Genomic DNA, 112,559 nt, shown 5'->3' with positions numbered 1-112,559 from the left:
TCTGGTCGTCGGTGTAGCCGACGGAGACGACCCTCTCGGGAGCCTCGGTGACCTTCGTGGTGCCGAACGCGTGCTCCACGGTGACCGGGAAGTTGCCGCCGGCGGACGGGGCGTCGCCAGCCGCGTTGTCCGCCGGGTCGTCGGATTCGGAACCGCAGCCTGCGAGGAGGCCGGCACCGAGGGCGGCGGCGGACAGTGCCGCCGCCAGTCGTCGCCAGGGCCTGATACGCGTCGTTCTGAGGAAGAGCATCCGGGGATCCCTTGCTGTCGCGCTGTCCGTACGCCCCGTCTGAGGGCAGCAAACCTTACCGCGATCGAGTGAGGTTAGCCTACCCTCACTACCGCAACTCCGTTATCGGTCAGTGGAGTTCGACGTGGGTCCGGCCTATCGGCACGATGAGCGGCCGGTCGCCCACCGGGTCCTCGATCACCTTGGCCCGCAGCCCGAAGGCCTCGTGCAGCAGTTCGGCGGTGATCACGTCGCGGGGGTGTCCCTGCGCCAGGATCGCGCCCTCCCGCATCACGACCAGGTTGTCGCTGTAGCGCGTGGCCAGGTTGAGGTCGTGCAGCACCATGACCACCGTGCACCCGGACTCGTGCAGGTCGTCCACCAGGTCCAGGACGTCGATCGCGTGCGCCAGGTCCAGGTAGGTGGTCGGTTCGTCCAGCAGGAGCAGGTCGGTGCCCTGGGCGAGGGTCATCGAGATCCAGACGCGCTGGCGCTGGCCGCCGGAGAGGGAGTCGACCGGGCGGTCGGCGAGATCGGACACGCCGGTCATGGCCAGCGCGCGTGCCACCACGTCGGCATCGTCCGACGACCACTGCCGCAGCCAGCTCTGGTGCGGATGGCGGCCCCTGGCGACCAGGTCGGACACCGTCAGCCCCTCCGGCGCGACCGGCGCCTGCGGCAGCAGGCCGAGCTTCTTCGCCACGTCCCGGGTCCGGAGCTTCGCGATGTCGTCGCCGTCCAGCACCACCTTTCCGCCGGCCGGCTTCAGCAGCCGCGACAGGGTGCGCAACAGGGTGGACTTCCCGCACCCGTTGGGGCCGATGATGGTGGTGACGACCCCGGGCGGGACGGTCACGTCCAGGTCGTCGATGACGGTCCGGGCGCCGTACCCGACCGTGACGCCCCTGGCCGCCAGCCGTGCGGCGCCGTCGGTTCCGTCGGTTCCGGGCTTCACTCCGGTGATGGACTGAACGACCACAGGGCCCCCTTGTTTAGGCTCGCCTTACTTTGTACCAGCTACCGGCGGTTCGCCCGTACCAGCAGATAGACCAGGAACGGGCCGCCGATCGCGGCGGTGACGACACCGACGGGCAGGGAGACCGGCAGCACCGCGCGGGCGACCAGGTCGGAGCCGGTCAGCAGCAGCGCCCCCACCATGCCGGAGGCCACCATGGGCGGTGTGGGATGTCTGCCGAGCCGCATCGCCACCTGCGGCGCCACCAGCGCGACGAACGGAACCGGTCCCGCCGCGCTCACGGCCGCGCCGGCCAGCAGCACCGCGCACAGCAGCAGCACGGCCCGCACCGTCGCGTACCGGACGCCGAGGCCGGCCGCGATCTCGTCGCCGAAGTGCAGGGGCTTGAACTGGAAGGCGACGCACGACACGGCGGCCAGCAGGGCGAGCGTGCACCACAGGGCGAGCGACACCTCGTCCCAGGACCGGTCGTCCAGCGACCCGACCAGCCACGCCTGGGCCCTGGCCACGTCCCTGATGTCGGCGGTGACGAGCAGCCAGGTGGTGATCGCCTGCGTCATCGCGGTCACCGAGATGCCGATGAGGATCAGCCGGAAACCGTCGACGCCCCGCCGCCAGGCCAGGAAGTACACCAGCAGACCGGTGCCGAGCCCGCCCGCGAGCGCCGCCGCCGACAGGCCCACGGAGTCGGTGATCGCCGCGGCGGTGCCACCGGACACGGTCACCAGGAACACCGCGACCGCGCTCGCGCCACTGGTGATGCCGAGTACGTCGGGACTGGCCAGCGGGTTGCGTGCGATGGACTGGGTGATCGCCCCCGACACCCCGAGCGCGACGCCGACGACGAGCCCGGCCAGGGCACGCGGCATCCGCAGGTCCATGATGACGAACTCGTCGACCTGTTCGCCGCTGCCGAAGATCGTCGCGACCACCCGGGGCAGGGCGATGGGAAAGTCCCCGACGCCGATGGACAGGCAGAAGAGCAGGAAAGCCCCCGCCGCCAGCAGCAGGGTGACGCCGGCCAGCCAGGGCCGCCAGACGAACGACACACCGCCGAGCCGTACGCCCGGCACCAGGGACGGCTTCACGTCCGTCTGATCGGCCTTCACGTCCGCCCCGTTCACGCGCTCTTGAACTTTCCACGCCACACCAGCACCGCGAAGAACGGGGCGCCGAGGAGGGAGACGACGATCCCCGCGTCCAGTTCACCCGGCCGTACCACCAGGCGTCCCACGATGTCGCAGACCAGCAGGACGACCGCCCCGAGCAGCCCCGCGTACGGCACCAGCCAGCGGTAGTCCGGGCCGGTCAGGTACCGGGCCACGTGGGCCACCATCAGCCCGAGGAACGCGATGGGCCCGCAGGCGGCGGTCGCCGCACCCGCCAGCAGGGTGACGGCGACGATGCCGACGATCCGGCTCCGTGCGATGTTCAGCCCCAGCCCCCGCGCCACGTCGTCACCCAGGTTCAGCAGGTTGATCGCGGGCAGCGTGGACAGGGCCAGCAGCAGGCCGAGCGCGATGAACGCCGCCACGGGCCAGATGACGTCGAACCGGACGCCGGCCACCGAGCCCGCGTTCCAGAACCGCAGCGCGTTGAGCGACTCCTTGTCGGACAGGGCGACGGCGGTGGTCATCGCCGCGAGGAACACGGTGACCCCCTGCCCGGCCAGGGCGAGCGTCAGCGGGTTGCCGGCGCCCCTGCCGATGCTCGCCAGCCCGAAGACCACGACACCGGCGGCCGCGGCGCCCAGGAAGCCCAACCAGACGTACTGGAACGGGCTGGTGAACCCGAACAGGGCGATCCCCGTCACCACGGCGAACGAGGCACCTGAGTTCACACCCAGCAGGCCGGTGTCGGCGATGGGGTTGCGCGTGTAGCCCTGGATGAGCGCGCCGCCGACGCCCAGGGCGACGCCCGCCACGACCGCGAGCACCGTGCGGGGGACCCGCACGGTCTGCACGATGAGCCTGATCTCGGTGAGCCGTTGATCGGGCCCGGGTTCCGCGAGCAACCCGTGCCACACGTCGGCGGGGCTCAAGGCGCGCGCGCCGACCGCCAGGGACGCCGCCGACGCCACCACCAGGAGCGCCACGAGCACACCGAGGCCCACAACGCGCTTTCGGCGGGCCCGTGTTGTGCCCGGGGGCGCCGCGCTCCGGGCCGCAGTCGTGGTCATGGCGACGTACACTAACGCGCCGCGCTGCCGGTCCCGTCGGTGACCGTGCGGGCCGCGCCGGAAGCGGACCCGACGCCCCGGCCGAGGAGCGACCGCAGGATCTCGCCGACCCGGATGGCGGTGTTGGACAGCAGGGACGACGTGATGCCGTGGGTGTGCTCCGTGCCGCCCTGGAGGTAGATGCCGCAGCGCAGGCCGGGGTCGGTGGCGACGCGGTAGTCGCGCTCGACCCGGACCAGGCCCTCGTCGTCGCGCAGACAGCGGTCCGCGACCTCGCCGAGCAGACCGAGGGGGTCGGCCGGGCGGTAGCCGGTGGCGAAGACCACGACGTCCGCGTCCAGCAGGGTCTCCTCGCCGGTGACCAGGGAGGTCACGGTGGCCCGGACCTTCTCCGGGGTCTCCTTGACCTCGGTGAGCCGGGAGACGTTGAGGAAGCGCAGCCGTTCGGTGCCGAGGACCTTCTCCCGGTACGTCTGCCGGTACAGGTCGTCGATCAGGTCGATGTCCACCACGGAGTAGTTGGTGTTGCCGTGGTAGTCCATCAGCCGGCGTTTGACTCCGGCGGGCGCGGCGAAGTACTCGTCCACCGCCGTCGGGTCGAAGATCCGGTTGGCGAAGCCGCTGTCGTCGGCGGGGCTGTAGCCGTAGCGGGCGAAGACCGCGCAGACCTCGGCACGCGGGAAGCGGCGGTGCAGGTAGGCGACGTTCTCGGCGGCGCTCTGCCCGGCGCCGACGACGACGAACCGGGACGGCGAGGTGCCCTCCAACGCGTCCACCTTGGCCAGGAGTTCGGAGTTGTGCCAGACGCGGTCGCCGCGCTCGACGCCCTCGGGCAGGAGGGGGCGCAGTCCGGTGCCGATGACGAGGTTGCGGGTGCGGTGCACCTCCAGCCCCTCCCCCGAGCGGACCGTCACCTCCAGGTGCCGCACGGATCCGCCCCGCTCGACGGGTGCGACGCCGACGACCTCGTGGCCGTAGGAGACCATGTCGTCGACCTTGGCGGCGGCCCACTCGAAGTAGTCGTGGAACTCGACCCGCAGCGGGAACAGGTTCTTGTGGTTGATGAAGTCGATCAGCCGTCCCTTGCTCTGGAGGTAGCACAGGAAGCTGAACTCGCTCGCCGGGTTCCGGAGCGTCACCAGGTCCTTGAGGAAGGACACCTGCATGGTGGCGTCGTCGATCAGCATGCCCCGGTGCCAGCCGAAGCGCGGCTGCTGCTCGAAGAAGCGTGCGGTGACCGGCTCCTGTCCGTCGGGGTGTGCGTTGTGCTCGCTCAGTGCGATCGCCATGGCGACATTGGACGGCCCGAAGCCGATGCCAATGAGGTCGTGGACCAGTGTTGCGTCATCAGGAGGAACCTGTGACATGTCACTCCCATCCTGCGGCCGCCGAAACTTAGGTGAGCCTAAGCTAATGCGACGCGGACTGTCGATAGGGCGAACCCTTACCCTTCGCCGCCAACTGGGGTGCCGCGCAAGGATGTTCTCCACTAAGGTAAGCCTTGCTTTACTGCCCGGGCCGTCCCCTGTGCCGAGGAGGAACCCCATGCGCGTCGTCATGTTCGGTTACCAGACCTGGGGGCACCGCACCCTGCAAGCGCTCCTGGACTCCGAACACGACGTGGTGCTGGTCGTGACGCACCCCCGGAGCGAGCACGCGTACGAAAAGATCTGGAGCGACTCCGTCGCCGACCTCGCCGAGGAACACGGCGTCCCGGTGCTGATCCGCAACCGTCCCGACGACGACGAGCTGTTCGAACGCCTCAAGGAGGCCGACCCCGACATCATCGTGGCGAACAACTGGCGGACCTGGATCCCGCCGCACATCTTCGGTCTGCCGCGCCACGGGACGCTGAACGTGCACGACTCGCTGCTGCCCAAGTACGCCGGCTTCTCCCCGCTGATCTGGGCACTGATCAACGGCGAGTCCGAAGTGGGCGTCACCGCGCACATGATGAACGACGAGCTCGACGCCGGGGACATCGTCCGGCAGGAGGCGGTGCCTGTCGGTCCGACGGACACCGCGACCGACCTCTTCCACAAGACCGTCGACCTGATCGCCCCGGTCACCATCGGCGCACTGGGTCTCATCGCCGCCGGCCGGACCGGGTTCACCAAGCAGGACCGGTCCCGGGCCAGCTTCTTCCACAAGCGGTCCGCCGAGGACATCCGGATCGACTGGAGCTGGCCGGCCCAGGATCTGGAGCGCCTGGTCCGCGCCCAGTCCGAGCCCTACCCCAGCGCCTTCACCTACCACCGGGGCAGGCGGCTGGAAGTGCTCGCCGCAGTGGTGTCCCAGGGACGCTACGGCGGCACTCCCGGCCGCGTCTTCTACCGCGAGGGCGACGGCGTGGTGATCGTCGCCGGAGCCGACGCCCGGACCGGCCGCAACCACGGCCTGGCCATCACCCGGGTACGGACCGACGACGGCCGGGAGCTGCCCGCGACGGAGTACTTCACCTCCATGGGCGGATACCTGACCGGCCGTCCCTGACCAGCGTGAACGTGCCCGGACCGGCGGGCAGTTCCACGGTGTACCGGCTCAGGTACGTGTCGAGGAACGGCGAGCGGTCGCCGGGGGTGGCGACGTCGTCGGCGGGGTCGTCCAGGGCCAGCCGGAGCCTGGCACCCCGCACCTCGACGGTCTCGCCGGAGGGCGTGTCGCGCCATGAGCCGGTCTGGATCGAACCGATCTCCACGGCCAGGACGTGTCCCGCCGCCAGCGTCCAGTCGGTGGCCTTCAGGTCGACGGTCAGCCGGCCCGAATCCACCAGGGACACCTGCTCGTCGAACATGACGGCGGTGCCGTCCGGGGCGACGTCGTACAGCTTGAGCATGACGTTGCCCTCGCCCTTGGCGGTCAGGGAGACCTGCGGGGTGCCGGTGACGCGCACCGCCTTCTTCAGCGGCGTCGACCACACGAAGAAGCTGGAGCCGACCTCACCGCCCCGCTGCCGCTTCGCCGTCTCCCCGGCGAGTCCCTCAGGGGCGGCGTGCTCGGTTGCGGGCGCGTTCTCCATGTCCCACCGGCCGGCCGGCGGCGCGGGCGGCCGCGGTGCCGGGGTACCGGACGCGGCCAGCGCCGCGCGGGCGGACGCGCCACCGTCGTCCACGTACGAGCCGCCGCCGAGCGGCAGGGTGACCGACCGCTCGGTGACCGGCCAGGTGCGCTGGGCGCGCCAGGCGCCCGTGGAGTCCTCGACGGCGTAGGCCGGGTAGCGGACGGACGGCCTGACGCCCTTGAGGTACTGGTCGTAGAAGGACAGGGTCTCCTCGTACCAGCCCTCGCGGCCCATGGCGAGGCGCCCGTCGGGGGTGCGGTCGCCGCCGCGCACGTGGTCCCACTGGCCGAGCCAGCCGCGCTCGGGGCCCTCGTGGTTGTCGAGGTACTCCTGCATCTCCTCGGGTTTGGTGTTCGGCTCGATGAAGCCCTGGGTGACGAAGAGCGGTGTGTCGCTGCCCCTGGCCATCCGGGCCAGGTCGCGAGAGGTCCAGTGCTCGTCCCGCTGGTCGGCTATTCGGTACCCGGCGGAGTTCTCCGTCAGGCACTCCGGACGCGCCTGCTCGTAGCGGGCGTTCGCCCGGTAACGCGGGTCGTCGTCCGGCATCGGGGGCATCGTGGCGATGGAGTTGTACGCGCCGGCGGTGCCGGTCACGTTCGGGCGGGGCACGCCGTTGGAGTAGATGTACTGGTACATGTCCCACAGGGGTTCCTGGGCGACGACGGCCTTGAGCGCGCGCTGGTCCAGGTTGTTGCCGATGAGGCCGGTGACGGCGTCGTAGGACTTGCCGTACATGCCCACCGCGCCGGTGGACCACGGCTGCTTCGCGGACCAGTCGATCGCGGCCTTGACGTCGGCTTGTTCGCCGGGTCCGCCCCAGTCGAGGCAGCCGGTGGAGCCGCCGAAGCCGCGCAGGTCGACCATGACGAAGGCGTACCCCTCGTCGAACAGGTCGGTGCCCTCGACGAAGTCCTGGAAGCGGGACGAGGGCCCGGTGTGGCTCCAGCCCTCCGGGCCGGTCTGCCCGGCGTGGGCGAAGTACGGGCCGACCGAGAGGATGACGGGCACCTTCTCGCCGCGGGACAGCCCCTCGGGCAGCAGGACGTCGGCGTGCAACTCGGTGCCGGAGTCGTCGGAGGACGGGAAGTAGTGCTGCGTCCAGACCGATCCCTCGGGGACCCGGTCGTTCTCCTCGTGCGTGACGGGGTCGGTCGCGGTGGCGACCGGCGGGGCCTGCCTCTCCCCCGCCGCTGCGGCGGGCCCGGCCAGGCCGGCGGTCAGGGCGAGGGTGGCGATGAGCGCGGAGGTGCTTCGGGCGGCCGCGCGACGTGCTCTCACATGCTCCTCCTTGGACGGTGGGTGCAGGTGGTGCATGTGACGCAGGTGTAGCAGTGATGCGGTCGTACGTCGATGGGGCGTACAAGTTCCCTGCCCCGGCCCCGCGTTGGGGAGCGGATGCGGTGACCGGGCGTCAGTCACGCAGCTCGGCGAGGCGTACGAGGTCCTCGCGGACCGACTCCCGTTCCCCGGCGGTGAGTCGGACGGCGGCCGCCCGGGCGAGCACCGACGCCTTGGCTTCCTCATCGCCCAGCCGCCCGGCGACGTCGGCCCGCAGCACGAGGAGCCGGAGCAGTTGCGCCGGCGTGGGCCGCTCGTCTTCGAGGCGCAGCACCCGGTCGACGACCTTCGCGGCGCCCGCCGGGTCCTCCTTCGAGTCCGCGAGGAGCAGGGCGTGGTGCAGGGCACGGGCGAAGGTCTCCTCGGGGGCGCTCCGGTGGCGCGGGCCGCCGGAGGGCTGTCCGACACGGACGCAGTTGCCGCCCGGGTCGGTCATGAGGAACTGCCGCACCCCGTACGACATGTCCCTGAGCGGTCCGATGCGGGGCAGCCCACGCGTGGGGATCCTGCCGTACGCCGCCTTGAGCCCCGCCCGGAAGGAGGCGTGCAGCCCGTCCACGTCGTCGGTGAGGACGTAGCAGGTGCCGAGTGACGCGGCGGGCTCGTGCGCCTTGAGCGCGAAGAACTGCAACTCGATGCCGCCGCGCTCGACGACCGCGTACGGATTGGGACTGTTCTGCCGGTACGTCACCTCGAAGCCGAGGGCGGTGTAGAAGTCGAGAACGGGCTGGAGGGTCCGGCACGGCAGGATCGGGATCGTCTTCTCGGTCATGCGGCCCACTCTAGTCAATTTTGAGTAGCTGGTGTCATCCGCTCGCCGTCCACCCCGTCACGCCCACCACCTCCCGGGCGATGTCCACGACCCGGCGCCCGTCGGTTCCCACCCGGACGGTGTCCGCCGGCGCCCCCGCGTCCAGCAGCCGCGCCTCGCGGGCGCTGCCGGCCAGCTCCTGCTCCAGTTCCGAGCCGAGCTCCCGCCCCGTCAGACGCGCGCCGGCGGTGCCGTCGGACGCCGTGAGCAGGACCTGGACGAGCCGCACGTCCGCCCCCATCGCGCGCCGGAACATGCCTTCCGCCTCGGGCAGTACGCTCACGGTGTTCGTGTAGACCATGCGACGGTGGCCGAGCCGGGCGTAGTTCGCCCACACCGCCGTCAGATTGCTCTCGGTGATGCGCGACCTGCGGGGGTCACCTTCCGGAGCGGGGTGCACCTGGCCCAGGAAATCGCCCTCGACTTCATGGGAGCAGCCTGCCAGCCACGCGGAATCGCCCGTACCCCGTGGCGTGCCTAAGGTTGGGCACACTGAGGCAAACGGGAACGCGGACCGACTCCGGGGAGGTGCGGCGGCATGGCGCGCAGCGTCGAGGCGGTCCGGCGAGCGGTCCTGGGCTCCCTGGGGGGCGTACTGGTCGCGGTCGGCCTCGCGCTGCTGGTGCTGCCCGGACCGGGCCTGCTGCTCGTGTTCGCCGGAATGGTGCTGCTGTCGCGTGCCGTCCCCGCCCTGGACCGGTTCGTCGGCCCCGTCCGGCGGCAGGCCATGCGCGCGGCCGAGGAAAGCGTGTCCTCACCGTGGCGGATCGCCGGCTCGGTCGCGGCCGGGCTGTGCCTCGTCGGCGCGGGCGTGGCCTGGGGCCTGCTCCCCCGGCTGCCGTACTCCGGATGGGCCACCGGAGCGAGCCTGATCATCTCCGGCGTCGTCCTGTTCTCCCTGCTCGCCTGGAGCCACCGGCGCGTCCGCACGGGCCGGCGCGTCTGAGCGGGTCCCGTCCTCCGCGGGGCCTTGCGCCAGGCCACTTTGAACACATCGATGACAAAGTATGGACATGTCAAGCGGAAGTCTCCTACCTTTGCGGCGGAACCACAGTCGTACCGCACGAAGACCGGAGCGACATCCGGCACGGTCCGGTCCCACGTCCCGGAGGACCAATGCGCCCACGCCTGTTCCCGCGTGCCCGAAGACACCTCATCCTCCTGCTGGCCTCGGCCGTCTCGGCCGGCGGCTTCCTCGCCGCCCCCGTGTCCGCCGCGGACCGCGCGGACATCCCGCCGCAGGAACCCGGAGTCACCCTGCGCGTCTTCGACGTGCAGACGCCCCTGAGCGAGATCTGCACCCTCAAGCCCGGCCAGACCCCCAACCACGACAAACTGATGCCGACCGTGGACTGGTCGACCACCGCCGACTTCGGGGGCATCGCCGACAACTTCGTCTCGGAGGCCACCGGTTACCTGGTCGCTCCGCGCGACGGCACCTACGCCTTCCGGCTCACCAGCGACGACGGCTCGCGGCTGACCCTCGACGGCACCACGGTGATCGACCACGACGGACTGCACGGAGCCGAGCCGAAGGACGGCGCGCTCGACCTCACCGCGGGATCGCACCCGCTGCGCATCGAGCACTTCGACCGCGGCGGCGGGCAGCAGCTCACGCTCTCCTGGCGCCCGCCGGGCGAGACCGGGTTCACCGTCGTGCCCAACGAGGCGCTGACCACCGACGCCGGCGTCGTGCGCGTGACGGCGCCCGGGCGCAAGGAGTGCGAGGCCGGCACGGACACCCCCGGCGACGGGCTGCCGCTGACCTCGGTGCGCCCCGACCTCACCCTCACCGACCTGCGCCCCGAAGGGTTCGAACCGCAGGTCACCGGCATGGACTGGCTGCCCGACGGACGCCTCGCGATCAGCACCTGGGGCGGCACCGACAACGTTGCCGGTGAGGTGTACCTGCTCGACAACGTCACCGGCGCGACCAGCCGGGACAAGGTCACCGTGAAGAAGGTGGCCGACGGGTTGCGCGAACCCATGGGCATCAAGTACGTCGACGGTTCGCTCTACGTCTCCCAGAAGCACGAGCTGACCCGGCTGGTGGACGAGAACGACGACGACGTGACCGACGCGTACCGCACGGTCGCCACCTGGCCGTACGGCGGCAACTTCCACGAGTTCGCCTTCGGCCTGCTCTACCGCGACGGCTACTTCTACGTGAACCTCTCCGTCGCCATCGACCTGGGCGGCGCGACCACCGACCCGCAGCCCGCGCCGGACCGCGGGACCACTTACAAGATCAGCAAGAAGACGGGGAAGATCACCCCGATCGCGGGCGGACTGCGCACGCCCAACGGCATCGGCTGGGGTCCCGGCGGCGGTCTCTTCGTCACCGACAACCAGGGCGGATGGCTGCCCGCCTCGAAGCTCGTCCAGATCAAGCAGGACCGCTTCTTCAACCACTACACCGAGCCCGCGGGGCCCTTCGAGGACTCCCCCGTCACCGAGCCGGTGCTGTGGCTGCCCCAGAACGAGATCGGCAACTCGCCGTCCACCCCGCTGCACCTGAAGAAGGGGGTGTTCGCCGGCCAGATGCTGATCGGCGACGTCACCTACGGCGGTCTGCAGCGCGCCTACCTGGAGAAGGTGAGGGGCCAGTACCAGGGCGCCGTGTTCCGCTACACCCAGGGCCTGGAGGCCGGCGTCAACCGCGTCACCATGGGACCGGACGGGGCCATCTACGCGGGCGGCCTGGGAGCGGACGGCAACTGGGGCCAGGCGGGCAAGCTGAAGTTCGGCCTGCAGAAGCTCACGCCCAACGGCGGCAACACCTTCGACATCCAGAAGATGCGGGCCGTGCCCGGCGGCTTCGACCTGACGTACACCCAGCCGGTGTCCGACGAGACCGCCGCACAGCTGGCCGAGCGCTACGACGTCCAGCAGTGGCACTACACGCCGACCGCCGACTACGGCGGCCCGAAGATCGCCGAGGAGGAGCTGTCCGTACGCTCGGCGACGCTCTCCGAGGACGGCCGGACCGTCCGGCTGCGGCTGGACGGGCTCAAGCCGGACCGCGTGGTGCACGTGCGCTCGCCGCGGCCTTTCACCTCCGCCTCCGGTGAGACGCTGTGGAGCACGGAGGCCTGGTACACGCTCAACGAGATGCCCGGCAAGCAGCCGCCGCCCGCCACCCTCTACGAGGCCGAGGAGGCCCGGCTCACCGGCGAGGCCGGCATCGACACCGACCACGTCGGCTACTCCGGCAGCGGATTCGTCGACCGCTACTCCACCGAGGGCGAGGCCGCCACGACCTTCGACGTGACCGTTCCCAGGGCGGGCACCTACGACGTGGGGCTGCGCTACTCCAACGGCCCGCACCCCTTCGAGGGCACCAAGTCCCTGTCCCTGTACGCCAACGGGAAGAAGGTGCGGCAGACGGAACTGCCCTCCACCGGGGACTGGGACACCTGGTCCACGCGGACCGAACGCCTGCGCCTGCGGGCCGGACACAACACCGTGTCCTACCGCTACGACCCCGGGGACACCGGTCATGTCAACCTCGACCTGATCACCGTGCACCGGCGGGGCACGCCCGTCGACCTGTTCGACGGTACGGCCGCCTCGCAGGCCCAGTGGCAGCACACGGACGGCAGGGACGTGTCCTGGCCGCTGGCCGAGGAGCGGTCGATGGAGGTGTGCTGCGGCGACATCCGCACCAAGGACGCCTACCAGGATTTCAAGCTGCACGTGGAGTTCCGCGTCCCGCAGCTGCCGCCGGACGTGACCGGCCAGGACCGCGGCAACAGCGGCATCTACCTCCAGGACCGCTACGAACTCCAGATCCTCGACTCCTACCAGGACACCACCCTCGCGGACAACGAGGCCGGGGCGCTCTACCTGAAGAAGGCACCCGACATCAACGCGGCGACCGCGCCCGGGACGTGGCAGACGTACGACATCGTCTTCCGCGCGGCCCGCTACGACGACAACGGCCGCAAGACCGCCGACGCGCGGGTGACCGTGGTGTGGAACGGGGAGAAGGTCCACGACGACGTGGTCCTCGACGGTCCGACCGCGGGCGGCCGGGCGGAGACACCGGCGGCCGGGGCGATCCGGTTGCAGGACCACGGGAACAAGGTCCGGTTCCGTGACATCCGGATTCAGCCGCTGAGCTGATCCCGGCCGGAGCGGAAAGGTGTGCGGGGTGGCCGTCGGCGGCCGCCCCGCACGTCGTGCGCCGTCCGTCACTCGTCCCGTATCGGCCGGGGACCACTGGGTACGCTGAGTGAGGAGTCACCGCACATCGAACAAGGAGCGGAATTGAGCGAGCCGGCGTCCATCGCCCTGCAACTGGAGATCGCCCGGGAACTGGAGGTCGCCGAGACCTTCGACGCCGAGCGGGAGATCGAGCGCCGGGTGGCCTTCCTGACCGAGCGGCTGACCTCCACCGGCCTGCGCTGCCTGGTCCTCGGCATCAGCGGCGGTGTCGACTCGACCACCGCGGGGCGGCTGTGCCAGCTCGCCGCGGAGCGGGCCCGGGCCGAGGGGCACGAGGCGAGCTTCTACGCGATGCGGCTGCCGCACGGCGTCCAGGCCGACGAGCACGACGCCCAGCGCGCGCTCTCCTTCATCGAGGCCGACCACGTGCTGACCGTCGACATCAAGCCCGCGAGCGACGCCATGCTCGACGCGCTGCTCGCCGCCGACGTGGCCTTCCGCGACGCCCACCACCAGGACTTCGTGCACGGCAACATCAAGGCCAGGCAGCGCATGATCGCCCAGTACGCCGTGGCCGGCGCGCACAACGGGCTGGTCGTCGGCACCGACCACGCCGCCGAGGCCGTCTCCGGCTTCTTCACCAAGTTCGGCGACGGCGCCGCCGACCTGGTCCCGCTGACCGGCCTCACCAAGCGCCGGGTGCGTGCCGTCGCCGAGGCGCTGGGTGCGCCCGCCGAGCTGGTGGGGAAGGTCCCGACGGCCGACCTGGAGTCCCTCGCCCCCGGCAAGGCCGACGAGGACGCCCTCGGGGTCACCTACGACGACATCGACGACTTCCTGGAGGGCAAGCCGGTCAAGGAGGACGCCTTCGAGAAGATCGTCTCCCGCTACCGGGCGACGGACCACAAGCGCCGGATGCCCATCGGCCCCTGAGGCCCCGCCCGCTCCCGTCAAGCCGCACTCTATGTGCGGCTTGTCGCATATCACCTTAATGTGTCGACTGAGAGACGCGGTCGGTCGACGCCGGTCCAGCCGGCGGAAGGTGAGCTTCCATGGCTGCACGGCTCAAGAAGTCAGGTCTGCTCGGTGAATTGTCGGCGGAGTTCGCCGGCACGATGATCCTCATCCTCTTCGGGTGCGGTGTCGTGGCACAGGTGGCCGCGGGCGGCGCCCTCACCGATCCCGAGGGCGGCCTCGGGGACCACGACAGCATCTCGTGGGCGTGGGGCCTCGGCGTCACGCTGGGCGTCTACGTGGCCGCGCGGCTGAGCGGCGCCCACATCAATCCCGCGGTGACGCTCGCCCTCGCGGTGTTCAAGGACTTCCCGTGGCGGAAGGTGGCTCCCTACGCGCTGGCCCAGACGGCCGGCGCCTTCGTGGCCGCGCTCCTCGTCCGCTGGAACTACACCGAGGCGCTGGCGAAGGCCGACCCCGGACACACCATCAAGACGCAGACCGTGTTCTCCACGCTCCCCGCGAACGGGAACACCGCGCTGCCGGTCCACGAGTGGGGCGCCTTCCGCGACCAGGTCATCGGCACCGCAATCCTGCTGTTGCTGATCATGGCCATCACGGACATGCTCAACACACCGCCGGGCGCCAACCTGGCCCCCTTCGTCATCGGCCTGGTGGTGGTCGCCATCGGCATGGCCTTCGGCACCAACGCGGGCTACGCCATCAACCCGGCGCGTGACTTCGGCCCCCGGCTGGCCAGCTTCCTGACCGGGTACGGCGGGGCGTGGCGGGACCAGTACGGGAATCTCTACTTCTGGGTGCCGATCATCGCGCCGCTGATCGGCGGCGTGCTCGGCGCGGGGCTGTACAAGGTGTTCATCGGCCGGTTCCTGCCGACCGCTGAGCCCGAGCCGACAGGGCGCGTACCGGCGCCGGAGGACTGACACACCGGCCGGAGAGGCGGCACATCATGGCGGACTTCATCGGCGCGGTGGACCAGGGCACCACCAGCACCCGATTCATGATTTTCGACCACGGCGGCAACGAGGTGGCGAAGCACCAGCTGGAGCACGAACAGATCCTCCCCCGCTCGGGCTGGGTGGAGCACGACCCCGTGGAGATCTGGGAGCGGACCAACTCGGTGATGCAGAACGCCCTGCGCCACGGTGGTCTGTCGGGGACCGACCTCGCGGCCATCGGCATCACCAACCAGCGCGAGACCACGGTGGTCTGGGACCCGCGCAACGGCCGCCCGTACTACAACGCCATCGTCTGGCAGGACACCCGCACCGACACCATCGCGGCGAACCTGGAGCGGTCGGGCCGGGGCGACGTCATCCGGCGCAAGGCGGGACTGCCGCCGGCGACCTACTTCTCGGCCGGCAAGATCCAGTGGATCCTCGAGAACGTGGACGGCGTACGGGAGGCGGCTGAGGCGGGCCACGCCGTGTTCGGCAACACGGACACCTGGGTGCTGTGGAACCTGACCGGCGGTCCCGACGGCGGCATCCACGCCACCGACGTGACCAACGCGAGCCGCACCATGCTGATGGACCTGGAGACGCTCGACTGGGACGACGAACTGCTGGGCTTCTTCGGCATCCCCCGCGCGATGCTGCCCACCATCAACCCCTCCTCCCATCCGGAGGCGTACGGCGCGACCCGCACCTCCCGGCCGCTGCGCGCCGCCGTCCCCATCGGCGGGGTCCTGGGCGACCAGCAGGCGGCCACCGTCGGACAGGTCTGCTTCGCACCCGGCGAGGCCAAGAACACGTACGGCACCGGGAACTTCCTGGTCCTCAACACCGGTACGGAACTGGTCCGTTCGCGCAGCGGGCTGCTCACCACCGTGGCCTACCAGTTCGGCGACAGCCCGGTGGTCTACGCGCTGGAGGGCTCCATCGCGGTGACGGGGTCCGCCGTGCAGTGGCTGCGCGACCAGATGAAGATCATCAAGACGGCCGCCGAGAGCGAGGAACTCGCGCGCGGTGTCGAGGACAACGGCGGCATGTACTTCGTGCCCGCGTTCTCGGGCCTGTTCGCGCCGTACTGGCGTTCCGACGCCCGCGGCGCGATCGTGGGCCTCGCCCGCTACAACGACAACGCGCATCTGGCCCGGGCGACGCTGGAGGCCATCTGCTACCAGAGCCGGGATGTCGTCGAGGCCATGGAACAGGACTCCGGCGTCCACCTCGACGTGCTCAAGGTCGACGGCGGTGTGACGGCCAACGACCTGTGCATGCAGATCCAGGCCGACGTCCTCGGCGTCCCCGTCAGCCGGCCCGTGGTCGCGGAGACCACCGCGCTCGGCGCGGCCTACGCGGCGGGGCTGGCCACGGGGTTCTGGCGGGACACCGACGAACTGCGCACCCACTGGCACGAGTCGAGGCGCTGGGAGCCCCAGTGGTCCGAGGACCGGCGCGCGCAGGGGTACGCCGGCTGGAAGATGGCGGTCCAGCGCACGCTCGACTGGGTCAAGGTCGAGTGACCCCGGCCTGAGGACCACGTCAGGCGGGCGACGGGCGTCACCATAAGGTGATCCCCATGTCTCCCAGATTGAGTTCCGCGAGGACGCGCGCCGCGATGCGCAACACCGCGCGTGTTTCTGCCGAGTTGCTGCTGATACTCGCCATGCTCGCGGTGGCCCTGTGGCTCCTCGGCCGCATGTGGCCGGTCGTGTGGCCGTTGATAGTCGGTCTGCTCCTGACCACGCTGACCTGGCCCGCCGCCCGCTTCCTGCGGCGGCACAGCTGGCCTCCGGCGCTCGCCGCCTCCGTGGTGACCGTGGGGTTCCTGCTGGTCGTGACGGGTGTCGTGGCGCTGATCGCGGTGCCGATGTCCTCCCAGACCGACGAGTTGACCGAGGGCGTCGTGGAGGGCATCGAGCGGTTGCGGGAGTGGGCCGCGGGTCCGCCGCTGAACATCGACGACGCCCAGATCACGGGGGCGCTCGACACGGCGATGGCCCGCATCCAGGACAGCGTCGACAGCGTGGTGACCGCGGTGGCCACCGGGGTGGGCACGGTGGTCAACGGTCTCATCACCGCCGTCCTGGGCGTCTTCCTGATGTTCTTCTTCCTCAAGGACGGGCCGCGTTTCCTGCCGTGGCTCGGCCGCCAGCTGCCCGGCCGCCTCGCCACGGACGTCCCGGCCGTCGCCCTGCGCAGCTGGGAGACCCTGGGCTCGTTCGTCCGCTCGCAGGCGCTCGTGGGCCTGCTCGACGCGGTCTTCATCGGCCTCGGGCTGTGGATCCTGGACGTGCCCCTGGTACTGCCGCTCGCGGTGCTGACGTTCGTGTCCGCGTTCGTGCCCATCGTGGGCGCGCTGTTCGCCGGCTTCGTGGCCGTCCTCATCGCCCTGGTGTCGAACGGCCTGACCGACGCGCTGATCGTGCTGGCGATCATCGCCGTGGTGCAGCAGCTGGAGGGCAACGTGTTCCAGCCCATCATCCAGAGCCGCGGCCTCGGGCTGCACGCCGCGGTGATCCTGCTGGCGGTGACGCTGGGCGGCAGTCTGGCCGGGATCGTGGGCAGCCTGCTCGCCGTACCGGTCGCCGCCCTGATCGCGGTGGTGTGGAACTACGTCCGCGAGCAGCTCGTCGACCCGCCTGAGCAACCGGCGCCGGCGGACGCCTGAGGGCGGACGGCGCGGGCTGCGGGGGGGGGAGGAGAGTCGGGCCGGTCCCGTGGCGCGGTTCCTGGGACGCGTACATGGCCCCGGGTGTCTGGACCGGCCCCTTGGCCCGGGTCCCCGGGCCGGCCCCGTGGCTCCAATCCCTGAAGCGACCCCGTGGCCCGGGTACGCGGCTGAAGGCCGTGGCCCCTCCCTCGGGCCCGGGTCCGTGGCCCGGGACCCTGCTGGTTCTCCGGGCCGGTCCGTGCCTGCTCTCCGGACGAGTCCGCCTTCCCGCTCTCCGGGCGGGTCCGTGAACCGTCCCCCTCGCACGGCCGCTTGCTGCTAGCTTGCGGCCGTGGATCTGTTCTCGCGCTCCTGGTCGGCGTTGCGCACCGCGGTCGCCGGGCTGCGTGACGAGGACTTCGCGCGGCCGTCCGGCTGCGCCGGCTGGCTCGTCCGGGACCTGGTGTGCCACCTGGTCATCGACGCCCAGGACGTCCTGATCACGCTGGCCACCCCCGCCACCGCGGAACCGACCCGGGACGCGGTGACGTACTGGGACGTCGTCGCCGCCCCGGCCGGCGACGACCCGCTCGACGCGCTGATCGTCCGCCTGGCCGCCGCGTACCGGGAGCCCTGGCTCCTCAAGTTCCATCTGGACGACGTCGGTTCCGCCGCCGGCCGGGCCGCCGGCCTCGCGGACCCCGCAGGGCGGGTCGGTACGCGCGACGAGGTGCTCACCGCGGGCGACTACCTCGGCGCGTACGTCCTGGAGTGGACACTGCACCACCTCGACCTGGTCGCGCACCTGCCGGACGTGCCGGGGCCGTCCGCCGAGGGGCTCGCCCGGTCGCGGGAGATGCTGGAGCGGATCGCCGGGGCGGCGTTCCCGCCGTCGTTCGGCGACCGGGACGCGCTTCTGGTCGGCACCGGACGGCGGGCACCGACCGGGGCGGAGCGGGCCGCACTGGGCCGGACGGCCGCGCGGCTCCCCTTCCCGGTCGGCTGACCAGCACCCGGCGCCCCGGCGGGTCATCCGATCGGATGACATGCCCGTCATCCGTCCCGCGAACCGGAAGGGACCGGTGTGCCGACCGGCTCCGCCGCCCGTGGGGTGGAGGCTGGAGCGACCAGCACCCGAGACTCCGGAGTTCCCGCCCCATGACGAACTCATCAGCCACTCCAGCCGGCCTCGCCCTGCTCGCCGCCGCGCACCGCGGGGACACCGATGCCGTCCGGGCGGCGCTCCTGGCGGGCGCCGACGTGGAAGCACGCGACGAGGAGGGCCGTACGGCACTGCTGCGGGCCGCCCTGGCCGACCGGGTGCCGGTCGCGGAACTGCTGGTCGCCCAAGGCGCCGACGTCAACGCGCAGGACGCCCGCGAGGACAGCGCGTGGCTGGTCACCGGGGTCACGGGCAGCGTCGCGATGATGCGGGCGCTGCTGCCCGGTGGTCCGGACGTGACGCTGACCAACCGCTTCGGCGGAGTGTCGGTGATCCCGGCGAGCGAGCGCGGTCACGTGGCCTACGTGCGGGCCGTGCTCGCCGAGACGGCGACCGACGTGGACCACGTCAACCGGCTCGGCTGGACCGCGCTCCTGGAGGCGGTCGTCCTCGGTGACGGCGGCCGTCCGCACCAGGAGGTGGTGGAGGCGCTGCTCGCGGCGGGCGCCGACCCGTCGCTGCCGGACGGCGACGGCGTCACGGCCCGGGCCCACGCCGAGCGCAGGGGATTCCGTGCGATCGCCGACATGCTGCGGCGCGCCGAGCCGGACGGCACCGGCGGCCTCCGGAAGGGCGGACAGCGGTGAACCGGCGCCTTCTCGCTCCGCACCTCGCCGTGCTGGCCGCCGTGACCGCGACGCTGGCCGGATGCACGTCCGGCGGCGGCACGCAGGCCGGTGGCCCGGGGTCCGTCCCGCCCGCCGCCACGGCACCCGCCCGCACTCCGGCCCCCGGCACGGACACGGCCACCACGCACGAAGGCACGCTGCTGGTGACGGACTTCGGCGCCGACACCGTGACCTTCGTCGACCCCGGCCGGCGGGGCTCGGCGGCCGACCTGGGGTCGGTGCGGGTGGGGACGGCTCCCTACGGTCTCGCCGTCGACGACGACGGCACGGCATGGGTCGCGACGGCACAGGGCGTGGCCGTCGTGGACACCCGTACGCGCGAGCGCACCGGCCTGATCCCCTACACGACCGACGTCGGCCCCGTGACGACCGGCGAGTACCGGGGCGGCGGCATGGGCATCGCCCTGTCCCCGGACGGCAGCCGGGTCTACGTCGGCGTCAACGTGCCCGGTGGCAACGGCACCCTGGAGGTCATCGACGCCGAGCGGAGGAAGGTGACGCGGACCGTGCCGGTCGGGCGCCGGCCCTTCGACGTCGACGTCTCCCGCGACGGTCGCCACGTCTACGCCACCAACCACGACTCCTTCGACGTCACCGTCGTCGACACCGGCGCCTGGACGACCCGCGGCATCGAGGTGGCCCCGTACGGCACCGAGGGCGGCCTCGGTTCGTGGCTCAAGCCGCACTACACCGCCGTACGCCCCTCGGACGGAGCCCTGCTGCTGCCCTTCGAGGGCGAACGCCTCGCCGTGGTCGATCCGCGCACCGGACGGGTGCGCATCGAGGACATGACGGCCGACACGCACCAGCACGGCGCGGCGGTCGGTGCCGACGGAACGCTGTACGTCGTGGGGGCCGGTCCGATCGATCCGTCCGAGGACGACGGCCCGTCCCTGACGGTACGGACGCCCGGCGGCGACGAGCGGGTGATCCCGCTGGACGGTCCGCACGAGAGTGTCGTCCCCTCGGCGGACGGCCGCACCGCCTACGTCTCCGGCGGCTTCACCCGTGACGGCTACTGGAACGGCCTGAGCGTGGTCGACACCGCCACGGGCCGGGTGACACGGCTGCCGGTCGGTGAACGGCCTCTGGGCATCGCCGTGCTGCCGGGGATACGTTGAGCCCATCCTGATCATCTCGCTGAGAGGGCACCATGTCCGCCGACGGCCTGTACGAGATCCTGGACGACCGCTTCCGCACCAGGCGCTGCGCGAGCGGCGACAGCAGGCTGGAGGTCCTGCACGACGGCTGCCGCTGGGCCGAGGGCCCCTTGTACGTGCCGGCCTGGCGTCAGCTCGTGTGGAGCGACATCCCCAACGACCGCATCCTGCGCTGGGACGAGTCCACCGGCACGGTCGGCGTCTTCCGCTCCCCGGCCGGCCACAGCAACGGCAACACCCTGGACCGGCGGGGCCGGCTGGTCACCTGCGAGCAGGGCAACCGCCGGGTCACCCGCACCGAGGCCGACGGGACCGTGACCGTCCTCGCCGACCGCTACGACGGCAAGCGGCTCAACAGCCCGAACGACTCCGTCGTGCGCTCGGACGGCACGGTCTGGTTCTCCGACCCGGACTTCGGCATCCTCAGCGACTACGAGGGGCACCGCGCCGAGTCGGAGATCGGCGCGTGCAACGTCTACCGGATCGACCCGGGGTCGGGTCGGGTGCGGCTCGCCGCCGACGGCTTCGACGGCCCCAACGGCGTGATCCTCTCCCCCGACGAGAAGCGGCTGTACGTCTCGGACTCCCGGGCCGCCCGGATCCACGTGTTCGACGTCCAGGAGGACGGCACGCTGTCGGGCGGCAAGGTTTTCGCCGAGGCCCGTGGCGACGTGCACTTCGACAACATCCGCTTCGACGACGCGGGCCGTCTGTGGGCCGCCGCGCTCGCCGACGGTGTCCACTGCTACCACCCCGACGGCACCCTGATCGGACGGCTGCGGGTGCCCGAGCCGGTGTCCAACATCGCCTTCGGCGGTCCCAGGAACAACCGCCTGTTCATCACGGCCACCACCTCCCTGTACTCGCTGGTGATGTCCGTGACGGGCGCACCGCGCGTCTGAGCAGGCGAACCGGTGTGCGAGGGAGGGCAGTTGCGGCGTAGGTTGTGACGAAGCACCCATGACTCGGCTGAAAGACGGACCGTACCCATGAGCGACCCCGTGACGAACCCCGGCCCCGCAGCGCACCAGAAGATCGACACCTCGGTGCCGCACTCGGCCCGGATCTGGAACTACTGGCTGGGCGGGAAGGACAACTACCCGGTCGACGAGGACGCCGGCGACGCGTACACCGCCGTCTTCCCCGGCATCGTCACCATCGCCCGCAGCAGCCGCGCCTTCCTGCGCCGCAACATCACGTACCTGGTCGCCGAGGCGGGTGTCCGTCAGTTCCTCGACATCGGTACCGGCCTGCCGACCGCCGACAACACCCACGAGGTCGCCCAGCGCATCGCCCCCGAGTCCCGGATCGTCTACGTGGACAACGATCCGATGGTCCTCGCGCACGCCCGCGCGCTGCTCTACTCCACTCCCGAGGGGGCGACCGCGTACATCGACTCGGACGTGCTCGACCCGGACAGCGTCCTGCGGGGCGCCGCCAGGACGCTGGACTTCGAACGGCCGGTCGCCCTCATCCTCAGCAACATCCTGGGGCACGTCGCCGACTACGACCAGGCGCGTTCCATCGTCACCCGGCTGATGGACGCACTGCCCCCGGGCAGCTACCTCTCCGTCAACGACGGCTCCCGGGGCATCGATCCGGGGTTCGAACAGGCCCAGGACGCGTACAACGAGAGCGGCGCGGTGCCGTACAACCTGCGCACCGTGGACGAGATCACGGCGTACTTCGACGGGCTGGAGCTGGTGGAACCCGGAGTCGTCTCCGTCCCCCTGTGGCGTCCGGACGCCGCCTCCCCCGCGCCGGAGCCCATCGGCGAGCACGGCGGTCTGGCCCGCAAGCCCTGAGTCCGCACCGGCGAGGGCGCCCCGCCCGGAGAGAAAGGCAAGCACATGTCCACGTGGCCGCTGCCCGAGACGTTCGCCGGGAGTACGGGGGCCGTCCGCTGGAACCGGCTGGGTGAGGCGGGCCGGCAGCCTCTGGTCCTGCTGCACGGCACGCCGTTCTCCTCCTACGTCTGGCGCGCGGTGGCCCGTTCGCTGGCGCGGGACCACCAGGTGTTCGTCTGGGACATGCCGGGCTACGGGATGTCGGAGAAGTTCCCGGGTCAGGACGTGTCCCTGGCCGCCCAGGGCCGGGTCTTCACCGAACTGCTGGACCACTGGGGTCTGGCGGAGCCCGTCGTGGTCGCCCACGACTTCGGGGGTGCGGTGGCGCTGCGCGCCCATCTGCTGCACGGCGCCCGCTACCGGGCTCTGGCCCTGGTCGATCCGGTCGCGCTGGCTCCCTGGGGGTCGCCGTTCTTCCGGCTGGTCCGCGACCACGCCGAGGTCTTCGAGGCGCTGCCGCCGTCGCTCCACGGGGCTCTGGTCGCCGAGTACGTGGCTTCCGCCAGCGGTCCGGGTCTGCACCCGGCGGTACTGGAGCGGTTGGTGCGGCCGTGGCTCGGCGAAGCGGGGCAGCCGGCCTTCTACCGGCAGATCGCCCAGGCCGACCAGCGGCACACCGACGAGATCCAGGACCGGTACGCCACCATCGGGGTACCGACGCTGGTCTGCTGGGGCGAGGACGACGCCTGGATCCCGGTGGCGAAGGGACGCGAGCTCGCGGCGGCCGTCCCCGGCGCCCGTCTGGAGCCGATCGCCGGCGCGGGCCACCTCGTACAGGAGGACGCGCCCGCCGAACTCACCGCCGCGCTGCTCGCCTTCCTGCGGCGGCTTGTCTGACGGTGGTGTGAGGGCCTGCGACAACGGCACGGTGCCCGGGAGCCGAGCGGCTCCCGGGCACCGTGCTCAGTTCGGCGGTCTCCCGGTCAGGCGGGGGTGATGTTCTCCGCCTGCGGGCCCTTCTGGCCCTGGGTGATGTCGAAGGTGACGGCCTGGCCTTCCTGCAGCTCGCGGTAGCCCTGGGCGTTGATGTTGGAGTAGTGCGCGAAGACGTCGGGACCCCCGCCGTCCTGCGCGATGAAGCCGAAGCCCTTTTCGGAGTTGAACCACTTGACGGTTCCGCTGGCCATGCCTTTTGCCTTTCAGCCGATATCGGATCCGCACCGTGCGAACCCGGAGGTGGTCGTCCTGGTCCTCCGGCATTGCACAGCAAACCGCCCGCACTCCGGCGCGGGCGGTCTGGGCGAACCACGACATCTGCTGCTGACGCTACACGGCATGTCCGAGCCCCACCAGTGAGTAAGGGGTCCGAGCGGCAACGATGTTGCGTTCGGGCCGTCGGTGGCGGCACGACGGACCGGTGCCGCCGGGCCTTTCGGCGGGCGGTCGCGCGGTCGGCTCCTGCGCCATACGGGGGAGACGGCGAGGCGGCCGCACAACCCGGTTCCGTTAGTGGAGAAGCAATGAGTAGTCCACCAACGGAGTCGGAGATCGTTATGACCGTCAGAAGAGCGCTGGCCCTGGTGATCGGCGCCGTCCTGTGCACCGGCGTACTGGCGACCGGGTGCGCCCGGCAGCCGTCGGAGGCGGCGTCACCCCGGGACTCGCAGCCGCCGGGCACGTCCGTGTCCCCGCAGGCCGGCCCCCCGCGCTCCTTCCCCCGGCCCCTGCCCGGGGTCGGGCCGGCCATGCGCGCCCGGCTCCCCGACGCCACCCGGCAGGCGCTGGTCGTCACCGGCGCGACGGAGAGCTCGAACCGGGCCCGGGCGGTCCTGTACGAGCGGTACCCCGCACAGGGCTGGCGTGCCGTCGCCGGTCCCTGGCCCGCGCACAACGGGCTGCGCGGCTGGACCGACGACCACGAGGCGGGCGACCTGCACACGCCCGTCGGCGTGTTCCGGCTGAGCGACGCCGGGGGCAGGCTGCCCGACCCGGGAACCCGGCTCCCCTACGACCAGGACCCGCAGTTCGCGGTGTCGGGCACGGGGCACCTCGGAGAGCCGCTGGAGGGTTCGTTCGACTACGTGATCGCCATCGACTACAACCGGGTGCCCGGCACCACCCCGCTGGACAAGACCCGCCCGCTGGGCGAGGACAAGGGCGGCGGCGTCTGGATCCACGTGGACCACGACGGGCCGACCAACGCCTGCGTGTCCCTGAGCGAGGAGCACATGCGCGCGCTGCTCACCGCCCTGGACCCGGACAAGGAGCCGGTCGTGGTGATGGGGCCGAAGTCGGTCCTGATGCGGTAGGGCGCCCCACGGCGGGTGTCCATCCGTGAAGGAGTCGTCGCCCCTTCGTGCGGGTCCGGTCCCCCGCGGTGCGGCCCCCGGTCACGGCTGCCCGAGGGGAGCCGTGGCCGGGAGCCGGTCCGTCCGTACGGTTCAGCCGACGGGCGGCATGTCGGTGGGGGCCGAGTCGAGGCCGGGCCTGCGCTCACGCCAGGCGCCCCGGGTGAAGTCGGGGATCTCCACCGGGCGTCCGCCCCTGGCCAGCGACTTCACGCTCAGGGGGACGGGCGAGCACCAGGCGGCGGAGTCGTACACGTCGATGTCCGGTACCAGGCCCGCCCGCATCGACTGGACGATGCGCCACTGCAGCACGTAGTCCATGCCACCGTGGCCGCCGTTGTTGGCCGCGTCGTCGCCGACCTTCTGCCAGAGCCAGTGGTCGTACTCCTTGCGGTAGCCCTCGAAGTCGCGCCAGGTGTGGCCGCTGTGGTCCGGCTCGACGTAGATCCGGGCGCCGGTCGGGGCGGGTCCGGCGTAGTCCTCGACGATGCCCCGGCTCCCCGCGAGGGTGTTGATGCGGCTGTAGGGCCGGGGCGAGCTGACGTCGTGCTCGGCGCGGATCGTCCTGCCCTTCGCCGTCTCGATCATGCAGGTGACCAGGTCGCCGTTGATGTACTTCTCCTTCCAGGACGGGTGGTCCCTCGGGACGAAGCGTGCGCGGTAGTCGGCCAGGCCCTTCGGGGCGGTCGAGGTGGCGCTCAGGGTGGCCATGCGGTCGCCGCGGTTGACGTCCATGGCGGCCGCGATGGGCGCCAGCCCGTGCATGGGGTAGAAGGACGCGGTGCTGCGGGTGTGCCACAGGCGGCGCCAGGAGTCGGTGTAGTAGGTGTCGGAGAACAGGAGTTCCCGCAGGTCGTGCAGGTAGCCGCCGTGGCCGTTGGTGACGTCGCCGAACAGGCCGTCGTGCGCGGCCTTGAGCATGGCCAGTTCGTTGCGGCCGTAGCTGCAGTTCTCGGAGAGCAGCAGGTGCCTGCGGGTGCGCTCCGAGGTGTCGACCAGGTCCCACAGTTCGCGCAGTTCCGTCGCGACGGGGAGTTCCACCACGGCGTGCCGGCCGCTGAGCAGCGCGGCCCTGCCCTGCTCGTAGTGGAACTCCCACGGCGTGGCGATGTAGACGAGGTCGATGTCGTCGCGCCTGAGCATCCGGGCGTAGGAGTCGGCGGAGCCGCCGTACTCGGCGGGCCGGGGGTGGCCCTTGCTCTCCAGGCGGTCGGCGGCGCGCTTGGCGCGGTCGGCACGGATGTCGCAGACGGCGGTCACGGTGCAGCCGGGTACGGCCGCCCAGCCCGTGATCATGCCCCCGCCCCGGTTGCCCAGGCCGATGACGCCGACCCGGACGGTTCTGTGGGCGTCGAACGGCACACCGATCATCGACTTCTGGCCGTGTCTGCGGCGGGGGGCGGGCTCGGCAGCCGCCGCGGACGGGGCCGACGCGGTCATCCCGGCCGCGAGCGCGCCGGTGGCGACGGCACCGCCCAGGAGGAGTCGGCGTGAGACAGCGGGCGTTTCGGACATGACGGCAACACTCCTCGTGGGCGGTCGGCATCACGGTGGGGGCACGCTTTCGGGGCATGACTCTGCGGCCTCGACCGTTGCATGTCAATACGTGCTCGATACAAAGCCGTTCCGAGCACTTCCGCGCACCGAACGGTGCGGTATCCCGTACGGCACGCGCCCGCGCGGCGGCACAGCCGGGTGAAGGTGCGCTACTGCCTGGTCCCCGGCGGGGACGGTCAGAAAAGCCGCTCCTGGGCGGGTGCGGGCCGTCCTCGCCGGCCGCGGCGCGGGGCGGCCCGCACGGGTGCCGTCTCACCGAACAGGGGTGCGGTGCCGTACTCGTCCGGCTCGGCCGGGACGGTGGCGGGCCCGGTGCCCACGTTGAGGACCAGCGGCGCGTCCCGGTCGAAGTCGCCGGGTGTCATCGCCACCCACTCACGGTCCTGCCGCTCTGTCACGCGCCGCCACACCTCCCTCGCTCCGCCCGCCGCGACCACGCGACGCTACCAGCACCGCGCCGGCACCGTGATCACGGCTCCCGCCCCGGCCGGCCACCCGACCGGCGGACGGCGGCGGCACGAGGTCGCGGCCCGCCGGTACGGCGCGCTGCGCGGCGGGCCGTGCCGGGCACACACTGAGGACATGGGTTCCCTCGATCCGGCGACTGTGTCACGACGATTCCCGGGCGGGCCGGTGAGCGTGGCGGCCGCTCGCCGGTTCGTGCGGGTCGCGCTGGAGGGCACCGCCTCGGACCTGGTGGACACGGCGCAGCTCCTGGTCAGCGAACTGGTCACCAACGCGGTGCTGCACGCGCGTACCGAGGCCGAGGTGACGCTGTCCCGACGAGAGGGCCTGGTGGCGGTTCGCGTCCGCGACCGGCGCCCGGACCGCGGACTCGTGCCGCAGCACTGGCCGCCTCACGCGGGCACGGGGCAGGGGCTGACTCTGGTGGAGCACTTGGCGTCCCGGTACGGGGTCGACGTCGACGACGGGGGCAAGACTGTCTGGTTCGAGTTGTGGTCCGACGGTCCGCCGCCGCCCCCGTCCGGGTGGGCGGCCGAGGTGGCGCCGTGTGCCGCCGAACGGACGGTGATGCTCGTCGACGTACCCGGCGCGCTGGAGTCCGCGTGCCGGCTGCACCGGCACGCGGTCCTGCGGGAGCTGACCCTGGCGGCGTCCGCCGGCGGTCCCATGCCCGTGGCGGCCGGGCAGCTCGCCACCGCCAACGATGCGAACAACGTGATCAGTGCGTGTGTGGCGGCCGCGCCGGAGGAGCCGCTCTCCGATTCCGGCCTGCGCTCCCTGCTCCTGCCGCTCCCGGCCGACGCCTTGCCGGCCGTCCGGGCGCTGCGCCGGACACTCGACCTCGCGGAGGAGGCGGCGCGGGAGGAAGGACTGCTCGCGCTGCCCTTCCTTCCACGCTGCCGGGCGTTCCAGGACTGGTTCCTCGGCCAGATCATCGACCAGCTGGACGGTGGCCTGCCCACGGCGTGGACCCTGGTGCCTCACGATCCGGAGATCAGCTCCGCCGAACCGGTTCCGTGGGACCCGGACCAGCTGCGTACCAGCCGGATCCCGACCATCGCGGCCGATGACGCCAACCGGATCGTCGCGGCGAACGGGCCCGCGGCCGATCTGCTGGGCTGGGTCCCGGAGGACCTGGTGGGGCGCCGGCTCACCACGCTCATCCCCGAGCATCTGCGCCGACGGCACCTGACGGCGTTCAGCTCGATGCTGCTGACCGGCCGCACCCGCATCGTGGGCCGCTCCGTGCCGCTTCCGGCGCTGCACCGTGACGGCGGACTGGTTCCGGTGCGGCTGTTCATCCAGACGCAGGAGACGGCCGACGGACGTGCCGTCTTCGTTGCTCAGCTCACCCCGCGGGCGACCACGTCCCTCGACGGACCGAGAGCGCCGGACCTCAACCGGGAGGCCGTCCCGGAACCGTCCGACGCGGACTCCGCCGCGTCCGCTCCGCCGGGCCGTTCCGGGACGGATGGTGACGGCGGCATCATGTCGGCGCTGGACCGGCTCTCTCTCCTGGCCGACCTGGGATCCCAGCTCAATGACGCCCTGGACCTGGACGAAGGGCTGCTGCGCGCCGGTCGGCTGCTCACGCGGCGGCTGGCGGACTGGTGCATCCTGGACCTGTTCACCGAACACGCCCAGGTGGACCGGGTCCGCGTCGTCCACCGGAATCCCGGCGGCCTGCGCCCCGCCGCCTACGAGGGCCGGCTTCCGGCCGTCTCCGAACAGTCGCGCGGTCCGCTCGCCCGAGTGCTGCGCGGCGCGGGGCCGCTGCTGCTCACCGAGGCACCGCCGCCGGGGCAGTCCGACAGCGGACTGGACGAGAACTACCGTGAGCTGTTCCGCGGGCTGGGGGCCGGCAGCGCCGTCGTCGCCCCGCTGCGAGCCCGGCGGAAGATCCTGGGTGCGCTGACCCTCGCCCGTGCGCCCGGCGGGCGGCCGTTCACCGACGAGGACCTGGCCCTCGTCGACGACCTGGTGCACAGTCTCGCGCTGGGGATCGACAACGCCCGTCTGTACCAGGACACCCGCTCCATCGCGGAGCGGCTGCAACGCTCGCTGCTGCCGGTGCTGCCGTCGGTGAGGGGGCTGGAGCTGGCGGCCCGTTACGCCGCCTCGTCGACCACCGCACAGGTCGGCGGTGACTGGTACGACAGTTTCGTCCTGCCCGGCGGGGACACTGCCCTGGTCATCGGCGACGTCTCGGGCCATGACCTGGATGCGGCCATCACCATGAGCCAGTTGCGCAGCATGCTCCGAGGCATCGCGGTGGACCGCGAGGAGCCACCCGCGGAGGTGCTGCGCCGCCTGGACCTGGCGAACCACACTCTCCACCAGGAGGCCACCGCCACGTGCGTCTACGGCCTGCTGAAGGACCGCGCGCCGGGTACTCACTGGGAGTTCCGCTACTCCTCCGCCGGTCACCTGCCGCCGCTGCTGACCACGGCCGAGGGCGAGACCCGTTACCTGGACGGGGGAACGGGCCTGCTCCTCGGCATGGACCCCGAGATGCCGCGCGGCACGGCCGGTCTCCCGTTGCCGGCCCGCTCGACTCTGCTGCTCTACACCGACGGTCTGGTCGAGCGCCGGAACGAACCTCTCGACGAGGCCCTGAGCCGGCTGCGACGGCACACCGCCGACCTGGCGCGCGAGCCGCTCGACACGTTCTGCGACGAGCTGTTGATCGGCCTGGGGGCCGACAACACCGACGACATCGCCCTCCTCGCCGTCCGCCCCTCGTGACCGCGCCTGCCGGGCGTCAGCCCGTACGGTGTCCTGCCAGCAGGCCGGCGATCCGCTCGTGCAGCACCTCGGGCACCCGGACGGTCCAGCGGCCGGCGGCCTCGGCACTCAGCTCCCGGCTCCACTGCCAGCTGCTGCGGGCCGCCGCGCGCACCTCGCCCTCCCGGGCGGCTGCGGTGGTGGCGGTGTAGCGGTCGGCGTCGGCGGCGGGCAGGTCCTGCTCCAGGGCCCGGCTGGGGGTCAGCCAGTGGGCGGTGGAGCCACGCAGGAGCCGGCACAGCTTGAGCTGCAACGGCGCGACGACCGAGTGCAACAGGCTGTGGGCGCGGGCGACTTCACCCCGGGCCAGGACGTGGGCCAGCATCAGCGTCCAGTTGGCCAGTTCGTCGCAGAGCTGCTGGGCGGTGCCGGCCGGCTCCGGCGGGCGGAACTCGGCCAGGCGGCGGGCGGCCCGGGTGAGGCGGCCGGTGCGGTCCAGGAGGACGGCTGCCTCGGGACGGGGCAGGTGGACCATGCCCTCCCAGGCCGGGACCTCCTCGATGCCCTCGCCGGCGGGCGTGATGTGGAACTCGCCGCGCATCAGGTCGTCGAAGACGACGGCGAGGATGCCGTACATGTTGGTGTACGCCAGCTCGAGCGGGGCGAGCTTCTCGAGGAACGCCCGGGCGTCGAAGTCGTCGAGGTGCTCGTCCTCGACGTACAGGTACGCCTCGATGTCGGAGTGGGCGTCGGCCTCGCCGACCGTCCAGGAGCCGTAGAGGAGGACGCCTTCGAGCCGGGGTTCCGACTCGGCGAGCCGGCGCAGGCGGGCGATGCGGTCGTCCAGGGCGGGGGAGGCGGAGCGAACGGACATGGGTGACTGTCTCCTGAGTGAGCGCGCGGGCACGTGGGATCGACGCCCGGCGTGTGCGGGGCGGATGGCTGCGGACCGTGCGGTCGGTTCAGGAGACGCCCATGGCGGGGAGTCTACGCGATGCCCGTGGATCACGGGGTGACGATCGGGAACCGGTGATCGGGGCGTCGCAGGAGACCGCCCAGGGTGGTGAGCGCCGTGAGGTCGCCGTCCGGGGCGATCTCACCGGCCGCGACGGCATCGGCGAACGTGGTCGCGCGGCCGACGACGGCGTCGAGCGTGGCGCGGGCCAGACGCAGGGTCAGGTGCGGCTTCTCGCCGCGCGGGGCGTCGCCGGGCATCGGGGTGAGCGCGCCGTTGGACAGCAGCAGCGTCCAGACGTCGGCGGGGGCGTCCGGGGTGCCGTCGGTGATCTCCCAGCGCAGGAGGAGGCGTCCGGCCTCGGCGGCGCGCGGGCCGTCGATCCGTACGGCCATGGACTGGAAGATCTGCTCCACGGTCAGCGCGGCGACCATGCCGGACCCGCCGCGGCCCGGGGCGCCGAGGACTCCGCCGCGCAGTTCGGCGGCGCCGGTGAGGTAGAAGTTGCGCCAGGGGCCGCACTCGGAGCCGTGGCCGAGGCGTTCGAGGGTGTCGGCCTGGAGGGCGCGGGCCTCGGCGTGTCCGGGTTCGGCGAACAGGACGTGGTTGAGCACCTCGGCGACCCAGCGCAGGTCCCCGCGGTCGTAGGAGACCCGTGCCTTGGCGACCACGGCGTCGGCGCCGCCCATGAACTCGGTGTAGCGGACGGCGGCTTCGCGGGGCGGGTGCTGCCACAGGTGTGCCGGGTTGCCGTCGAACCAGCCCATGTAGCGCTGGTAGACGGCCTTGGCGTTGTGGCTGAGGGAGCCGTAGTGGCCGCCGATGTGGGTGCGCTTCTCCAGCGCGGGCGGGAAGCGCAGTTCCTCGGCGATCTCGGCGCCGGTGTGTCCGGCGTTGATGAGGCGTACGCACTGGTCGTGCAGGTAGGCGTAGGCGTCGCGCTGTTCCTCCAGGAAGCGCAGGGCGCGGTCCTGGCCCCAGGTGGGCCAGTGGTGGGAGGCGAAGACCACGTCGGTGGTGTCGGCGAACAGGCGCAGGGTCTCGGTGAGGTAGCGGGCCCAGGCGCTGGGGTCGCGGACCAGGGCGCCGCGCAGGGTCAGGACGTTGTGCAGGGTGTGGCAGGCGTTCTCCGCCACGCACAGCAGCCGCAGGCCGGGGAAGTGGACGTTCATCTCCGCCGGGGCCTCGGTGCCCGGGGTGAGCTGGAAGACCATGCGGACGCCGTCGACGGTCTCGGTCTGGCCGGTGGCGCGGACGTCGAGGTTGGGTGCGATGAGGCCGACGCTGCCCAGGGACGTGGTCTGGCCGAGGCCGCAGCCGATCTGCCCCGCGGGCCCCTTGGGCAGGGCGGCGCCGTACATGTAGACGGAGCGGCGTGCCATGGCGGGGCCGGTGATGACGTTCTCGCCGGCGGCGTGTTCGAGGAAGCCGGCGGGTGCGATGACCGGGAGCCGTCCGGCGGCGGCGTCCTCGGGGTCGGCGACGCCGTGGACACCGCCGAAGTGGTCGACGTGCGAGTGGGTGTAGAGGACGCCGGTGACGGGGCGGTCGCCGCGGTGCTCCCGGTAGAGGGCGAGTGCGGCGGCGGCCACCTCGGCGCTGATCAGCGGGTCGATGACGAGGACGCCGCGGTCGCCCTCGACGAAGGTGACGTTGGACAGGTCCAGGCCGCGGACCTGGTAGACGCCCGGCACCACCTCGTACAGGCCCTGCTTGGCGGTCAGACGGCTCTGCCGCCACAGGGAGGGGTGCGCGGTGGGCGGGCAGTCCTCGTCGAGGAACGCGTAGGCGTCCGCGTCCCAGACGGTGCGGCCCTCGGCGTCGCGCACCACGCCGGGCCGGAGCCGGGCGATGAGGCCCCGGTCGGCGTCGGCGATGTCCTGGTCGTCGTCGGGGAGGTGGGTGGAGGTGGTGGCGGGCATGGTGATTCCTCGGGTGGGGGCGGTCAGGTGAGGGTGGCGAGGCCCTTGGCGATGCCGTTGCGCTGGATCTCCGACGTGCCGGTCAGGACCCGGAACATGCGCATCCTGCGGAACAGGTACTCGATCTCGTGGCCCTGGGTCAGTCCGTCCTTGCCGTGGATCTGCACCGCCTCGTCGAGCAGCCGGAAGGCCGACTCGGCGACGAAGAGCTTGCACATGAACGCCTCGGTGCGCACGTCCTCGCCCCGGTCGAGGGCGGCCAGCGCGGCGTAGGTCATGGAGCGGGCCGCGTACAGGCCGGCGGCCATGTCGGCGAGCTTGTGCTGGATGGCCTGGAGGGCGAGCAGGGGCTTGCCGTTCACCGTGCGGGTGAGGGCACGGTCGCGGGTGAGGTGGAGCGCGCGGCGGGCGGCGCCGATGGCCGAGGGGCAGTGCAGGAGGCGGTTGACGGTGACGCGGCCCAGCGCGATGCGCAGCCCCTTGCCCTCCTCGCCGAGGAGGTTGGCGGCGGGGACGCGGCAGTCGTCGAGGACGATGTCGCTCTCGATGTGTTCCCCGGACATGGGGGTGGCGCCGTCGGTGACCCGGCAGCCGGGGCTGTCCAGGTCGACGAGGAAGGCGGAGTAGGACTCCTCCTCCGTGCCGGCCATGCGCGCCACGACGATGGCGAAGTCGGCGAAGGGGCCGGCGGAGCTGAACACCTTGTGGCCGGTGAGCCGGTAGCCGTCGCCGTCCCTCACGGCGGTGGTGCGCATGGCCCGCACGTCGGAGCCGGCGTCCGCCTCGGTGAGGGAGAAGCAGCAGGCGCGTTCGCCGCGGACCAGCGGGAGCAGGTAGGTGTCGAGCTGGTGCGGGGTGGCGTGGCGGAGGATGTCGCCGGCGCGCAGCGGGCCGCCCATGTCGCCGAGGACGCTGTGTCCGAGGACCCGTCCGGAGGCCGCGATCTCCTCCTTGAGCACGGCGAGTTCGGTGTAGGTCAGGCCCTGGCCGCCGTACTCCTCGGGGAGGTGGATGCCGTAGAAGCCGAGTTCGCGGCAGCGTTTCCAGACCGGTTCGAGGTCGGCGCGGGTGAGGCGGGAGGTGTGGGTGATGCCGTTGTCGTGTTCGTACTGGGCGAGTTCGCCGTCCAGGTATCCGCGCAGTCGCTCGACCAGCTCGGCCAGGCGCGGGTCGTCGGGGACGGGGCGGAAGGAGAAGGTCATGGTGCGGATCTCCGGGGAGGTCTCGGTGCGGGGTGGCGAGTGCCGGGTCTCGGCCCGGCTCAGTGCACGCGGCGGGTGGCGTGCGCCCAGTAGGGTTCGCGGACGGCCTTGCGGTCGAGCTTGCCGTTGCGGTTGTGCGGGAGTTCGCCGACGAAGTCGACGGAGCGCGGCTTCTTGAAGCGGTCCAGGCGCTCGGCGCAGAAGTCGGCCAGTTCGTCGGCCGTGACCGGGGTGCCGGGGCGGGTGACGACGACGGCCTTGACCGCCTCGCCCCACTTCTCGTCCGGGACGCCGATCACGCAGGCCTCCTGCACGGCCGGGTGTTCGTACAGCACGGTCTCGACCTCGGTGCTGTAGATGTTGAAGCCGCCGGAGATGATCATGTCCTTCTTGCGGTCCACGAGGAACAGGTAGCCGTCCTCGCGCATCCACGCGAGGTCGCCGGTGTGCACCCAGCCGTCGCGGAAGGTCTGGGCGGAGAGTTCGGGGGCCTGCCAGTAGCGGCGTACGCAGTCGGGTCCGCGCACGATGATCTCGCCGACCTCGCGGGGCGGGAGCGTGCTGCCGTGCTCGTCGACCACCCGGACCTCGGTGTCGTAGGCGGCCCGTCCGCAGGACTGGAGGAGTTCGGGGTCGTCGGTGACGGCGCGGGCGATGTCGGCGCCGGACATGCCGGCCACCACGCTGGTGGTCTCGGCCAGGCCGTACCCCTGGGCGACCACGGGGCCGAACAGGGCGACGGCGTCGCGCAGTCGTTGCGGCGAGACGGGCGCCCCGCCGACCCGGACGCTGGTGAGACCGGACAGGTCGCGGTCGGCGGCGCCGGGGTGGGCCAGTACGGCGTTGAGCATCGCGGGCACCAGGAACGTGGCGGTGATGCGCTCGCGCTCGACGGTGTCCAGGAACGCCTCGGGGCTCCAGCTGGGCAGCACGTGGGTGGTTGAGCCGCCGAAGACGCCGGCGAGCAGCACCATGCCGGTGGCGTGGGTGATGGGACCGCAGGCGAGGTAGCGGGTGTCGGGACGGGGGCGCGACTCGTCGTTCATGAGGGTCTTGCGCATGTTGGCGAGCCGGTTGCCGAAGGTCTGCACCGCCGCCTTGAGCGAACCGGTGGAGCCCGAGGTGAAGTTGAGGACGGCGGGGGCGTCCTCGGCGGTCTCCACGGCCACGGTCTCGGTGCCGCCCTCGGCGATCAGGTCGTCGTACGACAGGGAGGCGCCGCGCGCCCCGTTGTCGGACGCGGAGGCGTCGAGCGCCACGGGGAGGCAGTCGGTGCCCGCCGCCGCCACGGCCGCCAGGGCGTCCTCGCGGTGGGCCTCGTCGAAGACGAGGACGCGTACGGGGGCGTCGCGCAGGATGTGCTCGATCTCCGCGCGGCCGAGCCGGGCGTTGACCGGCACCCGGATCAGCCCGGCCTTGTACAGCGCGAACTCGACCTCCACCAGTTCACCGCGGTTCCAGGCCAGGGAGGCCACGGCGTCGTCGGGGCCGAGTCCGCGCCGGACGAGCGCGGAGGCCAGCCGGTTCGCGCGCTCCTCGAGGCGGGCGTAGGTCCAGGTGCGGTCGCCGCAGACCAGCGCGGGGTGTCCGGGCCAGTGACGGGCGCTGCGGGTCAGGTAGATGCCGAGGTTCAACGACGGACTCCCATACGAGAACATGAACTTGATGAATGTTTCCAGACAGGTTGTTCGGTAACACTTGAGCTGTCAAGAGTACGTAGACTGACTGCCGCTCGGGCGGACGCGGACCGCCGGGCGGAGTGGGACCGGACACCGGACAGGGAGACGGACGACGGGGATGGCCGAGGACCGACGCATTCGCAAGACGCGCAGGGCACTGCGCGACGCCCTGGTCGGACTCGTCCTGGAACGGGGCTTCACGGCGCTGAGCGTCGAGGACATCACCCAGCGCGCGGACGTGGCGCGGGCGACGTTCTACAGCCACTTCCGGGACAAGGACGAGCTGTTCGCCCGGGTCACCCGGGACCTGCTCGACGAACTCGACGAACGGCTGCGCCCGGCGATGGCGGAGACCGCGGTCGGTTTCACCGGCAGGCCGGTGCTGGAGATGCTGCGGCACGCCCGGCAGGAGCGCGACCTGTACCGGATCGTGCTGCGGGGCGAGGGGGACGGCAAGCCGCTGCGGATGTTCACCGAGGCGTGCGCCCGCGTCGCCGCCGAGGAGTTCCGCGGCCGCTCCGAGCGCAACGACGTCAAACCGCGGATCGACGCCGAACTCCTGGCGCGGGTCTGGGTCGGTGAGCAGGTGTCGGTGCTCCAGTGGTGGGTGGAGCACGAGACCCCGCCGCTGCCGGCCGAGGAGGTCGTGCGCATGCTGCTCGACTTCGCCCTGCACGGCCGGTACTGGGCCACCGGGTTCGACCGGCCGGAGTGACGGCGCACCGGCCGGCCTCGCGCTTGCTCAGCCTTCGCCGCCGAGGGCGCGGGCGTCGCGGTCCGGGCGGATGGCGAGCATCGCCACCGCGCCGCACACGGCCATCACGGCCGCGGACAGCAGGAAGGCGATCGAGTAGCCGGCCGCCTCGGAGGCCGCGCCGTCCACCAGGTGGCCGGTGAGGTAGGGCACGAACATGCCCGGCAGCGTGCCGGTCGCCGCGACCACGCCGAAGACGGCGCCGCGCCGGGCCGCGGGCACGACGGCCGCCGTGGTCACGTAGTGCAGGGGGATCGCCACCGCGTGGGCGGCGAACGCCACGGCCACCAGCACCAGTTGCGCCGCGCGCTGCTCGGCGAAGGGCAGCAGGGCGAGCGCCGCCCCGGACACCAGGACCGCCGCCCCCTGGGCGAGCCCGTCGGTGGCGCGGCCCGCCCGGCCGCGCCGCTTGCGCCGGTCGACGAGCGCCGGGACGGTCAGCAGCAGGAGCAGGCTGAGCACCGAGACCGCGCTGAGGGCGACCGACGCGGTCGACGCGGTCAGGTCGAGCTGGGTCTGCAGGTAGACCGGCAGCCAGGCACTGGAGATGGCCAGCGCCCAGTGGGACCCGAAGGCGCTGAGGACGCTGCCCACGACGGTCCCGCTGAGCAGCAGCCGGGACAGCGGGAGCGCCGGAGTCCGGGCCGCGGGCCGGACGCCGTCCCGCTCGGGGGCGGCCTCCCCCGCGGCACCGCCGTACGGGCCGTCCTTGCCGACGGCGTACCAGACCAGGCACCACGCGGCGCTGGTGATCGCCAGCGCGACGAAGGCCGAACGCCAGCCCAGGTGCACGATGAACCAGGTCAGCACCGGAGCCGCGACGGCGGTGCCCAGGGCCGCGCCGCCGATCTGCAGGGCCGAGGGCATCCCGCGCCGCCCCGGCGGGAACCAGCCGTAGAGGGTGTGCATGGACATCGACGCGGCGGGCCCCTCCGCGGCGCCCAGCATCAGCCGCCCCGCGACGAGGGCCGGGACGGTCGCCATCAGGGCCGGCAGCTGGGCCACCGCCCACAGCGCCGCCATCACCAGGAGCATGGTGCGCGTCGACCAGCGGGCCGACAGCAGCCCGACGACCAGGCCCGAGACGCTGAACAGCACGTAGAACGAGCTGGAGATCAACCCGTAGGTGCTCTTGTCGATGCCGAGTTCGTCCATGAGCGGCACCGCGGCGAGGCCCAGCACGGACTTGTCCGCGTAGTTGATCATCATGAAGGCGACGACCATCACGAGGATCAGCCAGGCGCGGCGCCGGTCGTACGCGGTCGGGTCCGGGGTCCGCGGGACCGGGGGACGTCGGGACGGGAGGGGACGAACGACCACAGCGGCTCCAGGTGGCTACCGGACAAGTCGACGGACGAGTTGATGACTGCGAGTTAATGGACTACCTGTCCATTAATCGTCGTCTAGTCCGGCAAGGTAGTTCGCGTCTTCCGCCGGGTCAACGGTCAGGAGGGGACCTTCGTACGGGCGGGGGCGGCCGTACGGTTCCGCCGGCTCTGCCCGTTCGGGCATCGCTTCGTGCCTCGGCGTCCCGTGCGGTCCGCGGGAACCGGGCGTTACCTTCCGTCCGTGAGCATCACGTCCCGGCGGGCGGCCGGGTGAACGACGAACGGCCGGAAGAACATCCCGGGCAGCAGGGGCTGCCGGAAGCGGCGCCGAAGGGCCGGCGCCGCGGCCCCGGGCCCTTCACCCTGCTGGTGCTCCCGGGCCTGGTGACCGTCACCGGCGTCGCCACGTTCCTGGCGCTGACGGGTGGCCTGCCGACACCGTGGCCCCAGGACGCGAAGGCGGAGCAGGCGGCGGTCGACATCGACCCGTCCTACGTTCCCTGGCTGCGCAAGGCGGCCTCGGCCTGCACGGTCCTGGAACCGTCGGTACTCGCCGCGCAGATCGACCAGCTCTCCGGCTGGAGCGACGACACGGACGAGCTCTCGGGCCAGAAGGGCATCGCCGCCTTCACCGACAGCGAGTGGCGGACCTGGGGCGGGGACGACGACGGCAACGGAGACTCCTCCCCCCGTGATCCGGCGGACGCGATCATGGCACTCGGCCGGCAGGACTGCGCCCTGGCCGAGAAAGTGACCGAACTGCGCACCGAGGGCAGGATCAACGGGGACCTCGTCGACCTGACCCTGGCCGCGTACGCGGAGGGAACGGACGCGGTGACTCAGGCGGGGCGCGTCCCGCCGACGGCCGCGGCCTACCTCGCCGAGGTGGAGGCGCTGGTCCCGCGCTACCAGGCGCTCGACCGGGCCGACTCCGCCGGCGGCGCGGGCCGGGCGGCCGGCGCGCTCCTCGCCGCCCCGGTGAGTCCGCTCACCATCACCTCGCCGTACGGCTCGCGGGAGCACCCGCTGACCGGCGTGACCAAACTGCACACCGGCGTGGACTTCGCCGCGCCCCGGGGAACGGCGGTCGCCGCCGCGAGACCGGGCCGCGTCGTGTTCGCCGCGCCGACCGCGGCCTACGGCAACCGCGTGGTGATCGACCACGGGACCATCGAGGGCAAGCGGCTGGAGACGACCTACAGTCACCTGTCGTCCCTGGACACCGTAGTGGGCCGGTCCGTGGAGGCCGGGACGACGATCGGCCGGGTGGGTTCGACCGGCTTGTCCACCGGTCCTCACCTGCACTTCGAGGTGGTCCTCGACGGCTACTACACCGACCCGCGCCCGTGGCTGGTGCCCGGCGGTTAGGGCCTGTCCGGTGACGCGTCGCGCCACGGGCACCGCCGTACGCGTTTGATCCGCCGAATATCGTCCAGGGTCAGAGCATGACCGAGTCGCAGCGCGAGACAGAGCGAAAGTACGAGCCGTCCTCCTCCGGCGCCGGCACGCTGCCGGACCTCACCGGTGCCGGGCCCGTGGCCTCGGTCACCGCGTCGGGGCCCGAGGAGCTGGACGCGGTGTACCACGACACCTCCGACCTGCGGCTGGCCGGCTCCTCGGCGACGTTGCGCCGGCGCACGGGCGGGCCGGACGCCGGCTGGCACCTGAAGCTGCCGCTCACCGGGGACACGCGGGAGGAGATGCGGGCACCGCTCTCGGACGAGCTCCCGGACGCGCTGCGCGAGTTGCTCCTGTCCCGCACCCGGGGCGCTCCCCTGCGTCCGGTGATGCGGATCCGGTCGACCCGTTCGGTGCGGCACCTGCGGGACGCCGGGGGCGAGGTGCTGGCGGAGCTGAGCCTCGACGAGGTGCGCGCGGACTCGCTGCTGCCCGGTGGCGGCCGTGCCGAGTGGCGGGAGGTGGAGGTCGAACTCGCCGACGGGGTGGGTGCCGGGCTGCTCGACACCGTGGAGAAGAAGTTCCGCAAGAAGGGGATCAACCGGGCGGACAGCCCTTCGAAGTACGTCCGGGCGCTGCGGGACACCGGGGCGACGGCCGAGGCCACGCGGGCCGGCGCCGCGACGGCTCCCGGCTCCGCCGGCTCCTACCTGCTGGCGTACCTGGAGGAACAGGTCGCCGCCCTGGTGGCCCTGGACCCGGCGGCCCGGCGCGAGCTGCCCGACGGGGTGCACCGGATGCGGGTCACCTGCCGCCGCCTGCGCGGTTGCCTGCGCTCCTACCGGTCCGTGCTGGACCGCCGGGTCACCGATCCGGTGCGCGCGGAACTGAAGTGGCTGGCCGGTGAGCTGGGGGTGGAGCGCGACCAGGAGGTACTGCGCGAGCGTCTGGGTGCGGGGCTCGCCGGGCTCCCCGGCGAACTTGTGCTCGGCCCCGCCGCCGCGCGGTTGCGGGTGTGGGACGTGGCACGGGGCGAGGAGAGCAGGACGCACACCCGGGAGGCACTGGCCTCGGACCGCTACGTACGGCTCCTGGAGGCGCTGGACGGGCTGCTCCGGCGGCCACCGCTGCGGGCCGCGGCGGCGGGGAAGCCGGCCCGGACGATGGCCCGGGCGGTCCTCAAGGAGTACGACCGGCTGGCCGAGCGCATGGATCACGCGCTGGGACTGCCGCCGGGGCCGGACCGGGACGTGGCACTGCACCAGGCACGCAAGGCGGCGAAGAAGGTGCGCTACGCCGCGGAGGCGGCGCGCCCCGTCCTCGGCAAGCCCGTCAAGCGCCTCGGCAAGCGCGCCAAGGCGGTCCAGCAGCTGCTGGGCGCCCATCAGGACGCCGTCGTCACCCAGGAGGCACTGCGGGAACTGGCGGTGGCCGCGCACGCGGCGGGAGAGACCGCCTTCACCTGGGGGGTGCTGCACGGCCAGGAGCGGGCCGGGGCCCGCGCGTCCGAGGAGCGGCTGCCGTCCGTGTGGCGGGCGGCGTCGGATCCGGCGCTCCGGGCCGGACTGGCGCACTGAGCGGGCAGGCGCACGGGCCCGGGCGCCGGGCGGGCGGGTCGGACGGCCGGCCCCGGTGGGGCCGGGACCGTGCGCTCAGTCCCTCCCGCCCGGGTGGACTCCGGGGCCGTCACCGTGGCCGGCCAGCGGCGTCGGCGAGAGGTCGACCGGCTCCTCACCGGCTTCGAGCAGGGTGTCGGCGGCGCCCACGATGAGCGGGTCGGGACGGCCCACGGCCTCGTCGTCCTTCGACGGGTAGTCGCAACGGTCCAGAAGGCTGCGCATGGCCTCCAGCCGCCCCCGGCGCTTGTCGTTGTTCTTGACGACCGTCCAGGGTGCGTGCGGCGTGTCGGTGGCGCGGAACATGTCGACCTTCGCCGCGGTGTAGTCGTCCCAGCGGTCCAGCGAGGCGAGGTCGGTCGGGGAGAGCTTCCAGCGGCGTACCGGATCGACCTGGCGGATCGCGAACCGGGTGCGCTGCTCGGCCCGGGAGACGGAGAACCAGAACTTGACCAGCAGGATGCCGTCGTTGGTGAGCAGGCGCTCGAACGACGGCGCCTGCTCCAGGAACTGGCGGTACTCACGCTCCGTGCAGAAGCCCATCACCCGCTCCACGCCCGCCCTGTTGTACCAGGACCGGTCGAAGAAGACGATCTCGCCGCGGGCGGGCAGGTGGGCGACGTAGCGCTGGAAGTACCACTGACCGGCCTCCCGGTCGGTCGGCTTGTCCAGCGCGACCACCCGGGCGCCGCGGGGATTGAGGCGTTCGGTGAAACGCTGGATGGTGCCGCCCTTGCCGGCCGCGTCGCGGCCCTCGCACAGGACCACGATCCGCTGCCCGGTCTCCTTCACCCACCGCTGCATCTTGAGCAGTTCGATCTGCAGGATCCGCTTCCGCCGCTCGTAGTCGGACCGGCGCACCTTGCGGTCGTAGGGGTGGTTCTCCCGCCAGGTGTCGATGGGGTTCCGATCGGCGTTGAGGAGAACCGGCCTCTCCGGTCTGCGCTCGTCGATCCTGAGGCCCTCCAGGAGGTTCTCCTCGGTGCCGTCGTCGGCGGCGTCCTGTGCCTTCGTCATCGCGTTTCCCCTCGTGCTCGTACGAACGTGACCGGTACCGCGGTCCGCTCACGCCGCGCGTGAGCGGATCCGCGACACGCGTGCGGGTGCGGGCGCTGCCGGGGTCCGGACGGCGGTGACGCGGTGGGTGGTCCGGGCCGGGTCGGTCAGCGGCTCGCCCAGGGCTATCCGGCCGGCGGCGTACAGCCTGTCGCACTCGGCGGTGGGCAGCGCCGCGTAGCAGCCGCCCCGGCCGGTGGCCGAGTCCAGCGGCCGCCAGTAGCTGTATCTGCGCCGTCCGCCCTCGCGCACGGTCACGAACACGGGGGTGCGTGCGTCGGCGACGATGCGCAGGACGTCGGCCTCGGCGGTGCTGAGCGGGCCGCACGGGCGGGGCCCGCGGCGACGGGTCGCCCGTGGGTCGGCGGTCTGCGCGTGAACGGCGGTAAGCGGCATCGGCTGCGGCCTTTCCGGGACAGGGGACTCGAGACCGCCTACCCGCTCCGGCCGGTGTTGATCTCGCTTGCCCGCATTGTTGTGCACGGCACTGACAATGGGGGCCCCGCCGCCGGGGAGCCACGGGTCAGGCCTTCGACGGGGCCGCGTGGCGCAGCGGGTGGGGGTTGAGCCGGGCGAAGCCCTCCTGGCGTTCGTAGGGGAAGTACGGGTAGGGGGCCGTCCTCGCGCTCGCCGCGTCGAGTCTGGCCACCTGCTCCTCGGTCAGGCTCCAGCCGACGGCGCCGAGGTTCTGCCGCAGCTGCTCCTCGTTGCGGGCGCCGATGATGACCGAGGAGACGGTCGGGCGGCGCAGCAGCCAGTTGATCGCGATCTGCGGCACGGTCCGGCCCGTCTCCTCGGCGACGGCGTCCAGGGCGTCGACCACGCGGAACAGGAGTTCGTCCGGCACGGGCGGGCCGTAGTCGGCGGTGGCGTGGAGTCGGCTGCCGGCCGGGAGGGGGGTGCCGCGGCGGATCCGGCCGGTGAGCCGGCCCCAGCCGAGCGGGCTCCAGACCACGGCACCGACGCCCTGGTCGAGACCGAGCGGCATCAGCTCCCACTCGTAGTCCCGGCCGACGAGGGAGTAGTAGACCTGGTGTGCCGCGTAGCGCCGGCGCCCGTGGGTGTCGGCGTCGGCCAGGGACTTCATCAGCTGCCAGCCGCTGAAGTTGGAGACCCCGGTGTAGCGGATCTTGCCGGCCCGGACGAGGTCGTCGAGGGTGGCGAGCACCTCCTGGACCGGGGTGCCGGCGTCGAAGGCGTGCAGCTGGAAGAGATCGATGTAGTCCGTGCCGAGGCGGCGCAGGGCCCCGTCGACGGCGGTGATCAGGCGTGCGCGCGAGGTGCCCGCGTCGGCCGGACCGTCACCCATGGGCAGTCCGGCCTTGGTGGAGAGGATCACCTGGTCGCGCCGGCCCCGGATCGCGGCGCCGAGCACCTCCTCCGACGCTCCGCCGGAGTAGACGTCGGCGGTGTCGAACATGTTCAGCCCGGCCTCCAGGCAGATGTCGACCAGCCGGCGGGCCTCCGCGGCGTCCGTGGTGCCCCAGGCGCCGAACAGCTCGCCCCGGCCGCCGAAGGTGCCCGCGCCGAAGCTCAGCTCGGGCACCATGAGGCCGGACGCTCCCAGTCTCCTGAATTCCATGACCGTCTCCCCTTCGCCATATGTCGCCCTAACGGGACGTCCATCCCGTTAAGATGTTGAGAGACTAGCAGGAGTGAGCCGCTAATGGAACCGGAGTACCGTTATGACGTCTGAAGCCGTGAACCCGGGCAGCGTCCGCCCCGGCGGGCGCACCGCGCGCGTACGCTCCGCCGTCCTGCGGGCCGCGGGTGACGCGCTGGCCGAGCACGGTCTGGCCGGGCTCGATCTCGCCGACGTGGCCCGTCGCGCGGAGGTCGGCAGGACGACGGTCTACCGGCGCTGGGGAACTCCGGTCGCCCTCGTCGCCGACCTGCTCGCCGACATGGCGGAGCAGTCGCTCCCCCGCACGGAGACCGGCACCCTCGTCGGCGACCTGCGCGCCAACGCCCGGCTCGTGCGGCGCACCCTGGCCGACCCGCGTCAGGGCGCGCTCTTCAAGGCGGTGATCGCCGCCGCGACCTGCGACACCGGGGCGGCGGAGGCCCTGCACCGGTTCTACGAGACCCGGGTTTCGGAGTGGGCGCCCTGCGCCCGGCAGGCCGTCGAGCGCGGCGAACTGCCGGCGGGCACCGACGCGCGCGAGGTGATCCGCGCCGTCTCCGCGCCCCTGTACTACCGCCTGCTGACCACCGACGAGCCGCTCGACGAGGCGGCGGCGGACCGCGCCGCCGATGCCGCCGCGGCGGCGGCGCGCGCGGGGGCCTTCGTCACCCCGGCGGACTGACGGGCCGCCGGGCCGTCCGGCGGGCACCCGGAATGCGCCATTGCCGCCGGGACGCCGGACGGCCGGCACGCCGCGGGGCCGCGCAGCCCCCGCCCCCACCCTGTCGTGCGCGAACACCGGCCAACACGCGTCGTGATGACGTCATCACAAGTCCTTCACCGGACACACACTTCCGGCCGGGCCCCGTTCCGCACGCTCCGGACGGTGCAGACGGTGCGGCCGGGCCGTGCTTAATCTCCCGGGCCATGCGATCCACACGAACGAGACGCCTCGGTCTCGCCACGATCATCGCCCTCGCCCTCGCCCTGTTCGGCCTGGCGCCCTCCGCGAGCGCGGCCGAACCCGCCCCGGCCGAGCTGACGTTCACCACCGACGCGGCGACCACTCAGCCGGGCGGCACGGTGAACCTGTCGATGACGATCAAGAACAACAAGACGTACGACATCTGGTTCGTCTACCAGACGATCGACCCGACCTGGCTGACCACCCAGCGGCCCGACCTCAAGTACGCCTTCACCGGCTGCAGCCTGGCCTCGGAGGCCGGCGCCGTCCCGTGCACCGGCACCGGGCCCGCCAACCTCGGCACCAACTACGGCGCGACCGTTCCGCCCGGCCAGAGCCGCACCGTCACCCTGACCTTGCAGGTCGCCGCCGACTCCGGCTGCAACGGCAACATCGGCTTCTACTCGTACTTCTACGTCGAGTTCAGCGACAGCACGAGCGTCAACGGCGGCCCGGTCCACACGCCCGAGACCCGCGTCCTGTGCGCCTGACCGCGACGGCGCGACTGACCTGATCTCGCTCCGGCCCCGGTCGGCGCACTGGTTGAGACCACTGGCACCACGCGACCCCGGAAGCAGCGCTTCCGGGGTCGCCGCTCTTCGACTCGCAGCAGCACAGGGGCCCGACGACCCCGTCCGACGCCCACCGGCCGGCGTCGGCCGGCCGCCCGCGGCCGTGCCCGTTCCGGGTAAATGGACACATGCGCTTTTCCGTCAAGTTCCGCAGCGAGCACACAAAAGCTCCACACGCGCATCACTATGTGACGCGACGGAAACGTCGACGACCGGCGTCTCAGGGGGGCGACGGCGTGGTCACGGGGAGGAGCGGGCTCCGGCAGGAGCCTGTCCGCCCCTGCCCGGGGGAGGGAATCTCACCGCATGAAGCGGACCATACGCACCACGGCGCTCGCAGTGGGCGCGCTGATCGCGTCGCTCGGACTACCGGCCGGGCCGGCCCACGCCGACGCACCGGCCCCGCGCATCGACCTGCGGGTGCTGGTCGTGAGCGACGGCGGGCCGGCCACCGACGCCATCGCCGCCGAACTGGAGACCGCGGGCACGCCGTACACGGAGGTCGACCTGCGGGACGCCGGGCGGCCCGTGATCGACGCAGGGTTCCTCGCGGACACCGTGGACGGACGTCCGCGCGCCCGGTTCCAGGCCGTCGTCCTGCCCAACGACAATCCCTTCCCGGCGGGCTCCGCCGAGATGACGGCGCTCGCCGACTACGAGCGCGCCTACGAGATCCCGCAGGTCGACGCCTACACCTACGCCCGCCCCGAGGTCGGACTCCAGCCCGCCGTCGGCACCGGGTACGCCGGCAGCGTCGACGGCGTCCGCGCGGAGGTGACCGAGGCGGGGCGGTCCGGGCCCTTCGGGTACCTGGACGGAACGGTGCCGTTCGAGGACAACTCCCCCACCGTGGGCGAGTCCTACGCCTACCTCTCGACACCCGCGCCCGGCGCCGACTTCGTGCCCTACGTCCAGGCCGCGATCCCGGGGCGGCCCACGAAGGGTTCCCTGGTCGGCGAGTACCGGCACGACGGGCGGCGCGAACTGGTCGTCACCTTCGTCTACAACCAGCACCAGCAGCAGTTCCGGCTGCTCGCCCGGGGCATCGTGGAGTGGATGACCGGGGGCGTCCACCTCGGCGCCGACCGCAACTACTTCGCCGTGCACGTGGACGACGTCTTCGCGGCCGACGACCGCTGGGACACCGAGCTCAACTGCACGCCGGGCGACGTGGACTGCCCGCCGGGCGAGGGCACACCGAACCCGATCCGCATGGTCCCGGCCGACGTCGACCACGCCACCGCCTGGCAGGAGAGCCGGGACTTCACCCTCGACCTCGCCTACAACGGCTCCGGGAGCGTCGACCACCGCCAGGACAACGGCGGCGCGGACCCGCTCGCCGACAAGCTGATCGCCGACCGCGGCCAGTTCCGCTGGATCAACCACACCTACACGCACGCCTTCCTGGGCTGCCGGCAGGACGTCACCGTCGTCCCGTGGAAGTGCGCGACCGACCCCGACGGCAGCACCCAGTGGGTGAGCCGGAACGAGATCGCCGACGAGATCGCCACCAACCGTGTCTGGGGCGAGACGGCCGGACTCCCCCTGAGGAACGACGAGTTGGTGACCGGTGAACACTCCGGTCTGAAGGTCACCCCGCAGCAGCCCGAGGACAACCCGAACCTGGGCCCCGCCCTCACGGACACCGGCATCGCCTGGCTCGCCTCGGACAACTCCCGCGACCCCGTCCAGCGGCGGGTCGGCAGCGCCACGACGGTCTCCCGCTACCCGATGAACGTCTTCTACAACGCGGGCCGCGCGGCCGAGCAGGTCGACGAGTACAACTGGATCTACACCAGCCGCGCCCAGGGCGGCAGCGGCATCTGCGAGGACAACCCCGCGACGTCCACCTGCCTGTCCGCCCCGCTGGACCCGGCCACCGGCTACGCCGGGCACATCGTGCCGCTGGAGACCCGGATCGCGCTCGGACACGTCCTGTCCAACGATCCCAGGCCGCACTTCATCCACCAGTCGAACCTCGCCGAGGACCGCATCGCCTACCCCGTCCTGGACGGCGTACTGGAGAGCTACGCCGGCCTGTTCGCCGACAGCGCCCCCGTGGTGAACCTCCGCATGGCGGACATCGGCGTCGAGATGCGGCGCCGCGCCACCTGGCGGAACGCGGTCGACGCCGGACAGGTCACCGCCTACCGCGTCGGCGACGCCGTCACCGTGCGGGCACCCGACGGGCTGGCCGTGACGGCGACGATGCCCGAGGGCACCCGGCAGGGCGGCACGGGCTTCGGCGAGGCCTACGCCGGCGCGCTCTCCGGCTGGACGGACACGTCCGGCGGGACGCTCGCCCTGACCCTGCCGTCCTCGGCCACCGTGCCCGGCGACGGGGTCACCCTCCCGGCCGACCGGACCGGCCCCGCCGTCCCCACCGCGCCCCGCACCCGGGTGCCGGCCGGCGTGACCGAACCGGTGCCGTACGGCGCACAGCGCTGAGCACGGCACGCCACCGAAGGACCGCACACCCACCTCGGCCGTGGAGCACAGCCATGCACGTTCCCCACGGCGCGCGACGCTCCGGCGCGTCGCGCGTCACCCTGCTCACCGAAGGCACCTACCCGCACAGTCACGGCGGCGTGAGCGTCTGGTGCGACCAGCTCGTCACCGGCATGCCCGACCTCGACTTCGACGTCGTCGCCGTCACCGGCACCGGCCGTGAACCCCTGGTCTGGGACGTTCCCGCGCACGTCGGCCGGGTCGTCTCCGTCCCCATGTGGGGGGCCGCTCCGCAGGGGCGCGCTCCCCGCGGGCGCCGGGCCGGCCGGCTCGCCGCCGACTACGAGCGGTTCGTCACCGCGCTGCTCGATCCGCGTGCCGAGCACGGGTTCGCTCCCGCCCTGTACCGGCTGGCGCGGGCCGCCGCGGACGGGGCGCTCAGCCCGTTCCTGCGCGGCGACCGGGCGATCTCCGTCCTCACGGCGGTCTGGAACCGGCCGGGGCTGCCCGTGCGCGAGGCCCGGCCCACCCTGCACGACGCGGTGACCGCGACCGCGCTGCTGGAGCACGCCCTGCGTCCGCTGGCCGCGCCGTACCCGGAACAGGGCGTGGCGCACGCGGTCAGCGGCGGTGTCGCCGTGCTGCCGGGCCTGGCCGGGCTGGAACGCCACGGGGTGCCCCTGCTGCTGACGGAGCACGGCGTCTACCTGCGCGAGCGCTACCTCGGCTACCGCACCGCCCCCTACCGCTGGCCGGTCAAGGCGCTCCTGCTGGGCTTCTTCCGGCTGCTGGCCGAGGAGACCTACCGCCGGGCCGCCCTGATCACCCCGGGCAACCGCTACAACCGGCTGTGGGAGGAACAGGGCGGCGCCGCGCCCCAGTCCATACGCACGGTCTACAACGGCGTCGACCCGGCGGCGTTCCCGCCCGCCGGCCCCGAGCCCGCGCGGCCCGTGCTCAGCTGGGCCGGGCGGGTCGACCCGATCAAGGACCTGGAGACCCTGATCCGTGCCTTCGCCCTGGTGCGGGCCGAACTGCCCGACGCCAGGCTGCGGTTGTTCGGCGGCACGCCACGCGGCGGCGAGGCCTACCGGGAGCGCTGCGAGGCGCTGGCGGCGGAGCTCGGACACGGTGACGCGGTCGCCTTCGAGGGCCGGGTCGAGGACATCAAGGACGCCTACGCCGCCGGGAACGTGGTGATGCTGTCCAGCATCAGCGAGGGCTTCCCGTTCACGCTGATCGAGGCCATGTCGTGCGGGCGGGCGACCGTCTCCACGGACGTCGGCGGCGTCCGGGAGGCGGTCGGCGGCGCCGGACTCGTGGTACCGCCGCGCGACCCGGCCGCCATGGCCGCCGCGGCGCTGGAACTGCTGCGCGACGCCGGGCGGCGCCGGGCGATGGGCGAGGCGGCCCGGCTGAGGGTGATCGAGCAGTTCACCCTCCGCCAGACCATCGACACCTTCCGGTCCATCTACCTGGAACTGTCGGCGTTCGGCGGGGCGGCCACGCCCGCGTCCTTCGCCGACGACGCGTTCGCGGCGGCGGGCGGTGCCCCGGTGGGGAGCGCGACCGGATGAGCGGACCCATGGCCCTCGAACCGGGCGGCCCCGAACAGGACACGCTTGCGCTCCGGCTCGCGACCGAACGCGCCCCCGCCGGGCGCGAGTCCGACCGGCACACGCTCGCCCTGGTCCGCCCCGGCCACGACGTCCGGCGCGACGCGGTCGACCGGCTGGCCGCCGAACTCGCCGACCGCGTCGCGCCCGCCGTCCACCCGTACGAGGTGGCCGCGCTGCTGGAGTCCGAGGGGCTGACCGGCGAGGTGATCGCGGACCGGTACGGGCACCGCGACCTGTTCTCGCTCGCCACGGCCCTGTACGAGCGGGTGCCGCGCCGCTTCCCGGACCCCCCGCGCCCCGCCGACCCCTGGCGGCCCGACCACGTGCGGTGCGCGCTGCGGGGCGCGTTGTTCGCGCTGCCGGGCCTGGCGTACGCGCTCGCGGGGCACCTGCTGCCCGCGGAAGGGACGGTGCGGGCCCTGGTGGTGGCCGGCCTCCTGTCCTGGGCGTGGAACCAGGCGCTGGGCCACCGGGCGTACCTGCGTCTGACGACCGGGCGGCGGGAGGCGGGCCGCACCCTCGCCAGGGGAGCGCCCGTGGGCGCCCTCGCGGCGGCCGCGGCCGGGGTGTTCCTCACCGGGTCCGGGGCGTCGGCCCTGGCGGTGGCGGTCCAGTCGGGGTATCTCGCGGCGGCCGGAGTGCTGCTGGTGCTGGGCCGGGAGCGGCTCCTGCTGGCGGCGCTCGCGCCGGTGATCGCCGGTGCGGCGACGCTGCCGTGGTGGGACCCCGGCGACGTCCTGCGGGCGGGGCTGCCCCTGCTGTCGCTCCTCGGCGCGGTGACCGCGGCGGGGTGGGCGCTGCGCGGCGCGCTCGTCGCCGCGCCGGCCCCGAACGCCGCCCGCCCGCGCCCGCTGAGCTCGCTGCCGTACGGCCTGTTCGGGCTGGCCGCCGGGTCGCTGGTGTTCCTGGCGGGCCGTCACCATCCATGGGCGGTGATCGTGCTGACGCTGAGCATGGGACCGGCGGAGTGGCTGCTGTACCGGTACCGGGGTCTGTCGGTGGCCGCGCTGCGGAGCACCACCACGCCCGCCGGTTTCCGGGTGCGGTCCGCCGCCGTCCTGGCGGGCTGCCTGCTGGCCTACCTCGGCCCGCTGCTGCCCGCCGCGCTGCTGGTGGACGCCGATCCCGTCACGCTGCTGCTGCTCGCGGCGGTGCTGTGGACGTCCCTGCTGCTCCAGGCCTTCGGCGTGGCCTGGCTGCCGGCCGTCCTGTGCCTGACGGCGGCCGCCGGCGCCGGCACGGTCCTCCTGGCCGGGCTCCCGCCGGGTCCTTCGACGGCCCTGGCCCTGTGCTGCGGCGGCGCGGCGCTCTGTCTCACCGGGGGCGTGCTGCGGCTGCTGGGCCGGCCGGCGGCCCATGCATGAGGCCGCGGCGCGACCGCCGTACCGCCACCGGACACGGGCGGTCCGCTGCCCGCGCCTCGTCACCCAGCGATACACCGACCGCTCCACTCACCGATCCACCGACCGGAAGGACCCCGCGTGACCGCCACACCGCTCGCCGCCGTCACCGGAGCCGAGGGCTTCATCGGCTCCCACCTCACCGAGGCGCTGGTCGCCTCCGGGCACCGGGTGAGGGCCATGGCGCAGTACAACTCCTTCTCCTCCTACGGCTGGCTGGAGACGCTCTCCCCCGACGTGCTCGACCAGGTGGAGATCGTCCTCGGCGACGTCCGCGACCCCGGCTCGGTCCGCCACCTCGCCGAGGGCGCCGACTGCGTCTACCACCTGGCCGCGCTCATCGCGATCCCGTACTCCTACCAGGCACCGCACAGCTACGTGGACACCAACGTCACGGGCACCCTGAACGTCCTGGAGGCGGTGCGCGCGCAGGGCACGCCCCGGCTGGTGCACACCTCCACCAGCGAGACCTACGGCACCGCGCGGACCGTGCCGATCACCGAGGACCACCCGATCCACACCCAGTCGCCGTACGCCGCGTCCAAGGCGGGCGGCGACCGGCTGGCGGACAGCTACCACGCCAGTTTCGACACGCCGGTGGTGACGCTGCGGCCGTTCAACACGTACGGGCCCCGCCAGTCCATGCGGGCGGTGATCCCGACGGTCATCGGGCAGGTGGCGGCCGGGGAGCGGACCATCACCCTCGGCGACCTGCGCCCCACCCGGGACTTCACCTTCGTCAAGGACACCGCGCAGGCCTTCCTCGCCGTCGGCACCGCGCCCGCCGAGCGGGTCGTGGGCCGTACGTTCAACGCCGGTACCGGCGGCGAGATCTCCGTCGGCGACCTGGTCGCGCTCATCGGCAAGGTGATGGACACCGCGCTCGACGTACGGGAGGACGAGCGGCGGCTGCGGCCCGCGAACTCCGAGGTGATGCGGCTGGTCGCGGACGCGACCCGGCTGCGCGGGGCGACCGGCTGGGCCCCGGCGCACGACCTGGTGCAGGGCCTCGCGCAGACCGTGGAGTTCTTCCGCGACCCGGCCAACCTCGCCCGCTACAAGACCGGCATCTACAACATCTGACCCGGCACGTGAACCGAGGGGGAACCTCATGCACGCAGTGATCCTGGCCGGCGGCAAGGGCGTCCGGCTGCGGCCCTACACCACCGCGCTGCCCAAGCCGCTCGTGCCCATCGGCGACCAGCACGCCATCCTGGAGATCGTTCTGCGCCAGCTCGCCTCGGCCGGCTTCACCGGCTGCACGATCGCCATAGGCCACCTCGGCGAGATCATCCGCGCCTACGTCGGCGACGGCTCGCAGTGGGGCCTGACCGTCGGCTACTCGACCGAGGAGAGCCCGCTGGGGACCATGGGCCCGCTGCTCACCATGCGCGAGCGGCTGCCCGAGCACTTCCTGGTGATGAACGGCGACATCCTCACCGACCTCGACTACGCCGACGTACTGGACCGGCACCGCGCCTCCGGCTCGCCGCTGACCATCGCCACGTACGCCAGGAAGGTGCACATCGACTTCGGCGTCCTGACCACGGACGCGAGCAGGGTGGTCGCCTTCACCGAGAAGCCGAGCATGGACTACCGCGTCTCCATGGGCGTGTACGGGCTGTCCCGGTCGACGCTCGACGGGTACACGGCCGGACTGCCCCTGGGCTTCGACGAGCTGGTGCTCGACCTGCTGAAGTCGGGCAACCCGCCGCACGCCTACGACTTCGACGGCTACTGGCTCGACATCGGCCGCCCCGACGACTACGACCGGGCCAACGCGGAGTTCACCAGCCGCAAGTCCCTGCTGCTCAAGGGAGCCTGAGCACCGCATGCGCATCCTCGTCCTGGGTTCCACCGGCTATCTGGGCGGCCACGTCGCCGACCGGCTGCGCGCCCTGCCCGGCGCGCGGGTCCTCGGCGGCGGCCGCTCCCCCGCCGCCGACCTGCCCGTCGACCTGGCCACCGATACCGTCGAACGGCTCACGCGGGTGCTGGCGGCGGCGGACGTCGACACCGTGGTCAACTGCGCGGGCGCGACCGGCGGTGATCCGGTGACGCTCGCCGAGCTCAACGCCCGCGGTCCGGCCGTGCTGTGCGCGGCGCTGTCCCGGGCACGTCCCGCGGCCCGACTGGTCCACCTGGGGTCGGCCGCCGAGTACGGTCCGGGCACGGAGCGTGTCCCGGTGCCGGAGTCGGCGCCGACCCGCCCCCTGACCGCCTACGGCGCCACCAAGCTGGCGGGCACCGTCACCGTCGCCGCCGCGGAGCTGGACTCCGTGGTCCTGCGGGTCGGCAACCCGGTGGGGCCCGGCGCGCCGGCCACCTCTCTGCCCGGCCGGGTCACCGGCCTGCTGCGCGCGGCGGGCACGGACCCGGACGCGGTACTGCGGCTGGGCGACCTGTCGGCATACCGGGACTTCGTCGACGTACGCGACGTCGCGCGGGCCGCGGAGCGCGCGGTCACCGCCACCGGCCCGCTGCCGTCCGTGCTGAACGTCGGCGGCGGCGAGGCCGTGCCGGTGCGCAGGCTGGTGCGGACGCTCGCGGGCGTCGCCGGCTTCCGCGGCCGGATCGAGGAACAGGGCGCTGGCTCGGCGCGCTCGGAGCAGGTGTCCTGGCAGTGCTCCGACATCACCGCCGCCCGCACCGCCCTCGACTGGCGGCCGTCGTACTCGCTGGACGAGTCGCTGGCCGCCCTGTGGTCGGCCGGCGGCCCGTCCCGGCCCCCGGAAGGCGACCGCCCGTCGTGAGCCTGCTGATCCCGCTGTACGTCCACCCGGCCGAGGACCCGGGCTCCTGGCACCGGCTCGTGGCGGCGGCCGGCCGCACGTATGGGGTCGTCCTCAACCCCGCGAACGGCCCGGGGGACGTGCCCGACCCCGCTTTCGCCTCGGTGGCCGGCGCGCTGCGCGCGGCGGGCGCCCGGCTGCTCGGTTACGTCGACACGGACTACGGCACGCGGGCGGCGGCCGAGGTCGCCGAGGACGCCCGGCGGCACCGGGAGTGGTACGGGACCGACGGGTGCTTCCTGGACCGGGTGAGTGCGGCGGCGACCGAACTCGCGGCGTACCGGGCGATGGTGCGCGCGCTGCGCCGGCGGGGCTCGGCGACCGTCGTGCTCAATCCGGGGGTCCATCCCGCTCCGGGCTACGCGCGGATCGCCGATCTCCTGGTCACCTTCGAGGGGCCCTGGTCGGTGTACGTGTCCGCGTTCAGCCGGCCGGACTGGACGCTGCGGCTCCGGCCGGAGCGGTTCTGCCACCTGGTGTACGGGGTGCCCGAGGCGCTGGCCCCGCTCGCCGTGCGCACCGCGCGGGAGCGTGGCGCGGCCGTGTCGGGGCCCGTGTCGGGAGAGCTGCCCAATCCGTGGGCGCGGCTGACTCCCGTACTGACCGGGGCGCAGTCGTGAGGCGGGGCGGACGGGCGTTCGCGGCGACGCTGACCGCGCTGGCCGCCCTGGTCGTGGCCGGGTGTTCCGGTACGGACGGTCCGCCGCCACCGGAGCCGTCCGCCACCGAGGTGTGGCGGCCCCGGCCGGGACTGGCCTGGCAGTGGCAGCTCGACGGGCGGGTCGACCCGTCGGCCGACGTCCCGGTCTACGACATCGACGGCTTCGAGAACGACGCCTCGGACGTGGCCCGGCTGCACCGGGCCGGCCGCAAGGTGATCTGCTACGTCAACGTGGGTGCCTGGGAGGACTTCCGTCCCGACTGGGACGCCTTTCCCCGGTCCGTGCTGGGCGAGCCCAACGGCTGGCGGGGTGAGCGCTGGCTGGACATCCGCCGGCTGTCCGTACTGCGGCCGATCATGGAGCGGCGGTTCGACATGTGCCGGGACAAGGGCTTCGACGCGGTGGAGCCCGACCTGGTGGAGGGATACGCCGAGCAGACCGGTTTCCCGCTGACCGCCCGGGACCAGCTGGCGTACAACCGCATGATCGCCGCCATCGCCCGCCAGCGCGGTCTCGCGGTGGGCCTGAAGAACGACCTGGCGCAGATTCCGCAGCTGGTGGACGACTTCGACTTCGCCGTCAACGAGCAGTGCGCCGAGTACGGCGAGTGTGCGCGGCTCGCTCCGTTCGTGGCGGCGGGCAAGGCGGTCTTCCACGTGGAGTACGGCGAGCCGACCGGGCGCTTCTGCGCCGAGTCGCGCAGGCTCGGGCTGTCGTCGATGCGGAAACGGCCGGAGCTCGGGGTCTGGCGCGAGCCGTGCTGACGGCGGCGATGGGGGCATGGGGCAGGATGGGGCCATGAGCGTAGTGAAGATCAACGTACTGACCGTCCCGGCCGAGCAGCGCGAGACGCTGGAGAAGCGCTTCGCCTCGCGGGCCCACGCGGTCGAGAGCTCCGACGGCTTCGAGTGGTTCGAGCTGCTGCGGCCGGTGGAGGGCACCGACAACTACCTCGTCTACACGCGGTGGCGCGACGAGGCGTCGTTCCAGGCGTGGATGGAGGGCCCCATGAAGGCGGCCCACCAGGGCGGCGGCGCGGAGGGCGGGGAGCGGCCGAAGCCCGCGGCGAGCGGGTCCACGGTGTGGTCGTTCGAGGTGGTGCAGCAGGCGGCGCCGAAGGAGGCGTGAGGCGTCGGGGGCGGCCCCGGTCCGGGGCCGCCCCCGTGCTCAGGCGAGCTGGACGAGGAGGTCGCCGCCCTCCACCTGCTGGATGCGGTTGATGGCGAGCCTGCTCACCGTGCCGGACTTCGGGGCGGTGATGGTGGCCTCCATCTTCATCGCCTCGATGGTGGCCACCGTGTCACCGGCCTCCACCTCGTCCCCCTCGGCGACGGCGAGGGTGACCACGCCCGCGAACGGCGCCGCGACGTGCCCGGGGTTCGACCGGTCGGCCTTCTCGGTGACCGGGACGTCGGACGCCGCCGACCGGTCGCGGACCTGGATCGGGCGGAGCTGCCCGTTGAGCGAGGACATCACGGTGCGCATGCCGCGCTCGTCGGCGTCGCCGACCGCCTGGAGTTCGATCAGCAGCCGGACGCCCGGGTCGAGATCGACCGTGTACTCCGTGCCGGGGCGCAGCCCGTAGAAGAAGTCCTTGCTGTCCAGGACGCTGGTGTCGCCGAACGAGGCGCGGTGGCTGTCGAATTCGCGGGCGGGCGCGGGGAACAGCAGCCGGTTCAGGGTCGCCCGGCGCTCCTTGGCCAGCCCGGTGCGGTCGTCGGCGGACAGCTCCGGCACCGGCTTGGCCTCGGCACGGCCGCGCAGTGCCTTGGTACGGAACGGCTCGGGCCAGCCGCCGGGCGGGGTGCCCAGCTCACCGCGGAGGAAGCCGATGACGGAGTCGGGGATGTCGAACCGGTCCGGTTCCGCCTCGAAGTCCGCCGGGGAGACGCCCGCGCCCACCAGGTGCAGGGCCAGGTCGCCGACCACCTTGGACGAGGGGGTGACCTTCACCAGGCGGCCCAGCATCCGGTCGGCGGCGGCGTACATGGCCTCGATGTCCTCGAAGCGGTCGCCGAGGCCGAGCGCGATGGCCTGGGTGCGCAGGTTGGAGAGCTGGCCGCCGGGGATCTCGTGGTGGTAGACGCGGCCGGTGGGTGCGGCGAGGCCCGCCTCGAAGGGGGCGTAGACCTTGCGGACGCTCTCCCAGTACGGCTCCAGGTCGCCGACGGCCTGGAGGTCGAGGCCGGTGGGCCGCTCGGTGTGGTCGGTGGCGGCGACGATCGCCGACAGGGACGGCTGCGAGGTGGTGCCGGCCATGGACGCCACGGCGCCGTCGACCGCGTCGGCGCCCGCCTGGACGGCGGCGAGGTAGGTGGCGAGCTGGCCGCCGGTGGTGTCGTGGGTGTGCAGGTGCACCGGCAGGTCGAACTCCCGGCGCAGCGCGGACACCAGGGTCGCGGCGGCCGGGGCGCGCAGCAGGCCGGCCATGTCCTTGACGGCCAGGACGTGGGCGCCGGCGTTCACGATCTGCTCGGCGAGGCGCAGGTAGTAGTCGAGGGTGTAGAGCCGCTCGCCCGGGTCGGACAGGTCGGCGGTGTAGCACAGGGCGACCTCGGCGACGGAGGTGCCGGTCTGGCGCACGGCGTCGATGGCGGGGCGCATCTGGTCGACGTCGTTGAGGGCGTCGAAGATGCGGAAGACGTCGATACCGGTGGCCGCGGCCTCCTGGACGAAGGCGTCGGTCACCTCGGTCGGGTACGGGGTGTAGCCGACGGTGTTGCGGCCGCGCAGCAGCATCTGGAGGCAGATGTTGGGGACGGCCTCGCGCAGGGCGGCCAGCCGCTCCCAGGGGTCCTCGGCGAGGAAGCGCAGGGCGACGTCGTAGGTGGCGCCGCCCCAGCATTCCAGGGACAGCAGCTGGGGCAGGGTCCGGGCGACGGCCGGGGCGACGGCGAGCATGTCCTTGGTGCGGACCCGGGTGGCCAGCAGCGACTGGTGGGCGTCGCGGAAGGTGGTGTCGGTGACGCCGATGGTCGGCGACTCGCGCAGCCACCGGGCGAAGCCCTCCGGGCCGAGTTCGGCCAGCCGCTGCCGGGAGCCGGCCGGGGGGTCGCCCGCGGGCACGGCCGGCAGCTTGGTCAGCGGGTCGGCGAGCCGGGGGCGTTCGCCGTGCGGCTTGTTGACGGTGACGTCGGCGAGGTAGGTGAGCAGCTTGGTGCCGCGGTCGGCGGAGTGGCGGGAGGTGAGCAGGTGCGGGCGCTGCTCGATGAAGGACGTGGTGACCCGGCCGGCCTGGAAGTCGGGGTCGTCCAGCACCGCCTGGAGGAAGGGGATGTTGGTGGCGACGCCGCGGATGCGGAACTCGGCCACGGCGCGCCGGGCGCGGTTGACGGCGGTGGTGAAGTCCCGGCCGCGGCAGGAGAGTTTCACCAGCATGGAGTCGAAGTGGGCGCTGATCTCGGTGCCGGCGTGGGTGGTGCCGCCGTCGAGGCGGATGCCGGAGCCGCCCGGTGAGCGGTAGGCGCTGATCTGCCCGGTGTCCGGGCGGAAGCCGTTGGCGGGGTCCTCGGTGGTGATGCGGCACTGGAGGGCGGCGCCGCGCAGGGTGATGTTCTCCTGGGCGAGGCCGAGGTCGGCGAGCGTCTCTCCGGCGGCGATGCGCAGTTGGGACTGGACGAGGTCGACGTCGGTGACCTCCTCGGTGACCGTGTGCTCGACCTGGATGCGCGGGTTCATCTCGATGAAGACGTGGTTGCCGTCGCGGTCGACGAGGAACTCCACGGTGCCGGCGTTGCGGTAGCCGATCTGCCGGGCGAAGTTGACGGCGTCTGCGCAGATGCGCTCGCGCAGGGCCGGGTCGAGGTTGGGGGCGGGCGCCAGCTCGATGACCTTCTGGTGGCGGCGCTGCACCGAGCAGTCCCGCTCGAAGAGGTGGATCACGTCGCCCTCACCGTCGGCGAGGATCTGCACCTCGATGTGGCGGGGCTCGACGACGGCCTTCTCCAGGAAGACGGTGGAGTCGCCGAAGGCGGAGGCCGCTTCCCGGGACGCGGCCTCGATGGACTCGCGCAGTTGGGCGGGTTCCTCGACGCGGCGCATGCCGCGCCCGCCGCCGCCCGCGACGGCCTTGACGAACACCGGGAAGCCGATGTCGGCGGCGGCGCGGACGAGTTCGTCCACGTCGGTGGAGGGCGCGGAGGACCCGAGGACCGGTACGCCGGCCTCGCGGGCGGCGGCGACGGCGCGGGCCTTGTTGCCGGTCAGTTCGAGGATCTGCGCGCTCGGACCGACGAAGGTGATGCCGGCTTCCTCGCAGGCGCGGGCGAGTTCGGGATTCTCGGAGAGGAATCCGTAGCCCGGGTAGACGGCGTCGGCTCCGGCGCGGCGGGCCGCGCGCACGATCTCCTCCACGGAGAGGTACGCGCGCACCGGGTGGCCCGGCTCCCCGATCTCGTAGGCCTCGTCGGCCTTCAGCCGGTGCAGCGAGTTGCGGTCCTCGTGCGGGAAGACGGCGACCGTGCGCGCGCCGAGCTCGTAGCCCGCACGGAACGCGCGGATCGCGATCTCACCGCGGTTGGCGACCAGCACCTTGCGGAACATTCTTGATCCCTTCAGCCTGCCGGGTGACGAGACCATGGTGTCGGCGCCGCCTCCGGTACGCCATGTGAGCCGGGCCACTCACTGTCCGGTGTCCGGCCGTGTGAGGTCGCGGTCGGGTCGGTCAGACGTCGGAGTCGATGCCGGTGACGATCGTGGGACCGAGCGGGGCGCTGCCGTCGTCCAGGCCGGCCGCGCGCAGGGCGGAGTCGGCGGCCTCGCGGGCGCGGCCCTCCGCGCGGGCGGCGGTGTCGGCCTCGACGGTGAGGCGGATGGTGAAGGTGCCGTCGTCGTTGACGGAGAGGGCGTCGAGGTCCTCCTCGTCTCCCAGGTGGGTGCGGTGCGGGTCGGCGGGGCGCAGTGCGCGGGCCAGTTCGTCCTTCGTGGTGTCCTGGACCGCGCCGGTGAACGTGCCCGGCACCGAGATGACGTACGTCGTCATGGCACTCCTCCTTCGGCTCCCCTCCGCCTACCCCGATACCGCCGCGGGACCCGGCCCCGGCGGTGTCGTCACCGCAGGGCCGCGGCGAGGCGCAGGCGCAGCCGGTCGACTCCGGCCGGTGTGCGGGAGGGGGCGGCGGTCGTGCAGTCCGGCAGTCCCGCCCTGGCCAGCGTGCTCAGCAGGGCCCGGGGGCCGCTGTCGAGGTAGGTGGTGAAGCCCGCCCGGCGCAGTGCGTCCAGGGTGCGGGAAAAGGCCATGGGTTCGGTGAGGTGCGCGGCCGCCGCGGTGCGCAGTCCGGCCGGGGTGCGTACGGGGCGGTCCGTGGTGGCCGTGTACACGGCGAGCGCGGGCGGGGCGACGGGCTCGGTGCGCAGGTGCCGGCGGAAGGTCCGGTGGACCTCGGTGAGCAGGGGGTGGTGGTAGGCGGTGCGGCTGGTCAGGGGGGTGGCGCGGTGGCCGAGTTCGCGGGCCGTGCGCCGTACGGCGGCCAACTGGTCGTCGGGCCCGGCCAGGACCGTCTGGGCGGGCGCGTTGCGGGCGGCGACGCACAGGTGGGCCAGGCCCTCGGTCCGTATCAGGTCCGCCGCCCGGTCGGCGGTCATGTCGGTGGCCAGCAGGCCGGCCGCCGGGAGCGCGGCTTCCCGCAGCAGCCGGTCGCGCAGGTGCAGCAGCCGGACGCCCTGCTCCGGGGTGATCACCCCGGCCACGGTGAGCGCCGCGAGGTCGCCCACGCTGTGGCCGAGGACCGCGTGGACGGGCGGGTCCGCGAGGTCGAGCAGGAGGGTCGCGGAGGCGGTCACCGCGGCGTAGGTGGCCAGGTCGAAGGCGAGGGGGGCGGCGAGCAGGAGCTGCTCGGGGCGGGGCGCGCCGGAGTCCGTGAGGAGGAGCCCGGCGGGCGGTCCGCCGCTGCCGCCGAGCTGCGCGCTGTGGTCGTCCACCCTCCGCAGCACCCGCGCGACGGACGGTACGTCGCGCAGGTGGCGCAGGGCGCCCGGGAGGTAGGCGCCCTGGCCGGGGCACATCAGCACGGTGCGCAGTGTGCTCCCGGCCGGTAGCGGGGGGCCGTGGTTCATGAGGCGGCGGCGAGGGCGAGGGCGACGTTGTGCCCGCCGAAGCCCATGCTCGTGGAGACGGCCGCGAGGGGCCCCGGGGGCAGAGGCACGGGGCTGCGGCCCACGACGTTCAGGCCGATCTCCGGGTCGACGCGTTCCAGGCTGCACGCGGGCGGCGCGGTGCGCTCGCGCAGGGCGAGGACGGTCAGGACGGCCTCGATCGCGCCGGCCGCCCCCAGGGTGTGACCGAAGGCGCCCTTGGTGGCGCTGACCAGCACGTCGTCCAGGTCCTTGGCGAAGACCTGCTCCAGGGCCTGGGCCTCGCCGAGGTCGCCGAGCGGCGTCGAGGTGGCGTGGGCGTTGACGTGCCGGACCTGCTCCGGGTGGAGCCGGGCGTCGCGCAGGGCCTCGTCGACGGCGGCGGCGCAGCCCGTACCGCCGGGCGCGGGCTGGGCAACGTGATGGCTGTCGTTGGTGATGCCCGCGCCGGCCAGCCTTCCGTGGACGCGGGCACCGCGGGCGGCGGCGTGCGCGGCGCTCTCGACGACGAGCATGCCGGCGCCCTCCCCCATCACGAAGCCGTCCCGGCCGGCGTCGAAGGGCCTGGAGGCGCCCTTGGGATCGTCCAGGCGCTGGGAGAGGGCGCCCAGCCGCGCGAACCCGGCCAGGGCGAGGGGGTGCAGCGCGGCCTCGGCGCCGCCCGCGACCACGATGTCGGCGCGGCCGTCCCGGATCATGCCGAGGGCCTGGCAGAGCGCTTCGGCGCCGGAGGCACAGGCACTGGCGGGGGCGTGCACCCCGGCCTTGGCGCCGACCATGAGCCCCACCTCGGCGGCCGGGTGGTTGGGCAGCATGACCGGGATCGTGCGCGGGCTCACCCGGCGGGCGCCGCGGGTCCGGAGGCGGTGGTTCTGCTCCAGGGTGCTGGTGAGCCCGCCGAGCCCCACCCCGACGACCACGGCCACCCGCGCACCGCTCGCGCCCAGGGACGACGCCTCCTCGAACCCGGCGTCGCGCACGGCTTCCCGGGCGGCGACGAGGGCGAACTGCGCCGAGCGGTCGCAGTGCGCCGCCTTGGCGGGCGGCAGCACGGTGGTGGGCTCGACCGCCGCCGGGGCCGCCAGGTAGGCCGGCGCGGGGCCGTCCGGTGCCTCGGACTCGAAGTCGAGGCGTCCGACGCCGCACACGCCGGCCAGCAGGGCCCGCCAGGTGGAGGGGACGTCGCCGCCCAGCGCCGTCGTCAGGCCCAGTCCGGTGACGACCGCGGCCCGCTCCTCGGGGGCCGGACCGGCCGCGTGCCGTGGGCTCACGCGGTCCTGCCCGCGGGAGCGGCGACGACTTCGGCGAGGTGGGCGGCGATCTGCCGCACCGTGGTGAGCTGTTCCGCCCGCTCCTGCGGCACCTCGATCTGCCAGCGGTCCTCGATCGCGGCGACCAGTTCCAGCATGGCCAGCGAGTCGACGCCCAGTTCGTCCCGGAGGGAGGAGTCCGGTCCGATCTCCTCCACGGACAGGTCCTCGACCGTCGCGGCCAGCAGTTCCCGCAGTTCGTCGAGCAGCTTTCGTTCCTCGGCGGTGGACGGCATGTGCGTACCTCCTTGTTCTCGGTGCGCGGCGCCCCCGGGGGACGGCGGGCGGGAGGTCCCTGACTCCCCGGGGTGCGCCGGCGGTGCGGCGGCGATCTGCCGGGCGCACGCCGACAGGTTGTCCGGCGGCCCGGCACGGCAAGCGCCCCTCAGGGGGTGACGGCGGGGTACCGGGAGCACGCGAGGGGCTTCTGCGGACCGCCGTGTCCGCTCTTCACGTTGAAGCGCCCCGTGGCGGACCGAGGGTGCCGGCCGGCGGGCGCGTAACCGGCCGGAGGGACGCCGTCCGTTCCTCAGCGGACTTTGGCGGCTCTTTTAAGGCTTCTTGAAGATGACCTTCGAACGGGCGTTTCCGCCCCGGCCGGGTCCTAGGCTCTCGAACACCCCCCACAGTCCCGGTGGGCGCGATCGCGTCCACCGGGTACGGGGGCCGAGCCAGCCGACCGACAGACCGAGGTGTCCTGCATGGGTTCCCGCCGAGCCGCTCGCCCGTCCCGCTCCCACGCCCGACCGCGCGGCGGGCTCCGGACCCGCGGCACCGCGCTGGCCCTGGGCGCCGTCACCGTGACCGCGGGCGTCGGGATCACCCTGGCCGTCGCCGACGGCGAGGACGGCGGGGCCTCGGACCGGGTCGCGGCGAGCACCGCCGGTGAGGCGCCGGGCGCCGAGGACGCGGCGGGCGGCGCGGTGCCGCTCGCCTCCGGCTCGGCGAGCCCGAGCGCCTCGGCGAGCAGCTCGCCGAGCGGGAGCGCGAAGCCGAAGGAGAAGCCGAAGCGGTCGGCGAGCCCCACGCCGAGTACGGAGCGGAAGTCGGCCGAGCCCGCGTCGAAGGCGCCCGTGCGGACGACGGCGAAGAGCGGCGGCGGCGACCGTCCGGCGAGCGGAAGCGGCGACTCGGGATCGGGCAGCACCGGGTCGGACTCGGGGTCGGGTTCCGGTTCCGGTGGGTCCGGCGGGCCCGAGGCGCAGGTCCTCGCGCTGGTCAACGAGGAGCGGGCCGCGGCGGGCTGCTCGCCGGTCACGGCGAACTCCCGGCTGACCCGGGCCGCCGACGACTACAGCGACGTCATGGCGAGCAGTGGTGTGATGTCCCACACGGGCCCCGACGGCTCCACGATGACGACCCGGGTCGAGGCCGCCGGATACCAGTGGTCGACGCTGGGCGAGAACATAGCCCGGGGGCAGGCGGACGCCGCCTCGGTGATGGAGTCCTGGATGAACAGCTCCGGCCACCGCGCGAACATACTCAACTGCTCCTTCAAGGAACTGGGCGTCGGCGTCCACTTCGGCGACGGCGGCCCCTGGTGGACGCAGAACTTCGGCGCCCCTCGCTGACGCCCGTCACCGTGTCCCGGCGCCGCTCGCGCCGGCCAGTACGAACGACACCCGCACCCGCGCGCCGCCCAGCGGCGCGCGGGTGATCGTCAGTTCGCCGTCCGCCGCGCGGGCCGCCCGCGCCACGATGTCCAGGCCGAGTCCGGTGGAGCCGCCGACGCTGACGCCCCGGGTGAGCGCCGCCTCGGGGTCCGCCACGCCCGGGCCCGCGTCGTCGACCGTGAGAAACACGTGCCGGTCCGCCCGCTCCACGCGCACGGTGAAGGCGGTGCCCTGAGGGGTGTGCCGGAAGACGTTGCCGATCAGGGCGTCGACGACGGCCGCGAGATCGTCCTCGGGGAAGGCGACGGGCGCCGGGCGCGGGGTGAGGGAACGCTCGCAGGGCCGGCCCTGCTGGGTGGCGAGGACCGACCAGAAGTCCAGGCGCATGGCGACCACCTCGGCGACGTCGCACGGTTTTGACGCGCCCGCCCCCGCACCGGCCAGGTGCGCCGAGGCCAGCGGTGTGCGTGCCGCGGCGATGATCGAGTCCAGCTCGCTCTCCAGCTGCCCGGCCGCTTCCGTGACCCGCCGGGCGCTGGGCGTCGCGCCCATCCGGTCGGCCTCCAGGTAGAGGGCGGTCAGCGGGGTGCGCAGCCGGTGCGAGAGGTCGGCGACCAGTTCGCGTTCGATGGCGAGCAGGTCGACGACCCGGTCGGCCATCGTGTTGAACGCCGCGCCGGCCTCCTGCAGCTCGGGCGGCCCGTCCGGTTCCACCCGTACGTCCAGGTTCCCGGAGCCGAGGGCCAGCGAGGCGCGCTTGAGGCCGCGGGAGGAGCGGACGACGCGGGCGCCGAGCCGGTCGGCGACCAGCACCGAGCCACCGACCAGGCCCAGCGCGAGGAGCGCCATCACACCCCAGGACGCGGCCACGCCCCGGGTGAGGTCGGCGGCGGGCACGAAGGCTTCCACGACCGCCACCCGGTCCCCGCGCAGGACGACGGGCTGGAGGTAGACCCAGCCCTCGTCGGTGTCCACGGCGAGCGTCTCGCGGCCGCGCACGGCCCGGTCGAGCGCGTCCCGGGGCGCGTGCGGGGTGCCCACGAAGCCGCCGTCGGGCAGCCGTACGACGAGCTGGTCGGCGGAGCCGAGTTCCGCGACGGCCTGCTGCACGTCGGCGCGCCGGGTGGTGAGGGCCAGGACCGGGGACAGGGCGGAGGCCCGCTGTTCGGCGGCGGTGGTGACCCGGTCCCGGGCCTGTTCGCGGACGAGGAGGGCGAGCGGGATGAGGAAGGACAGCGCCACCATCGAGGTGACGGCCAGGGCGATCCCGGCGAGGGCACGTCTCATGGCGAGCTGACCAACTTGATGCCTATGCCGCGCACGGTGTGGAGATAGCGGGGCTTTCGCGCCTTCTCACCCATTTTGCGGCGGAGTGCGGAGAGGTGGACGTCGACCGTCTGGTCCTCGACGTACGGCTGCTGCCACACCTCGGCGAGTATTCGCTGCCGGGAGATGACCTGGTCGGCGTTGGCGGCGAGGTAGGCGAGCAGGTCGAACTCGCGGCGGGTGAGCGGGAGCTCCCGGCCGGCGAGGTGGGCGGTGCGCGCGGTGGGGTCGATGCGCAGGTCGGCGACCTGGAGGACGGGCCTGCGCGCGGCCCGGACGTCGGCGGGCACGGACCGGCGCAGTACGGCGGCGAGCCGGGCCGCGAGCTGGCCGCCGGAGAACGGCTTGACCAGGTAGTCGTCGGCCCCGGCGTTGAGCAGCCGGATGATCTCGCTCTCGTCGTCACGGGCGGTGGCGACGAGGACCGGGACGCGGGAGATGCCCCGGATCATGCGCAGCACGTCGAGACCGTCGAGGTCGGGCAGCCCGAGGTCCAGCACCACGATGTCCGGCGGGCTCTGGGTGATGTCGCGCAGCGCCTCGAAACCCTGGTGGGCGGTCTTGACCGCGTAGCCGTGCCCGGTCAGGACCTCGATCAGCGCGGCCCGGATCACGGGGTCGTCCTCGACGACCAGTACGGAGGCCATGGGCAGGCACGTTAGCCGGTCCGTCACTATGGTGTCGTGTCCCGCCTCCTGCGCTACCTGATCATCTGGCTGTCGTGCACGGCAGCCAGTGTCACGGCTGTCATCATCACGATCCACTTCGTGGTGGGCTCGACCCGGCCGACCGCGCCGGTCGCGCAGTCGGCGCCGAGTGAGCCGCCCCAGTCCCCGAGGCCCAGCCCGTCGAGGACCGCGGAGCCGTCACCCAGCCCGTCGGCGACCAGCCGCAGGCCCAGCCCCACGCCGTCCCGGAGCAGCGAGAAGCCGCCCGAGCCGAGCCCGACACCGACGCCGACACCCACCGCCCGCACCACTCCCCCGAGCCCGCCGGCCGACTCGGGCGGCTCGGGGTGCGAGGGCGGTGCCGGCGTCTACACGGTGCCCTCCGAGGGCGGCAAGGCCACCGTGCGGTTCGGCGACGACGGAGTGTGCCTGGTCTCGGCGGTGCCGAACCGGGGGTTCACGGTGAGCACGGAGCAGAGCGGCCCGCAGACACTGACGGTCACGTTCTCGGCGAGCCGCCACCGGTCGGAGATCACGGCGACGACCCGGCCGGAGAGCCGGGCCGACGTCCGCGAGGTGTCGTGGTGACACCGGTCACGCGCAGGCGTTCCCGTTGACGCTGAAGGCAGCCGGGGCGGTGTTGGCGGCTCCCTTCCCGGCGGTGAACCCGAGGGTGACCGTGCCGCCGGCCGGGATGGTGGCGGTGTAGGGGGCCGGGGCGACGCTCACCGCGCCGCCGGTCTGCGTCGGTGTCCCGCCCCACATGTTGGTGACGGTCTGGCCGTCCGGGAAGGTGAAGGCGAGCGTCCACGGGCCGAGGGGCGCGGTCCCGGTGTTGCGGACGGCGATCTCCCCCTGGAAGCCGCCCGGCCACTCGCCGACGACGCGGTAGGTCACCGCGCACGTGGCGCCGGGGGTGCCGCTCTCGTCGGTCGTGACGTCCACGGTGGCGGAGCGGGCCGAGCGGTTGCCGGCGGCGTCTCGGGCGTAGACGGCGAAGGTGTGGGCGGTACCGGCGGTGAGGCCGGTCACGGTGACCGAGTTGGTGGTCGAGGTGGCGACCGGGGTCTCGGTGCCGTCGTCGACGCGGACGACGTCGTATCCGGTGACCCGGGTGTCGTCGCTCGACGCGGCCCAGCCGAGGGTGACGGAGGTGTCCGTCACGGCGGAGGCGGCCGGGGTCCCCGGAACACTGGGCGCCTCGGTGTCGTCCGGGGTTTCGCCGCCGAAGACCGTCGCTTCCTTCGAGGTCCGCGCGATGCCGTCGGCGCCGTGGAAGATGCGCTCGCCCCAGGAGCTGAGCCGGCTCGGGTCGAAGTCGAGGGCGAGGTCCAGGACCGGGTCGGTGTTGCCGCTCCAGGACCAGGCCAGGTAACCGAGGTCCAGCCGTTCGGCGGTGGCCATCATGGTGTCCTCGTCGGGGTCGCCCCACTGGTCGGCGGGGCCACCGAACTCGCCGATGAGGATGGGCAGTCCGGCGTCGACGTAGGCCTGGAGGTAGTCGGTGATCTCCTGGGCGGTGTCGTAGACGCTGTACATGTGGATCGAGAAGATCAGGTTGCCGGTGGGGTCGGCGTCGCACACGGTCCGGGCGTTGGCCCGCATGACGCCCTGCCAGTCCTGGCCCCAGTTGGGCGCGTCCACCATGATCGTGTGCTGGAATCCGGCGTCGCGCAGCTTCTTCACCGCCGCGACGGTCGGCTCGGTCCAGCCCGCGGGGTCGGTGTTGCCCCAGGGCTCGTTGCCGATGTTGACGATGACGTAGTCCTCTTCGCCGGCCAGCACGTCCTTGAGGCCGATCCAGTAGTCGGCGGCGTGGTCGAGCGTGCCGGCCGCGGCGTCCTCGCCGTAGCCGGTGGTGTCGTGCACCTCCAGGACGCAGATCAGCCGGTTCGCCTTGCACTGCTCGACGACGTCCGCCACGTCGGCGGGGCTGTTCTCGCTCCAGCGGTGGCCGTCGGAGAGGACGACCCGGACGCTGTTGGCGCCCAGTGCCTTGATGTCGGCGAGCGACTGGGTCTCGCCGGGGTACCAGGTGTGCGCGTGGTTGACGCCGCGCATGACGAAGTCGTTGCCGTTGGCCTCCAGGAGCCGGCCCCCGCTGATGTGCAGGCCGGTGGCCGCCCGGGCGCCGGGCGGCGACTGGGCCAGGGCGGCGGCCGGGCAGAGGGCGCCGAGGACGACCAGGCCGGTCATGACGGCCAGCGCGGCGAGCAGGCGGGCCAAGAAGCCCTGCCGCGGTTCGCGTGGTGTTGTGCGCACGGTGACTCCAGTGGGGAGGTGGGGAAGCGCTTACTGTTGTGGGAGCGCTCCCATGAAGCCACGACGGCGCGTACACGTCAAGACGACGGGCGCCGTGAAACGAAGGTCGAGTGGAACGGGTACGTCCCGCTCACCCGGGTGAGCGGGACGTACCGGGCCTGGCGCCCTCACGATCGGTCAGGGCAGGGTCCACTTCTGGTTGGGTCCGGTGTGGCAGGTCCACAGGTGGACCGGCGTCCCGTCGTTCCACGTACCGCCCGACGCGTCCAGACACTTGCCCGACTGCGGATTGCGCACCGTGCCGTCCGACTGCGCCGCCCACTTCTGCGCACCCGTCCCGTTGCACGTCCACAACTGGATCCGCGTACCGTCGGCGCTGCCACCACCGGACACGTCCAGACACTTCCCCAGCGCCCGCAACGTCCCGTCACCACCGACCGTCCACTCCTGCGCGGACGACTGGTTGCACGACCAGAGCTGCACCGCCGTACCGTCCGCCGTGCCCGCGTTGTCCACGTCCAGGCACTTGCCGTTCACCCCCCGCACCGGGCCGGTCCGCGGATCGGGCTCCGGCGTACCGGCGTGCTTGACGCGGATGTCGCGGAAGGCCACCTCGTCGCCGTCGCCGTGGTTCTGGAGGCCGATGTGCCCCTGTCGCAGACTCCGCGCCGGATCGGTGTTGGTGAAGTCGTTGATCTTCACGCCGTTGAGGAAGACCTCCAGCCGCTCGCCGGTGACGCGGAGTTCGTACGTGTTCCACTCCCCCGGCGGGTTCAGAGCGGCGTCACGAGCCGGGAGGTCCGCCGACTGGAACCCGTAGACGGCACCCGTGGTCCGGTCGGCCGCGTCCGTGGCGTCGATCTGGATCTCGTAGCCGTTGTCCACCGCCGACCAGGGGTCGGCGGAGGCCGGGAAGCCCACGAGAACGCCGGAGTTGTCGTCCCCGGCCGCCTTCCAGTCCAGCTTGAGAGAGTAGTCCCCGGTGAACTCCTCGGCGGAGTACCAGAGCATGCCCAGCCCGCCGTGCGAGGTGAGGGTGCCGTCGGCGAGGGTGAACCCGCCGGGGCCGGCCTGCTGCCAGCCCGTGGTGCCGGAGCCGTCGAAGAGGGAGGTGTAGCCGCTCTCCGGGCGGCAGTCGGCGTTGGTCATGCCGGCCGCCCAGCGGACGCCGCCGAGGAGGTGCCTGCGGAAGGCGGGGTCGGCGTAGGACTCGTCGGTGTGGCCGCCGCCGGTGTAGAAGGCCCGGCCGCCCTCGTAGTCCTTGCACCAGGCGATCGGGTGGTCGCCGTTCATGTTGCCGCCCGAGTAGCTGGACTCGTCGAGCGAGGCCAGGACGTGGGCCGTGGTGCGCGGGTTGGTGCGGTAGTTGTACCACTCGTCGGTCCGCTGCCAGGTGCCGCCGAGGTGCGCGGTGGCGTCGTGCGCGCGGTCCTCAACCTCGACGGTGGCGGGCTGAATGGCGGGGTGGGAGTGGAAGAGGGCGCCCGCCAGCCCTTCGTAGAAGGGCCAGTCGTACTCGGTGTCGGCCGCCGCGTGGACGCCGACGTATCCGCCGCCGGCATTGACGTAGCTCTCGAACGCCGTCTGCTGGGCGTCGCCCAGCACATCGCCCGTCGTCGACAGGAACACGACCGCCTCGTACCGGGCGAGGTTTCCGGTGGTGAAGGCCCCCGGGTCCTCGGTGGCGTCCACGGTGAAGTTGTTCGCCGCGCCGAGATCCCGCAGGGCCGCGATGCCGTCGTCGATCGAGGAGTGGCGGAAGCCGGCGGTCCGGGAGAAGACGAGCACGTCGTACGCGGGGTCGGCCGCGGCCTGTGCCGCGGCGTCCGGGGCCGCCTGGACGTCGGTGCGGGCGGTCGCGGCGCCGGGGGTGGCGCCGGGCAGGGCGGTGGCCTGGGGCGCCGCGCACAGTACGGCGGCGGCGAACAGGCCGAGGGCTGCTTTCAGATGGTTGCGCATGGAGGTCGCCTCCTCTCTACGGCAGGGTCCACTTCTGGTTGGGTCCGGTGTGGCAGGTCCACAGGTGGACCGGCGTCCCGTCGTTCCACGTACCGCCCGACGCGTCCAGACACTTGCCCGACTGCGGATTGCGCACCGTGCCGTCCGCCTGCGCCGCCCACTTCTGCGCACCCGTCCCGTTGCACGTCCACAACTGGATCCGCGTACCGTCGGCGCTGCCACCACCTGACACGTCCAGACACTTCCCCAGCGCCCGCAACGTCCCGTCACCACCGACCGTCCACTCCTGCGCGGACGACTGGTTGCACGACCAGAGCTGCACCGCCGTACCGTCCGCCGTGCCCGCGTTGTCCACGTCCAGGCACTTGCCGTTCACCCCCCGCACCGGGCCGGTCGGCGTACCGCCTTCGCCGGTGGTGAAGGAGAACTCGTCCACGTCGAAGAGGGAGCCGGGGCCGCCCTTGAAGACGAGGTGGAGCGTCGTGGAGCCGGCCGGCTGGTCGCTCAGGGCGGCCGTCACGTCCTGGAAGGTCTCCCAGCCGCCGGTCACCGGCACCGTCGCGGTGCCGAGCAGGGTGCCGGTCGGGGAGCCGGCGCGCACCTCGATGGTTCCGCCGGTGCCGGCCGAGGAGACCCGGGCGGTGAAGGCGGTGGCGTTGTCGAGGGCGTACGGCCGGAAGGAGATCCAGTCGCCGTTCTCGATGTGGCCGACGGTCCTGCCGCCGTGCGCGGGCGTGTGGTTGACGACCTGGACGCCCGAGGAGTCGCCGTAGTGCTCGGCCTGGCGGTGGCTGGGCTGGGTGATGTGCTGGTCGTGGGTGGTGAGGGCGGGCTGGCCGTTCGCGCCGTTGTCGGTGTACTCGGCGTCGATGACGCCGAAGATGTTGGCGTTCGGGTCGTGTTCGCCGTCCGCCAGGGTCTGGAGGGTGCCGGTGCAGCCGGTGGCCGAGGTCTGCGGGTGGCCGTGGCTGTCGTGGCCGATGATGAAGGTGACCTTCACCTTGGCGCAGTCGACGGTGCCGTCCTCGGGGTCGGTCACCGTCACCTTGAAGGGAATGGCGGCGCCGAAGTCGTAGACGCGTCCGTCGGTCGGCAGGTCGATGCGCACGCTGGGCGCGGTGTTGCCGACGGTGATGTGGACGGAGGCCGTGGCGGACTTGCCCGTCGTGTCGGTGACCTTCAGCGTGGCCGTGTACTGGCCGTTGGCGGTGTAGGTGTGGGTCGGGTTCGCCGCGGCCGAGGTGCTGCCGTCGCCGAAGTCCCAGGCGTGGGTGAGGGTGTCGCCGTCGGCGTCGGAGCTGCCGGCGGAGGAGAAGGCCACCGTCAGCGGGGCGGTGCCGGAGGTGGTGTCGGCCCCGGCCTGGGCGACGGGGGCGTGGCCGCCGGTGATGTGCTCGATGCGGTAGAGGGCGGAGTTGGCGTCGCCGTTGAAGTAGCCGGTGCCGTAGTCCAGGACGTAGAGGGCGCCGTCCGGGCCGAAGGCCATGTCCATCACCTGGGTGCCGCTCCAGGGGAAGGCGTTGATGGACTGCACGGTGCCGTCGCCGCCGGTCTCGATGCGCTTGATCCAGCGGCGGCCGAACTCGCCGGCGAAGAAGTCGCCGTCGTACGCCTCGGGGAACTTCACGTCGGAGGTGGAGTTCGCGTCGTAGCGGTAGACGGGTCCGCCCATGGGTGACTCGGAGCCGCCCCCGAACTCCGGTACGGAGCCGCCGTCGTAGGGGATCCAGGCGGGCTGGGCGGGCGGCAGGTCGGTGAGGCCGGTGTTGCGCGGCGAGGTGTTCCTCGGAGCCGCGCAGTCGAAGGTGGCGCCCGCACCGCCGGTGGCGAAGTCGTGGTCGACGTAGGCGTCGTTGTCGCCGGTGCAGTAGGGCCAGCCGAAGTTGCCGGCCTCGGTGATGCGGTTGAACTCGACCTGTCCGGCGGGGCCCCGGGAGGCGCTCGCGGTGCCCGCGTCCGGTCCGTAGTCGCCCACGTAGACGGTGCCCGTGGTCTTGTCGACGCTCATCCGGAAGGGATTGCGGAAGCCCATGGCGTAGATCTCGGGGCGGGTCCCGGCGGTGCCGGGCGGGAAGAGGTTGCCGGACGGGATGCCGTACGAGCCGTCGGCGTTCACCTTGATGCGCAGGATCTTGCCGCGCAGGTCGTTGGTGTTGCCGGAGGACCGCTGGGCGTCGTAGGCGGGGTTGCGCGAGGCGCGTTCGTCGATGGGGGTGTAGCCGTCCGAGGCGAAGGGGTTGGTGTCGTCGCCCGTCGACAGGTAGAGGTTGCCCGCCGCGTCGAAGTCGATGTCGCCGCCGACGTGGCAGCACAGGCCGCGGGAGGCGGGCACGTCGAGGATCTTCTTCTCGCTGGCCTGGTCCAGGGTGCCGTCGGTGCGCAGCACGAAGCGGGAGAGCCGGTTGACGCCGTCGAAGGGGGCGAAGTCGGAGGCCGAGCCGTCCGCGGGTGCGTCACCGGCCGGTGTGTCGAGCTGGGGCGCGTAGTAGAGGTAGACGAAGCGGTTGGTGGCGAAGCCCGGGTCCACGGCGACGCCTTGCAGGCCCTCCTCGTCGTGGCTGTAGACGTCGAGCCTGCCGGCCACGGCGGTGTTCCCCGCCGGGTCGGTCAGCCGGAGCGTGCCGTCGCGCGAGGTGTGCAGGACCGAACGGTCCGGCAGGACGGCCAGGGTCATGGGTTCGCCGGTCTCGGCCACGCCCTTGGCGAGGGTGACCTGTTGGAACTCCTCGGCGGCCACGGCGGCACCGGCGGCACCGGTTCCGTCGCCGCCCGGATCCGCCGGGGCGGCGGCGGCCGGGCTCGTCGGCAGCATCAGGCCGAGGGCACACACCAGGGCCGGCAGTAAGGAGCGGACACGTCTGTGTCCGAGCGGTCTCGTGCGCACAGGGTTCTCCCGGGAGGTGTGGGGTGGCGGCAGGCGTGTGAGTCCTGCCGTGAAGAGGGAGTACGGGCGCGCGCCGTCGCGCCGTCGAACGCCGGTCGGGAGACGCTCATGACCGGTTCATTTCAAGGAAGTTAGCGGGCTTGGTCCGAACCTGTAACCCATTCCGCACAAGATCTCGATTCTTTTTCCCTTCGCGGGACAAAGTGGCCGGTGCACCGAGTGGGGGGCGGAAGCCGGCAGTTCACTCCACCGTCACCACGACGGAGTGCCGTCCGCTGGCCCCGTCGGGGACGGTGCGGGTGCGCTTCTCGGTCTGCACCTCGCCGGTGCGGTCGGTGGCCCGCACGGTGAGGGTGTGGCCGCCCTTCGTGGCCTGCCAGGCGTAGGACCACTGGCGCCAGGTGTCACGGGTGTCCTCGGCCGCGAGGGTGGCCTCCTGCCAGGGACCGTCGTCGACGCGGACCTCGACCTTGTCGATGCCGCGGTGCTGGGCCCAGGCGACGCCGGCCACCATCACCGCGCCCGCCTTCGGCCGTGCGAACGGCTTCGGGGTGTCGATCCGGGACTGGGTCTTGACCGGGGCCTCGCGGGCCCAGTCGCGCTTGACCCAGTAGGCGTCGTAGGCGTCGAAGGTGGTCAGCTCGATGTCCTCGATCCACTTGCAGGCGGACACGTAGCCGTACAGGCCCGGGACCAGCATGCGCACCGGGAAGCCGTGGTCGAACGGCAGCGGTTCGCCGTTCATGCCGACGGCGAGCATCGCGTCGCGGCCGTCCATGACGTCCTCGACCGGGCTGCCGATGGTCATGCCGTCCACCGAGCGGGCGACCAGCTGGTCGGCGGGGCCACCCTTGGACGGCGGCCGGACCCCGCACTCCTCGAGCAGGCCGGCGAGCCGGACGCCGATCCAGCGGGCGTTGCCCACGTAGGGGCCGCCGACCTCGTTGGAGACGCAGGTGAGGGTGATGTCGCGCTCGATCAGTTCGCGGCGCAGGAGGTCGTCGAAGGTGAGGATCTTCTCCCGGGCGACTCCGTCCCCGTGGACGCGCAGCCGCCAGGCGCCGGCGTCCACCTTGGGGACCACCAGGGCGGTGTCCACCCGGTAGAAGTCCGCGTTGGGCGTGATGAACGGGCTGACACCGGCGACCCTGACCTGTGCTCCCCGGGGCACCGCGGGGGCGCGTGAGGCGGGCGGCGGCAGGTCGGTGTTCTTGCGGGAGGCCACGGCCTCCTGGCCGCCGGCGCCGTTCAGGGCCCGGCCCACCGCACCCGCCCCGGCCGAGGCGGCGGCAGCGGCGGTCGCCGCGAGGACGAAGCGGCGCCGGTCCCAGCCCTCGCCGGGCTCCTGCCCCGCGCCCCGGTGCGCCGCCGGGAGGCGGCCGGCGAGGAAGTACAGGAGTGCGGCGCCGGCGAGCGCCCCGACGACGGACGGGAGGGCGTCGGTGAGGCTCGTGGAGTCGGGACGGCTGGTGGCGGCCGCCGCCCCGACGGCACCGATGACCAGGACGCCCGCGGCCCCCGTGCGCCGGTGGCGGACGGCGAGGACACCGAGGGCCAGGGCGAACAGGGCCAGGACGGCGAGGATGCCGAGCTGGAGGACCAGCTTGTCGTTGGTGCCGAAGGTGCGGATCGCCCAGTCCTTCACGGCGGCCGGGGTGCGGTCGATGGCGGCACCGCCGACCGCGACCACCGGGCCGGCCTGCGGACGCACCCCCGCCGCCACCAGTTCGGCGACGGTGAGCGCGGCACCTCCCGCCAGGAGCCCGCTCAGCGCCCCCAGCGAGAGCCGTGTGGTCGTCCGGGAGTACCGCCGCGGTGCGTTCTCTTCGTCGCTCACGCCGGTAATCCGGGGCCGGGCACCGGGCGGATTGGTGCGGCGGTGCTCGTCCCGGGCGCGGGAGGCCGGCGCCGGTGGGCGGCTGCCGCGTTGTGCCGCCCAGGTCCCGCGGCGCCGATCCGATGCCGCGGGCCGGTGTTCGTGTGCGCGCCTACCGCGTGCCGGGCCGGCCGAGGCGGGCCAGGACCGCGCGCATCGCGTGGCGCACGGCTTCGCGGGACTCGTCCGTCGGGTCGACGGTCTCGAAGGCGTGGTGGCCGTGCGGCACGTCCACCACCTCCACGTCCGCCCCGCACTCCTTGGCCGCGGCGAGGAACTCCTCGACGGTGGCGGCGATCTCGGGCATCTCCAGTCCGACGCGGGTGAGGACGACGGGCAGGGCACCGGCGTTCGCCACCGCGCGCGCCGGGTGGAACCGGCCGCCGGACAGTCCCCAGTTGGGCAGTGGCGCGAGGACCGGGTAGGTGGCCGCCAGGCAGCGCAGCCACGGCGGCGGCGCGTCCAGCCAGTCGGCCGTGATCGGGCCGCCGCCGGAGAAGAACCACAGCCCGACGCGGTCCGCGTCCACGCGTGGGTCGGCCCGGACCTGTTCCACGGCGGCGGCCACGTCGGCGGCGGCCCGCTCGTAGTCGGACAGGTCGTGCAGTCGGTGGTCGACGACGGCGCCCACCACACCGCCCGCCGCCGCACAGCGCGCGTACCCCGTCAGGGTCGGCCAGTCCCTCGGCGTGGGCCGCGCGTCGGCGGGCACCGGGCCGCCGTGCACGAACAGCACCGCGGGCCGTGGTCCCTCGGCGTCGGGCAGGTGCAGGTCGACGTTTCCGTGCCGCTCCCGCGGGGCTTCGGGGACGTCCAGCAGGAACGGCCGCAGGTGCGGGGGCGGTTCCGTCGCTTCGACGGGCTCCAGCCGGTGCCCCTCGCCGGCCGCGGCCCGCAGCAGCACGTCCGTCAGTTCGGCGGGACGGGAGAGCATCGGCCAGTGCCCGGTGGCCAGTTCGAAGAAGGTCACCCGGGGGTCGACCAGGGCCCGCAGCGCGGGATCGCCGAAGCCCACCAGCATCTGGACCATCTCGATGCTCGTGCCGTTGCCGGTGCACAGCACGCCGGTGGTGGGCACCGAGGCCACCGCACCGGTCAGCCGGAGCGGCTGGAGCAGGGTGCCCGTCGGCTGCGGCGCGGCGAGGGCGGTGAGCCGGTCCAGCGCCGGGCCGGGTACGCCCTCGGTGCTGCCCCACAGGCTCCACTCGTCGTGGGTGGCCGGAGGCGGCAGCACGTCGTCGGCGTCCTCGTCCCCGGCCTTCCCGGCCAGCCGCTCGCGCAGGGACTGGTCGGGCACCGCGGCCAGGGCCGGGGCGCCGTCACTGGGCATGCCCGAGTCCAGGTAGACGATCCGGTCGATGCGCGCGGCCCTCCGGTCGGCGGCGCCCAGCGCCGGGTGGATGCCGTAGTCGTGGCCGACCAGCACGATCTTCCGGTCCGTCGCGTCGATCGAGTCGATCACGGCGAGGACGTCCGCGATGTGGGTCTCCAGGTCGGTGCGGGTCCCCGCCGGGCCGGGCGGGCCGTCGAGCCCGGTCAGGGCGACCGCGTGCGCCTCGGCGCCCTCGGCGGTCAGACGGGCGGTCGTGTCCTCCCAGACGTGTGCGCCGGTGAACATGCCCGACACCAGGATGAAAGCGGTCATGGACTCTCCTCCGTACCTCGCGGTCCGGCCCGGTCACCGGCCCGCGCTCGCCGGTACGGTAGGAACTCCCCCTGAGGGAGGTTCAAGTGATCACGTCGTCCGACGGTCTATGCGGCATCGGGGACCTGGCCGCACAGGCGGGCGTCACCGTGAAGACCGTCCGTTTCTACTCCGACCGGGGCCTGCTGCCGGAGGCCTCCCGCAGCGCCGGCGGGCACCGGCGGTACGGCGCCGACGCGCTGGGCCGGCTGCGCCTGATCCGCTCCCTGCGCGGGCTCGGCCTGTCGGTCCCCGAGGTGCGCCGGGTCCTCGAGGAGGAGGACGCGGCGGGCGGCGGTGGCGGGCAGGAGGGGGGCGCGCTGGAGGACGCGGTCGCCGGGCGGCTGCGCGAACTCGGCTCCGAGATGAGGGCCTTGCGCTGGCGGGAGGCGGCACTGCGCCTGGTCCAGGAGTGTCCGCCCGGGGAACGGGCCGAACGGCTGGACCTGATAGGGGCGGTGTCCATGCCGCCCAGCACGGAGCCGCTGGTCCGGTTCTGGCGGGGCTGGCTGCCGCCGCGGATGCCGGCCCGGTCGGTCCGGGCGTTCCTGGAGGTCGCGGTGCCGCAGCCGCCCGAGGACCCGGCTCCGGCCCAGGTCCTCGCCTTCGCCCACCTCAACGCCCTCACCCTCGCGCCGTGCCCGGGCACCGCGCAGCCCCAGCCCGAGGCGCACCGGGCCGCCGGTGCCCGGGGGGCCGCCGTGCTGTACGCGGGGCTGGCGGAGGCGTACGAGCTGGCGGGTGTCCAGATGCGACGGGGCCGGGACCCGCGGCCCGGGGAGGCGCTGGACAGCTTCGTCGACGCGTACACCAGCGCGTACGGACTCCGGGACAGCCCGGAGTTCCGCCTCGGGCTGGCCGGGCAGCTCGCGGCCGACCCGCGGATCGACCGCTACTGGGACCTGGTGACCGAGGTCGTCACCGAGCCGGGCCGCCGGCCGGAACCGACGCCCGGTTCCGCCCACGACTGGCTGTACGCGGCCCTGGTCGCGCAGACGGGAGCCCCGCCGCTGCCGGCGGTGTGACGTCAGGGCGCGTCGCCCCGCCAGTCGAGGCGGCGGGGGTCGTCCGGCCTCGGCGCGTACGCGGAACGGCCGCCGGGACCGTAGCGGCCTATCTCCGTCGCCAGTGAGACGCCCCGGGCATACTCCTGCTCCGTCAGGTCCGTGATGTCCAGGAGCAGACCGTCCAGCGGACCGCCGACCAGTTGCGCGTAGGCGCGTCCGGGGCGCGGTCCGGGGTCGTCGTGCTCCGCTCCGTAGACCCGGCCCCGCATGAACTCCACCTCATCCATGCCCCGCAGCTTCGCATCCGCCACTGACAACGGCTGAACAGCGGCTCAGAACGGTGGCTCGTCGAACAGCTCCAGCAGGCAGCGGGCCCCCTCCGCCGCGACCTCGGCGCCCGCGGCCCCGGACGCGGGGAAGACCCTGCCGTACGCCCCGGCCCGGTGCAGGGCGCTCAGCCGCCAGGCGAGGGCGAGCGCGCGCCGCAGCTCCCGGGTGGTCCGGCCGGAGCCCGTCCACGGCTCCAGGTAGGCGTCGCGCAGGCGCGGCAGTACGTGCGGGCCGTGCCGCTCGCGGGCACGGCGGGCGGGGACGGCCAGGCTGCAGAAGGGGTGGGAGACGACGGCGTCGCCCCAGTCGAAGACGGTGAACGCGCCCGGCCCGGGGTGGAACAGCTGGCCGTCGTGCAGGTCGGCGTGGTCGAGGGAGTCCGGGACGTCCAGGGCATCGAGTTCGGCGCACCAGTCCAGGAGGCGGGAGCCGAGGCGGCGGAGCCGGTGCCGTTCCTCCGGCTCCAGCGGCGTGTCGTCGAACCGGTCGAAGACGCCGGGCAGGGTGGTGACGGGCGCCCCGGGGACACCGAGCCGTTCGATCTCTCGCGCGTGGGGCGTCAGCGCGCGCTGCAGGGCCGCGTACCGGCGCAGGAGCCCTTCCCACGCTTCGGGGCCGGCGCCCCGGCGGTCGAGTACGTCCCTGAACAGCGGTCCCCCGTCGGGCAGCAGCGACCAGCCGCGGACGGCGTCCACCGCGAGCGGCTCCAGGACTTGCCCCGGTGCCCAGCGGGCCAGCGCCTCGGTCAGCGGGCCCTCGAAGGCACTGGCCGGCGGGTTTGCCTTGAACCAGACCGCGTCGCGCCCCTCGACGGACAGCCGCGCCAGGACGGACCACGGCCGTGACCGCACCCGCCACTCCCCCGTCGGGCGCACGCCCAGGGCGGCGAGCGAGGCCGTCACCCAGTCGAGGACGTCGGCCCGCCAGACGTCGTCGTCCCAGGGCGTCACCGCGTCCTGGAACCGCCCGCGGTCCACGGTCACCGAGATCTCGCCGCGCATCCGGTCATCCCAGCACCGTGCGTCCCGGGCCGCCAGCGCTTTTCGGGCCGCCCGGGAACGAGCGGGTGGCAGAATCCGGCCGTGAGCCGGGCATTGGGCGAGGGATGAGGAGTGAGGCAGTGCACCGTGTGGTGGTCTACGTACGTCCCGGACTGCTGCCGATGGAGCTGGGGATCGTGCACCGTCTGTTCGGGACCGCCGTCGACGACGCCGGCCGGCGACTGTACTCGGTGCTCACGTGCGCGTCCGAGCCCGGCGAGATCGCCACGGACACCGACTTCAGTGTGAACGTCGCGCACGGGCCGGACGTCCTGGAAGGCGCCGACACGGTGGTCGTGCCGGCGGCCGTGGAGGACTACGCGCCCCAGGAGCGCGGGCGGCTCGCCGCACCGGTGCGCGCGGCCCTGGAGCGGATTCCGGCGACGGCCCGGCTGGCGTCCATCTGCACCGGTTCGTTCGTGCTGGCGGCGGCCGGGGTGCTGGCGGGGCGCCGGGCCACGACGCACTGGAAGTCGTGCGCCGAACTGGCCGCGCTCTACCCGGAGGTGGACGTCGATCCGGACGTGCTCTACACGGACGACCGGGGTGTGCTCACCTCGGCCGGTGTCGCCGCCGGGATCGACCTGTGCCTGCACATGATCCGCGACGACCACGGCGCCGAGGTGGCGAACACCGTCGCGCGCGGCACCGTGGTGCCACCGCACCGCGAGGGCGGCCAGGCCCAGTACATCGACCGCCCCATCAGGCAGGCGGACGACTCCACGACGGCCGCCGCCCGCACCTACGCGCTCCAGCGGCTGGGCGAGCCCCTCACCCTGGAGGACCTCGCCCGGCAGTCGGCGATGAGTGTGCGGACCCTCAGCCGGAGGTTCCGGCAGGAGACCGGGGAGACACCGATGCAGTGGCTCGGCCGGCAGCGTCTGGACTACGCCCGGCGGCTGCTGGAGCGCGGCGACGAACCGGTGGACCGCGTCGCCGCCCTCGCCGGCTTCGGCACCGGTACGGCGATGCGCCAGCACTTCCGCGAGGTGCTCGGGGTGTCGCCGCGCGCGTACCGCAACACGTTCCGCGGCGGCGCGTAGGGGCGGCGGTGTCCGGGCCGGCCGGCTCCGGCCGGCCCGGACACCCGCGGATCAGGTCAGGTCGAACCGGTCGAGGTTCATGACCTTGACCCAGGCGGCGACGAAGTCGTGGACGAACTTCTCCTTGGCGTCGTCGCTCGCGTAGACCTCGGCGAGGGCCCGCAGCTCGGAGTTGGAGCCGAAGACCAGGTCGGCGCGGGAGCCGGCCCACTTGACCTCGCCGGTGGCGGCGTCGCGGCCCTCGAACGTGGTCTGGTCCTCGGACGTCGCCTTCCAGGTGATGCCCAGGTCGAGCAGGTTGACGAAGAAGTCGTTGGTGAGTGAGCCGGGCGTCCTGGTGAGGGCACCGAGCTGGGTCTGCTGGTGGTTGGCGCCCAGCACGCGCAGGCCGCCGACCAGGACGGTCATCTCGGGGGCGCTCAGGGTGAGCAGGTTCGCCCGGTCGAGCAGGAGGAACTCGGCCGGCAGGCGGTTGCCCTTGCCGAGGTAGTTGCGGAACCCGTCGGCGGTCGGCTCCAGCGCCTCGAAGGACTCGGCGTCGGTGTGCTCCTCGGTCGCGTCCACGCGGCCCGCGGCGAACGGGACCTCCACCTGGTAGCCGGCTTCCTTGGCGGCCTTCTCGACGGCGGCACAGCCGCCGAGGACGATCAGGTCGGCCAGGGAGACCTTCTTGCCGCCGGCGCCGGAGTTGAACTCCTGCTGGACGCCCTCCAGGACGCGCAGCACCTGGGCCAGCTCGTCGGGCTCGTTGACCTCCCAGCCCCGCTGCGGCTGAAGGCGGATGCGGGCGCCGTTGGCTCCGCCGCGCTTGTCGCTGCCGCGGAAGGTGGACGCCGAGGCCCACGCGGTGGACACCAGCTGCGGGACGGACAGACCGGACTCGAGGAGCTTGGTCTTGAGGGTCTCGATGTCCTCGGCGTCGACGGCCTCTCCCTCGGGCTCGGGCAGCGGGTCCTGCCAGACGAGGGTCTCCTCGGGGACCTCCGGGCCGAGGTACAGGGACTTGGGGCCCATGTCGCGGTGGGTCAGCTTGTACCAGGCGCGGGCGAAGGCGTCCGCGAACTCCTCCGGGTTCTCGTAGAACCGGCGGGAGATCGGCTCGTAGACGGGGTCGTAGCGCAGCGACAGGTCGGTGGTGAGCATCTTCGGGCGGTGCTTCTTCGCCGGGTCGTGCGCGTCGGGGACGATCTCCGGGGCGTCCTTGGCGACCCACTGGTTGGCACCGGCCGGGCTCTGCTCCAGCTCGTACTCGAACTCGAAGAGGTTCTTGAAGAACCCGTTGCCCCACTGGGTCGGGGTGGAGGTCCAGGTGACCTCCAGGCCGGAGGTGATGGCGTCCGCGCCCTTGCCCGTGCCCCAGGTGTTCTTCCAGCCCAGGCCCATCTGGTCCATGGAGGCGGCCTCGGGGTCGTCGCCGACGTGGTCGGCCGGGCCGGCGCCGTGGGTCTTGCCGAAGGTGTGGCCGCCGGCGATCAGCGCGACGGTCTCCTCGTCGTTCATCGCCATGCGGCGGAACGTCTCCCGGATGTCGCGGGCGGCGGCGATCGGGTCCGGGTTGCCGTTGGGGCCCTCGGGGTTGACGTAGATCAGGCCCATCTGGACCGCGCCGAGCGGGTTCTCCAGCTCGCGGTCGCCGGTGTAGCGCTCGTCGTCGAGCCAGGTGGTCTCGGGGCCCCAGTAGACGTCCTCCTCGGCCTCCCACACGTCGGCGCGGCCACCGGCGAAGCCGAAGGTCTCGAAGCCCATCGTCTCCAGGGCGACGTTGCCGGTGAGGACCAGCAGGTCGGCCCAGGAGATGCTCTGGCCGTACTTCTTCTTGACCGGCCACAGCAGGCGGCGCGCCTTGTCGAGGTTGCCGTTGTCCGGCCAGCTGTTGAGCGGGGCGAAGCGCTGCTGGCCGGCGCCCGCGCCGCCGCGGCCGTCGCTGATGCGGTAGGTGCCGGCGCTGTGCCAGGCCATACGGATCATCAGGGGGCCGTAGTTGCCGAAGTCGGCGGGCCACCAGTCCTGTGAGGTGGTCAGCACCTCGGCGATGTCGCGTTTGACGGCCTGGAGGTCGAGCGCCTGGAAGGCCGCCGCGTAGTCGAACTCCTCACCCAGCGGGTTGGCCACGGCGGGGTTCTTGGCGAGGATCTTCAGATTGAGCCGCTCCGGCCACCACTGACGGTTGCCGCCACCCTGGGTGGGGTGCGGGGCACGTCCATGGGCGACCGGGCAGCCGCCCGTCTCCTCCGTCTTCGCGTCGGTGACGATGGCGTCGTGGTTCTCGGACATGGGAATCCTTCCGAACGGGGCGGATCAAGGTGCTGGGGAACTGCCGGTGGTGGAGCAGTCGGGGCACAGGCCCCGGTAGATGACCTCGGCCTCGTCTATCGAGAAGCCGTGGTCGTCGGAGGCGGTCAGGCAAGGCGCCTCGCCGACGGCGCAGTCGACGTCGGCGAGAACGCCGCAGGACCGGCACAGGACGTGGTGGTGGTTGTCGCCCACCCGCCCTTCGAACCGCGCCGGGCCGCCGGGCGGCTGGATGCGGCGCACGAGCCCGGCCGCGGTGAGCGCGTGCAGCGCCTCGTACACGGCCTGGAGGGAGACGTGGCCCACACGGCGGCGCACCCCGGCCGCGATCGCCTCGGCGTCGAGGTGATCGCCCCGCCGGACGGTCTCGAGCAGCGCGGCACGGGCGGCGGTCACTCGCAGACCGGCTCCGCGCAGTTCCGAGGCGACGGCCGGATCCCGGGATGCGGTCATGGCGGTGAACCTACTCCCGCAAACACGAACGACTCAAGGAAACGAACCGATCCATTTCGGTGACCGTCCGGTGCCGGTGTGCCGCCGCCGTGCCCGGCCTGCCGGGTCGGCCCCGGACGATCGTGTAGACAACGTGGGTGGCGGGCACTGGCAGGGAATGCCGTGTCCCGGCGCAACCCGACAACAGGAGTGAGTGATCAGCCCGTGCTGTTGAAGACATTCCGCTGGGCCTTCGCCGTCACCGCCCTCGGTCTGGTCCTGGGAGTGCTCTACGACGGGTGGACCGCCTTCGGCCTCGTGGCGATCCTCGCCGTGCTGGAGATCTCCCTGTCGTTCGACAACGCGGTGATCAACGCCGGGATCCTGAAGAAGATGAGCGCCTTCTGGCAGAAGATCTTCCTCACCGTCGGCATCCTGATCGCCGTCTTCGGCATGCGCCTGGTCTTCCCGGTGGTGATCGTCGCGATCAGCGCCCGGCTGAACCCGTGGTCGGCGGTCCATCTGGCGCTGACGGACAAGCAGCGCTACCAGGAGCTGGTGACGGACGCCCATCCGTCGATCGCCGCCTTCGGTGGCATGTTCCTCCTGATGATTTTCCTGGACTTCGTCCTGGAGGACCGGGAGATCAAGTGGCTGGGGTGGCTGGAGCGCCCGCTGGCCAGGCTCGGCAGGGTCGACATGCTGTCGGTGTGCGTGGCCCTGATCGTGCTGCTGGTCTCCGCGCTCACCTTCGGCGCCCACGCCCACCAGCACGGCGGCACCCACGTCGACAAGGCGGAGACGGTGCTGCTCGCCGGTGTCGGCGGGCTGATCACCTACATGGTCGTCGGCGGCCTGTCCGGCTTCTTCGAGGAGCGGCTCGAACGGGAGGAGGAGCGCGGGCGGGCCGCCGAGGAACGGGCGGCGCGCGGCGGCGGACCCCGCTCGGCCGTGGCCCTGACGGGCAAGGCGGCGTTCTTCATGTTCCTCTACCTGGAGGTCCTGGACGCCTCGTTCTCCTTCGACGGAGTCATCGGCGCCTTCGCCATCACCAACGACATCGTCCTGATGGCCCTCGGCCTCGGCATCGGCGCCATGTACGTCCGGTCCCTGACCGTCTACCTGGTCCGCCAGGGCACCCTCGACGACTACGTCTACCTGGAGCACGGCGCCCACTACGCCATCGGCGCCCTCGCCGTCATCCTCCTGGTGACCATCCAGTACGAGATCAGCGAGATCGTCACGGGCCTCATCGGCGTCGTCCTGATCGGGTCGTCGTTCTGGTCCTCCGTCCGCCGCAACCGGGCACTGGCCGCGGCGTCCTGACCCCGCGTCCGGCCGGGCCGCCGGATCGCCGTACCGCAGGTGGGGAGGCCGAACACGTGCGCTACATTTTGCGCGCTGCATCTCGCATCACCCTGACCACGCTTTGACCACGATCACTCACGATCCCTGACGCTACGGAGCCGGCAACCCCATGAGCGACATCGTCAACGGACTCGGCCGCGCCACTGCCTACGGCGGTCTCGGCCTGGTCCTCCTGGTCCTCGGCATCGTCCTGGTCGACGTGCTGACGCCCGGAAAGCTCGGCCGGCAGATCTGGGAGCAGCGCAACCGCAACGCGGCCATGGTGCTCAGCTCCGCGCTGCTCGGCATCGGCGGCATCGTCTTCACCTCGATCTGGACGACGTACGAGGACTTCGGCAAGGGGCTGGTGTCGACCGCGGCGTTCGGGTTGCTGGGCCTCGTGATGATGGCCGTGGCCTTCCTGGTCGTCGACCTGATCACGCCGGGGCGGCTGGGCGCGACGCTGGTCGAGCCGGAGCCGCACCCGGCGGTGTGGGTGACGGCGTCCTGCAACCTCGCCGTGTCGGCGGTCATATCGGCGTCCATCGCCTGACGCCCCGCCGGGCACCCGGTGTTCAGGAGACGGTGGCGGGCGGCGGGGTCCAGCGGCGGGTGCGGGAGGCCGCGTCCGCGACGCCGTACTCCTTCCTCAGCTGTTCCGGGATCGCGTAGTGCATGACGCGTCCGCGGGTGAGGGTGGACAGTTCGAGGACCGTGGTGAGGTGGCCGAGCCGGTCCAGCGCCCACGCTCCGAAGGGCGAGCGGTCCTCGATCGTCTCCAGCACGCCGAGGAGGTGCGGCGCGGCCTTCACGGCCGTGTCCCAGGCGGTGCGGGGGACCTCCAGCCAGTCGGCGCACGTGTCGCCGACGAGGTAGCGGATCAGCGCGGACACCACCGGGTCGAGGAGGGTGCCCGGGACGACCTCCTCGTACAGGTCGATCAGCTGTCGCGTGAGGTGGGCGCCCTCCTCCGAGGGGCCCATGTGGCGCAGCATGTACAGGTCGAGGAACTCCCGTCCCTCGTCGAGCGTCGTGGGGACGGCCGTCTGGTCGACGCCGAGGATGGCGCCGACCACGCGCCAGGCGTAGAAGTACGCGTCCGCCCCTTCGGCGGACATGTGGATGCCGAGGCGGTGCAGGCTGTCCAGGACGAGCAGGGAGAAGAACATCTGCCCGCCGATCATGTCCTCCTGGCAGATGGGGGTGCCGAGCGCCTCGGTGTCCCAGCGGTCCTCCCGCTTCAGGTGGTGGCGGATGGCGGCGTGCAGCAGACGTACCTTCTGGGCCGCCGGAATGAACCGGCCGCCGGCCTCGAAGGCGTCGGGCTGCATCAGGTGGACGGTGAACTGCCCGGTCTCCGCCATGCGTTTGGAGGGGTAGCTCAGCCCGTGGGTGGCCGACAGCAGTTTGGCCACGTGCGGGACGACGTAGCAGGCGGGCATGGACGCGAACGACAGTGCCGTGGAGATGTGCACGTTGTTGTCGATGAAGAACAGGCGGGCCTTCTCCATCTCGGCCCAGTCCACCCAGTCCGGCGGGGCGCCGGTGGTGCGCAGGTACTCGCGGGCCACGCCGGGGAGGCCGTCGGGCAGTTCCTGGCCGGCGGTGGAGACGTAGCGCATCAGGGAGTTGAACTTGCCGACCTCGCCCCGCTCGAACAGGGTGGCGACGACGGCGTCGGCCAGTTCGTCGCCGCCGCGGCGCAGGGCGTCCATCGACGTCTCGGTGTAGGTCATCGCGGTCTCCTCGTCAGTGGACGCGGTCGGTGGCGTGCCGGGCGAGGTCGCGCAGCGCCCGGCGGGCGTGCGGCGGTGCGCCGGCGGTGTCCAGGGCGCGGGTGGCCTGCTCCACGCGGGTGTGGATCATCTGCTCGACCCGCTGTGGAGCGCCCAGTTCCCGCATGAGGTCGCGTACGTCGTCGAGGTGCGTTTCGTCGAGGTCGCCGCGGCCCAGCACGCCGCGCAGCCGCTCGCGCTGCGGGGCGTCGGCAGCCCGCCAGGTCTCGGCGAGCAGCGCGGTGGGGCGGTGGGCGCGGACGTCGTCCAGGCCCTCCTTGCCGGTGCGCCGCGGGTCGCCGAAGAGGCCGAGCAGGTCGTCGCGCAACTGGAACGCCTCGCCGAGGGGCAGGCCGTAGGCGGAGTAGGCGTCCCGCAGCGCGGGGCCCGCGCCGGCGAGCAGGCCGCCGATGAGCAGGGGGTGCTCGACGGTGTACTTGGCGGTCTTGTACCGGACCACCTTCAGTGAGGTGCCGGTGTCCGGTGGTCCGCCGGTGTGCAGGATCTCCAGGCATTCCCCGGCGACGAGTTCGCGGGCGAGCGCGGCCCACAAAGGCCTTGCCCGGGAGAGACAGGAGGCGGGCAGGCCGCTGGTGGCGAACAGCTCCCCCGCCAGGGCCATCAGGTGATCGCCCACCAGCATGGCCAGGGACCGGGCTGCCGGGCGGACCCGCCGGCGGCCCGACCTGGTCAGCTCGGTCTCCAAAGCCACGTGGGCGGTGGGCAGGCCGTGGCGCAGGGCGCTGTCGTCGATGAGGTCGTCGTGGACGACCGCCGCGGCGTGCACCAGCTCCATCGAGGCCGCCGCCCGCAGCAGGGCGTCGCTGTCGGGCTGTCCGGCCGCCCGCCAGCCCCAGTAGCAGAAGGCCGCGCGCAGCCGCTTGCCGTGCCCGGCCGCGTCGCGGAGCTGCCCGGCCACGGGTGCGAGGGCGTCGTCGATGGCCAGCAGGTGGCGGGACTCCTCGTCCAGGAAGCCGTGCAGCACGCCGTCGACGCGCGCCTTGAAGGCGGCCGGGTCCCAGCGGTCAGTCATCGCCGGCGTCGGCCGCCCGGCGCGCCTTCACGTGCCGCGCGAGCACCTCCAGGTGGGCGGGCGGTACGTGCGTGTACCGGTCCAGGGCCAGCCTGCCCCGGGACCGGATGTCGTGCTCCGCCTCCCGGACCAGGTCGGCGGTGTCCGAGCGGCGCAGGAGTCCGCGTACCGCGCCGACCGCCGAGCCGAGTGTGCTCACCGCCAGGTCGGCGAGTCCGGCCGCCAGCAGCACGGCCCGGTCGTCCCCTCCCGCGCCCCGTCGCTCCGAGTGCGTCATGTTCTCCCCCAGGGATCACGTCGTGGCCGATGCGCCTGGTCAGCGGCGCATCCGGTCCGAGCATGACCCGGCAGTCCGGGCGGAAGATCCGGTTTTCCCCTTTGAGCGACATGGGGAACAGGCGTCGGAGGGGGCACGAGTCATGCGTCGCGGTCGACACTCCACCGGGGCAGTTGCTCGAAGAACGCGACCGCTTCCTCGCGCCACCGCGGGCGCCAGCCGGCCGCCACCTGTGACGCCTGCTCGGCGTGGCGCCGCATGTCCGCCCGCAGGCGGGCGGCCACGCCGTGGCGCTCGCCGATCTCACGGATCGCGGCAACGGTCTCCTCGGCACAGTCCCGGTCGCCGAGAGCCCGCTCCACAAGCGCGCGCTCCGAGCCGCCCACGGTGGTGAGCAGGCGGGCGACCGTGTAGCTGCGCCTCCCCTCGCGGATGTCGGTCCCCGTCGGCTTGCCCATGGCGGCAAAGTCGCCGAACAGGTCGAGGTAGTCGTCGCGCATCTGGCCGCAGATGCCGACCAGCCGTGCGTAGTGGCGCAGTTCCGTCTCGTGGGGGCCCGGTTGTTCACCGGCCGCGAGGAGGCCCAGGCGCAGGGGCGCGAGGACCGAGTAGCGGGCCGACTTGTGGTCGGCGACGTCGTGGAGGACTTCGTCGTCGGGGGCTCCGGACACGAAGTCGCGCTCCAGGTCGGCGATCTGGCCCACGAAGGTGTCGGCCGCGGCCCGGGTCTGCACCTCGGTCATCGCCTGCCGCAGTTCGACCGGGAGCCCGGCGTCCAGGAGTACCCGCAGGGAGAGGGCGAGCGCCAGGTCGCCGGCGAGGACGGTGAGTCCGAGTGCGGCCCGCGGGTGGCCGGGGAACCTGTCGAGGTAGGCGTGGTACGTGGTGGGCCCGCCCCTGCGGGTGGCGCTGTCGTCGATGAGGTCGTCGTGCACGAGACCGTGCGTCTGCAGCAGCTCGATGCTCAGCGCGGCGGCGTCCAGCGCCTCGGCCGGCGCGTCGTCACGCACCAGGCGCGCCGCCTCGTGCAGCAGGGCGACCCGCATCCGTTTGCCTCCCCGCAGGGAGAGGTCGCGCAGCAACGCGAGGCAGTCCGGGGTGAAGCGGCTGAACGCCGGGGCGTCCAGCGTCGCGTCGAGGGTGTCGAAGTACTCGGCGAAGACCCGGTCGAAGCGGCGCCCGTACCGGGCGACGCGGTCGCGCGGCTGCTCGGTCATGGCGGAGTCCTCCTGAAGGCCTGGCGGGTGACACCCCGACAGTCTCCCAGAGGGCTGGCCGTCGGCCGACGCTGGGCATGAACCGGGCAGAACAGGATCAAAAGGCATTCAAGTTGAAGGAACCGTGGACAGAGCTCCATTCTTTCTCCATGTCTGTCACGTCTGCCGCTCCCGCCTCCTCCTCCGTGTTCGACCATCCCCACGAATGGGCCCTGGTCGACGTGGAGACCTCCGGTCTGGTCCCCCGTCGTGACCGGGTGCTGTCCCTGGCCGTCGTGACGCTCGGCCCGGACGGCGAGCAGACCGGTGAGTACTCGACTCTGCTCGACCCCGGCTGCGACCCGGGCCCGGTGCACGTGCACGGACTGACGGCACAGCGGCTGCGCGGGGCGCCGGTCTTCGAGCAGGTGGCCGAGCGCGTCGCCGCGCTGCTGGAAGGCCGGGTCCTGGTCGCCCACAACGCCCAGTTCGACTACGACTTCCTCGCCCACGAGTTCGCACGGGCGGGGCTGCGGCTGCCCGTCGCCCGGCGACTGTGCACCTTGGCCCTGAACCGCCGCGTGGACCCGCCGACCGACGACCTGACGCTCAGCACCCTCGCGGCCCACTACGGCGTCCTTCAGACGCGGGCGCACGACGCACTCGACGACACGCGGGTGCTGGCGGGCGTGCTGCGGGCCTCGCTGCGTGAGGCGGCGCGCCTGGACCTGCCGCTGCCCCTGGTGGCCTGCCCGCCCCGGCAGGACCCCCGGTTCGCGCCGAAGCCGCCGAAGACACCGTGCGCCTTCCGCAATCCGGGACGGCTAGCCGAGGGCGGGCCGCTGGTGCAGGGCATGAAGATCGCCGTGACCGGGGAGACCGGGACCTCGCGGGCGGACCTGCTGCTGCGGGGCGCGGCGGCGGGGCTGAACATGATGACATCGGTCAGCCGGCACACCAGCGCCCTGGTCACCAACGACTCCTCGGCCGGTTCCGCCAAGGCCCGGCGCGCACGCGCCGAGGGTGTCCCGCTCATCAACGAGGAGACCTTCCTGCGGCTGCTCGGCGACGTCCGGGGCGGCGTCCCGCACGAGGGAGGGGAGCCCGGGGCCGACGCCGTCTCCCCGGCGTTGCCCGCCGTCCCGGCCCCGCGCGCGCCGGGGACTCCCGACGCCGTGGAGAGCACCGCACCGGAAACCGGGCCCGCCGCACCGGAAACCGGGCCCGCCGCGCCCGACGCCCGGACGCAGCCGGCCTCGTCGGCCGAGGCACCGAAACCCGCTCGGCGCGCCCGCCCGCGCGGCCCGCTGACCGGCCGGCGCGTCCTGGTGCTCGGTGGCACTCACCCCGAGGCGGTGGCCGCCCGTACCCGTGTCGTCGAACTGGGCGGCGCCGCGGCCGTCAATCTGTCCGCCGGCGTCACCGACGTGGTGGTCCTGGACGGCGGAGAGACCGACCGCCGGCTGCCCCGGATCAGGGCGCTGCTCCTGCCCACCCACGACGCCGCGTGGCTGGTGGCGCCGGTCGTCACGGACGCGTCACGCGCCGACGGCCGCCGCGCGGCGGCGCACGTGCTGCCGCGCGGCGGTGTCGTCGACCTGCCCCTGCAGGGCGGGCGGGGGCCCGCCCACCGCTGGACGGTCACCGCGTCCTGGGCGCAGCAGACCGCCTGCGACATCGACGTGGTCGCGTTCGTGCTGGACGAGGACGAGCAGGTCTCGTTCGACGAGGACTTCGTCTTCTACGGCGCCCCGGAGAACCCGGGCGGGACGGTGCGGCTGCTGAGCGACGGCCCCACCGAGCAGACGATCAGCGTGGACCTCGCGACGCTGCCGCCGTCGGCCCGCAAGGTGGTCGTGGCCGCCGCCGTCGACGGCTCCCCGGCTTTCGGCGACGTCGGCGCCCTGCACATCGTCTCCGGGCCGGGCACCGGAGCGGCGGCCCTGGTGCAGGCGACGCTGGACGCCGCGACCACGGAACGCACCATGCTGCTCGCCGAGATCTACCGGCGCGAGCAGAGCTGGCGGCTGCGGGCCGTCGGCCAGGGCTACGACCACGGTCTGGAGGCCCTGGCGCGGGGCTACGGCGTCGATGTCGCCGACTGACCGCACGCCGACACGGCACGGCCCGGCCCCCGGGGCACGCGGGGGCCGGGCCGTGGTGCGCGGATCCGCGGCGCGGACCCTGGTCAGCGTTCCTCGCGGAACGTGACGTGCTCCCCCGCCACCGGGTCGTACTTGCGCAGGACGAGCCGGTCGGGGTCGTTGAGGCGGTTCTTGCGGGTGACGTAGGTGACGCCGGTCCCGGCGGTCGACTTCAGCTTGACGACCGGGCGTGCGGTGCTGCGGGCCATGGTGCTCCTTCCGACCGCCACGCGGGCTGCCGTTCTGTCCCGCGCATGTCAGTCAGGGCTGTCAACGCCGGCGCCCGGCCGCGCATTCCCCGGGGCCGTCCCGGTCAGCAGCTCTGCCACAGCCGGGTCATCACCCGCACGCCGAAGCGCAGTCCCTCCAGCGGCACGCGTTCGTCGACGCCGTGGAAGAGGCGGCCGTAGTCGAGGTCGTGCGGGAGCTTGAGGCCCTTGAAGCCGAAGCAGCGGATGTCCAGCTTGGTGAAGGCCTTCGCGTCGGTGCCGCCCGGGTTGCAGTACGGCACGGGGTGGCCGTCGGGGTCCTCGGCGCGCACGGCCGCGCACATGGCGTCGACGAGGGGGCCGTCGAAGGTGGTCTCCATGGCGATGTCGTGGTTGACCCACTCCCGGGAGACCGAGGGCAGGAGCAGCGCGTCGACGGTGTCGACCAGCTCCTGCTCGTGGCCGGGCAGGAACCGGCCGTCGACGCGGGCGGTGGCCCGGCCCGGGATGACGTTGGTCTGGTAGCCGGCCGTGAACATGGTGGGGTTGGCCGAGTTGCGCAGCACGACCTGCATGAAGTCGGCCACGTGGCCCAGCTTGGCCAGTTCGGCGTCCAGGTCCTCCGCGTCGAGGTCGAGGTCGACGCCCTGGAGGCGGGCGGCCTCGGTGAGCAGGGCGCGGACCGGTTCGATCAGGCGGACGGGGAAGGTGTGGCGGCCGATGCGGGTGAGGGACTCGGCGAGGTCGGTGACGGCGTTGTCGTCGTTCGGGGAGGAGCCGTGCCCGGCGCGGCCCGACGCGGTCAGTTCCATCCAGGCCATGCCGCGCTGGGCGTTCTCGATCGGGTAGAGGCGCCGGGTGTCGTCCAGGGCGTAGCTGAAGCCGCCTCCCTCGCCGATCGCCTCGGTGACGCCGGCGAACAGCTCGGGCCGGTGCTCGACCAGCCAGTGGGCGCCGAACCTGCCGCCGGCCTCCTCGTCGGCGAGGAAGGCGAGGACGATGTCGCGGGCGGGCCGGGCGCCGGTGCGGGCGAAGTGGCGGGCGGTGGCCAGCATGACGGCCACCGTGTCCTTCATGTCGATGGCGCCGCGGCCCCACAGGTACCCGTCTCGGATCTCGCCGGAGAACGGCGGCACCTGCCACTCGGCCGCGTCCGCCGGTACGACGTCCAGGTGGCCGTGGACCAGCAGGGCGCCCCGGGCGGGGTCGGCGCCGGGGATGCGGGCGACGACGTTGGCGCGGCCCGGGGCGCTCTCCACCAGCTCGGAGGTGATGCCCGCCTCCGCGAGCCGGGCCACGACCCAGTCGGCGCAGGCGCGCTCGTCGCTGGTGGGATTGGACGTGTCGAAGCGGATCAGCTCCGCGCACAGTTCGACGACCTCGCGCTGCGCCTCCTCGGACGCGGAGGCCGGGGCGGGGGCGGGGGCGGGGGTGGTGCTCATGGTGCTCCTACGGGGGCCGTGCCGGGCGCGGCCGGGATGCGGTCGGCGGTTTCGTCGTCGTCGAGGGTGGTGGTGCCGTACGTCCTGATCCAGCCGGCCAGGCCGAGGACGCTGTAGAGGACGAACGCGGTCAGCAGGGAGTTCAGGGCGGGGATGCCGCCGTCGTAGAACTTGCCGACGCAGAAGGCGAGGGCCCAGATGACCAGGGACATCGGCACCCAGGTCGGCGAGGTGGCGGGCAGGGTCTGCGCGTCGCGCGTGGCGTCCAGGGGTGCGCGCATGCGGCGGACCACCCAGTACTCGGCGACGATGATGCCGCCCACCGGCGGGATGGCGACGCCCAGCACGGACAGGAAGTCGGTGAAGTGGGTCATCATGCCGACGGCGGACAGCAGGGTGCCCGCGATGCCGAGGACGATGGTGACCGCGCCGCGGTGCACGCGCTTCTTGAAGACGACCTGGAAGAAGTTGACGACGCCGAGCGAGGAGCCGTACAGGTTCCAGTCGTTGATCTTCGCGGTGGACATCAGGACGACGAGCACGCCGAAGACGCCGGAGGTGGACAGCACGATCTGGGAGACCTGGCCGCTGCCGACCATGTGGCCGAGGAGCACTCCGGTCATGCCGACGATGTACTCGGAGAGGATCATCGACGAGGCGCTCTGCAGGAAGACGTGGCTGCCCTTGCGGTTGTAGCGGGTCATCTCCGGGGAGACGATCGCGCCGGTCATGAAGCCGCCCGCGATGGCGGTCGCGGCGACCGCGAGGGGGATGGTCTCGCCGGGGGCCGGGGAGTTGATCAGCTCGGTCAGCGAGTGGTCGCTCAGCGCGTCGGTGACCGACCAGGCGACCATCGCGAAGAACAGCGGGGTGACGATCTTCGCGAAGACGGCCATGTACCGGAAGCCGAAGATCACCAGGACGGTGATGCCGAGGCCGGCGGCCACGCACCACAGCCAGGAGGGCCCGCCGACGAGCGCCGACACGCTGTCGCCGAAGATCGTGTTCTGTACGCCGAACCAGCCGACGAGGCTGACCGAGATGACCAGGCTGACCAGCGCCGAGCCGTTGCGGCCGAAGCCGGCCCAGCGGGTGAGCAGCGGGGTCGCCAGGCCCTCGCGCATGCCGGCCAGGCCGATCGCGAAGATGACGACCTCGAGGATCACCGCGCCGAGGGTGAACGCCAGGAACGCGTCGCCGAAGGACATGCCGACGCCGATGGTGGCGCCGAGGGTGAACTGCGAGATGGAGCCCGACTGCGCGAGCCACTGGAGCAGCATCGTCCAGAAGCCGAGCCGCTTGTCGCGCGGGACCCTGGACAGGGCGTAGTCGTCGCTGCCCACGGACTTGGTGCCGCCCGCCCCGGGGGCGGTGCTGTCGTTCGCGGCCATGATCACGACTCCCCGGGTTCGCGGCCGAAGGTCTGCAGGTGGGTCAGGGAGCCGTAACGGGACACGAGCGCGTCGAACTCCTGGTCGTCGTGGAAGTCGAGGCGTCCGCCGCCGTAGGCCTTGGCGGTCTCGACGGCGAACCGGGCGGCCGCCGCGATGTCGGTCTCGTGGCTGGCGCCCGTCTGGCAGCCGGGCACCGCCGCCGCGGAGGTGACGGCGAGGCCGACGACCGGGGCGGCCGTCGCCGTGGCCGGCTGCAGGATCGAATTGATGTGGTGTACACCGTTACCGTACGGGGTGATGTCCTGGGTGGTCACCGGGTACGTGACCAACGGCTCACCGGTCACCACGGCCAGCAGTTCCCCCAGCTGCTCGCTCACCTTGAGCACCCAGCCCTCCTTGACGGTGGGCGACAGGGCGAGGCCCTTGTGGTTGATGATCCGGTTGCCCTTGGTGGTGTCGATCGAGAGCACCGCCTCCATCTCGCCGGTGACCTCGTGCCGGTTCATGGTCGCGATGTCGACGGGCGAGTCCATGAAGGGCACCGGGTCGTGCGGCGCGGTCGGTGCGTCGGGACAGATGTGGGTGGCGACGATCACGTCGCCGTCGAGCACGTCCCCTCGGCGGCGCATGTCGAGCAGCTTGGCGGCGGTGGCGAGCGCGGCGACGGCGCCGTCGGCGTCGGACACCAGGCCGGTCGTCTCCGGGCGGGCCCCGATGCCGCCGAGGCGTCCGACCACGCCGAGGGTGCGCGCCAGGCCGCCGGCGGTACGGCCGGTGCGGCCCGGGATGCGGACGAGCACGAAGTCCGTCGAGCCGCGCTCGCCGGTGACGGTGGTGACCTCGGCTCCGGAGCCCTCGGGCCCGGCCACGGAGTCGAGGTGGGCGGCGACGCGCTTGCCGTCGACGTCGGGATCGTCCAGCAGGTCCACGAGGTCCAGGACGTACTTCAACATGGGCAGTTCTCCTGATCCGCACCTGGGGCGGTGCTGACAGCAGATTCCGGATCGATTAACGTTCTCCGCAACTGTTTCCCGCTATCTGCAATCCCGGTCTGAATGGTGAGATGTGTGGGGAACGGCGATCGCACCAGTGCCCGCTCGACGAGGAGAGCCGCCATGACCGACCGGCCCGTCCAGCCCTCGGACCGCAAGACGCCGGCCGGAGCGCTGCAGACCGTCGACCGCGCCCTCCTGGTGCTGCTCGCCTTCGAGCGCAGCCGGCCCGACTGGGGCGTGACGGAGATCGCCGGTGAGTTCGGCTGGGACACCTCGGTCGCCCAGCGCCTGCTGTCCACGCTCGCGGGCCGCGGCTTCCTGGTCTCCGACCCGGCGACGCGCCGCTATCGCATCGGCCCGGCCGCCCTGCGCCTGGGCCGTCTCTGGGAGCGCTCGGGCTCCCTGGAACTGCTCGCCGAACCGGTCCTCCAGGACCTGCGCGCGGCGACCGGCGACACCGTCCTGTTCTGCCTGCCCGACAGCTTCCACATGCGCTGCGTGGCGGCCGTCGAGGGCGAGGAGGGGCCGCTGCGCTACTACCCGCTGGTCGGCGAGCTGTACCCGGCGCACGCGGGCGCCACCAGCAAGTCGTACTACGCCTTCCTGCCCGACGACCAGCGGCACCGGCTGTTCCGCGGCCGTCCCATGGCACGCTTCACCGAGCGCACGGTCACCGACCCCGACCAGCTGGAGCAGGAGTTCCGCCGGGTGCGCGCCCAGGGGTACGCCTGGACCGTGGGCGAGTACGACGCCGGCATCGGCACGGTCGCCGTGCCGGTGTTCCTCGGCTCCGAGCCCTACGGCAGCCTCAGCCTCGGTGCCGCCAAGGAGCGCTTCCCCGAGGGGCCCGAGGACCGCCTGGAGGTGCTGCGCCGCGCCGCCCGGCTGCTGGAGCGGCGCCTGACGCACCCGCCGCAGCACCAGCGCCGCCCGCGCCCCTCCCGTACCGCCTGAACCGTCACCGCATCACCGATCCGACCCCGTCGACGAGGACACCCCGTGAATCTGCTGCTCCTGTCCAACTCCACCCAGTACGGCCGCGGCTACCTGGAACACGCCCTCGACACCGTGACGGGCTTCCTGCCCGGCGGTGCGCGGCTGGCGTTCGTGCCGTACGCCCTCGCGGACCACGACGCGTACACCGCCAAGGTGCGCGGCGCGCTCGCCGGCGCGGGCATCGACGTGCGGGGCGTGCACGAGGGCGGTGACCCGCTGGCGCGGCTCGGCGAGGCGGACGCGGTGTTCGTCGGCGGCGGCAACTCCTTCCGGCTGCTGAGCGCCCTGTACCGCACGGGACTGCGGGAGGCGCTGATCAAGGCGGTCGGCGACGGGCTGCCCTACATGGGGGCCAGCGCCGGTACGAACATGGCGGCTCCCTCCCTGCGCACCACCAACGACATGCCCATCGTCGAGCCCCCGTCCTTCGAGGCGCTGGGTCTGGTGCCGTTCCAGATCAACCCGCACTACCTCGACCCGGACCCCGCCTCGACGCACAAGGGCGAGACCCGCGAGGAGCGGCTGACGGAGTTCCTGGAGGAGAACGACGTGCCCGTGCTCGGGCTGCGGGAGGGTTCCTGGCTGCGGGTCGACGGCGAGCGCGCGGTTCTCGGCGGCGAGCGGGACGCGCGGCTGTTCCGTCGGGGCTCCGAGCCGCGCGAGCTGGCCGCGGGCTCGGACGTGTCCGAGCTGCTGCGGGTGAGGGCGGCGTTCGACGCGCGGGGGTAGGCGCGAGGACTTGAGCGCCCGCGCGGTCTGTCGGGCCCGCCCGGTCGTCAATAGCCTGGTGCGATACGGCCGTTGTCGACCGAGGAGTCCCATGTCCACCGCGCAGCAGGTCCCCGACATCCTCTCCCCCGAGTTCGCGGCGAACCCCTACCCGGCCTACCGGATGATGCGCGAGAGCGCGCCGCTCATCCGGCACGAGGCCACCCAGAGCTGGATCGTGTCGCGCTACGAGGACGTGGAACGCGTCTTCAAGGACCGCGCGGGGCAGTTCACCACCGAGAACTACGACTGGCAGATCGAGCCGGTGCACGGCAGGACGATCCTCCAGCTGAGCGGCCGCGAGCACGCGGTCCGGCGGGCGCTGGTCGCCCCGGCCTTCCGCGGGGCCGAGCTGCGGGAGAAGTTCCTGCCGGTCATCGAGCGCAACTCCCGCGAACTCATCGACGCCTTCCGGCACACCGGGCGGGCCGACCTGGTCGCCGACTACGCGACCCGGTTCCCCGTCAACGTCATCGCGGACATGCTGGGCCTGGACAAGGCCGACCACGACCGCTTCCACGGCTGGTACACGTCGGTCATCGCCTTCCTCGGCAACCTCTCCGGCGACCCCCAGGTGGCGGCGGCCGGGGCGCGCACCCGGGTGGAGTTCGCCGAGTACATGTTCCCGGTCATCCGGGAGCGTCGCGAGAACCCGGGCGACGACCTGCTGTCCGCCCTGTGCGCTGCCGAGGTGGACGGGGTGCGGATGAGCGACGAGGACATCAAGGCCTTCTGCAGTCTGCTGCTCGCCGCGGGGGGCGAGACCACCGACAAGGCCATCGCGAGCATCTTCGCCAACCTGCTGGCGCATCCGGAGCAGTTGGCGGCCGTGCGTGAGGACCGGAGCCTGATCCCCCGCGCCTTCGCCGAGACGCTGCGGTACACCCCGCCCGTCCACATGATCATGCGGCAGACCGCGACCGAGGTGGAGCTGAGCGGCGGCACCATACCGGCGGGCGCGACCGTCACCTGTCTGATCGGCGCGGCCAACCGGGACGGGAACCGCTACCACGACCCGGACCGTTTCGACGTCCTCCGCGACGACCTCACCACGACGACCGCGTTCTCGGCCGCCGCCGACCATCTCGCCTTCGCGCTCGGGCGGCACTTCTGCGTCGGCGCGCTGCTGGCGAAGGCCGAGGTCGAGACCGGCGTGGGCCAGTTGCTGGACGCCATGCCCGACCTGCGGCCGGCCGACGGGTTCGACGTGGTGGAGCAGGGGGTCTTCACCCGGGGCCCGCAGTCGCTGCCGGTGCGGTTCACGCCGCCCTCGTCCGTCACGGCACCACGGGCGTGAAGAGTGCCGGCAGGGCCGTCAGTCCGCGCATCCAGATGGAGGGCCGCCAGGTCAGCTCGTCGGGGTCGACGGCGAGCACCAGGTCGGGGAGGCGTTCCAGCAGCGTCTCGACCGCCGTGCGGGCCATGACGTCGGCGAGCAGCGGTGCCGGGTACGGGCACCGGTGCTCGCCGTTGCTGAAGGACAGGTGCGCGGAGTTCTCGGCGCCTACGTGCGCCTCGGGCCACAGCTGCGGGTCGGTGTTGGCCGCGGCGAGGCCCAGTACCAGGCAGTCGCCGGCCCGGATCTGCCGGCCGCCGAGCTGGGTGTCGTTCACCGCCCAGCGGCCGATGAAGTTCTGGGTGGGCGTGTCCAGCCACAGCACCTCGTTCAGCGCCTCGCCGACGCTGAGCCGGCCGCCCGAGACGTTCATGGCGAAGCGTTCGTCGGTGAGCAGCAACCGGAGGGTGTTGCCGATCCAGTTGGCGGTGGGCTGCTGGGCGGCGGCGATGACGGAGATCAGGTCCTGGACGATCTCCTCGTCGGTCAGCCCCGCCGGGTGCGTCAGCATCCGGGAGGTGACGTCGGGGCCGGGCCGCTCCCGCTTCCGGCGTACCAGCCGGTGGATGCGCTCGCCCACTCGCGCGTACGCGGCGACCGGGTCGTCGCCCTCCGCCGCGTCCAGGGAGACGCGCAGGTCCTCGACGAGCTGCCGGGTCTCGTCGCCGCTGTGCGGCATCCCGCACATGCGCACGGCGGCGCGCATCGGCAGGGCGTGGGCGTAGTCCCGCATCAGCTCGGCCCGGCCGCTGCCCGCGAAGGACGCGATGAGTCCGTCGGCCAGCTGACGGCAGTCACGGGCCAGTTCGAACTGGTCGACGCCCGCGAGGGCCTGCGAGATCACGCCGGCCCGCCGCCGGTGTTCCTCGCCCTCGGTGAACAGCACGGACGGCTGGTGGCCGACGTAGGGCAGCAGTGGCCAGTCGGGCGGGATGGCGTTCCACTGGTTCCAGCGGCGCGAGTCCCGGGCGAACAGCTCGTCGTGGCCGGTGACATAGCTGACCTCGGTGTAGCCGAGGACCAGCCAGGCGGGGATGCCGCCGTCCAGGAGCACCGGGGCGACGGCGCCGTGCTCGGCGCGCAGGCCGCGGTAGAGCTCCGACGGTGTCTGCTGGTACTCCAGTCCGGCGAGCGCCACGGCCTTGTCGTGCGCGGGGCACGCGGGCGGTGCGGTGCGGTCGGGAGCGGGGTCGATGTCGGTCACGGTGCGCTCTCCTGGGCCAGGGCCAGTCGGTAGAGGTGGTCCACGAGGGTGACCAGTACGTACTTGCCCGAGGTCCGCACCCGTGCGTCGCAGTCGATCAGCGGTACGTCCTCGGTCAGGGCGAGTGCCTGCCGGATCTCGTCGAGGGAGTGGCGGGCACGGTCGTCGTCGAAGCGGTTGACGGCCACCACGAACGGGGTGCGGTGGTGTTCCAGCCGGTCTATCGCGTACCAGGAGTCGTCCATCCTGCGGGTGTCGACGAGGACGACCGCGCCGAGGGTGCCGGAGAACAGCCGGTCCCAGAGGAACCAGAAGCGTTCCTGGCCGGGGGCCCCGAACAGGTACAGCACCATGCGGTCGTTGAGGCTGATCCGGCCGAAGTCGAAGGCCACGGTCGTGGTGGTCTTGCCGGTGACCTCGCCGGTCTCGTCGACGCCGACGCCGGCCTGGGTCATCACCTCCTCGGTGTTGAGGGGGCGGATCTCGCTGACGGAGCGGACGAGGGTGGTCTTGCCGACGCCGAAGCCGCCCACGACGACGATCTTCAGGCCGGTCTCCGCGGCGTGGGTCAGGGGCGTGCGGCCCAGGGCCGTGACGGCCGGTGAGGGTGGGTCAGAGGTTGCGGAGCCCATGGAGCACCTCCTGGAGAAGGGCGGTATCGGGGTGCGACGCGGTGGACTGCCCCAGGCGCGGATGGCGGGCGGTGATCCGGCCGGTGGCGAGCAGGTCGCCGAGGAGGATGCGGACCACCGTGATCGGCAGGCTCAGCTCGGCGGCCAGTTCGACCACGGCCGTCGGGTGCCGGCACAGGTCGAGGATGCGGACGTGTTCCGACTGCATGCCGGCCGCCGGCTCGCATTCGCTGACCACCAGCGTGACCAGGTCGAACGAGTCGTCGGCGCGGCTGCGTCCGCCGGTGACCGTGTAGAGCCGGTCGGGTTCGCCGGTGTCCACGGGCCTGCGCGTCACGGCGTACTGCTCCCGGGAACGGCGTGGCGCGGCTCGGCGCGCAGGTGCTCACCGATCTGCTCGACCATCTCGGTCATCTGGTGCCCGACCACTCCGGGGTCGGCGTCCTCCACCGCGACGAGGGCCAGGTGCGCGCCCTCGCCTGCCTCCACGATGAAGAGCAGTCCCCCGTGGAACTCGGTCATGGAGTGCCTCACGCCGCCGGTTCCGTCGCCGAACTCGACGGAGGCGCCCTGGGCGAGGGCCTGGATGCCGGAGCAGATCGCGGCGAGCTGGTCGGCCCGGTCGAGGGTGAGGTGTTCGGTCCAGCACAGCTTGAGGCCGTCGCGGGAGAGGACGAGGGCGTGCCGGGTGCCGGGGGTGCGGTCGAGGAGGTTCTGCAGGAGCCAGGTGAGGCTGTTGTCGGTGGTCTGCATGGTGGGTGGGGGGACGGTGGTTCCTGGTTCTGCGGTCACCGGCCCGTTCCTCCAATCTCACGAGCTCGAGGGCGGTTCGGTCTCGGGTGCCCCGCCGGCCGCCCCGCTGCGGCGGCCGCGGTGGAAGGCGCCGAAACTGGAGCCGGCGTCCCGGGGCGCCGTCGCCGCCCGGTCCGGCGTCCGGCGGTGCTGCTCCCGGCGTTCACGCTCGGCCGCGGCCATCGTGCGGCCCGGGGAGCGCACCGGCAGCCCTCCCTCGGTGGCGGGCGCGGGGCGGGGTGGTGTCGGCGGCTGTTCGGGGAGGTCGGGGCGGACGTCCGGGACGCGCCGCCTCTCCACGGGGGCCTCGGCGGCCGGGGCGGGGCCGGGGACGGTGAGGGCGCCGGTGGCCGTACGGCCGAGCGTCGCGTACGGTCCGGGGTCCCGCTGCTGGGCGAGCAGTTGTGGCGGGACCAGGACGACGACGCCCGTGCCGCCGCGTGAGGAGGGCCGGTAGCTGACGCCGATCCGGTACTTGGCGGCCAGCCGTCCGACCACGGCGAGGCCGAGCCGCGTGCCCTGGAGCTGGGCCAGGTCGTTCATGCGTCCCGACACCGCCTGTTCGGCGTGGCGCATGGCCGCGTCGGCCATCTTCAGTCCGCTGTCCTCGATGGTGATGACGATTCCGGCGGTACGTTCCTCCACGTAGACGTGGACCTCGTCGATGGGCGGCGAGAAGTTGGCGGCGTTGTCCATCAGTTCGGCGAGGAGGTGCATCACGCCCTCGGCCGCGTACCCGGAGATCGCGGCTCCGGTGGAGCAGTGCATGCGGACCCTGCGGTAGGCGGCGATCCGGCCGACGGCGCCGCGCAGGATGCTCTCCATCACGATGGGCTTGTTCCAGGCCCGGCTGGAGCGTCCGCCCATCAGGAGGGCCAGGCGGTCGGTGACGAGGCCGAGCTGCGAGGTGCTGTGGTCCAGGCGGAGCAGGTCGCCGAGGACTTCCTCGCCGTGGCGGTCCTGCATCTCCCGCAGGTCGGCGAGCATGCCGACGGCCTTGGCCTGGACGCGGCTGAGGGACTTGGCGGCGGCCGCCTGCGCCGCGGCGGTACGCCGTTCGCTGTGGGCCAGTTCCCGGACGAAGAGCTCGGCGCAGGCGCGTGCCTGCGGGCCGCGCGGCCACTCCAGTCCGGCGAGGACGACGTCCGCCGAGGTGCCGTCGCGCAGTTTCTCCACCGCGGCGGGCAGGGTGCTGCTCGTGAGGTGCTCCAGTTCCCCGGTGAGCCGGCGCGTCTCCTGAAGCGCCTGACGGTGGCGGGAGTCGGCGTCCGCGTACTGCCGGGCCGCGTCCTCGGTCAGCACGGCGAAGCTCTGCACGACCTGGCGCAGGTGCGCGCCGGAGACGGGCGCGGTGTTCGCCACGGCCTCCTCGGCGCTCACGCCGTCGCGGACCTGCTGGGCGATGCCCGGCAGGGCCACGTTGACCAGGTGTGCGAAACCCGCGCTCTCGTGGGCGATGCGGGCCTTGAGGGCGCTGATCTCCGCCCTCCGGTCGGACGCGGTCCGGCGCGCCCGCCCGACCAGGTGGGAACCGAGTACGACGGCCACGGCGACGCACAGCCAGGACGACACGGCGAGGGTCGCGGTCCAGCTCCGGGCGGTGTCGGGGGCCGCCGCCCAGGCGGCGCCGGCGGCCGCGGCGGCCGCCGGCAGCACCACCAGGGGAACGGCGGGGGCGGTGCGGCGGGCTTTCTGCGCCCGGGGCGGGGTGGGGGGTGCAGACACTGACATTCCGCGGTCCCTCTGGTCCTTGAGAGCGGGGAAAAAGGGCGGGCCGACAGGTGTCGGCGGGCCTGCGGCTCATGCTAGTCAGCGCCCGGTGCGCGTAAGCCGGACCGACCGCGGACCCCACCGAGGAGCGAACTTCCCTGGCATCCCGCCGGTCGAACGCAGCAATGTGATACAGGCGTTCTGGGGCGCCGCTGTCCGACCGGTGGCGGGTATGTAGGGTGGCTTTCGCGCACACCCCCCGAGCCCTTCCGGTAGGAGCCGTCCCCATGTCCCAGCGCGGCAGGCACACCCGAGCGGTGACGCTGCTTCGTTGTGCGCTGGCGATGGTCAGCATGGTCGTCGCCGTGCTGTGCGTGGCGGGGGCGGGCCGTTCACCGGCCTCGGGCGCCGCTGAGGAGAGTGCCGTGGCCGGCCCCTCGGCCGCGGTCGCCGTACTCGCCGTCGACCGTGCCCCGGGCGACGAGGTGTCGCCCGCGACGCCGCGTCCGTGCGAGAAGAAGGGCCTGGCCGAGCAGTCGTCGACGCGCGGGGACCTCCGCGTTCCGGAGGCGCCGACCGCCGGCGCCGCGGACTCGGCCGCCCAGCGCGGGACGGCCCCGCCGGCCGTCCGTGCGACCGCCGGGCCCGCGCCGCCCGCCAGTTGTGCCAGTGCCACCTCGACCACCGTTCTGAGGATCTAGACCGGCCCGTTCGTGCCGCGTCCGCCGCATCCTCTCGAACGGAGCATTCCCATGCCCTCCTCCTCCCGGTCACCGCGCCGGGCGGGAGCGGCCCTCGTGTCCTGGCGGCCCGCCCAGTGGGCCGCCGCCGGGGCCGGTGCCGTCCTGACCGCCGCCGTCGTGGGCGTCCCCACCGCGGTCGTGCCCTCGCCCTTCTTCTCCCGCACGGTCCCCGTCCAGTGGTGGAACTACCCGGTGCTGGCGGCCACCGCCGTGCTCGCGGGCCTGGTCCTGGCCACCTTCGTGCGCCCGCCCGGGGCATCCGCCACGCCGCGGACCGACGGTCCCGGCAGCAGGCTGGGCCCCCTCGGCGGGGTGCTGTCCTTCCTCGCCGTGGGCTGTCCCGTCTGCAACAAGGTCGTCCTGCTGCTCCTCGGCAGCTCCGGCGCGCTGACCTACTGGGCCCCGCTCCAGCCGGTCGTCGCCGTCGCCTCCCTGGCGCTGCTCGCCGAGGCGGCGCTGCGCAGGCTGTCGACGGCCGAGGCCTGCCCGGTGCCGGCCCGCGTCTGAGCGCCGGCCGCGGCCCTTCCCCCTTTTCTTCCCTCGTTCCTCCTTCCGTGGAGTCGACCCATGAACGCTGCATCACGCCTGCCCGGCAAGTCCCGTCCGACGCCGCGCCGCCGGCTGCGGGTGCTCCTGGCCGCCCTCGTCCTCGTGGCCGCCGTCACCGTCGCCGCCGTCTCCCTGGGCGGTGGCGGCGGGTCCGCCGACCGTCCGGCGACCGCGTCGTCCTCCGGCCCCGCGTCCGCCGCCCCGCCGGCTGATCCCGCGCTGCTCGCGCTGGCCCGCCGGGACGCCGACGACCCGTACGCCCTGGGCAAGCCGGACGCACCCGTCGTCCTGATCGAGTACTCGGACTTCCAGTGCCCCTACTGCGGCCGGTTCGCCCGCGAGACCAAGCCCGAACTGCTCCGCGACTACGTCGACAAGGGCGTCCTCAGGATCGAGTGGCGCCACTTCCCGATCTTCGGCGCGGAGTCCGAGCAGGCGGCCCGGGCCTCGTGGGCGGCGGGCCGGCAGGGCCGGTTCTGGGAGTTCCACGACACCGCATACGGGGAGCCGCGCGAGCGCAACAAGGGCGACTTCGCGGAGAAGGAACTGGTCACCATGGCCGAGGAGGCGGGCGTCGAGGACCTCGACCGCTTCCGCGCCGACATGGCCTCCGCCGCGGCGGACGAGGCCGTGAACCGGGACATCGAGGAGGGCTACGCGCTCGGCGTCAGCAGCACCCCCGCCTTCCTCGTCAACGGACGGCCGATCCTGGGCGCCCAGCCCACGGACGTGTTCGCCGAGGCCATCGAGGCGGCCGAAGCCGCCGGGGAAGCGCGCGCCCAGGGCGGAACCGATGAGTGACCCGGGCTTCGCGGTCGCCTTCCTCGGCGGGCTGCTGGCGCTGCTCAGCCCCTGCTCGGCCCTGCTGCTGCCGGCGTTCTTCGCCTACTCGTTCACCAGCCGCACCCGGCTGCTGGGGCGGACCGCGCTGTTCTACGCCGGACTGTGTCTGACCATGGTGCCGCTCGGCGTGGCGGGGTCGCTGGCCGGGCGCCTCTTCTACGGGCACCGTGACCTGCTGGTCACGGTGGGCGGCTGGCTGGTCGTGGCCCTCGGGGTGGCACAGGTGCTGGGCCTCGGGTTCGGTTCGCGCCGGATGCAGCAGGCGGCCGGGGCACGCCGGTCGGGTTCGGCACTGTCCGTGACGGCGCTGGGCGCGGTGTACGGGCTGGCCGGCTTCTGTGCCGGGCCCATCCTCGGCAGCGTCCTGACGGTGGCCGCGATGGGGGGTGATCCGTGGCGCGGTGGGGCGCTGCTCGCGGTGTACGCCCTGGGCATGGCCGTGCCGATGTTCGTGCTGGCGGCGCTGTGGGACCGCTTCGACCTGGGCCGGCGGAACTGGCTGCGTGGCCGGCCGGTACGGCTGGGACCGCTGCGGACGCACTCCACGTCGCTGGTGGGCGGGGTGATGTTCATCGTCCTGGGCGCGGTCTTCCTGCTGTTCGACGGCACTTCGGCGCTGCCGTCCCTGCTGGGTGTGGACACCGAGTTCGCCTGGGAGCAGCGGATGAGCGGGGTCGGGGAGGCCGTCTCCGACCGTGCGCTGCTGGGTGTGCTCGCCCTGGTGGTGGCGGTGGGGGCGCTGGTCGTCCTGGTGCGCGGGATGCGGGGGCCGCGGCGCGGCGGTACGGAGGAGCGGTAGGGGTTCCGCCAACACCGTCTGGGTGACTGTGAGATGCGGCCGGGCGGGACAGCGGATCGGATGGGTGCCATGCGCAAACCCATAGCCGTGGCGTCCCGCCACTCACGCCGCCTGCTCGCGTCGGGCGTCCTCCTCGCCTCCCAGTCACTCCTGCTGACCCTGTCCGCGGTCCCCGCCTCGGCCGACGGCGCGGGCGCGACACCCGCCCGCGGCACCGCCCACATGGGCATGGGCGTCCTGGCCCACGAGGGCGTCCAGGGGGTGCCCGCCGGTACCCGCGTCGCCCAGACCGAGGGCGTCGACGTCTCCAGCCACCAGGGCAACGTGGCCTGGTCCACCCTCTGGAAGAGCGGGGTGAAGTGGGCCTACGTGAAGGCCACCGAGGGCACGTCCTACCGGAACCCCTACTACTCGCAGCAGTACGACGGTTCCTACGACACCGGCATGATCCGCGGCGCGTACCACTTCGCGATCCCGGACGGCGCGAGCGGTGCCGCGCAGGCCGACTACTTCGTCGACCACGGCGGCGGCTGGTCCAAGGACGGCCGGACCCTGCCGGGTGTGCTCGACATCGAGTACAACCCGTACGGCGCCACCTGCTACGGCAGGACGGCGGGTCAGATGGTCGACTGGATCGGCGACTTCCTGGACCGCTACAAGGAGCGCACCGGCCGCCACGCGGCCATCTACACCTCCACCAACTGGTGGAAGCAGTGCACCGGCAACTACAGCGGCTTCGGCGACACCAACCCGCTGTGGGTCGCCCGGTACGCGTCGAGCGTGGGCGAGCTCCCGGCAGGCTGGGACTTCCACACGATGTGGCAGTACACCTCGACCGGGCCGACCGTCGGGGACCACGACAGGTTCAACGGGGCGCTCGACCGCGTCAAGGCTCTGGCCAACGGCTGACGCCACCGTACGTCCGCCGTACCTTCTCCGTCCGTCCGCCGGCCCGCCGGGGCCGGCGGACGGCTCCGTCAGCGGTCGGAGAGGGAGGCCAGGACGCCGGCGACCTGCTCACGCACGACGTCGCGGGCGCCGGAAGGCAGGGCGCCGACGTCCGTGCGTTCCAGGGCGCCGAGCACCTGGTCGGCGCTCCCGTCGTCGCACGGCGCGCTCTCGCTGAGCACCTCGTAGCCGTCGCGGACGGCCACCCGCAGGTGGCGGCTGCCCTCGTCGTCGGTGTGCACGGCGGTGGCGACGACCAGGGGCGGCGGGCCGCCGGCCTCGGCGGGCTGCTTGCGGTAGCCGCTGGCCACCGGGGTGCGCCAGCGCAGACCTAGGAGCAGGTGACGCTTGGCCAGGACCTCGGCCAGGTCGGTCTCGTAGGCGCGGTCCGGTCCCAGGACCGTCGGACGGGCGTCCAGGACGAGGGCGGCAGGCAGCAGGCAGCGCAGGCTGCTGCCGACTATGTTCCCGCCGACCGTGGCCGTCCGGCGTACGGCGCCGGTGCCCACCGTGCCGGCCGCCCGGCGCAGCACCTCGGGCACGCGGTCGTCGATGCGGTGCAGGACCACGGCGCTGCCGAGCGCCTCGGGTTCGAGCACGTTCGCCTCCGGCAGGTCGCGCAGCGACATGGCCAGTGCCGGGAAGCCGTCCCGTTGCCAGGCGGCCCACACGAGGGTGGCCCCGCCGATGGGCACCGCTCCCTCCGCCATGCACTCCTGCGCTTCGGACACGGACGTGGGCAGACGCAACAGCATGGCGATCGACCTGCTTTCCCGGCGGGCGGCGGTACGACGACGTCTCGCCTCCCGCCGCGTGATCACGGCCACTGCGCATTGTCCGTTCGGCCACGGGGGCGCGTACAGGGCTCACTCACCGGCGATGTGCGCTGTTCGCGCGCCGGAGCACCACGCCGGAATGCGTGCCGACGGTCACAGACGCTCGGCGAGGAAGCGCAGCAGCGCCGCGTTGAAGCGCTCGGGCTGCTCGGCGCCGGGGAGGTGGCCGGCCCCCTCGATCACGGCCAGGGCGGCGTGCGGGACGAGAGCCTGGACGGCCTCGGCCTCCGCCACCGGGGTGTAGACGTCGTCCGCGCCGACCAGCACCAGGACCGGTACCCGGACCGAGGCCAGGACGTCCCGGTAGTCGGGGCGTTCGGCCCGGCCGCGCAGCGCGGCGGCGGCGCCCCGGGGGTCGGTGGCGCACATCGTCTTCAGGACGCGGGCCGCCACGTCCGGCATCGCGGTGACGTTGTAGGCGGCGAGCATCTTGTCGATGACCTCGTGCGCGTAGCCGTCCATACCCTCCGCGAGGAGCCGGTCGGCCAGCCGGTTGCGGAACGCCTTGCCCTCAACGGTCTCCGCGGGTGCCGAGGTGTCGGACAGGACCAGTGCCCGGACCCGCTCCGGGTGACGCAGCTGGAACTCCATGGTGATCTGTCCGCCCATGGAGACGCCGCCGACCACCGCGCGTTCGATGCCCAAGTGGTCCAGGAGCGCGGCGAGGTCGTCGGCGAAGTCGGCGAGCAGCACCTTGCCGTCGGTGACACTGCTGCGGCCGTAGCCGCGCAGGTCCGGGGTGACCACCCGGTACCCGGCCGCCGTCAGAGCCGTCACCTGGGGCGCCCACAGGGTGCGGTCGAACGGATGTCCGTGGACCAGCAGGAGCGGGAGCCCCGTCGCAGGGCCGGAGTCGTCGTACTCGATCGTGGCGCCACGCAGGGCTGCGGAGTTCATTCGGGGCACTCTATCCGCCCGAAGGAACGCACAGGTGCTCGGTCAACTCCGTGCGCAGTTGCTCCACTTCCTTCCGGACCAGGCCGGGCACCTGTGCGTTCCACTGTGCCGCGGCACCGTCCAGCGCCTCGGCGAAGGCCCGGTGCGCGCGGCGTCCGGCCACGGCCATGGCGACGGGGAGGAGGGGACGCGCGAAGGAACGGCCCCTGACGCGCGCCTTCACGGTCACCCGCCAGCGTCCGTCCGGAGCCGGTCGCGGCACGGCCGTCACGGTGGCGCGGGCGAGTGCGTGCGTCACGGTCCCGCTCACCGGCGCGGCAAAGGAGCGACGACCGTGTCCGGCCGCCGACGGCCACCAGCTGCCGAGATCCAGGCGCAGGCGTCCGGTGCCGCCGAGGTACTTCGCCCCCTTCTCCCCGCCGGTCCGCACCGTCGCCTCGAGCCACGCCTCGCGCGGCCGGTCGGCGCTCCGGACGCCCAGTACGCAGGCCAGCCGGGCGCGGTGGGCCGGATCGTCGTCCTGCGTGACGACCTCGAGTGCCGTCTCACGGCGGCGGTCCCAGGCGAGCACGGTGACGGTCGGTCCGGTCTCCGGCCGTCCGTCCGCTCCGCCGGTGGCCCGGTAGCGGGCGCCCGGCCGCAGGTGACGCCCCTCGGTCAGGACCAGGTCGGGCAGCGGGCGCCCGTCGGGCAGCCGCAGCGTCGCTCCGTCGGCCTGCGTGCCTTCGGCGAGGTCGTGGAGCATGCCGGGGCACGACTCCAGCAGGCGGCGGGGCACGGGGACGAGCGTCACGGTGTGCTGGAAGCGGGCCATGGGGACAGGATGGCTGCCCGGGAGCGTCGGGTCATGGGGGCGGTCCGGCAGGGTCGGCCCGCGGTTGGCTGCCGGTTTCCGGACCGCCCGTCACCGTCGTCGGTGCGTCACGCGGCGGTGGTCACCGGCACGGGGCGCTCCGCGTCGTTCAGCCACTCGATGAGGGAGCTGCGGGCTCGGGCGACCCGTGAACGGACCGTCCCTATCGGACAGGCGCTGACGTCGGCCGCCTCCGCGTAGGGCAGCCCGAGCATCTGGGTGAGGACGAACGCCTCCCGCCGCTCGTCGGGGAGGGTGGCCAGCAGGTCGGAGAGGGCGATGCCGTCGTCGAAGCCCGGCAGACCGCGCGGCTGGGTGCGTTCGGCGGCAGACTCCCAGTCCTCCGTCGCCGCCTGCCGTGGCCGGGAGGAGTTGTAGCGGATGTTGTCGACCACCGCGCGGCGGGCGATGGAGAGCAGCCAGGTGCGGGCCGAGGACCGCCCCTCGAAGCGGTGCAGGCTGCCGAGGGCCCGCAGGAACGTGTCCTGGGTGAGGTCGTCGGCGCTCTGCGGGTCGGCACCGAGGAACGTCACGTAGCGGCGGACGTCCCGGTGCAGGGCGCGTACGAAGTGCTCGACCGCGTCGGGGTCGCCGGTGCCCGCGGCGAGCGCCCAGGCGGTGATGGACGCCTCGTCGGCGTCCGGGTCCGGCTGCCGGCGGGCAGGGGGCAAGGCAGGAGTGATCACCTGTGTCCGTCCTTGTGTCGGGATCAGGAATCCGGTCTCCGGGCGGGCGCGTCCGCGCGGGACGGGCAGGCGGCACGGAGGGACCGGTGACGGGGTTGCGGCCGGGCGCGGGAGCGCGCGGCCGGTGCCCGGGGCGCGACGCCGTCGGCTCGACGGCTCGACGGCTCGGCGGGATCGCCGGCGGCCTCGGGGAGCCTGCTGTCGTCAGGCGACAGCGCTCCGGGCGGGCGGGCCCCGGGAGGTGATCGCATGGGCGAGGGTGAGGCGGCGCGGTGCCCGGTCGGAGGCCGCCCGGCCGGGGCGGACCCGGGGCCGGTGCGGCGGCGCGGCCGGCCGCAACGGCAGGCGCAGCGGAGCGACGAGCCGGGCGGCGAGCGACCGCACGATGCGGAACGCGGCGCGCTCGCCGTGGGCGAGCCACAGTCCGCACAGCAGCGCGGCCACCAGGTGGGCGGCGAGCATCCCCGAGGGGGACATGCCGCCCATGGCGTGACCGACGGCGGCCGTGGCGTCCGTGGCGCCCATGCCGTGCGCGGCGTGCACGGCATGGCCGCCGTGGTCCGCGGCGCTCGTCGGCATCGGCACGGTGCCCGGCTCCGCGCCCGGAGGTGACGGCATCCGGCACAGCAGGACGTCCAGCCACCGGCGTACGAGGGACGCGTCGCCGGCGGAACCGGGGTGCGCCGTCGCCTGGGCGAGCGAGAAGGCGGCGTGCAGGACGGTCTGCGCGGCCACCGCGAGCAGGACGACGGCGGCGGGGCCGCGCTCCCGGCCGGCGAGCCACCAGGCGGCCGTGCCCGTCGCCGACGCGCCCGCCGCCACGGCCCACCAGGGCACGGCCGCGCCGGACATCAGGAGGTGGCCCAGGGCGGCGAGCAGCACACAGACGGCCGCGAACACCGCGGCCCGTACCGTGCGACAGCACCACCCTGCTCTCATCGCGGCCTCATCCTCGCATCCGGGCTTCCGTGATCACCGGTGAGTACGGATTCCGGTCCGGCTCCCCACTCAATCCGACGCCTGTGAGCCACGCCATACCCCTGCACACCTGACCTCTCACACGCCGCACCTCACGCACGTACGGTCGGACGGCGGGCGCGTCCGGTTCCCGGCCGTCCCCGTGTCGTCGAAGCGGCGGGAGCGGAGCGGGGTGCACCGGCGCACGGCTGCCGTCCGCCGTGCCTCCGCGCCGGGCGCGGTCCGCGCGTCCATGGCCGGCGCGCCGGGTATCTCCCCGGCATGACCGAACCTCACGGGCTGGAGCCCGTCGCGACGTTCTGCGGCGACTGCGACTGCGGCTGCCCGCAGCTGTTCGTCGATCCGGCCGCCCCCGCGGAGCAACGGATCGTCCTGACCGACGACTTCGGCCAGCGCGTGCAGATGAGCGCCGACCAGTTCTCGTCGCTCGTCGAGGAGGCGAAGCGGGGCAGGCTGGACGGCATCGCGGCGCCCTGACCGGCCCGGCCGGGCCGGGCCGACGGACACCCGCCCCCGACCGCCGTGCGGCCGGGCGGGTGAACGCCTCGCCACCACGACGGTCGCGAGCCGCCTCACGGGGAACAGGGACAGGCATGCGCGCACTCGTCATCAACTGCACCCTCAAGCCCTCCCCCCAGCCCTCGAACACCGAGGCCCTCGCCGGCACGGTCATCGCGGCTCTCAAGGGCCACGGCGCCGAGGTGGACGTCGTACGAGCCGTCGACCTCGACCTGAAGCCCGGGGTCCAGACCGACATGGGCGAGGGCGACGACTGGCCCGGCGTGCACGAGAAGCTGCTCTCGTCGCAGATCCTGGTCATCGCGTCGCCGACCTGGCTCGGCCGCCCTTCCTCGGTCGCCCAGCGGGTCCTCGAACGCATGGACGCCATGCTCTCCGAGACCGACGACGAGGAGCGCCCCGTCGCCTACAACCGCGTCGCGGGCGTACTGGTCACCGGGAACGAGGACGGCGCCCACCACGTGATCAGCGAGATCAGCGGGGCGCTCACGGACATCGGCTACACCATCCCCGGCCAGGCGTGGACCTACTGGCACCTCGGCCCGGGCCCGGGCCCCGACTACCTGGACGACGACCGCGGCCACGACTGGTCGGCCTCCACCGGCCGGGCCATGGCCTCCAACCTCGTCCACGCGGCCCGAGCGCTCAGCGCGATGCCGCTGCCCGCCCCTCCGTCCTGACGATTGGCTCGTCGCCGGCGGGAGACCCGTCCTCCCCGGCCGTGCATGTCTGCCGCCGCCGATGCGGGGCATTCGTGCAGGTGCAACGACGTACGAACCGTATGAGGAGCTGAAGCCCGCCATGACGCACGACCTGACCCCGAAGTACACGGTCCCCGGCATCGAGCGCGAGGCCGCCGGGCGGCTGATCGGCGTGCTGCGCATGCGTCTGCACGCCCTCAACGACCTGCACCTGACCCTCAAGCACGTGCACTGGAACGTCGTGGGACCGCACTTCATCGCGGTGCACGAGATGATCGACCCCCAGGTCGACCAGGTGCGCGAGATGGCCGACGACGTCGCGGAGCGCATCGCCGCGCTCGGCGGGGTGGCACAGGGCACGCCCGGCGCCCTGGTCTCCGAACGGAAGTGGGACGACTACTCGATCGGACGGGCCGACGCCATCGCCCACCTCGGCGCACTCGACGTCGTCTACACCGGCGTGGTCGAGGGGATGCGCGCGGCGGTCGAGGAGGCCGGGAAGATCGACCCCGCCACGGAGGACCTCCTGATCGGGCAGCTCAGGGACCTCGAGCAGTTCCAGTGGTTCGTGCGGGCCCATCTGGAGAGCGCCGGCGGCACCCTGGCCACGGGCACCGCGACCTCCGAGACGGAGGCGGCGGAACGCGGGGCGGAACTCGGCTAGGCGCCACGGGCGTGACATCGCGGGGCCGACCGCCGGGCCGTAGGCGCGGTCGGCCCCCGTGTGCGCGCCCTGTTCGCCGGGCTGGTGCTCAGCGTCCGCGGCGTCCCCGACGCCCGATGAGCACCCCGGCGAGGATCAGGTCGGCGACCAGCACCCCGACGCCGACGACGAACAGGTAGAACAGCCCTTCGGCGGCCAGTCCGATCACCCCGAGGACCAGCGCCACCAGCAACAGCAGCAGGAACAGGCTCATGGCCGTCTCCCCTCGGGAAAATGCGCCGGACGGTTCAACGCCGGCCGAGCCGCCGCTCGCCCCGGCTGCCCTGCTCGTACGGCAGGTCGTAGTGGGCGAAGACCGCGCCCTCCTCCTCGGCCGCGAGCTCGCCGTCCGGGTCGATGCCCGGCGCGTCCTTCACCAGGCCCTTGTCGTAGGTGACCTTCAGATAGCCCGGGCCGACCGTGGCCTTGTCGACCGGGACGAACACCAGACGCCGACGGGTCGGCAGTCCGATGGTGACCGCCGCGAACGCGGGCCGGTCGGTGGCGGTGTCGAAGTAGATGGACTCGAGGGTGCCGATCTTGCGGCCGCCGCTGTCCACGACGTCCTGGCCCCGCCAGTCACGGATGTTGTCGGCTTCGAACATGTTGTGTGTTCCCTTCGGAGGACGCGCTCACTGTCTTGTTCCCCGCTTCCCTCGCCCGTCGCATGTTCTGTCCTCTTTCCGGCGTACGACGCCCGCCCCGCGATAGGCTGCCTGGCCGGACACCCGGCGGATTTCCGAAGGAGACCGAGTGTGGATGCCACAGGCCCCACGGGCGGACCGTCCCGGGACCGGGGCGGGGCCGTGCTGGAGGTGGGTCCGTTGCCCGGCCGTCCCGGCATCCGTGCCAGCGGAGAGATCGGCGTGACCACCCGCCGGTCCTGGGAGAACGCTCTCACCGAACTGTCCCGGCGGCACGCGGACGTGTCCTACGTGGAACTGTCCGGGGTGCGCTTCGTCGACGTGGCGGGCGTGGCGGCGCTCGCCGTCACGGCCATGAACCTGCCCGGCGGGCGGGTGGTCGTGGAGCAGCCGCCGCCACAGCTGCCCCGGGTGCTGGAACTGTTCTGGCCGACGCTGCGACGGATCGAGGTGGCACCGCGATGACCACGGTGGACACCGGGGAGACCTTCTCGCACCCGGCCCTGTTCTACCGCTCCGAGGGCGAGTACGCCGACCGGACGGTGTCGTTCGTACGGGAGGGGCTGGCCGCCGGTGAGCCGGTGGCGGTGGCGGTGCCGGCCCCCAATCTCGGGCTGATCAGAAATGGGCTGGGAACCGACGCGCGGGACGTCACCTTCCTCGACATGAGCGTGGCCGGGCGTAATCCGGGGCGGATCATCCCCGGTGTGCTCCGGGCGTTCGCCGACCGCCACGACCGGGGACGGGTACGGATCATCGGCGAGCCGGTCTGGGCCGGGCGGAGCGCGGCGGAGTACCCGGCGTGCGCGCAGCACGAGGCGTTGATCAACGAGGCGTTCGCGGGCCGTGCGGCGACCATTCTGTGTCCGTACGACGAGACCCGGCTGGACGCGGACGTCCTGGCCGACGCCCTGGTCACCCACCCGACGGTCATCGACCGGGGCGGCGAGCGGGCCAGCGGCGCCTACGACTGGCGCGCGGTGGTCGCCCGGTACAACGAGCCGCTGGGCCCCGGGCCGGGCGCCGCCGTCCTGGGCTTCGGTACCGGGGAGCTGCCCGAGGCGCGCCGCTTCGCCGTCGACCGGGCCGGCTCCCTCGGGCTCTCCGAGCGGCGGCTGCCGGACGTGGAACTGGCGGTGGCGGAGCTGACCACCAACAGCGTGGTCCACGGCGGCGGCCGGGGAACGCTGGCGGTGTGGGCGGAGGCGGGGCACGTGGTGTGCGAGGTCCGCGACACCGGACGGCTGACCGATCCGCTCGCCGGGCGCCGTCCCCCGCGGCCGGGGCAGATCGGCGGGCGGGGGCTGCTGCTCGTGCACCACGTGGCCGACCTGGTCCGGACCCACACGGGCGACGAGGGCACCGCGGTCCGCTTCTACGTCGGTCTCTGACTCCGTCACCCACTGCTGCCACATGTCCGCTTCCACATGATTTGTGACGCTTCGTCGGCCGGGTCGACGCGCGGGCAGGCATGAGAGCCATGACCCGGGGTAGGCGGTCAGTCGTCGGCCGGTGAGCCGACGGTGACGGGGGCCGATCGACTGGGAGGGCACATCATGGCGACGACGACCGCACAGACCATCGCGCACACCACCA

General features: G+C 73.0%; 104 protein-coding genes and 1 pseudogene (1 of these 105 running past the window's edge). 49 read left to right on the top strand and 56 right to left on the bottom strand.

Annotated elements, in window-relative coordinates; translation table 11 throughout:
* From AMK11_RS14675 to AMK11_RS14655, 5 genes are all read right to left on the bottom strand, one after another.
* Positions 1 to 250, bottom strand: the 5' portion of a protein-coding gene (locus tag AMK11_RS14675) for an iron-siderophore ABC transporter substrate-binding protein (protein WP_073727090.1). Its footprint begins 812 nt before the window's first position; the window shows 250 of its 1,062 coding nt (coding positions 1–250); it begins with the start codon at positions 248 to 250; its stop codon lies off the left edge, out of view.
* Between the two features lie 109 nt (positions 251 to 359).
* Positions 360 to 1,208, bottom strand: a complete 849-nt coding sequence (locus AMK11_RS14670; protein WP_073727088.1) for an ABC transporter ATP-binding protein — start codon at positions 1,206 to 1,208, stop codon at positions 360 to 362.
* A gap of 38 nt (positions 1,209 to 1,246) precedes the next feature.
* The gene (locus tag AMK11_RS14665; RefSeq protein ID WP_198941365.1) at positions 1,247 to 2,314 is read right to left on the bottom strand and encodes a FecCD family ABC transporter permease; all 1,068 of its coding nucleotides are present in this window, start codon (positions 2,312 to 2,314) and stop codon (positions 1,247 to 1,249) included.
* An 11-nt stretch (positions 2,315 to 2,325) separates the two neighbouring features.
* Positions 2,326 to 3,384, bottom strand: coding sequence for a FecCD family ABC transporter permease (locus tag AMK11_RS14660; RefSeq protein ID WP_073727892.1), 1,059 nt, complete (start codon positions 3,382 to 3,384; stop codon positions 2,326 to 2,328).
* Positions 3,385 to 3,395: 11 nt separating this feature from the next.
* Positions 3,396 to 4,751, bottom strand: coding sequence for a lysine N(6)-hydroxylase/L-ornithine N(5)-oxygenase family protein (locus AMK11_RS14655; RefSeq protein ID WP_073727084.1), 1,356 nt, complete (start codon positions 4,749 to 4,751; stop codon positions 3,396 to 3,398).
* A gap of 178 nt (positions 4,752 to 4,929) precedes the next feature.
* Between AMK11_RS14655 and AMK11_RS14650 the strand changes: the two genes are divergently transcribed.
* The gene (locus tag AMK11_RS14650; RefSeq protein WP_073727082.1) at positions 4,930 to 5,877 is read left to right on the top strand and encodes a methionyl-tRNA formyltransferase; all 948 of its coding nucleotides are present in this window, start codon (positions 4,930 to 4,932) and stop codon (positions 5,875 to 5,877) included.
* Here the strand turns inward: AMK11_RS14650 and AMK11_RS14645 are convergent.
* The 3 genes and pseudogenes from AMK11_RS14645 to AMK11_RS14635 form a co-directional block, all read right to left on the bottom strand.
* On the bottom strand, positions 5,840 to 7,723 hold the full coding sequence (locus tag AMK11_RS14645) for a CocE/NonD family hydrolase (protein WP_073727072.1): 1,884 nt from the start codon (positions 7,721 to 7,723) through the stop codon (positions 5,840 to 5,842). The two genes, AMK11_RS14650 and AMK11_RS14645, sit on opposite strands and share 38 nt — an antisense overlap.
* Positions 7,724 to 7,856: 133 nt before the next feature.
* Positions 7,857 to 8,555, bottom strand: a complete 699-nt coding sequence (locus tag AMK11_RS14640; protein WP_073727031.1) for a bleomycin resistance protein — start codon at positions 8,553 to 8,555, stop codon at positions 7,857 to 7,859.
* Positions 8,556 to 8,589: 34 nt separating this feature from the next.
* Positions 8,590 to 9,018: pseudogene (locus AMK11_RS14635) on the bottom strand (hypothetical protein); the annotation flags it as partial.
* A 114-nt stretch (positions 9,019 to 9,132) separates the two neighbouring features.
* Here AMK11_RS14635 and AMK11_RS14630 point away from each other — a divergent pair.
* From AMK11_RS14630 to AMK11_RS14575, 12 genes are all read left to right on the top strand, one after another.
* Positions 9,133 to 9,540 (top strand): PGPGW domain-containing protein, encoded by a 408-nt coding sequence (locus AMK11_RS14630; RefSeq protein WP_073727027.1) that lies wholly within the window; start codon positions 9,133 to 9,135, stop codon positions 9,538 to 9,540.
* A gap of 170 nt (positions 9,541 to 9,710) precedes the next feature.
* Positions 9,711 to 12,719, top strand: coding sequence for a family 16 glycoside hydrolase (locus AMK11_RS14625; RefSeq protein WP_073727025.1), 3,009 nt, complete (start codon positions 9,711 to 9,713; stop codon positions 12,717 to 12,719).
* A 144-nt stretch (positions 12,720 to 12,863) separates the two neighbouring features.
* A complete protein-coding gene (gene nadE, locus AMK11_RS14620; protein ID WP_073727023.1) occupies positions 12,864 to 13,694 on the top strand; it encodes an ammonia-dependent NAD(+) synthetase in 831 nt (276 codons plus the stop codon).
* A gap of 119 nt (positions 13,695 to 13,813) precedes the next feature.
* Complete coding sequence (locus AMK11_RS14615) at positions 13,814 to 14,659, top strand: MIP/aquaporin family protein (protein WP_073727021.1); 846 nt, start codon at positions 13,814 to 13,816, stop codon at positions 14,657 to 14,659.
* A 26-nt stretch (positions 14,660 to 14,685) separates the two neighbouring features.
* Complete coding sequence (gene glpK / locus AMK11_RS14610) at positions 14,686 to 16,203, top strand: glycerol kinase GlpK (RefSeq protein WP_073727019.1); 1,518 nt, start codon at positions 14,686 to 14,688, stop codon at positions 16,201 to 16,203.
* 56 nt (positions 16,204 to 16,259) lie between these two features.
* The gene (locus AMK11_RS14605; RefSeq protein WP_073727017.1) at positions 16,260 to 17,351 is read left to right on the top strand and encodes an AI-2E family transporter; all 1,092 of its coding nucleotides are present in this window, start codon (positions 16,260 to 16,262) and stop codon (positions 17,349 to 17,351) included.
* 334 nt (positions 17,352 to 17,685) lie between these two features.
* The gene (locus tag AMK11_RS14600) at positions 17,686 to 18,339 is read left to right on the top strand and encodes a maleylpyruvate isomerase N-terminal domain-containing protein (RefSeq protein WP_073727015.1); all 654 of its coding nucleotides are present in this window, start codon (positions 17,686 to 17,688) and stop codon (positions 18,337 to 18,339) included.
* Between the two features lie 152 nt (positions 18,340 to 18,491).
* Complete coding sequence (locus AMK11_RS14595; protein WP_073727013.1) at positions 18,492 to 19,142, top strand: ankyrin repeat domain-containing protein; 651 nt, start codon at positions 18,492 to 18,494, stop codon at positions 19,140 to 19,142.
* Positions 19,139 to 20,305 (top strand): YncE family protein, encoded by a 1,167-nt coding sequence (locus AMK11_RS14590; RefSeq protein WP_073727011.1) that lies wholly within the window; start codon positions 19,139 to 19,141, stop codon positions 20,303 to 20,305. Before AMK11_RS14595 ends, AMK11_RS14590 begins: the two co-directional genes overlap by 4 nt.
* A 32-nt stretch (positions 20,306 to 20,337) precedes the next feature.
* Positions 20,338 to 21,246 (top strand): SMP-30/gluconolactonase/LRE family protein, encoded by a 909-nt coding sequence (locus tag AMK11_RS14585; RefSeq protein WP_073727009.1) that lies wholly within the window; start codon positions 20,338 to 20,340, stop codon positions 21,244 to 21,246.
* 87 nt (positions 21,247 to 21,333) lie between these two features.
* Positions 21,334 to 22,149 (top strand): SAM-dependent methyltransferase, encoded by an 816-nt coding sequence (locus AMK11_RS14580; RefSeq protein ID WP_073727007.1) that lies wholly within the window; start codon positions 21,334 to 21,336, stop codon positions 22,147 to 22,149.
* Between the two features lie 45 nt (positions 22,150 to 22,194).
* A complete protein-coding gene (locus tag AMK11_RS14575; RefSeq protein ID WP_073727005.1) occupies positions 22,195 to 23,028 on the top strand; it encodes an alpha/beta fold hydrolase in 834 nt (277 codons plus the stop codon).
* 86 nt (positions 23,029 to 23,114) lie between these two features.
* Here AMK11_RS14575 and AMK11_RS14570 read toward each other — a convergent pair whose 3' ends face one another.
* Positions 23,115 to 23,318 carry a cold-shock protein gene (locus tag AMK11_RS14570; RefSeq protein ID WP_003978336.1) on the bottom strand — a complete coding sequence of 68 codons (204 nt, stop codon included), beginning with the start codon at positions 23,316 to 23,318 and terminating at the stop codon, positions 23,115 to 23,117.
* A 366-nt stretch (positions 23,319 to 23,684) separates the two neighbouring features.
* Between AMK11_RS14570 and AMK11_RS14565 the strand changes: the two genes are divergently transcribed.
* Entirely contained in the window at positions 23,685 to 24,440 is a 756-nt protein-coding gene (locus tag AMK11_RS14565) for a L,D-transpeptidase family protein (RefSeq protein ID WP_073727003.1), read from the top strand.
* 132 nt (positions 24,441 to 24,572) lie between these two features.
* Here AMK11_RS14565 and AMK11_RS14560 read toward each other — a convergent pair whose 3' ends face one another.
* Together AMK11_RS14560 and AMK11_RS14555 are read right to left on the bottom strand one after the other, a co-directional pair.
* Entirely contained in the window at positions 24,573 to 25,994 is a 1,422-nt protein-coding gene (locus AMK11_RS14560) for a Gfo/Idh/MocA family protein (protein WP_073727001.1), read from the bottom strand.
* A 218-nt stretch (positions 25,995 to 26,212) separates the two neighbouring features.
* Positions 26,213 to 26,434, bottom strand: a complete 222-nt coding sequence (locus AMK11_RS14555) for a hypothetical protein (protein WP_073726999.1) — start codon at positions 26,432 to 26,434, stop codon at positions 26,213 to 26,215.
* A 184-nt stretch (positions 26,435 to 26,618) separates the two neighbouring features.
* Here AMK11_RS14555 and AMK11_RS14550 point away from each other — a divergent pair, with 184 nt between their 5' ends.
* Positions 26,619 to 29,246 (top strand): SpoIIE family protein phosphatase, encoded by a 2,628-nt coding sequence (locus AMK11_RS14550; RefSeq protein WP_073727890.1) that lies wholly within the window; start codon positions 26,619 to 26,621, stop codon positions 29,244 to 29,246.
* A 16-nt stretch (positions 29,247 to 29,262) separates the two neighbouring features.
* Here the strand turns inward: AMK11_RS14550 and AMK11_RS14545 are convergent, their stop codons facing one another.
* From AMK11_RS14545 to AMK11_RS14530, 4 genes are all read right to left on the bottom strand, one after another.
* Complete coding sequence (locus AMK11_RS14545) at positions 29,263 to 30,099, bottom strand: nucleotidyltransferase domain-containing protein (RefSeq protein WP_073726997.1); 837 nt, start codon at positions 30,097 to 30,099, stop codon at positions 29,263 to 29,265.
* 131 nt (positions 30,100 to 30,230) lie between these two features.
* Positions 30,231 to 32,102 carry an alkyl/aryl-sulfatase gene (locus tag AMK11_RS14540; protein ID WP_073726995.1) on the bottom strand — a complete coding sequence of 624 codons (1,872 nt, stop codon included), beginning with the start codon at positions 32,100 to 32,102 and terminating at the stop codon, positions 30,231 to 30,233.
* 23 nt (positions 32,103 to 32,125) lie between these two features.
* A complete protein-coding gene (locus AMK11_RS14535) occupies positions 32,126 to 33,304 on the bottom strand; it encodes an acyl-CoA dehydrogenase family protein (RefSeq protein ID WP_073726993.1) in 1,179 nt (392 codons plus the stop codon).
* A 59-nt stretch (positions 33,305 to 33,363) separates the two neighbouring features.
* Entirely contained in the window at positions 33,364 to 34,938 is a 1,575-nt protein-coding gene (locus AMK11_RS14530; RefSeq protein WP_073726991.1) for a class I adenylate-forming enzyme family protein, read from the bottom strand.
* 163 nt (positions 34,939 to 35,101) lie between these two features.
* Between AMK11_RS14530 and AMK11_RS14525 the strand changes: the two genes are divergently transcribed.
* Positions 35,102 to 35,698 carry a TetR/AcrR family transcriptional regulator gene (locus AMK11_RS14525; protein WP_073726989.1) on the top strand — a complete coding sequence of 199 codons (597 nt, stop codon included), beginning with the start codon at positions 35,102 to 35,104 and terminating at the stop codon, positions 35,696 to 35,698.
* A gap of 27 nt (positions 35,699 to 35,725) precedes the next feature.
* Here AMK11_RS14525 and AMK11_RS14520 read toward each other — a convergent pair whose 3' ends face one another.
* Positions 35,726 to 37,057, bottom strand: coding sequence for an MFS transporter (locus tag AMK11_RS14520; protein WP_073726987.1), 1,332 nt, complete (start codon positions 37,055 to 37,057; stop codon positions 35,726 to 35,728).
* A 278-nt stretch (positions 37,058 to 37,335) separates the two neighbouring features.
* Between AMK11_RS14520 and AMK11_RS14515 the strand changes: the two genes are divergently transcribed.
* Positions 37,336 to 38,433, top strand: a complete 1,098-nt coding sequence (locus tag AMK11_RS14515) for a M23 family metallopeptidase (RefSeq protein ID WP_073726985.1) — start codon at positions 37,336 to 37,338, stop codon at positions 38,431 to 38,433.
* Positions 38,434 to 38,510: 77 nt separating this feature from the next.
* Entirely contained in the window at positions 38,511 to 40,040 is a 1,530-nt protein-coding gene (locus tag AMK11_RS14510; RefSeq protein WP_073726983.1) for a CYTH and CHAD domain-containing protein, read from the top strand.
* A 75-nt stretch (positions 40,041 to 40,115) separates the two neighbouring features.
* Here AMK11_RS14510 and ppk2 read toward each other — a convergent pair whose 3' ends face one another.
* The 3 genes from ppk2 to AMK11_RS14495 form a co-directional block, all read right to left on the bottom strand.
* The gene (ppk2, locus tag AMK11_RS14505; RefSeq protein ID WP_073726981.1) at positions 40,116 to 41,096 is read right to left on the bottom strand and encodes a polyphosphate kinase 2; all 981 of its coding nucleotides are present in this window, start codon (positions 41,094 to 41,096) and stop codon (positions 40,116 to 40,118) included.
* 48 nt (positions 41,097 to 41,144) lie between these two features.
* Positions 41,145 to 41,531, bottom strand: a complete 387-nt coding sequence (locus AMK11_RS14500) for a hypothetical protein (protein WP_073726979.1) — start codon at positions 41,529 to 41,531, stop codon at positions 41,145 to 41,147.
* A gap of 127 nt (positions 41,532 to 41,658) precedes the next feature.
* Positions 41,659 to 42,717, bottom strand: a complete 1,059-nt coding sequence (locus tag AMK11_RS14495; protein ID WP_073726977.1) for an aldo/keto reductase — start codon at positions 42,715 to 42,717, stop codon at positions 41,659 to 41,661.
* A gap of 103 nt (positions 42,718 to 42,820) precedes the next feature.
* Between AMK11_RS14495 and AMK11_RS14490 the strand changes: the two genes are divergently transcribed.
* The 11 genes from AMK11_RS14490 to AMK11_RS14440 all read left to right on the top strand — a co-directional run bounded on the left by AMK11_RS14490 (position 42,821) and on the right by AMK11_RS14440 (position 54,344).
* Positions 42,821 to 43,441 (top strand): TetR/AcrR family transcriptional regulator, encoded by a 621-nt coding sequence (locus AMK11_RS14490; protein WP_073726975.1) that lies wholly within the window; start codon positions 42,821 to 42,823, stop codon positions 43,439 to 43,441.
* A 245-nt stretch (positions 43,442 to 43,686) separates the two neighbouring features.
* Positions 43,687 to 44,214 (top strand): hypothetical protein, encoded by a 528-nt coding sequence (locus AMK11_RS14485; RefSeq protein WP_073726973.1) that lies wholly within the window; start codon positions 43,687 to 43,689, stop codon positions 44,212 to 44,214.
* A 387-nt stretch (positions 44,215 to 44,601) separates the two neighbouring features.
* Complete coding sequence (locus AMK11_RS14480; protein ID WP_073726971.1) at positions 44,602 to 46,743, top strand: hypothetical protein; 2,142 nt, start codon at positions 44,602 to 44,604, stop codon at positions 46,741 to 46,743.
* A gap of 53 nt (positions 46,744 to 46,796) precedes the next feature.
* On the top strand, positions 46,797 to 48,320 hold the full coding sequence (pelF, locus tag AMK11_RS14475; protein ID WP_107429680.1) for a GT4 family glycosyltransferase PelF: 1,524 nt from the start codon (positions 46,797 to 46,799) through the stop codon (positions 48,318 to 48,320).
* The gene (locus tag AMK11_RS14470) at positions 48,317 to 49,726 is read left to right on the top strand and encodes a hypothetical protein (protein WP_073726969.1); all 1,410 of its coding nucleotides are present in this window, start codon (positions 48,317 to 48,319) and stop codon (positions 49,724 to 49,726) included. Before pelF ends, AMK11_RS14470 begins: the two co-directional genes overlap by 4 nt.
* Before the next feature lie 117 nt (positions 49,727 to 49,843).
* Positions 49,844 to 50,845 (top strand): GDP-mannose 4,6-dehydratase, encoded by a 1,002-nt coding sequence (locus AMK11_RS14465; protein WP_073726967.1) that lies wholly within the window; start codon positions 49,844 to 49,846, stop codon positions 50,843 to 50,845.
* A gap of 28 nt (positions 50,846 to 50,873) precedes the next feature.
* A complete protein-coding gene (locus AMK11_RS14460; RefSeq protein WP_073726965.1) occupies positions 50,874 to 51,587 on the top strand; it encodes a nucleotidyltransferase family protein in 714 nt (237 codons plus the stop codon).
* Between the two features lie 7 nt (positions 51,588 to 51,594).
* Positions 51,595 to 52,515: an NAD-dependent epimerase/dehydratase family protein gene (locus AMK11_RS14455; RefSeq protein ID WP_073726963.1), complete on the top strand. Its 921-nt coding sequence runs from the start codon at positions 51,595 to 51,597 to the stop codon at positions 52,513 to 52,515.
* Positions 52,512 to 53,174 carry a spherulation-specific family 4 protein gene (locus tag AMK11_RS14450; RefSeq protein WP_073727888.1) on the top strand — a complete coding sequence of 221 codons (663 nt, stop codon included), beginning with the start codon at positions 52,512 to 52,514 and terminating at the stop codon, positions 53,172 to 53,174. The genes AMK11_RS14455 and AMK11_RS14450 overlap by 4 nt, the downstream gene beginning before the upstream one ends.
* Positions 53,171 to 53,980, top strand: a complete 810-nt coding sequence (locus tag AMK11_RS14445) for an endo alpha-1,4 polygalactosaminidase (protein ID WP_073726961.1) — start codon at positions 53,171 to 53,173, stop codon at positions 53,978 to 53,980. The genes AMK11_RS14450 and AMK11_RS14445 overlap by 4 nt, the downstream gene beginning before the upstream one ends.
* A 34-nt stretch (positions 53,981 to 54,014) precedes the next feature.
* Positions 54,015 to 54,344, top strand: a complete 330-nt coding sequence (locus AMK11_RS14440; protein WP_043383968.1) for an antibiotic biosynthesis monooxygenase family protein — start codon at positions 54,015 to 54,017, stop codon at positions 54,342 to 54,344.
* Positions 54,345 to 54,383: 39 nt separating this feature from the next.
* On the opposite strand, the gene AMK11_RS14435 is transcribed toward AMK11_RS14440, so the two are convergent.
* From AMK11_RS14435 to AMK11_RS14415, 5 genes are all read right to left on the bottom strand, one after another.
* Positions 54,384 to 57,758, bottom strand: a complete 3,375-nt coding sequence (locus AMK11_RS14435; RefSeq protein ID WP_073726959.1) for a pyruvate carboxylase — start codon at positions 57,756 to 57,758, stop codon at positions 54,384 to 54,386.
* Between the two features lie 121 nt (positions 57,759 to 57,879).
* On the bottom strand, positions 57,880 to 58,197 hold the full coding sequence (locus tag AMK11_RS14430; RefSeq protein ID WP_073726957.1) for a hypothetical protein: 318 nt from the start codon (positions 58,195 to 58,197) through the stop codon (positions 57,880 to 57,882).
* 68 nt (positions 58,198 to 58,265) lie between these two features.
* Entirely contained in the window at positions 58,266 to 59,219 is a 954-nt protein-coding gene (locus AMK11_RS14425; RefSeq protein WP_241847003.1) for an ACP S-malonyltransferase, read from the bottom strand.
* A gap of 47 nt (positions 59,220 to 59,266) precedes the next feature.
* Positions 59,267 to 60,559 (bottom strand): beta-ketoacyl-[acyl-carrier-protein] synthase family protein, encoded by a 1,293-nt coding sequence (locus tag AMK11_RS14420; protein WP_073726953.1) that lies wholly within the window; start codon positions 60,557 to 60,559, stop codon positions 59,267 to 59,269.
* Positions 60,556 to 60,834 carry an acyl carrier protein gene (locus AMK11_RS14415; RefSeq protein WP_073726951.1) on the bottom strand — a complete coding sequence of 93 codons (279 nt, stop codon included), beginning with the start codon at positions 60,832 to 60,834 and terminating at the stop codon, positions 60,556 to 60,558. Before AMK11_RS14415 ends, AMK11_RS14420 begins: the two co-directional genes overlap by 4 nt.
* A gap of 465 nt (positions 60,835 to 61,299) precedes the next feature.
* Between AMK11_RS14415 and AMK11_RS14410 the strand changes: the two genes are divergently transcribed.
* Positions 61,300 to 62,169 (top strand): CAP domain-containing protein, encoded by an 870-nt coding sequence (locus AMK11_RS14410; protein WP_073726949.1) that lies wholly within the window; start codon positions 61,300 to 61,302, stop codon positions 62,167 to 62,169.
* A gap of 6 nt (positions 62,170 to 62,175) precedes the next feature.
* Here AMK11_RS14410 and AMK11_RS14405 read toward each other — a convergent pair whose 3' ends face one another.
* From AMK11_RS14405 to AMK11_RS38490, 3 genes are read right to left on the bottom strand one after another with little or no spacing between them, the layout of a single operon-like run.
* A complete protein-coding gene (locus AMK11_RS14405; RefSeq protein WP_073726947.1) occupies positions 62,176 to 63,498 on the bottom strand; it encodes a sensor histidine kinase in 1,323 nt (440 codons plus the stop codon).
* Entirely contained in the window at positions 63,495 to 64,184 is a 690-nt protein-coding gene (locus AMK11_RS14400; protein WP_073726945.1) for a response regulator transcription factor, read from the bottom strand. The genes AMK11_RS14405 and AMK11_RS14400 overlap by 4 nt, the downstream gene beginning before the upstream one ends.
* A 53-nt stretch (positions 64,185 to 64,237) precedes the next feature.
* Positions 64,238 to 64,504 carry a hypothetical protein gene (locus AMK11_RS38490; protein ID WP_241846969.1) on the bottom strand — a complete coding sequence of 89 codons (267 nt, stop codon included), beginning with the start codon at positions 64,502 to 64,504 and terminating at the stop codon, positions 64,238 to 64,240.
* A 76-nt stretch (positions 64,505 to 64,580) separates the two neighbouring features.
* On the opposite strand from AMK11_RS38490, the gene AMK11_RS14390 reads away from it, so the two are divergent.
* The gene (locus tag AMK11_RS14390; protein WP_073727886.1) at positions 64,581 to 64,793 is read left to right on the top strand and encodes a hypothetical protein; all 213 of its coding nucleotides are present in this window, start codon (positions 64,581 to 64,583) and stop codon (positions 64,791 to 64,793) included.
* A 6-nt stretch (positions 64,794 to 64,799) separates the two neighbouring features.
* Here the strand turns inward: AMK11_RS14390 and AMK11_RS14385 are convergent, their stop codons facing one another.
* The 5 genes from AMK11_RS14385 to AMK11_RS14365 form a co-directional block, all read right to left on the bottom strand.
* Positions 64,800 to 66,401: a cellulase family glycosylhydrolase gene (locus AMK11_RS14385; protein ID WP_241847002.1), complete on the bottom strand. Its 1,602-nt coding sequence runs from the start codon at positions 66,399 to 66,401 to the stop codon at positions 64,800 to 64,802.
* 243 nt (positions 66,402 to 66,644) lie between these two features.
* Entirely contained in the window at positions 66,645 to 68,426 is a 1,782-nt protein-coding gene (locus tag AMK11_RS14380; RefSeq protein WP_073726941.1) for a ThuA domain-containing protein, read from the bottom strand.
* A gap of 16 nt (positions 68,427 to 68,442) precedes the next feature.
* Positions 68,443 to 71,238: a PQQ-dependent sugar dehydrogenase gene (locus AMK11_RS14375; protein ID WP_241846968.1), complete on the bottom strand. Its 2,796-nt coding sequence runs from the start codon at positions 71,236 to 71,238 to the stop codon at positions 68,443 to 68,445.
* 313 nt (positions 71,239 to 71,551) lie between these two features.
* Positions 71,552 to 73,147, bottom strand: a complete 1,596-nt coding sequence (locus AMK11_RS14370; protein WP_073726937.1) for a sulfite oxidase — start codon at positions 73,145 to 73,147, stop codon at positions 71,552 to 71,554.
* A 151-nt stretch (positions 73,148 to 73,298) separates the two neighbouring features.
* Positions 73,299 to 74,831, bottom strand: coding sequence for an alpha/beta fold hydrolase (locus tag AMK11_RS14365; protein ID WP_073726935.1), 1,533 nt, complete (start codon positions 74,829 to 74,831; stop codon positions 73,299 to 73,301).
* An 86-nt stretch (positions 74,832 to 74,917) separates the two neighbouring features.
* Here AMK11_RS14365 and AMK11_RS14360 point away from each other — a divergent pair, with 86 nt between their 5' ends.
* Positions 74,918 to 75,895 carry a MerR family transcriptional regulator gene (locus tag AMK11_RS14360; protein ID WP_073726933.1) on the top strand — a complete coding sequence of 326 codons (978 nt, stop codon included), beginning with the start codon at positions 74,918 to 74,920 and terminating at the stop codon, positions 75,893 to 75,895.
* Between the two features lie 2 nt (positions 75,896 to 75,897).
* On the opposite strand, the gene AMK11_RS14355 is transcribed toward AMK11_RS14360, so the two are convergent.
* Positions 75,898 to 76,164 (bottom strand): hypothetical protein, encoded by a 267-nt coding sequence (locus AMK11_RS14355; RefSeq protein WP_073727884.1) that lies wholly within the window; start codon positions 76,162 to 76,164, stop codon positions 75,898 to 75,900.
* A 45-nt stretch (positions 76,165 to 76,209) separates the two neighbouring features.
* The gene (locus AMK11_RS14350) at positions 76,210 to 77,208 is read right to left on the bottom strand and encodes a phosphotransferase (RefSeq protein ID WP_073726931.1); all 999 of its coding nucleotides are present in this window, start codon (positions 77,206 to 77,208) and stop codon (positions 76,210 to 76,212) included.
* Positions 77,209 to 77,327: 119 nt separating this feature from the next.
* On the opposite strand from AMK11_RS14350, the gene AMK11_RS14345 reads away from it, so the two are divergent.
* Entirely contained in the window at positions 77,328 to 78,290 is a 963-nt protein-coding gene (locus tag AMK11_RS14345; protein WP_241846967.1) for a GlxA family transcriptional regulator, read from the top strand.
* A 51-nt stretch (positions 78,291 to 78,341) separates the two neighbouring features.
* Here AMK11_RS14345 and katG read toward each other — a convergent pair whose 3' ends face one another.
* The gene (katG, locus tag AMK11_RS14340; protein ID WP_073726927.1) at positions 78,342 to 80,564 is read right to left on the bottom strand and encodes a catalase/peroxidase HPI; all 2,223 of its coding nucleotides are present in this window, start codon (positions 80,562 to 80,564) and stop codon (positions 78,342 to 78,344) included.
* Positions 80,565 to 80,588: 24 nt separating this feature from the next.
* A complete protein-coding gene (locus tag AMK11_RS14335; protein WP_073726925.1) occupies positions 80,589 to 81,035 on the bottom strand; it encodes a Fur family transcriptional regulator in 447 nt (148 codons plus the stop codon).
* Between the two features lie 204 nt (positions 81,036 to 81,239).
* Between AMK11_RS14335 and AMK11_RS14330 the strand changes: the two genes are divergently transcribed.
* Positions 81,240 to 82,340: a DUF475 domain-containing protein gene (locus AMK11_RS14330; protein ID WP_073726923.1), complete on the top strand. Its 1,101-nt coding sequence runs from the start codon at positions 81,240 to 81,242 to the stop codon at positions 82,338 to 82,340.
* A gap of 151 nt (positions 82,341 to 82,491) precedes the next feature.
* On the top strand, positions 82,492 to 82,914 hold the full coding sequence (locus tag AMK11_RS14325; RefSeq protein ID WP_055421381.1) for a DUF350 domain-containing protein: 423 nt from the start codon (positions 82,492 to 82,494) through the stop codon (positions 82,912 to 82,914).
* Positions 82,915 to 82,936: 22 nt separating this feature from the next.
* Here AMK11_RS14325 and AMK11_RS14320 read toward each other — a convergent pair whose 3' ends face one another.
* From AMK11_RS14320 to AMK11_RS14305, 4 genes are all read right to left on the bottom strand, one after another.
* Entirely contained in the window at positions 82,937 to 84,097 is a 1,161-nt protein-coding gene (locus AMK11_RS14320; protein ID WP_073726921.1) for an oxygenase MpaB family protein, read from the bottom strand.
* A gap of 13 nt (positions 84,098 to 84,110) precedes the next feature.
* The gene (locus AMK11_RS14315) at positions 84,111 to 85,169 is read right to left on the bottom strand and encodes a polyprenyl synthetase family protein (RefSeq protein WP_073726919.1); all 1,059 of its coding nucleotides are present in this window, start codon (positions 85,167 to 85,169) and stop codon (positions 84,111 to 84,113) included.
* The gene (locus AMK11_RS14310; protein ID WP_073726917.1) at positions 85,162 to 85,446 is read right to left on the bottom strand and encodes a polyprenyl synthetase; all 285 of its coding nucleotides are present in this window, start codon (positions 85,444 to 85,446) and stop codon (positions 85,162 to 85,164) included. The genes AMK11_RS14315 and AMK11_RS14310 overlap by 8 nt, the downstream gene beginning before the upstream one ends.
* Positions 85,447 to 85,586: 140 nt before the next feature.
* Positions 85,587 to 86,663, bottom strand: coding sequence for a polyprenyl synthetase family protein (locus AMK11_RS14305; protein WP_073726915.1), 1,077 nt, complete (start codon positions 86,661 to 86,663; stop codon positions 85,587 to 85,589).
* A 149-nt stretch (positions 86,664 to 86,812) separates the two neighbouring features.
* Between AMK11_RS14305 and AMK11_RS14300 the strand changes: the two genes are divergently transcribed.
* Positions 86,813 to 88,747, top strand: coding sequence for a TerD family protein (locus tag AMK11_RS14300; protein ID WP_073726913.1), 1,935 nt, complete (start codon positions 86,813 to 86,815; stop codon positions 88,745 to 88,747).
* 83 nt (positions 88,748 to 88,830) lie between these two features.
* On the opposite strand, the gene rpmG is transcribed toward AMK11_RS14300, so the two are convergent.
* The 4 genes from rpmG to AMK11_RS14280 form a co-directional block, all read right to left on the bottom strand.
* Positions 88,831 to 88,995, bottom strand: a complete 165-nt coding sequence (gene rpmG / locus AMK11_RS14295) for a 50S ribosomal protein L33 (RefSeq protein WP_073726911.1) — start codon at positions 88,993 to 88,995, stop codon at positions 88,831 to 88,833.
* A gap of 104 nt (positions 88,996 to 89,099) precedes the next feature.
* Positions 89,100 to 90,437 carry a M20/M25/M40 family metallo-hydrolase gene (locus tag AMK11_RS14290; protein ID WP_073726909.1) on the bottom strand — a complete coding sequence of 446 codons (1,338 nt, stop codon included), beginning with the start codon at positions 90,435 to 90,437 and terminating at the stop codon, positions 89,100 to 89,102.
* Positions 90,434 to 91,828, bottom strand: coding sequence for a cytosine permease (locus tag AMK11_RS14285; protein WP_073726907.1), 1,395 nt, complete (start codon positions 91,826 to 91,828; stop codon positions 90,434 to 90,436). The genes AMK11_RS14290 and AMK11_RS14285 overlap by 4 nt, the downstream gene beginning before the upstream one ends.
* Before the next feature lie 2 nt (positions 91,829 to 91,830).
* Positions 91,831 to 92,784, bottom strand: coding sequence for a DUF1177 domain-containing protein (locus tag AMK11_RS14280; RefSeq protein ID WP_073726905.1), 954 nt, complete (start codon positions 92,782 to 92,784; stop codon positions 91,831 to 91,833).
* Positions 92,785 to 92,946: 162 nt separating this feature from the next.
* Between AMK11_RS14280 and AMK11_RS14275 the strand changes: the two genes are divergently transcribed.
* The 3 genes from AMK11_RS14275 to AMK11_RS14265 all read left to right on the top strand — a co-directional run bounded on the left by AMK11_RS14275 (position 92,947) and on the right by AMK11_RS14265 (position 95,887).
* Positions 92,947 to 93,780 (top strand): IclR family transcriptional regulator, encoded by an 834-nt coding sequence (locus AMK11_RS14275; protein WP_073726903.1) that lies wholly within the window; start codon positions 92,947 to 92,949, stop codon positions 93,778 to 93,780.
* 45 nt (positions 93,781 to 93,825) lie between these two features.
* Entirely contained in the window at positions 93,826 to 94,551 is a 726-nt protein-coding gene (gene pepE / locus AMK11_RS14270; protein ID WP_073726901.1) for a dipeptidase PepE, read from the top strand.
* Between the two features lie 91 nt (positions 94,552 to 94,642).
* Complete coding sequence (locus tag AMK11_RS14265; RefSeq protein WP_073726899.1) at positions 94,643 to 95,887, top strand: cytochrome P450; 1,245 nt, start codon at positions 94,643 to 94,645, stop codon at positions 95,885 to 95,887.
* On the opposite strand, the gene AMK11_RS14260 is transcribed toward AMK11_RS14265, so the two are convergent.
* From AMK11_RS14260 to AMK11_RS14240, 5 genes are read right to left on the bottom strand one after another with little or no spacing between them, the layout of a single operon-like run.
* Positions 95,868 to 97,130 carry a cytochrome P450 gene (locus tag AMK11_RS14260; RefSeq protein WP_073726897.1) on the bottom strand — a complete coding sequence of 421 codons (1,263 nt, stop codon included), beginning with the start codon at positions 97,128 to 97,130 and terminating at the stop codon, positions 95,868 to 95,870. The two genes, AMK11_RS14265 and AMK11_RS14260, sit on opposite strands and share 20 nt — an antisense overlap.
* Positions 97,127 to 97,762 carry a GTP-binding protein gene (locus tag AMK11_RS14255; RefSeq protein WP_073726895.1) on the bottom strand — a complete coding sequence of 212 codons (636 nt, stop codon included), beginning with the start codon at positions 97,760 to 97,762 and terminating at the stop codon, positions 97,127 to 97,129. The genes AMK11_RS14260 and AMK11_RS14255 overlap by 4 nt, the downstream gene beginning before the upstream one ends.
* A complete protein-coding gene (locus AMK11_RS14250; protein ID WP_073726893.1) occupies positions 97,743 to 98,099 on the bottom strand; it encodes a DUF742 domain-containing protein in 357 nt (118 codons plus the stop codon). Before AMK11_RS14250 ends, AMK11_RS14255 begins: the two co-directional genes overlap by 20 nt.
* Complete coding sequence (locus AMK11_RS14245; RefSeq protein WP_382722673.1) at positions 98,096 to 98,515, bottom strand: roadblock/LC7 domain-containing protein; 420 nt, start codon at positions 98,513 to 98,515, stop codon at positions 98,096 to 98,098. The genes AMK11_RS14250 and AMK11_RS14245 overlap by 4 nt, the downstream gene beginning before the upstream one ends.
* A 57-nt stretch (positions 98,516 to 98,572) precedes the next feature.
* Complete coding sequence (locus AMK11_RS14240) at positions 98,573 to 100,285, bottom strand: sensor histidine kinase (protein WP_073726889.1); 1,713 nt, start codon at positions 100,283 to 100,285, stop codon at positions 98,573 to 98,575.
* Between the two features lie 266 nt (positions 100,286 to 100,551).
* Between AMK11_RS14240 and AMK11_RS14235 the strand changes: the two genes are divergently transcribed.
* The 5 genes from AMK11_RS14235 (at position 100,552) to AMK11_RS14215 (ending at position 104,107) form a co-directional block, all read left to right on the top strand.
* The gene (locus AMK11_RS14235; protein WP_143194578.1) at positions 100,552 to 100,965 is read left to right on the top strand and encodes a hypothetical protein; all 414 of its coding nucleotides are present in this window, start codon (positions 100,552 to 100,554) and stop codon (positions 100,963 to 100,965) included.
* Positions 100,966 to 101,016: 51 nt separating this feature from the next.
* Positions 101,017 to 101,514 (top strand): hypothetical protein, encoded by a 498-nt coding sequence (locus tag AMK11_RS14230; protein WP_073726885.1) that lies wholly within the window; start codon positions 101,017 to 101,019, stop codon positions 101,512 to 101,514.
* Positions 101,515 to 101,574: 60 nt separating this feature from the next.
* Positions 101,575 to 102,357, top strand: coding sequence for a DsbA family protein (locus AMK11_RS14225; RefSeq protein WP_073726883.1), 783 nt, complete (start codon positions 101,575 to 101,577; stop codon positions 102,355 to 102,357).
* The gene (locus AMK11_RS14220) at positions 102,350 to 103,198 is read left to right on the top strand and encodes a cytochrome c biogenesis CcdA family protein (protein WP_073726881.1); all 849 of its coding nucleotides are present in this window, start codon (positions 102,350 to 102,352) and stop codon (positions 103,196 to 103,198) included. Before AMK11_RS14225 ends, AMK11_RS14220 begins: the two co-directional genes overlap by 8 nt.
* Positions 103,199 to 103,267: 69 nt before the next feature.
* Positions 103,268 to 104,107, top strand: a complete 840-nt coding sequence (locus tag AMK11_RS14215) for a lysozyme (RefSeq protein ID WP_073727882.1) — start codon at positions 103,268 to 103,270, stop codon at positions 104,105 to 104,107.
* Positions 104,108 to 104,175: 68 nt separating this feature from the next.
* Here the strand turns inward: AMK11_RS14215 and AMK11_RS14210 are convergent, their stop codons facing one another.
* The 5 genes from AMK11_RS14210 to AMK11_RS14190 form a co-directional block, all read right to left on the bottom strand.
* A complete protein-coding gene (locus tag AMK11_RS14210; protein ID WP_073726879.1) occupies positions 104,176 to 104,901 on the bottom strand; it encodes an FAD binding domain-containing protein in 726 nt (241 codons plus the stop codon).
* Between the two features lie 174 nt (positions 104,902 to 105,075).
* Positions 105,076 to 105,879 (bottom strand): alpha/beta fold hydrolase, encoded by an 804-nt coding sequence (locus tag AMK11_RS14205; RefSeq protein WP_073726877.1) that lies wholly within the window; start codon positions 105,877 to 105,879, stop codon positions 105,076 to 105,078.
* 10 nt (positions 105,880 to 105,889) lie between these two features.
* The gene (locus tag AMK11_RS14200; RefSeq protein WP_073726875.1) at positions 105,890 to 106,693 is read right to left on the bottom strand and encodes a hypothetical protein; all 804 of its coding nucleotides are present in this window, start codon (positions 106,691 to 106,693) and stop codon (positions 105,890 to 105,892) included.
* Positions 106,694 to 106,800: 107 nt separating this feature from the next.
* Positions 106,801 to 107,418, bottom strand: coding sequence for a sigma-70 family RNA polymerase sigma factor (locus AMK11_RS14195; RefSeq protein WP_073726873.1), 618 nt, complete (start codon positions 107,416 to 107,418; stop codon positions 106,801 to 106,803).
* A gap of 204 nt (positions 107,419 to 107,622) precedes the next feature.
* Complete coding sequence (locus tag AMK11_RS14190) at positions 107,623 to 108,357, bottom strand: hypothetical protein (RefSeq protein ID WP_073726871.1); 735 nt, start codon at positions 108,355 to 108,357, stop codon at positions 107,623 to 107,625.
* Between the two features lie 300 nt (positions 108,358 to 108,657).
* Between AMK11_RS14190 and AMK11_RS14185 the strand changes: the two genes are divergently transcribed.
* The 3 genes from AMK11_RS14185 (at position 108,658) to AMK11_RS14175 (ending at position 110,280) form a co-directional block, all read left to right on the top strand.
* Positions 108,658 to 108,873, top strand: a complete 216-nt coding sequence (locus tag AMK11_RS14185) for a hypothetical protein (protein WP_073726869.1) — start codon at positions 108,658 to 108,660, stop codon at positions 108,871 to 108,873.
* A 116-nt stretch (positions 108,874 to 108,989) separates the two neighbouring features.
* Complete coding sequence (locus AMK11_RS14180; protein ID WP_073726867.1) at positions 108,990 to 109,595, top strand: flavodoxin family protein; 606 nt, start codon at positions 108,990 to 108,992, stop codon at positions 109,593 to 109,595.
* Between the two features lie 121 nt (positions 109,596 to 109,716).
* Complete coding sequence (locus AMK11_RS14175; RefSeq protein WP_073726865.1) at positions 109,717 to 110,280, top strand: Dps family protein; 564 nt, start codon at positions 109,717 to 109,719, stop codon at positions 110,278 to 110,280.
* Positions 110,281 to 110,368: 88 nt separating this feature from the next.
* Here the strand turns inward: AMK11_RS14175 and AMK11_RS38145 are convergent, their stop codons facing one another.
* A complete protein-coding gene (locus AMK11_RS38145) occupies positions 110,369 to 110,533 on the bottom strand; it encodes a hypothetical protein (RefSeq protein WP_198941363.1) in 165 nt (54 codons plus the stop codon).
* A 34-nt stretch (positions 110,534 to 110,567) separates the two neighbouring features.
* On the bottom strand, positions 110,568 to 110,924 hold the full coding sequence (locus AMK11_RS14170) for a PRC-barrel domain-containing protein (protein WP_073726864.1): 357 nt from the start codon (positions 110,922 to 110,924) through the stop codon (positions 110,568 to 110,570).
* 150 nt (positions 110,925 to 111,074) lie between these two features.
* Here AMK11_RS14170 and AMK11_RS14165 point away from each other — a divergent pair, with 150 nt between their 5' ends.
* Both AMK11_RS14165 and AMK11_RS14160 read left to right on the top strand, forming a co-directional pair.
* Positions 111,075 to 111,428, top strand: coding sequence for an STAS domain-containing protein (locus AMK11_RS14165; RefSeq protein WP_073726862.1), 354 nt, complete (start codon positions 111,075 to 111,077; stop codon positions 111,426 to 111,428).
* Positions 111,425 to 112,354, top strand: a complete 930-nt coding sequence (locus tag AMK11_RS14160; RefSeq protein ID WP_073726860.1) for an anti-sigma factor RsbA family regulatory protein — start codon at positions 111,425 to 111,427, stop codon at positions 112,352 to 112,354. The genes AMK11_RS14165 and AMK11_RS14160 overlap by 4 nt, the downstream gene beginning before the upstream one ends.
* Positions 112,355 to 112,559: the final 205 nt, after the last annotated feature.

The sequence above is a fragment of the Streptomyces sp. CB02414 genome, assembly GCF_001905385.1.
Classification (GTDB): Bacteria; Actinomycetota; Actinomycetes; order Streptomycetales; family Streptomycetaceae; genus Streptomyces.
Note: the sequence above shows the minus strand (reverse complement) of the source record. Positions and strands in the feature narration are given on the sequence as shown.

Coding starts and splice junctions, on each gene's coding strand:
- AMK11_RS14660 (WP_073727892.1), bottom strand. CDS start 3,384: ATGACCACGACTGCGGCCCGGAGCGCGGCGCCCCCGGGCACAACACGG.
- AMK11_RS14655 (WP_073727084.1), bottom strand. CDS start 4,751: ATGTCACAGGTTCCTCCTGATGACGCAACACTGGTCCACGACCTCATT.
- AMK11_RS14650 (WP_073727082.1), top strand. CDS start 4,930: ATGCGCGTCGTCATGTTCGGTTACCAGACCTGGGGGCACCGCACCCTG.
- AMK11_RS14640 (WP_073727031.1), bottom strand. CDS start 8,555: ATGACCGAGAAGACGATCCCGATCCTGCCGTGCCGGACCCTCCAGCCC.
- AMK11_RS14630 (WP_073727027.1), top strand. CDS start 9,133: ATGGCGCGCAGCGTCGAGGCGGTCCGGCGAGCGGTCCTGGGCTCCCTG.
- AMK11_RS14625 (WP_073727025.1), top strand. CDS start 9,711: ATGCGCCCACGCCTGTTCCCGCGTGCCCGAAGACACCTCATCCTCCTG.
- AMK11_RS14615 (WP_073727021.1), top strand. CDS start 13,814: ATGGCTGCACGGCTCAAGAAGTCAGGTCTGCTCGGTGAATTGTCGGCG.
- glpK (WP_073727019.1), top strand. CDS start 14,686: ATGGCGGACTTCATCGGCGCGGTGGACCAGGGCACCACCAGCACCCGA.
- AMK11_RS14605 (WP_073727017.1), top strand. CDS start 16,260: ATGTCTCCCAGATTGAGTTCCGCGAGGACGCGCGCCGCGATGCGCAAC.
- AMK11_RS14595 (WP_073727013.1), top strand. CDS start 18,492: ATGACGAACTCATCAGCCACTCCAGCCGGCCTCGCCCTGCTCGCCGCC.
- AMK11_RS14585 (WP_073727009.1), top strand. CDS start 20,338: ATGTCCGCCGACGGCCTGTACGAGATCCTGGACGACCGCTTCCGCACC.
- AMK11_RS14580 (WP_073727007.1), top strand. CDS start 21,334: ATGAGCGACCCCGTGACGAACCCCGGCCCCGCAGCGCACCAGAAGATC.
- AMK11_RS14575 (WP_073727005.1), top strand. CDS start 22,195: ATGTCCACGTGGCCGCTGCCCGAGACGTTCGCCGGGAGTACGGGGGCC.
- AMK11_RS14570 (WP_003978336.1), bottom strand. CDS start 23,318: ATGGCCAGCGGAACCGTCAAGTGGTTCAACTCCGAAAAGGGCTTCGGC.
- AMK11_RS14565 (WP_073727003.1), top strand. CDS start 23,685: ATGACCGTCAGAAGAGCGCTGGCCCTGGTGATCGGCGCCGTCCTGTGC.
- AMK11_RS14560 (WP_073727001.1), bottom strand. CDS start 25,994: ATGTCCGAAACGCCCGCTGTCTCACGCCGACTCCTCCTGGGCGGTGCC.
- AMK11_RS14550 (WP_073727890.1), top strand. CDS start 26,619: ATGGGTTCCCTCGATCCGGCGACTGTGTCACGACGATTCCCGGGCGGG.
- AMK11_RS14545 (WP_073726997.1), bottom strand. CDS start 30,099: ATGTCCGTTCGCTCCGCCTCCCCCGCCCTGGACGACCGCATCGCCCGC.
- AMK11_RS14540 (WP_073726995.1), bottom strand. CDS start 32,102: ATGCCCGCCACCACCTCCACCCACCTCCCCGACGACGACCAGGACATC.
- AMK11_RS14535 (WP_073726993.1), bottom strand. CDS start 33,304: ATGACCTTCTCCTTCCGCCCCGTCCCCGACGACCCGCGCCTGGCCGAG.
- AMK11_RS14525 (WP_073726989.1), top strand. CDS start 35,102: ATGGCCGAGGACCGACGCATTCGCAAGACGCGCAGGGCACTGCGCGAC.
- AMK11_RS14510 (WP_073726983.1), top strand. CDS start 38,511: ATGACCGAGTCGCAGCGCGAGACAGAGCGAAAGTACGAGCCGTCCTCC.
- ppk2 (WP_073726981.1), bottom strand. CDS start 41,096: ATGACGAAGGCACAGGACGCCGCCGACGACGGCACCGAGGAGAACCTC.
- AMK11_RS14500 (WP_073726979.1), bottom strand. CDS start 41,531: ATGCCGCTTACCGCCGTTCACGCGCAGACCGCCGACCCACGGGCGACC.
- AMK11_RS14495 (WP_073726977.1), bottom strand. CDS start 42,717: ATGGAATTCAGGAGACTGGGAGCGTCCGGCCTCATGGTGCCCGAGCTG.
- AMK11_RS14490 (WP_073726975.1), top strand. CDS start 42,821: ATGACGTCTGAAGCCGTGAACCCGGGCAGCGTCCGCCCCGGCGGGCGC.
- AMK11_RS14485 (WP_073726973.1), top strand. CDS start 43,687: ATGCGATCCACACGAACGAGACGCCTCGGTCTCGCCACGATCATCGCC.
- AMK11_RS14480 (WP_073726971.1), top strand. CDS start 44,602: ATGAAGCGGACCATACGCACCACGGCGCTCGCAGTGGGCGCGCTGATC.
- pelF (WP_107429680.1), top strand. CDS start 46,797: ATGCACGTTCCCCACGGCGCGCGACGCTCCGGCGCGTCGCGCGTCACC.
- AMK11_RS14470 (WP_073726969.1), top strand. CDS start 48,317: ATGAGCGGACCCATGGCCCTCGAACCGGGCGGCCCCGAACAGGACACG.
- AMK11_RS14460 (WP_073726965.1), top strand. CDS start 50,874: ATGCACGCAGTGATCCTGGCCGGCGGCAAGGGCGTCCGGCTGCGGCCC.
- AMK11_RS14455 (WP_073726963.1), top strand. CDS start 51,595: ATGCGCATCCTCGTCCTGGGTTCCACCGGCTATCTGGGCGGCCACGTC.
- AMK11_RS14440 (WP_043383968.1), top strand. CDS start 54,015: ATGAGCGTAGTGAAGATCAACGTACTGACCGTCCCGGCCGAGCAGCGC.
- AMK11_RS14435 (WP_073726959.1), bottom strand. CDS start 57,758: ATGTTCCGCAAGGTGCTGGTCGCCAACCGCGGTGAGATCGCGATCCGC.
- AMK11_RS14430 (WP_073726957.1), bottom strand. CDS start 58,197: ATGACGACGTACGTCATCTCGGTGCCGGGCACGTTCACCGGCGCGGTC.
- AMK11_RS14425 (WP_241847003.1), bottom strand. CDS start 59,219: ATGTGCCCCGGCCAGGGCGCCTACCTCCCGGGCGCCCTGCGCCACCTG.
- AMK11_RS14415 (WP_073726951.1), bottom strand. CDS start 60,834: ATGCCGTCCACCGCCGAGGAACGAAAGCTGCTCGACGAACTGCGGGAA.
- AMK11_RS14410 (WP_073726949.1), top strand. CDS start 61,300: ATGGGTTCCCGCCGAGCCGCTCGCCCGTCCCGCTCCCACGCCCGACCG.
- AMK11_RS14405 (WP_073726947.1), bottom strand. CDS start 63,498: ATGAGACGTGCCCTCGCCGGGATCGCCCTGGCCGTCACCTCGATGGTG.
- AMK11_RS14400 (WP_073726945.1), bottom strand. CDS start 64,184: ATGGCCTCCGTACTGGTCGTCGAGGACGACCCCGTGATCCGGGCCGCG.
- AMK11_RS14385 (WP_241847002.1), bottom strand. CDS start 66,401: ATGACCGGCCTGGTCGTCCTCGGCGCCCTCTGCCCGGCCGCCGCCCTG.
- AMK11_RS14380 (WP_073726941.1), bottom strand. CDS start 68,426: ATGCGCAACCATCTGAAAGCAGCCCTCGGCCTGTTCGCCGCCGCCGTA.
- AMK11_RS14375 (WP_241846968.1), bottom strand. CDS start 71,238: ATGCTGCCGACGAGCCCGGCCGCCGCCGCCCCGGCGGATCCGGGCGGC.
- AMK11_RS14365 (WP_073726935.1), bottom strand. CDS start 74,831: ATGACCGCTTTCATCCTGGTGTCGGGCATGTTCACCGGCGCACACGTC.
- AMK11_RS14355 (WP_073727884.1), bottom strand. CDS start 76,164: ATGGATGAGGTGGAGTTCATGCGGGGCCGGGTCTACGGAGCGGAGCAC.
- AMK11_RS14350 (WP_073726931.1), bottom strand. CDS start 77,208: ATGCGCGGCGAGATCTCGGTGACCGTGGACCGCGGGCGGTTCCAGGAC.
- katG (WP_073726927.1), bottom strand. CDS start 80,564: ATGTCCGAGAACCACGACGCCATCGTCACCGACGCGAAGACGGAGGAG.
- AMK11_RS14335 (WP_073726925.1), bottom strand. CDS start 81,035: ATGACCGCATCCCGGGATCCGGCCGTCGCCTCGGAACTGCGCGGAGCC.
- AMK11_RS14325 (WP_055421381.1), top strand. CDS start 82,492: ATGAGCGACATCGTCAACGGACTCGGCCGCGCCACTGCCTACGGCGGT.
- AMK11_RS14320 (WP_073726921.1), bottom strand. CDS start 84,097: ATGACCTACACCGAGACGTCGATGGACGCCCTGCGCCGCGGCGGCGAC.
- AMK11_RS14315 (WP_073726919.1), bottom strand. CDS start 85,169: ATGACTGACCGCTGGGACCCGGCCGCCTTCAAGGCGCGCGTCGACGGC.
- AMK11_RS14310 (WP_073726917.1), bottom strand. CDS start 85,446: ATGACGCACTCGGAGCGACGGGGCGCGGGAGGGGACGACCGGGCCGTG.
- AMK11_RS14305 (WP_073726915.1), bottom strand. CDS start 86,663: ATGACCGAGCAGCCGCGCGACCGCGTCGCCCGGTACGGGCGCCGCTTC.
- AMK11_RS14300 (WP_073726913.1), top strand. CDS start 86,813: ATGTCTGTCACGTCTGCCGCTCCCGCCTCCTCCTCCGTGTTCGACCAT.
- rpmG (WP_073726911.1), bottom strand. CDS start 88,995: ATGGCCCGCAGCACCGCACGCCCGGTCGTCAAGCTGAAGTCGACCGCC.
- AMK11_RS14290 (WP_073726909.1), bottom strand. CDS start 90,437: ATGAGCACCACCCCCGCCCCCGCCCCCGCCCCGGCCTCCGCGTCCGAG.
- AMK11_RS14285 (WP_073726907.1), bottom strand. CDS start 91,828: ATGGCCGCGAACGACAGCACCGCCCCCGGGGCGGGCGGCACCAAGTCC.
- AMK11_RS14280 (WP_073726905.1), bottom strand. CDS start 92,784: ATGTTGAAGTACGTCCTGGACCTCGTGGACCTGCTGGACGATCCCGAC.
- AMK11_RS14275 (WP_073726903.1), top strand. CDS start 92,947: ATGACCGACCGGCCCGTCCAGCCCTCGGACCGCAAGACGCCGGCCGGA.
- AMK11_RS14265 (WP_073726899.1), top strand. CDS start 94,643: ATGTCCACCGCGCAGCAGGTCCCCGACATCCTCTCCCCCGAGTTCGCG.
- AMK11_RS14255 (WP_073726895.1), bottom strand. CDS start 97,762: ATGGGCTCCGCAACCTCTGACCCACCCTCACCGGCCGTCACGGCCCTG.
- AMK11_RS14245 (WP_382722673.1), bottom strand. CDS start 98,515: ATGCAGACCACCGACAACAGCCTCACCTGGCTCCTGCAGAACCTCCTC.
- AMK11_RS14240 (WP_073726889.1), bottom strand. CDS start 100,285: ATGTCAGTGTCTGCACCCCCCACCCCGCCCCGGGCGCAGAAAGCCCGC.
- AMK11_RS14235 (WP_143194578.1), top strand. CDS start 100,552: ATGTCCCAGCGCGGCAGGCACACCCGAGCGGTGACGCTGCTTCGTTGT.
- AMK11_RS14230 (WP_073726885.1), top strand. CDS start 101,017: ATGCCCTCCTCCTCCCGGTCACCGCGCCGGGCGGGAGCGGCCCTCGTG.
- AMK11_RS14225 (WP_073726883.1), top strand. CDS start 101,575: ATGAACGCTGCATCACGCCTGCCCGGCAAGTCCCGTCCGACGCCGCGC.
- AMK11_RS14220 (WP_073726881.1), top strand. CDS start 102,350: ATGAGTGACCCGGGCTTCGCGGTCGCCTTCCTCGGCGGGCTGCTGGCG.
- AMK11_RS14215 (WP_073727882.1), top strand. CDS start 103,268: ATGCGCAAACCCATAGCCGTGGCGTCCCGCCACTCACGCCGCCTGCTC.
- AMK11_RS14210 (WP_073726879.1), bottom strand. CDS start 104,901: ATGCTGTTGCGTCTGCCCACGTCCGTGTCCGAAGCGCAGGAGTGCATG.
- AMK11_RS14205 (WP_073726877.1), bottom strand. CDS start 105,879: ATGAACTCCGCAGCCCTGCGTGGCGCCACGATCGAGTACGACGACTCC.
- AMK11_RS14200 (WP_073726875.1), bottom strand. CDS start 106,693: ATGGCCCGCTTCCAGCACACCGTGACGCTCGTCCCCGTGCCCCGCCGC.
- AMK11_RS14190 (WP_073726871.1), bottom strand. CDS start 108,357: ATGAGAGCAGGGTGGTGCTGTCGCACGGTACGGGCCGCGGTGTTCGCG.
- AMK11_RS14185 (WP_073726869.1), top strand. CDS start 108,658: ATGACCGAACCTCACGGGCTGGAGCCCGTCGCGACGTTCTGCGGCGAC.
- AMK11_RS14180 (WP_073726867.1), top strand. CDS start 108,990: ATGCGCGCACTCGTCATCAACTGCACCCTCAAGCCCTCCCCCCAGCCC.
- AMK11_RS14175 (WP_073726865.1), top strand. CDS start 109,717: ATGACGCACGACCTGACCCCGAAGTACACGGTCCCCGGCATCGAGCGC.
- AMK11_RS38145 (WP_198941363.1), bottom strand. CDS start 110,533: ATGAGCCTGTTCCTGCTGCTGTTGCTGGTGGCGCTGGTCCTCGGGGTG.
- AMK11_RS14170 (WP_073726864.1), bottom strand. CDS start 110,924: ATGTTCGAAGCCGACAACATCCGTGACTGGCGGGGCCAGGACGTCGTG.
- AMK11_RS14160 (WP_073726860.1), top strand. CDS start 111,425: ATGACCACGGTGGACACCGGGGAGACCTTCTCGCACCCGGCCCTGTTC.